110 protein-coding genes, 3 pseudogenes and 1 other annotated feature are annotated in these 113,830 nt (G+C 52.7%); of the genes and pseudogenes, 49 read left to right on the top strand and 64 right to left on the bottom strand.

Features of this window, described 5'->3' with window-relative positions:
• Nucleotides 1-75: 75 nt before the first annotated feature.
• Nucleotides 76-711 carry a leucine efflux protein LeuE gene (leuE, locus tag ACHHZ6_RS00565; protein WP_395121521.1) on the top strand — a complete coding sequence of 212 codons (636 nt, stop codon included), beginning with the start codon at nt 76-78 and terminating at the stop codon, nt 709-711.
• Between the two features lie 49 nt (nt 712-760).
• Here the strand turns inward: leuE and ACHHZ6_RS00560 are convergent, their stop codons facing one another.
• From ACHHZ6_RS00560 to ACHHZ6_RS00550, 3 genes are all read right to left on the bottom strand, one after another.
• Nucleotides 761-1,141, bottom strand: a complete 381-nt coding sequence (locus ACHHZ6_RS00560) for a hypothetical protein (RefSeq protein ID WP_395121520.1) — start codon at nt 1,139-1,141, stop codon at nt 761-763.
• 161 nt (nt 1,142-1,302) lie between these two features.
• Entirely contained in the window at nt 1,303-2,976 is a 1,674-nt protein-coding gene (locus tag ACHHZ6_RS00555; protein WP_395121518.1) for a phosphoglycerol transferase I, read from the bottom strand.
• A gap of 108 nt (nt 2,977-3,084) precedes the next feature.
• Complete coding sequence (locus tag ACHHZ6_RS00550) at nt 3,085-3,381, bottom strand: YciI family protein (protein WP_395121517.1); 297 nt, start codon at nt 3,379-3,381, stop codon at nt 3,085-3,087.
• Between the two features lie 220 nt (nt 3,382-3,601).
• Here ACHHZ6_RS00550 and tonB point away from each other — a divergent pair, with 220 nt between their 5' ends.
• Nucleotides 3,602-4,324 carry a TonB system transport protein TonB gene (tonB, locus tag ACHHZ6_RS00545; RefSeq protein WP_395121667.1) on the top strand — a complete coding sequence of 241 codons (723 nt, stop codon included), beginning with the start codon at nt 3,602-3,604 and terminating at the stop codon, nt 4,322-4,324.
• A 38-nt stretch (nt 4,325-4,362) separates the two neighbouring features.
• Here the strand turns inward: tonB and yciA are convergent, their stop codons facing one another.
• The 4 genes from yciA to ACHHZ6_RS00525 form a co-directional block, all read right to left on the bottom strand.
• Complete coding sequence (gene yciA, locus ACHHZ6_RS00540; protein WP_395121515.1) at nt 4,363-4,758, bottom strand: acyl-CoA thioester hydrolase YciA; 396 nt, start codon at nt 4,756-4,758, stop codon at nt 4,363-4,365.
• Between the two features lie 104 nt (nt 4,759-4,862).
• Complete coding sequence (locus ACHHZ6_RS00535; protein ID WP_395121513.1) at nt 4,863-5,402, bottom strand: septation protein A; 540 nt, start codon at nt 5,400-5,402, stop codon at nt 4,863-4,865.
• A 56-nt stretch (nt 5,403-5,458) separates the two neighbouring features.
• Nucleotides 5,459-6,202 carry a YciC family protein gene (locus ACHHZ6_RS00530; protein WP_182271671.1) on the bottom strand — a complete coding sequence of 248 codons (744 nt, stop codon included), beginning with the start codon at nt 6,200-6,202 and terminating at the stop codon, nt 5,459-5,461.
• Nucleotides 6,203-6,227: 25 nt separating this feature from the next.
• Nucleotides 6,228-6,632, bottom strand: a complete 405-nt coding sequence (locus ACHHZ6_RS00525; protein WP_182271670.1) for a YkgJ family cysteine cluster protein — start codon at nt 6,630-6,632, stop codon at nt 6,228-6,230.
• A 281-nt stretch (nt 6,633-6,913) separates the two neighbouring features.
• Here ACHHZ6_RS00525 and ompW point away from each other — a divergent pair, with 281 nt between their 5' ends.
• Nucleotides 6,914-7,546, top strand: coding sequence for an outer membrane protein OmpW (ompW, locus tag ACHHZ6_RS00520; protein WP_395121511.1), 633 nt, complete (start codon nt 6,914-6,916; stop codon nt 7,544-7,546).
• A gap of 94 nt (nt 7,547-7,640) precedes the next feature.
• Here the strand turns inward: ompW and uspF are convergent, their stop codons facing one another.
• The 13 genes and pseudogenes from uspF to ACHHZ6_RS00455 all read right to left on the bottom strand — a co-directional run bounded on the left by uspF (nt 7,641) and on the right by ACHHZ6_RS00455 (nt 20,774).
• Nucleotides 7,641-8,075, bottom strand: coding sequence for a universal stress protein UspF (gene uspF / locus ACHHZ6_RS00515; protein ID WP_182271668.1), 435 nt, complete (start codon nt 8,073-8,075; stop codon nt 7,641-7,643).
• A gap of 139 nt (nt 8,076-8,214) precedes the next feature.
• Nucleotides 8,215-8,448: a sulfurtransferase-like selenium metabolism protein YedF gene (yedF, locus tag ACHHZ6_RS00510; protein WP_182271667.1), complete on the bottom strand. Its 234-nt coding sequence runs from the start codon at nt 8,446-8,448 to the stop codon at nt 8,215-8,217.
• Complete coding sequence (gene yedE, locus ACHHZ6_RS00505) at nt 8,445-9,659, bottom strand: selenium metabolism membrane protein YedE/FdhT (protein ID WP_395121509.1); 1,215 nt, start codon at nt 9,657-9,659, stop codon at nt 8,445-8,447. The genes yedF and yedE overlap by 4 nt, the downstream gene beginning before the upstream one ends.
• Nucleotides 9,660-9,893: 234 nt before the next feature.
• Nucleotides 9,894-9,980, bottom strand: coding sequence for a magnesium transporter protection protein MgtU (mgtU, locus tag ACHHZ6_RS00500; protein WP_395121666.1), 87 nt, complete (start codon nt 9,978-9,980; stop codon nt 9,894-9,896).
• The gene (gene mgtR, locus ACHHZ6_RS00495) at nt 9,973-10,086 is read right to left on the bottom strand and encodes a protein MgtR (RefSeq protein ID WP_182271666.1); all 114 of its coding nucleotides are present in this window, start codon (nt 10,084-10,086) and stop codon (nt 9,973-9,975) included. The genes mgtU and mgtR overlap by 8 nt, the downstream gene beginning before the upstream one ends.
• Before the next feature lie 21 nt (nt 10,087-10,107).
• Nucleotides 10,108-12,840 (bottom strand): magnesium-translocating P-type ATPase, encoded by a 2,733-nt coding sequence (mgtA, locus tag ACHHZ6_RS00490; RefSeq protein ID WP_395121508.1) that lies wholly within the window; start codon nt 12,838-12,840, stop codon nt 10,108-10,110.
• A gap of 156 nt (nt 12,841-12,996) precedes the next feature.
• On the bottom strand, nt 12,997-13,692 hold the full coding sequence (locus ACHHZ6_RS00485) for an MgtC family protein (protein WP_182271664.1): 696 nt from the start codon (nt 13,690-13,692) through the stop codon (nt 12,997-12,999).
• A gap of 377 nt (nt 13,693-14,069) precedes the next feature.
• A pseudogene (locus ACHHZ6_RS00480) lies at nt 14,070-14,216 on the bottom strand (IS1 family transposase); the annotation flags it as partial.
• Between the two features lie 25 nt (nt 14,217-14,241).
• Nucleotides 14,242-15,051: a tryptophan synthase subunit alpha gene (trpA, locus tag ACHHZ6_RS00475; RefSeq protein WP_196390060.1), complete on the bottom strand. Its 810-nt coding sequence runs from the start codon at nt 15,049-15,051 to the stop codon at nt 14,242-14,244.
• Entirely contained in the window at nt 15,051-16,244 is a 1,194-nt protein-coding gene (gene trpB / locus ACHHZ6_RS00470; RefSeq protein WP_395121505.1) for a tryptophan synthase subunit beta, read from the bottom strand. Before trpB ends, trpA begins: the two co-directional genes overlap by 1 nt.
• 10 nt (nt 16,245-16,254) lie before the next feature.
• Entirely contained in the window at nt 16,255-17,613 is a 1,359-nt protein-coding gene (gene trpCF, locus ACHHZ6_RS00465) for a bifunctional indole-3-glycerol-phosphate synthase TrpC/phosphoribosylanthranilate isomerase TrpF (RefSeq protein WP_395121503.1), read from the bottom strand.
• Between the two features lie 3 nt (nt 17,614-17,616).
• Nucleotides 17,617-19,212 carry a bifunctional anthranilate synthase glutamate amidotransferase component TrpG/anthranilate phosphoribosyltransferase TrpD gene (gene trpD / locus ACHHZ6_RS00460; RefSeq protein WP_395121501.1) on the bottom strand — a complete coding sequence of 532 codons (1,596 nt, stop codon included), beginning with the start codon at nt 19,210-19,212 and terminating at the stop codon, nt 17,617-17,619.
• Nucleotides 19,212-20,774, bottom strand: coding sequence for an anthranilate synthase component 1 (locus ACHHZ6_RS00455; protein WP_395121500.1), 1,563 nt, complete (start codon nt 20,772-20,774; stop codon nt 19,212-19,214). Before ACHHZ6_RS00455 ends, trpD begins: the two co-directional genes overlap by 1 nt.
• 25 nt (nt 20,775-20,799) lie before the next feature.
• Nucleotides 20,800-20,894 (bottom strand) — a sequence feature (Trp leader region).
• Nucleotides 20,895-21,054: 160 nt separating this feature from the next.
• Here ACHHZ6_RS00455 and rnm point away from each other — a divergent pair.
• The 3 genes from rnm to rluB all read left to right on the top strand — a co-directional run bounded on the left by rnm (nt 21,055) and on the right by rluB (nt 23,525).
• Entirely contained in the window at nt 21,055-21,936 is an 882-nt protein-coding gene (rnm, locus tag ACHHZ6_RS00450; RefSeq protein WP_182271658.1) for an RNase AM, read from the top strand.
• The gene (locus tag ACHHZ6_RS00445) at nt 21,933-22,553 is read left to right on the top strand and encodes an L-threonylcarbamoyladenylate synthase (RefSeq protein ID WP_395121498.1); all 621 of its coding nucleotides are present in this window, start codon (nt 21,933-21,935) and stop codon (nt 22,551-22,553) included. Before rnm ends, ACHHZ6_RS00445 begins: the two co-directional genes overlap by 4 nt.
• 96 nt (nt 22,554-22,649) lie before the next feature.
• Nucleotides 22,650-23,525 (top strand): 23S rRNA pseudouridine(2605) synthase RluB, encoded by an 876-nt coding sequence (rluB, locus tag ACHHZ6_RS00440; protein ID WP_182271657.1) that lies wholly within the window; start codon nt 22,650-22,652, stop codon nt 23,523-23,525.
• A 34-nt stretch (nt 23,526-23,559) separates the two neighbouring features.
• Here the strand turns inward: rluB and cobO are convergent, their stop codons facing one another.
• Both cobO and ACHHZ6_RS00430 read right to left on the bottom strand, forming a co-directional pair.
• Nucleotides 23,560-24,150: a cob(I)yrinic acid a,c-diamide adenosyltransferase gene (gene cobO, locus ACHHZ6_RS00435; protein ID WP_182271656.1), complete on the bottom strand. Its 591-nt coding sequence runs from the start codon at nt 24,148-24,150 to the stop codon at nt 23,560-23,562.
• Entirely contained in the window at nt 24,147-24,908 is a 762-nt protein-coding gene (locus ACHHZ6_RS00430; RefSeq protein WP_395121496.1) for a YciK family oxidoreductase, read from the bottom strand. The genes cobO and ACHHZ6_RS00430 overlap by 4 nt, the downstream gene beginning before the upstream one ends.
• 252 nt (nt 24,909-25,160) lie before the next feature.
• Between ACHHZ6_RS00430 and sohB the strand changes: the two genes are divergently transcribed.
• Nucleotides 25,161-26,207 (top strand): protease SohB, encoded by a 1,047-nt coding sequence (gene sohB / locus ACHHZ6_RS00425; RefSeq protein WP_395121494.1) that lies wholly within the window; start codon nt 25,161-25,163, stop codon nt 26,205-26,207.
• Between the two features lie 34 nt (nt 26,208-26,241).
• On the opposite strand, the gene ACHHZ6_RS00420 is transcribed toward sohB, so the two are convergent.
• Nucleotides 26,242-26,493 carry a YciN family protein gene (locus tag ACHHZ6_RS00420; protein WP_014070502.1) on the bottom strand — a complete coding sequence of 84 codons (252 nt, stop codon included), beginning with the start codon at nt 26,491-26,493 and terminating at the stop codon, nt 26,242-26,244.
• Nucleotides 26,494-26,891: 398 nt separating this feature from the next.
• Between ACHHZ6_RS00420 and topA the strand changes: the two genes are divergently transcribed.
• From topA to acnA, 6 genes are all read left to right on the top strand, one after another.
• A complete protein-coding gene (topA, locus tag ACHHZ6_RS00415; protein ID WP_182271653.1) occupies nt 26,892-29,489 on the top strand; it encodes a type I DNA topoisomerase in 2,598 nt (865 codons plus the stop codon).
• Nucleotides 29,490-29,676: 187 nt separating this feature from the next.
• Nucleotides 29,677-30,651 carry an HTH-type transcriptional regulator CysB gene (gene cysB, locus ACHHZ6_RS00410; RefSeq protein ID WP_014170373.1) on the top strand — a complete coding sequence of 325 codons (975 nt, stop codon included), beginning with the start codon at nt 29,677-29,679 and terminating at the stop codon, nt 30,649-30,651.
• A 316-nt stretch (nt 30,652-30,967) separates the two neighbouring features.
• Nucleotides 30,968-31,129 (top strand): YmiA family putative membrane protein, encoded by a 162-nt coding sequence (locus ACHHZ6_RS00405; RefSeq protein ID WP_182271652.1) that lies wholly within the window; start codon nt 30,968-30,970, stop codon nt 31,127-31,129.
• A gap of 2 nt (nt 31,130-31,131) precedes the next feature.
• Nucleotides 31,132-31,302: a hypothetical protein gene (locus tag ACHHZ6_RS00400; RefSeq protein WP_182271651.1), complete on the top strand. Its 171-nt coding sequence runs from the start codon at nt 31,132-31,134 to the stop codon at nt 31,300-31,302.
• Nucleotides 31,303-31,440: 138 nt separating this feature from the next.
• On the top strand, nt 31,441-31,539 hold the full coding sequence (gene ymiC / locus ACHHZ6_RS00395) for a small membrane protein YmiC (RefSeq protein WP_230857801.1): 99 nt from the start codon (nt 31,441-31,443) through the stop codon (nt 31,537-31,539).
• A gap of 164 nt (nt 31,540-31,703) precedes the next feature.
• The gene (acnA, locus tag ACHHZ6_RS00390; RefSeq protein ID WP_395121490.1) at nt 31,704-34,379 is read left to right on the top strand and encodes an aconitate hydratase AcnA; all 2,676 of its coding nucleotides are present in this window, start codon (nt 31,704-31,706) and stop codon (nt 34,377-34,379) included.
• A 46-nt stretch (nt 34,380-34,425) separates the two neighbouring features.
• On the opposite strand, the gene ribA is transcribed toward acnA, so the two are convergent.
• Complete coding sequence (ribA, locus tag ACHHZ6_RS00385; protein ID WP_182271649.1) at nt 34,426-35,016, bottom strand: GTP cyclohydrolase II; 591 nt, start codon at nt 35,014-35,016, stop codon at nt 34,426-34,428.
• Between the two features lie 197 nt (nt 35,017-35,213).
• Between ribA and pgpB the strand changes: the two genes are divergently transcribed.
• From pgpB to yciH, 5 genes are all read left to right on the top strand, one after another.
• On the top strand, nt 35,214-35,981 hold the full coding sequence (gene pgpB / locus ACHHZ6_RS00380) for a phosphatidylglycerophosphatase B (RefSeq protein WP_182271648.1): 768 nt from the start codon (nt 35,214-35,216) through the stop codon (nt 35,979-35,981).
• Between the two features lie 148 nt (nt 35,982-36,129).
• The gene (locus tag ACHHZ6_RS00375) at nt 36,130-36,438 is read left to right on the top strand and encodes a LapA family protein (RefSeq protein WP_182271647.1); all 309 of its coding nucleotides are present in this window, start codon (nt 36,130-36,132) and stop codon (nt 36,436-36,438) included.
• A gap of 6 nt (nt 36,439-36,444) precedes the next feature.
• Complete coding sequence (gene lapB, locus ACHHZ6_RS00370) at nt 36,445-37,614, top strand: lipopolysaccharide assembly protein LapB (RefSeq protein WP_182271646.1); 1,170 nt, start codon at nt 36,445-36,447, stop codon at nt 37,612-37,614.
• Between the two features lie 185 nt (nt 37,615-37,799).
• The gene (pyrF, locus tag ACHHZ6_RS00365) at nt 37,800-38,537 is read left to right on the top strand and encodes an orotidine-5'-phosphate decarboxylase (protein WP_182271645.1); all 738 of its coding nucleotides are present in this window, start codon (nt 37,800-37,802) and stop codon (nt 38,535-38,537) included.
• Nucleotides 38,537-38,863, top strand: coding sequence for a stress response translation initiation inhibitor YciH (yciH, locus tag ACHHZ6_RS00360; protein ID WP_395121487.1), 327 nt, complete (start codon nt 38,537-38,539; stop codon nt 38,861-38,863). The genes pyrF and yciH overlap by 1 nt, the downstream gene beginning before the upstream one ends.
• Before the next feature lie 106 nt (nt 38,864-38,969).
• Here the strand turns inward: yciH and osmB are convergent, their stop codons facing one another.
• The 3 genes from osmB to ACHHZ6_RS00345 form a co-directional block, all read right to left on the bottom strand.
• On the bottom strand, nt 38,970-39,188 hold the full coding sequence (gene osmB, locus ACHHZ6_RS00355; protein ID WP_182271643.1) for an osmotically-inducible lipoprotein OsmB: 219 nt from the start codon (nt 39,186-39,188) through the stop codon (nt 38,970-38,972).
• A gap of 260 nt (nt 39,189-39,448) precedes the next feature.
• The gene (locus ACHHZ6_RS00350; protein WP_182271642.1) at nt 39,449-40,201 is read right to left on the bottom strand and encodes a DNA-binding transcriptional regulator YciT; all 753 of its coding nucleotides are present in this window, start codon (nt 40,199-40,201) and stop codon (nt 39,449-39,451) included.
• Between the two features lie 43 nt (nt 40,202-40,244).
• Nucleotides 40,245-40,427 (bottom strand): hypothetical protein, encoded by a 183-nt coding sequence (locus ACHHZ6_RS00345; protein ID WP_182271641.1) that lies wholly within the window; start codon nt 40,425-40,427, stop codon nt 40,245-40,247.
• 194 nt (nt 40,428-40,621) lie between these two features.
• Between ACHHZ6_RS00345 and ACHHZ6_RS00340 the strand changes: the two genes are divergently transcribed.
• Nucleotides 40,622-41,491 carry a crotonase/enoyl-CoA hydratase family protein gene (locus ACHHZ6_RS00340; protein WP_182271640.1) on the top strand — a complete coding sequence of 290 codons (870 nt, stop codon included), beginning with the start codon at nt 40,622-40,624 and terminating at the stop codon, nt 41,489-41,491.
• Here the strand turns inward: ACHHZ6_RS00340 and pdeR are convergent.
• The 10 genes and pseudogenes from pdeR to pspF form a co-directional block, all read right to left on the bottom strand.
• Nucleotides 41,488-43,465 (bottom strand): annotated as a pseudogene (gene pdeR / locus ACHHZ6_RS00335) (cyclic di-GMP phosphodiesterase). The gene ACHHZ6_RS00340 and the pseudogene pdeR overlap by 4 nt on opposite strands.
• 324 nt (nt 43,466-43,789) lie before the next feature.
• Entirely contained in the window at nt 43,790-45,724 is a 1,935-nt protein-coding gene (locus ACHHZ6_RS00330; RefSeq protein ID WP_395121485.1) for an exoribonuclease II, read from the bottom strand.
• Between the two features lie 88 nt (nt 45,725-45,812).
• Nucleotides 45,813-46,799 (bottom strand): CMD domain-containing protein, encoded by a 987-nt coding sequence (locus ACHHZ6_RS00325; RefSeq protein ID WP_196390053.1) that lies wholly within the window; start codon nt 46,797-46,799, stop codon nt 45,813-45,815.
• A 153-nt stretch (nt 46,800-46,952) separates the two neighbouring features.
• Nucleotides 46,953-47,741, bottom strand: a complete 789-nt coding sequence (gene fabI / locus ACHHZ6_RS00320) for an enoyl-ACP reductase FabI (RefSeq protein ID WP_182271636.1) — start codon at nt 47,739-47,741, stop codon at nt 46,953-46,955.
• 124 nt (nt 47,742-47,865) lie between these two features.
• A complete protein-coding gene (gene sapF / locus ACHHZ6_RS00315; protein ID WP_182271635.1) occupies nt 47,866-48,672 on the bottom strand; it encodes a putrescine export ABC transporter ATP-binding protein SapF in 807 nt (268 codons plus the stop codon).
• Between the two features lies 1 nt (nt 48,673).
• Complete coding sequence (gene sapD, locus ACHHZ6_RS00310; RefSeq protein ID WP_182271634.1) at nt 48,674-49,666, bottom strand: putrescine export ABC transporter ATP-binding protein SapD; 993 nt, start codon at nt 49,664-49,666, stop codon at nt 48,674-48,676.
• Entirely contained in the window at nt 49,666-50,556 is an 891-nt protein-coding gene (sapC, locus tag ACHHZ6_RS00305) for a putrescine export ABC transporter permease SapC (RefSeq protein ID WP_182271633.1), read from the bottom strand. The genes sapD and sapC overlap by 1 nt, the downstream gene beginning before the upstream one ends.
• Nucleotides 50,543-51,508 carry a putrescine export ABC transporter permease SapB gene (gene sapB, locus ACHHZ6_RS00300; protein WP_182919963.1) on the bottom strand — a complete coding sequence of 322 codons (966 nt, stop codon included), beginning with the start codon at nt 51,506-51,508 and terminating at the stop codon, nt 50,543-50,545. The genes sapC and sapB overlap by 14 nt, the downstream gene beginning before the upstream one ends.
• Nucleotides 51,505-53,145, bottom strand: coding sequence for an ABC transporter substrate-binding protein SapA (gene sapA / locus ACHHZ6_RS00295; RefSeq protein ID WP_182919964.1), 1,641 nt, complete (start codon nt 53,143-53,145; stop codon nt 51,505-51,507). The genes sapB and sapA overlap by 4 nt, the downstream gene beginning before the upstream one ends.
• An 88-nt stretch (nt 53,146-53,233) precedes the next feature.
• Entirely contained in the window at nt 53,234-54,211 is a 978-nt protein-coding gene (pspF, locus tag ACHHZ6_RS00290) for a phage shock protein operon transcriptional activator (RefSeq protein ID WP_395121481.1), read from the bottom strand.
• A gap of 166 nt (nt 54,212-54,377) precedes the next feature.
• On the opposite strand from pspF, the gene pspA reads away from it, so the two are divergent.
• The 7 genes from pspA to tyrR all read left to right on the top strand — a co-directional run bounded on the left by pspA (nt 54,378) and on the right by tyrR (nt 60,131).
• Nucleotides 54,378-55,046 (top strand): phage shock protein PspA, encoded by a 669-nt coding sequence (gene pspA, locus ACHHZ6_RS00285; protein ID WP_395121480.1) that lies wholly within the window; start codon nt 54,378-54,380, stop codon nt 55,044-55,046.
• Nucleotides 55,047-55,100: 54 nt separating this feature from the next.
• Entirely contained in the window at nt 55,101-55,325 is a 225-nt protein-coding gene (gene pspB / locus ACHHZ6_RS00280; RefSeq protein ID WP_131632444.1) for an envelope stress response membrane protein PspB, read from the top strand.
• A complete protein-coding gene (pspC, locus tag ACHHZ6_RS00275; RefSeq protein ID WP_182271567.1) occupies nt 55,325-55,684 on the top strand; it encodes an envelope stress response membrane protein PspC in 360 nt (119 codons plus the stop codon). Before pspB ends, pspC begins: the two co-directional genes overlap by 1 nt.
• A 12-nt stretch (nt 55,685-55,696) precedes the next feature.
• Nucleotides 55,697-55,915 carry a phage shock protein PspD gene (pspD, locus tag ACHHZ6_RS00270; protein WP_182919966.1) on the top strand — a complete coding sequence of 73 codons (219 nt, stop codon included), beginning with the start codon at nt 55,697-55,699 and terminating at the stop codon, nt 55,913-55,915.
• Nucleotides 55,916-56,030: 115 nt separating this feature from the next.
• Nucleotides 56,031-57,428 (top strand): YcjX family protein, encoded by a 1,398-nt coding sequence (locus ACHHZ6_RS00265; RefSeq protein ID WP_182271565.1) that lies wholly within the window; start codon nt 56,031-56,033, stop codon nt 57,426-57,428.
• Nucleotides 57,425-58,477, top strand: a complete 1,053-nt coding sequence (locus tag ACHHZ6_RS00260) for a YcjF family protein (RefSeq protein ID WP_182271564.1) — start codon at nt 57,425-57,427, stop codon at nt 58,475-58,477. The genes ACHHZ6_RS00265 and ACHHZ6_RS00260 overlap by 4 nt, the downstream gene beginning before the upstream one ends.
• 112 nt (nt 58,478-58,589) lie before the next feature.
• A complete protein-coding gene (gene tyrR, locus ACHHZ6_RS00255) occupies nt 58,590-60,131 on the top strand; it encodes a transcriptional regulator TyrR (protein ID WP_182271563.1) in 1,542 nt (513 codons plus the stop codon).
• Between the two features lie 67 nt (nt 60,132-60,198).
• Here tyrR and ACHHZ6_RS00250 read toward each other — a convergent pair whose 3' ends face one another.
• Together ACHHZ6_RS00250 and tpx are read right to left on the bottom strand one after the other, a co-directional pair.
• Nucleotides 60,199-61,407 (bottom strand): aldose 1-epimerase family protein, encoded by a 1,209-nt coding sequence (locus ACHHZ6_RS00250; protein WP_395121477.1) that lies wholly within the window; start codon nt 61,405-61,407, stop codon nt 60,199-60,201.
• A 330-nt stretch (nt 61,408-61,737) separates the two neighbouring features.
• A complete protein-coding gene (gene tpx / locus ACHHZ6_RS00245) occupies nt 61,738-62,244 on the bottom strand; it encodes a thiol peroxidase (RefSeq protein ID WP_182271561.1) in 507 nt (168 codons plus the stop codon).
• 107 nt (nt 62,245-62,351) lie between these two features.
• On the opposite strand from tpx, the gene ycjG reads away from it, so the two are divergent.
• Nucleotides 62,352-63,317 (top strand): L-Ala-D/L-Glu epimerase, encoded by a 966-nt coding sequence (gene ycjG / locus ACHHZ6_RS00240; RefSeq protein ID WP_395121475.1) that lies wholly within the window; start codon nt 62,352-62,354, stop codon nt 63,315-63,317.
• Here ycjG and mpaA read toward each other — a convergent pair.
• Complete coding sequence (gene mpaA, locus ACHHZ6_RS00235; RefSeq protein WP_182271559.1) at nt 63,308-64,021, bottom strand: murein tripeptide amidase MpaA; 714 nt, start codon at nt 64,019-64,021, stop codon at nt 63,308-63,310. The two genes, ycjG and mpaA, sit on opposite strands and share 10 nt — an antisense overlap.
• A 183-nt stretch (nt 64,022-64,204) precedes the next feature.
• Between mpaA and ACHHZ6_RS00230 the strand changes: the two genes are divergently transcribed.
• Nucleotides 64,205-65,821, top strand: a complete 1,617-nt coding sequence (locus ACHHZ6_RS00230; protein WP_395121473.1) for an ABC transporter substrate-binding protein — start codon at nt 64,205-64,207, stop codon at nt 65,819-65,821.
• 48 nt (nt 65,822-65,869) lie between these two features.
• Here ACHHZ6_RS00230 and ACHHZ6_RS00225 read toward each other — a convergent pair whose 3' ends face one another.
• The 4 genes from ACHHZ6_RS00225 to ACHHZ6_RS00210 all read right to left on the bottom strand — a co-directional run bounded on the left by ACHHZ6_RS00225 (nt 65,870) and on the right by ACHHZ6_RS00210 (nt 70,321).
• Entirely contained in the window at nt 65,870-66,433 is a 564-nt protein-coding gene (locus tag ACHHZ6_RS00225) for a DJ-1/PfpI family protein (protein ID WP_182274521.1), read from the bottom strand.
• Nucleotides 66,434-66,652: 219 nt separating this feature from the next.
• Entirely contained in the window at nt 66,653-66,793 is a 141-nt protein-coding gene (locus ACHHZ6_RS00220; RefSeq protein WP_182271557.1) for an Ecr family regulatory small membrane protein, read from the bottom strand.
• Between the two features lie 73 nt (nt 66,794-66,866).
• The gene (locus tag ACHHZ6_RS00215) at nt 66,867-68,099 is read right to left on the bottom strand and encodes a diguanylate cyclase domain-containing protein (protein WP_395121472.1); all 1,233 of its coding nucleotides are present in this window, start codon (nt 68,097-68,099) and stop codon (nt 66,867-66,869) included.
• 92 nt (nt 68,100-68,191) lie between these two features.
• Nucleotides 68,192-70,321, bottom strand: a complete 2,130-nt coding sequence (locus tag ACHHZ6_RS00210) for a bifunctional diguanylate cyclase/phosphodiesterase (protein WP_182271555.1) — start codon at nt 70,319-70,321, stop codon at nt 68,192-68,194.
• Nucleotides 70,322-70,771: 450 nt separating this feature from the next.
• Here ACHHZ6_RS00210 and ACHHZ6_RS00205 point away from each other — a divergent pair, with 450 nt between their 5' ends.
• The 4 genes from ACHHZ6_RS00205 to dbpA all read left to right on the top strand — a co-directional run bounded on the left by ACHHZ6_RS00205 (nt 70,772) and on the right by dbpA (nt 74,969).
• Nucleotides 70,772-71,926: a methyl-accepting chemotaxis protein gene (locus ACHHZ6_RS00205; RefSeq protein WP_182919970.1), complete on the top strand. Its 1,155-nt coding sequence runs from the start codon at nt 70,772-70,774 to the stop codon at nt 71,924-71,926.
• A 212-nt stretch (nt 71,927-72,138) separates the two neighbouring features.
• The gene (gene zntB, locus ACHHZ6_RS00200) at nt 72,139-73,122 is read left to right on the top strand and encodes a zinc transporter ZntB (protein ID WP_182271553.1); all 984 of its coding nucleotides are present in this window, start codon (nt 72,139-72,141) and stop codon (nt 73,120-73,122) included.
• Between the two features lie 272 nt (nt 73,123-73,394).
• Nucleotides 73,395-73,565 (top strand): hypothetical protein, encoded by a 171-nt coding sequence (locus ACHHZ6_RS00195; protein ID WP_395121469.1) that lies wholly within the window; start codon nt 73,395-73,397, stop codon nt 73,563-73,565.
• 30 nt (nt 73,566-73,595) lie between these two features.
• Nucleotides 73,596-74,969 (top strand): ATP-dependent RNA helicase DbpA, encoded by a 1,374-nt coding sequence (gene dbpA, locus ACHHZ6_RS00190; protein ID WP_182271552.1) that lies wholly within the window; start codon nt 73,596-73,598, stop codon nt 74,967-74,969.
• Between the two features lie 44 nt (nt 74,970-75,013).
• Here dbpA and ttcA read toward each other — a convergent pair whose 3' ends face one another.
• The 3 genes and pseudogenes from ttcA to ACHHZ6_RS00175 form a co-directional block, all read right to left on the bottom strand.
• Nucleotides 75,014-75,949, bottom strand: a complete 936-nt coding sequence (ttcA, locus tag ACHHZ6_RS00185) for a tRNA 2-thiocytidine(32) synthetase TtcA (protein ID WP_182271551.1) — start codon at nt 75,947-75,949, stop codon at nt 75,014-75,016.
• Between the two features lie 53 nt (nt 75,950-76,002).
• A pseudogene (locus ACHHZ6_RS00180) lies at nt 76,003-76,113 on the bottom strand (site-specific integrase); the annotation flags it as partial.
• A 51-nt stretch (nt 76,114-76,164) separates the two neighbouring features.
• Nucleotides 76,165-77,280, bottom strand: coding sequence for a nickel/cobalt efflux protein RcnA (locus tag ACHHZ6_RS00175; RefSeq protein WP_182271550.1), 1,116 nt, complete (start codon nt 77,278-77,280; stop codon nt 76,165-76,167).
• Between the two features lie 122 nt (nt 77,281-77,402).
• On the opposite strand from ACHHZ6_RS00175, the gene rcnR reads away from it, so the two are divergent.
• Nucleotides 77,403-77,675: a Ni(II)/Co(II)-binding transcriptional repressor RcnR gene (gene rcnR, locus ACHHZ6_RS00170; RefSeq protein WP_182271549.1), complete on the top strand. Its 273-nt coding sequence runs from the start codon at nt 77,403-77,405 to the stop codon at nt 77,673-77,675.
• Nucleotides 77,676-77,800: 125 nt separating this feature from the next.
• Here the strand turns inward: rcnR and ACHHZ6_RS00165 are convergent, their stop codons facing one another.
• The 4 genes from ACHHZ6_RS00165 to ACHHZ6_RS00150 form a co-directional block, all read right to left on the bottom strand.
• Nucleotides 77,801-77,926 (bottom strand): hypothetical protein, encoded by a 126-nt coding sequence (locus ACHHZ6_RS00165; RefSeq protein ID WP_395121468.1) that lies wholly within the window; start codon nt 77,924-77,926, stop codon nt 77,801-77,803.
• Between the two features lie 256 nt (nt 77,927-78,182).
• Nucleotides 78,183-79,292 (bottom strand): porin OmpC, encoded by a 1,110-nt coding sequence (ompC, locus tag ACHHZ6_RS00160; RefSeq protein ID WP_182271548.1) that lies wholly within the window; start codon nt 79,290-79,292, stop codon nt 78,183-78,185.
• A gap of 388 nt (nt 79,293-79,680) precedes the next feature.
• Nucleotides 79,681-83,205 carry a pyruvate:ferredoxin (flavodoxin) oxidoreductase gene (gene nifJ / locus ACHHZ6_RS00155; protein WP_395121465.1) on the bottom strand — a complete coding sequence of 1,175 codons (3,525 nt, stop codon included), beginning with the start codon at nt 83,203-83,205 and terminating at the stop codon, nt 79,681-79,683.
• Nucleotides 83,206-83,398: 193 nt separating this feature from the next.
• Complete coding sequence (locus ACHHZ6_RS00150) at nt 83,399-84,280, bottom strand: hypothetical protein (RefSeq protein WP_182271546.1); 882 nt, start codon at nt 84,278-84,280, stop codon at nt 83,399-83,401.
• A 206-nt stretch (nt 84,281-84,486) separates the two neighbouring features.
• On the opposite strand from ACHHZ6_RS00150, the gene ACHHZ6_RS00145 reads away from it, so the two are divergent.
• Nucleotides 84,487-84,753 (top strand): DUF333 domain-containing protein, encoded by a 267-nt coding sequence (locus ACHHZ6_RS00145; RefSeq protein ID WP_182271545.1) that lies wholly within the window; start codon nt 84,487-84,489, stop codon nt 84,751-84,753.
• Here ACHHZ6_RS00145 and hslJ read toward each other — a convergent pair whose 3' ends face one another.
• From hslJ to ACHHZ6_RS00125, 4 genes are all read right to left on the bottom strand, one after another.
• A complete protein-coding gene (gene hslJ, locus ACHHZ6_RS00140; protein WP_182271544.1) occupies nt 84,754-85,191 on the bottom strand; it encodes a heat shock protein HslJ in 438 nt (145 codons plus the stop codon). It abuts the gene before it with no gap.
• A 126-nt stretch (nt 85,192-85,317) separates the two neighbouring features.
• Complete coding sequence (locus ACHHZ6_RS00135; RefSeq protein WP_182271543.1) at nt 85,318-85,446, bottom strand: DUF2474 domain-containing protein; 129 nt, start codon at nt 85,444-85,446, stop codon at nt 85,318-85,320.
• Nucleotides 85,446-86,456 (bottom strand): cytochrome d ubiquinol oxidase subunit II, encoded by a 1,011-nt coding sequence (gene cydB / locus ACHHZ6_RS00130; protein ID WP_395121463.1) that lies wholly within the window; start codon nt 86,454-86,456, stop codon nt 85,446-85,448. Before cydB ends, ACHHZ6_RS00135 begins: the two co-directional genes overlap by 1 nt.
• A complete protein-coding gene (locus ACHHZ6_RS00125; protein ID WP_395121462.1) occupies nt 86,456-87,856 on the bottom strand; it encodes a cytochrome ubiquinol oxidase subunit I in 1,401 nt (466 codons plus the stop codon). The genes cydB and ACHHZ6_RS00125 overlap by 1 nt, the downstream gene beginning before the upstream one ends.
• Nucleotides 87,857-88,250: 394 nt before the next feature.
• Between ACHHZ6_RS00125 and ACHHZ6_RS00120 the strand changes: the two genes are divergently transcribed.
• The 7 genes from ACHHZ6_RS00120 (at nt 88,251) to patD (ending at nt 95,573) form a co-directional block, all read left to right on the top strand.
• Nucleotides 88,251-88,439 (top strand): cold-shock protein, encoded by a 189-nt coding sequence (locus ACHHZ6_RS00120; RefSeq protein WP_182271540.1) that lies wholly within the window; start codon nt 88,251-88,253, stop codon nt 88,437-88,439.
• 82 nt (nt 88,440-88,521) lie between these two features.
• Nucleotides 88,522-89,931, top strand: a complete 1,410-nt coding sequence (locus tag ACHHZ6_RS00115) for a PLP-dependent aminotransferase family protein (protein WP_182919974.1) — start codon at nt 88,522-88,524, stop codon at nt 89,929-89,931.
• A 274-nt stretch (nt 89,932-90,205) separates the two neighbouring features.
• Nucleotides 90,206-91,351 (top strand): putative ABC transporter substrate-binding protein YdcS, encoded by a 1,146-nt coding sequence (gene ydcS / locus ACHHZ6_RS00110; RefSeq protein ID WP_182271538.1) that lies wholly within the window; start codon nt 90,206-90,208, stop codon nt 91,349-91,351.
• Nucleotides 91,352-91,368: 17 nt separating this feature from the next.
• The gene (locus ACHHZ6_RS00105; RefSeq protein ID WP_182271537.1) at nt 91,369-92,382 is read left to right on the top strand and encodes an ABC transporter ATP-binding protein; all 1,014 of its coding nucleotides are present in this window, start codon (nt 91,369-91,371) and stop codon (nt 92,380-92,382) included.
• 7 nt (nt 92,383-92,389) lie between these two features.
• The gene (locus ACHHZ6_RS00100; RefSeq protein WP_182274520.1) at nt 92,390-93,328 is read left to right on the top strand and encodes an ABC transporter permease; all 939 of its coding nucleotides are present in this window, start codon (nt 92,390-92,392) and stop codon (nt 93,326-93,328) included.
• Nucleotides 93,318-94,124 (top strand): ABC transporter permease, encoded by an 807-nt coding sequence (locus ACHHZ6_RS00095; protein WP_182271536.1) that lies wholly within the window; start codon nt 93,318-93,320, stop codon nt 94,122-94,124. Before ACHHZ6_RS00100 ends, ACHHZ6_RS00095 begins: the two co-directional genes overlap by 11 nt.
• Before the next feature lie 24 nt (nt 94,125-94,148).
• On the top strand, nt 94,149-95,573 hold the full coding sequence (gene patD / locus ACHHZ6_RS00090) for an aminobutyraldehyde dehydrogenase (protein ID WP_196390042.1): 1,425 nt from the start codon (nt 94,149-94,151) through the stop codon (nt 95,571-95,573).
• A gap of 486 nt (nt 95,574-96,059) precedes the next feature.
• Here patD and ACHHZ6_RS00085 read toward each other — a convergent pair whose 3' ends face one another.
• From ACHHZ6_RS00085 to ACHHZ6_RS00075, 3 genes are read right to left on the bottom strand one after another with little or no spacing between them, the layout of a single operon-like run.
• Nucleotides 96,060-96,242: a DUF1869 domain-containing protein gene (locus ACHHZ6_RS00085; protein ID WP_182271534.1), complete on the bottom strand. Its 183-nt coding sequence runs from the start codon at nt 96,240-96,242 to the stop codon at nt 96,060-96,062.
• A gap of 4 nt (nt 96,243-96,246) precedes the next feature.
• The gene (locus ACHHZ6_RS00080) at nt 96,247-96,600 is read right to left on the bottom strand and encodes a DUF1971 domain-containing protein (protein WP_182271533.1); all 354 of its coding nucleotides are present in this window, start codon (nt 96,598-96,600) and stop codon (nt 96,247-96,249) included.
• A gap of 21 nt (nt 96,601-96,621) precedes the next feature.
• Nucleotides 96,622-96,948 (bottom strand): DUF1971 domain-containing protein, encoded by a 327-nt coding sequence (locus ACHHZ6_RS00075; RefSeq protein ID WP_182271532.1) that lies wholly within the window; start codon nt 96,946-96,948, stop codon nt 96,622-96,624.
• A gap of 245 nt (nt 96,949-97,193) precedes the next feature.
• Here ACHHZ6_RS00075 and ACHHZ6_RS00070 point away from each other — a divergent pair, with 245 nt between their 5' ends.
• Nucleotides 97,194-97,367 (top strand): GhoT/OrtT family toxin, encoded by a 174-nt coding sequence (locus tag ACHHZ6_RS00070; protein WP_032670341.1) that lies wholly within the window; start codon nt 97,194-97,196, stop codon nt 97,365-97,367.
• 86 nt (nt 97,368-97,453) lie between these two features.
• The gene (locus tag ACHHZ6_RS00065) at nt 97,454-98,212 is read left to right on the top strand and encodes an alpha/beta fold hydrolase (RefSeq protein ID WP_395121458.1); all 759 of its coding nucleotides are present in this window, start codon (nt 97,454-97,456) and stop codon (nt 98,210-98,212) included.
• 29 nt (nt 98,213-98,241) lie between these two features.
• On the opposite strand, the gene ACHHZ6_RS00060 is transcribed toward ACHHZ6_RS00065, so the two are convergent.
• The 3 genes from ACHHZ6_RS00060 to ACHHZ6_RS00050 are packed head-to-tail and all read right to left on the bottom strand — an operon-like array spanning nt 98,242 to nt 104,745.
• On the bottom strand, nt 98,242-100,416 hold the full coding sequence (locus ACHHZ6_RS00060) for a virulence factor SrfC family protein (protein ID WP_182271530.1): 2,175 nt from the start codon (nt 100,414-100,416) through the stop codon (nt 98,242-98,244).
• Nucleotides 100,413-103,394 carry a virulence factor SrfB gene (locus tag ACHHZ6_RS00055; RefSeq protein WP_395121456.1) on the bottom strand — a complete coding sequence of 994 codons (2,982 nt, stop codon included), beginning with the start codon at nt 103,392-103,394 and terminating at the stop codon, nt 100,413-100,415. Before ACHHZ6_RS00055 ends, ACHHZ6_RS00060 begins: the two co-directional genes overlap by 4 nt.
• 4 nt (nt 103,395-103,398) lie before the next feature.
• Nucleotides 103,399-104,745 carry an SrfA family protein gene (locus ACHHZ6_RS00050; protein ID WP_395121454.1) on the bottom strand — a complete coding sequence of 449 codons (1,347 nt, stop codon included), beginning with the start codon at nt 104,743-104,745 and terminating at the stop codon, nt 103,399-103,401.
• A 282-nt stretch (nt 104,746-105,027) separates the two neighbouring features.
• On the opposite strand from ACHHZ6_RS00050, the gene ACHHZ6_RS00045 reads away from it, so the two are divergent.
• Together ACHHZ6_RS00045 and ACHHZ6_RS00040 are read left to right on the top strand one after the other, a co-directional pair.
• Nucleotides 105,028-106,626, top strand: a complete 1,599-nt coding sequence (locus ACHHZ6_RS00045; protein WP_395121453.1) for an ABC transporter substrate-binding protein — start codon at nt 105,028-105,030, stop codon at nt 106,624-106,626.
• Between the two features lie 55 nt (nt 106,627-106,681).
• Nucleotides 106,682-106,915 (top strand): YdcY family protein, encoded by a 234-nt coding sequence (locus ACHHZ6_RS00040; protein ID WP_182271526.1) that lies wholly within the window; start codon nt 106,682-106,684, stop codon nt 106,913-106,915.
• 3 nt (nt 106,916-106,918) lie between these two features.
• On the opposite strand, the gene ACHHZ6_RS00035 is transcribed toward ACHHZ6_RS00040, so the two are convergent.
• Entirely contained in the window at nt 106,919-107,368 is a 450-nt protein-coding gene (locus ACHHZ6_RS00035) for a DMT family transporter (protein ID WP_182271525.1), read from the bottom strand.
• Nucleotides 107,368-107,883 carry a GNAT family N-acetyltransferase gene (locus tag ACHHZ6_RS00030; protein ID WP_182919982.1) on the bottom strand — a complete coding sequence of 172 codons (516 nt, stop codon included), beginning with the start codon at nt 107,881-107,883 and terminating at the stop codon, nt 107,368-107,370. The genes ACHHZ6_RS00035 and ACHHZ6_RS00030 overlap by 1 nt, the downstream gene beginning before the upstream one ends.
• A 149-nt stretch (nt 107,884-108,032) precedes the next feature.
• On the opposite strand from ACHHZ6_RS00030, the gene ACHHZ6_RS00025 reads away from it, so the two are divergent.
• Nucleotides 108,033-108,608, top strand: coding sequence for an XRE family transcriptional regulator (locus ACHHZ6_RS00025; protein WP_182271523.1), 576 nt, complete (start codon nt 108,033-108,035; stop codon nt 108,606-108,608).
• A 292-nt stretch (nt 108,609-108,900) separates the two neighbouring features.
• Nucleotides 108,901-109,569, top strand: a complete 669-nt coding sequence (locus tag ACHHZ6_RS00020) for a GntR family transcriptional regulator (RefSeq protein ID WP_395121451.1) — start codon at nt 108,901-108,903, stop codon at nt 109,567-109,569.
• Nucleotides 109,570-109,715: 146 nt separating this feature from the next.
• Here ACHHZ6_RS00020 and pqqU read toward each other — a convergent pair whose 3' ends face one another.
• Nucleotides 109,716-111,830 (bottom strand): TonB-dependent receptor PqqU, encoded by a 2,115-nt coding sequence (gene pqqU / locus ACHHZ6_RS00015; protein WP_395121449.1) that lies wholly within the window; start codon nt 111,828-111,830, stop codon nt 109,716-109,718.
• Between the two features lie 242 nt (nt 111,831-112,072).
• On the opposite strand from pqqU, the gene ACHHZ6_RS00010 reads away from it, so the two are divergent.
• Both ACHHZ6_RS00010 and ACHHZ6_RS00005 read left to right on the top strand, forming a co-directional pair.
• Nucleotides 112,073-113,134: a YncE family protein gene (locus ACHHZ6_RS00010; protein ID WP_395121447.1), complete on the top strand. Its 1,062-nt coding sequence runs from the start codon at nt 112,073-112,075 to the stop codon at nt 113,132-113,134.
• A gap of 287 nt (nt 113,135-113,421) precedes the next feature.
• On the top strand, nt 113,422-113,739 hold the full coding sequence (locus ACHHZ6_RS00005) for a transposase (protein WP_395121445.1): 318 nt from the start codon (nt 113,422-113,424) through the stop codon (nt 113,737-113,739).
• Nucleotides 113,740-113,830 lie beyond the last annotated feature (91 nt).

Here is a 113,830-nt window from a genome sequence, read left to right as displayed (position 1 = left end):
ATTTTATAGCGTCTGATTTTATGAATATCGTTATTGCAGCGATATTCTCGTTGTTTTTAGCAAAAGGAGGGAGAAGTGTTTGCGGAGTTTGGAGTACTTAATTTCTGGACGTACGTCGTTGGCGCGTTCTTTATTGTGCTGGTTCCAGGGCCAAACACCTTGTTTGTGCTGAAAACCGGAATTGGTCACGGCGTCAAAAAAGGTTATCTGGCTGCGACCGGCGTGTTCATCGGTGATGCAGTATTGATGTTTCTGGCCTGGGCGGGTGTTGCCGCATTGATCCAGACAACCCCGGTTTTATTTAATATCGTGCGTTATCTGGGGGCGTTTTATCTGCTGTGGCTGGGCGGGAAAATGCTCTGGTCAGTTATCACCCGGCAGAATAATGCACATGCGAGTGGAGCCGAGCCTGCAAGCGCAATCATGAAGCGCGCGCTGGTATTGAGCCTGACAAACCCAAAAGCGATTCTGTTTTACGTTTCGTTCTTTGTGCAGTTTATTGACGTAAGTGCTGAAAATACGGGGACCTCTTTCCTGATCCTGGCGACGACCCTTGAGCTGATCAGCTTTGTGTATATGAGCTTCCTGATCTTCTCTGGTGCTTTTGTCACTCGTTATCTTAAAACCAAAAAGAAACTGGCAAAACTGGGGAATGGGCTGATAGGGCTGCTGTTTGTCGGATTTGCGGCGAGGTTAGCGTCGCTGCATTGATTGCAAAAAAGGCTCCGGAGACGGAGCCTTTTTAATAAGTTAGAGCAAATTACTTACAGTCGGTGAAAATATTACATAACTCATACAAATTAAAGTCTGCTGGATTTATAAACACATCCAGTGGTATATCAGGTTTTCCTATAATAAATTTCGTCTCTTTTTTATTATAAGTTCCTATTATTTGCTGTCTGGGAGCCAACTGGGTAGCTGCGTCAGAACGTAATAATGTATTAACTGACGGTCTGGTTTCATAAGGAATGCAAAAAACAGACTCATTTGACGCGAAGATTATAGGTGAGTCGTCGTTGTCAAGAAATTTTTTTATTGCATTGTCATCAACAGAAACATTGTTGCATGTATTAAAATTGGTCAGGAATTTCGTTTCTTTATTTTCTTTGGTTAATTTGTAAAAATTAACACCATAGGGCATGAGTTGCTCTTGAGTATTATCATTAATTCCTGTTTGGACATTAAGTGGTCCAGACGAGATTCCGATAAGACTCTCAGTAAATAAAGGCGATGCGATATTGAGCTCTCTGCGATTGTAAAGACCTCTTTCGCTAATTTGGTACTGTACAGTGCCATTACGCGTTAACTCATAACCACATAAACCTTTTTACTGTTGGATGTCATTCCGCAATCGTTAATATAAAATAGAATGCCATCGTTACTAATCATCTTTTCGGCGTTCAAAGCAAAGGCTTCAAAATAAATTTCGTTGATGTTTTTATTTTTATCGGCAGTGCCAAATAGAGGCCATTTGTATTGTTGTTGACCAATTGTTAATATACCATCTTTAAATGAGAATGTATCATTTAGGGAGGGGTAATTCCATAGGTAAGATGAAAACCCAAGATAGTCACTGATATTTTTAAATTTTCCCCATGACTGTAGTATGTCACTTTTAACATTACTTAGTAAGCTATGACCAAATCCAAAATCGGGATTCTTAGCTGAAGAAATATCAAGTATAGTCGGCCAGACATCCAGTAATGTCCCTGCTTTGTCGATTTTAGCGGGTTTGATCCCTTTTTTAATGATTATAAAGTTGTTTCTACGCTTGTCCTGAATGCTATCAAATTCTTTACTGGCAGCGTTAGCCATCATCAGATGGTCTGAAACAAGTACAACAATAGTATTGTCAAAATGATCTGAGTTGATGATTTTTTTTATAAAAGCACTGATAAGGTAATCGGAGCAGGTTACCGATTTAAGCATAGGATTGCTAATGGTAGCATCAATATGTCCATCGCAAGTAGATAAGTAAGTTCCCGCTGGTGGATGCGTGTTGACGCTTAAAAATGAGAGAAGGAAATTATTTTTTGAAATTGATAATCTCTCGAATTCATTATAAACATGATCAATGAGTACGTCATCGTGAACTCCCCAGCCGCTTATGTTTTCATCATTCACGAGGTGATGATTCTGTAAATATTGTTTGTCATGTTGATATTGCCAGCCATGCTGGGAAAAAAACTTGTCTCCTCCAGCAAACTCTTTATCACTCCCACGGATAAATTCAGTTGTATAATCACTATTTTGCAAATGTGTTGCAATACAATTCGCACCACTAAGGAAATTAGACATATTATTCGCGGTATTACCTTGAGGAAGAACTAAAGGGACAGCACATTGCGTATTGACAATGCCTGCCATAGTCCAACCCATTCCAGGTATTTGCTCTATGTTAGTAAATTCCAGGTAATCATCTGCGAGCTTACTTATATTTGGGATGTAATTGACACCATTAATGTCTCTTAACGTCCGCTCGAGACTCTCAGCATAAATAAAAACGAAGTTATATCTTTTTTCCATTTTATAATCAATATCTTTATACTGCTTAGCTACTTCCACTCCATTTCCATATGATAAGTTTAGAATTGAGTTATATATATTTTGGGTTGCGTTAGACTTGAGTATAAATACTGAGAAAAATAAAATAAATAAAGAGTTAAAAGCCAATTTGTTGCGATGTGGTAATTTTTTTTGCAACTTGAATGAACAAACTATAATTGCTATAGATATCAAAATAAAAATACTGGCTGCAAAAATCTTTGGTAAGATATCATCAATGGATGTTCCATGAACATTACTTTTCAGATGATAATAAACTGCATCATTTACACCATTCCCGGTGAACATATCAGATATAAACCAAAAGGCAAATATAAATAATGTAATAACCACAACAATAGATTTGGTTTTTATAAATGCAGAGTTAGCAAAACAAATTACTAATAATAATACTAATAAAATATAATCCATAACGTAGCTTTCTAGGCAAAGAAGATTAGTGGATTATATCTTTTTTCACTTAAAATGATAGTAGGGCAACACAAAATTAGTGGGGTGCCCTATATTCAACATTATGATTTAAAATACTTTTTTATACGCCCGGACAGTCACTTTCGCATACACACCGGCCGCAATGTACGGGTCGGCGTCGGCCCAGGATTTTGCCGCCTCCAGAGATTCAAACTCTGCAATCACCGTAGAGCCAGAGAAACCGGCTGCGCCAGGGTCATTGCTGTCTACTGCGGGCATTGGGCCTGCGGTCAGTAATCGACCTTCATCATGCAGCAACTGTAAGCGCGCCAGATGGGCAGGGCGAACTGAAAGGCGTTTTTCCAGGGAATTAGCGATATCTTCAGCATAAATCACATAAAGCACGGCGAAGCTCCTTAACCGTTAAAAGTGTCATTTACGTTATGTGAAAGCACAATTGACTGCAATGTAAAGATAAAAACAATGTTAATACCCTGATCTAAATGCATCTTTTTGGACCTGCTGTGCGCTTAAATTGCGCGAAGACAAAGTGTCTTATTGAATATGATTGCTATTTGCATTTAAAATCGGGGTCTGGTTTTTTAATGTGATGATTATGACTTCGATGACCCTTGACCTACCTCGCCGCTTTCCCTGGCCGACGTTACTTTCTGTCGTTATTCACGGTACCGTCGTGGCAGGGTTGCTCTATACCTCGGTTCATCAGGTTATTGAAATGCCCGCGCCAGCGCAGCCCATTTCTGTGGTGATGGTATCGCCAGCGGATCTTGCACCGCCGCAGGTCGCCCCTCCACCAGCGCAGCCTCAACCGGTTGCTGAACCAGAACCTGAACCGATCCCGGAACCGCCGAAAGAAGCTCCGGTGGTGATCCACAAGCCGGAACCGAAGCCTAAACCTAAGCCGAAGCCAAAACCGGTGAAGAAGGTGGAAGAGCGTCCGATACGTGAAGAACGTCCGGTTGAGCCTCACGCTACGCAAACGGTAGAGAATGCAGCACCGTCGCGTCCGGCGATGAACAATACCGCGACAGCGGCGAAACCGACGGTCACGGCACCCGCAGGCCCGCGTGCGCTGAGCCGCAACCAGCCGCAATATCCACCGCGTGCTCAGATGCTACGTATTGAAGGCCGCGTACGCGTGAAATTTGACGTAACACCGGACGGGCGCGTGGAGAATGTAGAAATCCTGTCGGCGCAGCCTTCTAACATGTTTGAACGCGAAGTTAAAACGGCGATGCGCAAATGGCGTTACGAAGCGGGTAAACCGGGGAGTGGGCTGACGGTGAATATTATTTTCCGCCTGAACGGCGGGGCGCAAATGGAATGAAAGAAGCCTCTGTAAAGAGGCTTCTTTTTGCCTGATTCTCAGGACTGAGGAAGCTGGCGAGGTTTGCCCTGGCTGTCTACAGCCACGTAAATAAACAGCGCTTCCGTTGCTTTATAACGTTGCCCGATAGGTTCGGAAGAGACTTTTTTCACCCATACTTCAATGTTGATGGAAATCGACGTATTGCCACGTTTTACGCATCGCGCATAGCAGCAGACCACATCACCCACCGCAACCGGGCGCAGGAAGCTCATGCCATCCACCCGAACGGTGACTACACGTCCATGCGCAATCTCTTTCGCCAGGATTGCGCCACCCATATCCATTTGCGACATTAACCAGCCGCCAAAAATATCGCCATTGGCATTCGTGTCAGCGGGCATTGCCAGTGTGCGTAATACCAGTTCGCCCTGAGGGGCGTCATTTGTTGTCATTGTTTTAACTCGTAACTGAAGACTTCAGGCGGGATGCTACTATGATTTTCGACTGGAGAAAATAGACCAGAACGCCTGTTGTACTGCGTTCCGGTCATCATCGATCAGTGTTTGTCGTCCTGCGGTATGTGACGATAAATATATACACCGCTTAAGAGCGTAAAAATAAGCGTCAGCGCGGTCAGGCCAAAGACCTTAAAGTTGACCCAAATTTCTTCCGGTAACCAGAAGGCGATATAGATGTTAGCCAGGCCACACAGAATGAAGAAGACGGCCCAGGCGAGGTTAAGGCGGGACCATACATCCTGCGGCAGAGTGAGCTCTTTACCCAGCATGCGCTGGATCAGCGGCTTTTTCATTACCCACTGGCTGACCAATAACGCGCCTGCAAACAGCGCATAAATCACTGTAACCTTCCATTTGATGAATTCAACATTGTGGAAGGCCAGGGTAAGCCCGCCGAATACGACCACCAGACCGAAAGTGATGAGCGCCATTTTTTCTACTTTGCGATAGCGGATCCAGCTATAGATCAGCACCACGGCGGTAGCAATGATCAGCGCATAGGTTGCCGCAAAAATGTCATACAACTTATAAAAAGCGAAAAAGACCACCAGCGGTAAAAAATCAAGAAACTGCTTCATTCTGTGATTCCATCTTCTGAGCAGGGCCGGGCGCAGCGATGCACCCAGCCTCAGGATTACTGACGAATTAACATATACAGGCGGAACAGATAGACCAGCAGTACAGCTGAAATCAGGTTGCTCAGCGTATTTGCCACCACCGCGCCAACATTTGGCGTTAACACAGCAAAGTTTGGTGCAAACAATAACAGGAGCGTTTTAGCAAGCAGCCAGCCGATCACGGCCGGAGCCACCAGGCGCATGTTAGACCACGCCAGCTTTGCACTGCTCCGCATTGCGGTGAAGATCCCCATTTTGTCCTGCACAACCATCACCGGCGCGAAGGAGAGCACTATAGCCAGTAACACACCCGGTACCACAATAAGCATAATCCCCATTTGCACCAGCATGGTGGTTAAAAAGATGAGGATAAACAGCTTCGGCAGTACAGGTGCGCTGGCACCGATAGCGCGTAATGCACTCACGCGATGGCCTGCGGACACGAGCTGGATCATCAGCAGTACACCACCCGCAAGAATGGCATTGCCAATCAGACCTGAAAAGGTTGAGGCAGCTGACGCGCGCAGCAGAATTTGCTGTTGCTCAGGCGTCATGTTCTGCACCAGGTCAAACAACCCCACGCTGCCCGCAAGATGGTCGCCCTGGCTCAGGCTGGCAATTTGTTCTTCACTCGGAGAGAACGCATGACCAAGCACCACCGTGATAAAGGCGCATAACAATGCGATCAGTAAAAAGGTTATGAACTGATTGCGGAAAAAATTTCCCGTGTCACGGTAGACAGAATTCGCCGTGATAGACATGCACTCTCCTTGAGTATTGCAGGTGTTAATTAGCCGGCAATTGTACACCGGATAACGCTGCCGTGGCAGCATCAAGGCTTGTATGGAAAAGCATATCTTTGTAAAGCGGAGGTAATCCGTAGTGCGCACGTGCGCGATTACAGGCTTCGTTAACCTGTCCATCCACCCCCGACATCGAAAAATCCCGGCATGGGCTGGGGCGCTGCTCGTAGATTTTACAACGCGTGGCCTCCCCGGGCGTGCCCTCCAGTGCCGAACAACGGCTCTGTTTTTGGTTCGTACCGCTCATGCAACGCAGAAAAGGAGAGACGGGCTCAGTGAGCTGAACCGGAACGGTACCGCCGCCATCGCTGGCTTCGGCCCAGTAGAAAGAGACTCGAAAATACGCACAACAGGCCCCGCACGTCATGCACGGATTGAGATCACTCATGGCACACCTGCAATAGAAGAACGCATCAAATCACATTGTGAGAGAGCTAAATTATCCAGGGCCAGAGAAGAGAGCAAGGGGGGATAAGGGGAAAATTTTCTCACTGTGAAATGGCAAAAATTGACTTAAAGACAAAATAACCCTCTAGGGTGAGTTATAAAAAATTAACTCAGATCAATGAATGTTAACTTACTGGTTTTAATGTGATCTGTGTTAGATCACTTATTACTCATTTGTGAGTATATTGCCCCCGCAATTAAAACCACAACGATGGAGCGGATATGAAAAAATTAGCGGTGGCAGCCCTTGTCTTAAGCAGTCTCTCTGGTGGCGTGTACGCGCATGAAGCAGGTGAATTCTTTATTCGTGCCGGTTCGGCTACAGTTCGTCCGACTGAAGGTTCTGATAATGTGCTGGGGTTGGGCGGTTTTAACGTCAGCAATAATACCCAGTTAGGTTTGACGTTCACGTATATGGCAACAGATAACATCGGCGTTGAACTCCTGGCCGCAACGCCATTCCGCCATCATGTCGGAACCGGACCTACCGGAGATATCGCCACGGTAAACCTTTTACCTCCAACGCTGATGGCACAGTGGTACTTTGGTGATTCAAGCAGTAAGGTACGTCCGTACATCGGCGCGGGGGTGAACTACACCACCTTCTTTAATGAGAAATTTAACGATACCGGTAAAGACGCTGGGCTTTCCGATCTCAGCCTGAAAGACTCCTGGGGTATGGCGGGGCAGGTCGGTCTGGATTATCTGATAAACCGCGACTGGCTGATTAATATGTCAGTCTGGTATATGGATATCGATACCGATGTGCGCTTTAAAGCGGCTGGCGAGCAGCAAAGCATCAACACCCGTCTGGATCCGTGGGTATTTATGTTCTCAGCGGGTTACCGTTTCTAAGTTATTTCCTGAGACTGGCCAGATGATGGCCAGTTTTCTCTCCTCTGAAGTGATCCCTTGTAAAAAAGCCCCGGTATAACCGAGGCTTTATTTTTTAGCGTACAACCAGCACCGGACATTTTGCGTGGCGCACGACCACCGCAGCGTTTGATCCTAAAAGGTAAGTTGTAATATCAGGCCGATGAGAGGCAATAATAATCAGGTCAGCGTTGATGGTGTCCGCCAGCTTCAGGATCTGATCTTTCGGCGAGCCAGAAATGGCATGCGTCTGGATGCGGTCAGCGGGCAGGTTGAACTGTTTAACAATCTCATTCAGTTTCTCTAGTGCATCCTGCTGTATCTCAGCCAGTTTCGGCATCTCAACCGAATACGCCAGCCCAAGCGACGAGTAGTAAGGGAAAGACGGTATTACCGTCAGAAAATGAACTTTGGCGTTGTTGATTGCTGCGTTTACCTGAACATAGGGAACCACCTGTTCAGTCAGACGGCTCTCTGAAATATCGAGAGGGACTAAAATCGAATGGAACATGCCGTACCTCCTGTTTGTTTTTTATCCACTTCAAGTTTAGTCCTGGCGTAACCGCAGGCACTGTATTTGCTGTGAAAATGGGACTTAAGGCGGCTTTTATGGCAGAGAGAACGCCCCAGAGAGGGGCGCAAGGGGCATGTTACTTCTGGATCAAATAACGAATGGTAGGCCCATCCTGTTGAATATCCAGCACGGTGTAGCCGTGGTTTTGGGCATCCAGCGGAATATTGTTAATGGATTGCGGGCAATCGCTCACCACTTCCAGAATCTCACCTTTCCTGAGCTGTGGCAGCGCTTCAAGTGTGGCGACTGCCGGGTAAGGGCACGGTTCACCGATCATATCGAGGCGATAGTCAGGCACGATCTCTTTCATGCTGCATTCTCCCGGGGTTCAATGGTTGTGTCGGTACGACGACGGAAGAAGCGTTTTTCTTGCGCGACGACCAGTAAAAATGCGATCAGCAGCAGGGCGTATGTCACCACCAGTCCGCCGAGCGGGCCAAAGGTCTTCAGCAGGTTGACCTTGTCCCAGTTTGTCGCCAGCACGGGCGACATGTCATCCCAGTAGTATGCCAGGATTGTAGAGCCGATCACGTTTCCCAGACCCACCCACCAGTAATGCACCTGACCTTCCACGGCGCGGTACATCCAGCCGGTTTCGCAACCGCCAGCGAGCACAATTCCAAAACCAAACAGCAGCCCGCCAATCACTGCATTAGGGCCCGCCCACATGATTTTCGGTTCAACGCCAAGTTGCACATAGCTGAAGATGCCGATCGCGCTGACAGCCATACCGGCAATAATTGCTTTGGCCATCATGGTACGGCCGGTGATCCACATGTCGCGAAACGCAGAGGTAAAGCAGATTTGTGCGCGCTCAATCAGCAGACCAAAGCCCACGCCAAACAGCATGGCTAACCCCAGTTTTGGCTGGTTCAGTGCAGTGCAAATAGCCCATGCAACCATTGCAAAAAAGACCAGCATACCCAGGCGGAAACGGCGGCGTGCCTGCGCCGGTTTTTGCGTCAGTGGTGAAGCTGCACTGACTTTGACCATCCTGACGGGAATGCGAAACAGCGGCAGTAGAGTGAATTTCGCGCCGAAATAAGAACCTATGGCCGTGGCGACGGCAAAGAACCAGGCATGCAGCGAAAACTGCGGAATGCCAGTAAAGAAGGCGGCAAGGTTACAGCCCATTGCGAGGCGAGCGCCGAACCCGGCGATCATCCCCCCAATCACCGCCTGCATGATGCGAATACGGCTCTTTGGCATTCTCAGTTTAACGTTGTTCGCCCACAGTGCCGCGGCAAAACAACCGCCGAACATACCGATAATCATCATTCCGTCGATGCGGGTCAGCGGTGTGCCATCCAGATGGATGAGTTTATAGTAACCCCATTCTTCGGCATGCACTCCCGCCATCTGCAGCAGTTGCCCGCCCCAGCGGGTAAACTCGCCGGTAACGGCCCAAAAGGTGCCAGTAATGCCGAAATAATAGGTAGACAGGATCCCCGCAGCGATGACTGCCGGTACTGGGGACCAGAACTTAACCAGGTAAGTCTGTTTGAAGTATTGCCATGACATGTGTAAGCCTCTGAACTCAGAAGGTATATGTGGATTTAACGGCCTGGAATATATAACCTTTTTCCTGTCTCCAAAACCTCTCCAGAACGTTTCACCAAAATACCTCGCTTTTTTATGACTTTCATCATTAAACCGCACAGCTTAAAGATTGCCTGCACGGCTCCAGAATTAAGACAGCAAGCAAAGCTCGTGATGATGAAAAGGGACGCGTCAGACGCGTCCCTTCTTTAATGGTTAACGAACAAACACCGTGAGTAAAATAATCAGGGCTGCGAAAATAATGACCTGAATAAACACAGACTCCACGCTACGTTTACGCATGCATCCCTCCCGGTGACTCGAATATCAGCCAGATACCGCCCAGCAGCACCAACAGACCGATAACGAAAAAGGTAAGCGCGATAATCCGGTCATGTGAATGCTTCATATCAGCCTCCTCTGTGTCGAATCAAAACCACTGACCAAACCGTTTGATATAAAAGCGTTTCATCCCCTGTGCCACGAGACAGTAGCTCAGAAGCGTCGCCACCAGCCACGGGAAGTAGCTTAACGGCAGCGGCTCAAGCCCCACCATCGCCCCCAGCGGCGAGAACGGTATATAGATACCGATGACCATAACGCAGGCGGTGGTCAGCAGCACCGGTAGCGTCGCGCGGCTCTGAATAAACGGGATCTTCTGCGTCCTTAACATGTGCACCACCAGCGTTTGCGACAACAGCCCTTCAATAAACCAGCCGGACTGGAACAGCGCCTGGGCCTCAACGTGGTTTGCCGCAAAGACGTACCACATCAGCGCAAAGGTGGTGATGTCGAAAATGGACGACGTCGGTCCAATCCACAACATGAAGCGGCCGATGTTTTTGGCATCCCACTTGCGCGGTTTACTCAAAAACTCTTTATCCATTTTGTCCCACGGTAGCGACAGCTGGGAGATGTCGTACATCAGGTTCTGGATCAGCAGATGGATCGCCAGCATCGGCAGGAACGGGATAAACGCGCTGGCTACCAGTACGGAAAAAACGTTGCCGAAGTTAGAGCTGGCGGTCATATTCAGGTACTTGATGATATTGCCGAAGGTTTCACGACCTTTGATCACGCCTTCTTCCAGCACCATCAGATCTTTTTCCAGCAGGATAATATCCGATGACTCTTTGGCGATATCCGCCGCGCTGTCGACGGAAATGCCCACATCGGCATCGCGGAGTGCCGGAGCATCGTTAATGCCGTCGCCGAGAAAACCGACGGTATGTCCGTTCTTTTGCAGCGCCTTCAGAATGCGGGATTTCTGCAGTGGCGTCAGTTTGGCGAACACAGAACGTTGCTCCACCGCCTGCGCCAGTTCGCGATCTGACATGGTCTCCACCTCGGTGCCTGTCAGAATACCGTGCGGATCGATCCCCACCTCAAGGCAGATACGGGCAGTCACCACAGGGTTGTCGCCGGTGAGCACCTTCACCGCCACGCCGTTGTCGCGCAGTGCGGTAATGGCCTTTTCCGCACTCTCTTTCGGCGGGTCGAGGAACGTCAGCATCCCTTCTATCGTCAGTTCCCGTTCATCCCCGGCGCAAAGTGCCTGATTACGCGGTGAGTCGTCCAGCGAACGGGTTGCCACCAGCAGTACGCGAAACCCCTGCGCATTGTAATCCTGTGTTTTCGCCAACAGCAGGTCGCGACGCGTCTCGTCCAGCGCCACTACGCGGTCTCCTTCGCGCAGGTGCGTGGCGACCATCAGCATCTCTTCCACCGCGCCTTTGCAGATGAGACTTCTGCGGCCGTCGCGCACATCTTCCACCGAAACAGAAACGCGGCGGCGCACAAAATCGAAGGGCAGCTCATCGAGCTTAACGAAGCTCTCCTTCACGGCGGGTGCCAGACGCCCCTCACCAACGTGTAAGATCGCACGATCCATCAGGTTACGGGTGCCGCTCTGGCTGTTGCTGTTGAGCCAGGCCAGCGCCAGTACCCGGCTGCTTTCGCTACCACGCATGTCCAGGTGATGCTCCAGGATAATGTGGTCCTGCGTCAGGGTGCCGGTTTTATCGGTACATAACACATCCATTGCGCCAAAGTTCTGAATAGCGTTCAGCCGCTTGACGATCACTTTGCGTCTCGACATGGCAATAGCGCCCTTCGCCAGGTTCGAACTGACGATCATCGGCAGCATTTCCGGGGTTAAACCGACGGCAACCGCCAGCGCAAACAGCGATGCCTCGACCCAGTCGCCTTTGCTGAAGCCGTTAATCAGCAGCACAATGGGTACCATCACCAGCATAAAACGGATAAGCAACCAGCTGACGCTGTTCACACCGCGGTCGAACGCCGTTTGCGAGCGTGTACCGACGATGGATTTTGCCAGCGACCCGAACCAGGTCTGGCCGCCTGTCGCCACGACCACCGCCTGCGCTCTGCCGCTGGTCACGTTGGTGCCCATCAGGCAGATGTTGCCAAGCTCCAGCAGGCCTTTGCTGCGATCGGGGGCCGGTAGCCGCTGACTGTCTTTACCAGAGACGCTCGCCATCACGTCATATTTTTCCACCGGTAAAGATTCGCCGGTAAGAATCGACTGGCTGACAAACAGGTCCCGGGACTCCAGCAGGCGCACATCCGCAGGCACCAGATCGCCCGCCGCGAGGAAGATAATGTCGCCCGGCACCAGCTCCTCAATGGCGATTTCCATTTTGACCGACTCATTACCTTCACCGCCCCGACGCAGCACCGTGGCGGTGGTTCTTACCATTGATTTCAGCGCCTGGGCGGCCTTGTTGGTACGAAACTCCTGCCAGAAACGCAGTAAGCCGCTCAGGCTGACCATGGTCAGAATGATAGTGACCCCCGTCAGATCGGTTTCCTCTCCACTGCGTAGCGGAAGCCAGTAGTCGGTGAAGAAACTCACGACGGCAAGCGCCATCAGAACGTAGATAAACGGGTTATTGAATGCCTGCAGCAGTTGAACCAGCGCTGGCGGCGCTTTCTCATGCGCCACCTCGTTGCGGCCATACGCGAACAGTCGCTCGCGGGCGTCATCGACGTACAGACCGCGACGATCGCTCTCGAGTCGTGAGAGCGTATGCTCCGGGCTGTTAAATGCTTCCGCTTCGATCGCAAAGCGTTTCTTATTTTGCTTATCATTTTCTGACGCCAGCCGGCTTAATTTCCGGTTTTCTACTTTCATGTCAGTCATGATTTATCCCCACTTTAAGACGTGTGTATCCCTGCATAAAAAACTATGCATAATTTTTTCTGGTATGACTCAATATGGTGCGTTTATTTTACGCTTATGGGAATCTCCATCATTCCCTCCTTATATCAGACGATATTATTAGGCAGGCGCGGGATCTCAACTCCCCGCAAGGCTCCAGCGTACAGAGGTGATACTTTCATTAACGCCAATTTTACTCATAATAAGATCGAACGTTTTTCGCGAATCTGCGCTGCTAATCACTTCGGCATGAATTTCTTTATACCCGGATTCATCCAGCACCGACGAACCGAGTCCCTGCACGCTCAGAGAAAACTCCTTTGCCACATTAAATAAAAGCTGACGTACTGCGCTTTCATTATCATGATTGCAGGTTACTTTCAGGACATAGCGTTTTTCTTCATCTGCAGCGCCTGGATACTGATTAATTCGCTGCGCCGCTTCACGCAGTAAAATATTGGCACACAGAATAATGAGGGTGGCCGCCGCGGCATTCCAGAATTGTCCCAGCCCGCACAGCACGCCGATGGCTGCCGAGCACCAGAGCGTGGCAGCAGTATTGAGGCCGCGCACGTTCATGCCTTCACGCATGATGACGCCAGCGCCAAGAAAGCCAATACCGGAGACTATCTGGGCGGCAATGCGTCCCGGACTGTCCGGCGATGTTGACATTGAGCTAAGAATAAATACCGCAGCGCCGGTGGCGACCAGTGCATTTGTCCGCAGACCCGCCATACGTTGACGCCATTGTCTTTCGGCACCAATAAGTGCCCCCAGCAGCATGGCTGCCAGTAAATTTGAGATATAAGGGAACATCAGCATATGTTCCTCCATTTATGCTGGAAGAATAAATACGTGCTGTATTCAGCACACGACAAATTGTCACCTTAAACGGTGATTAATGTCGCGCCGATGGCGGAGGGAATAATGAGTTTTTAAACATGAACATGACGATAAACCTCGCGATAAGTCGCGCTTTGTAAATTTATCGGGGATGCAATCGTCAATTAAGAAGGGATTGCTGCCCGCCAGTTCGGCAAGCAGCGGCAGGAATACGTCGCGTTAGCTTGCCTTGCAAATGAAATAAGGGTGACTGTCCAACGTATGACTCCTGTATGAATTTGTCGACATTATAATCAGGCATCAGGTTAAGTAAAGTAAAAAAGGTCAGCCGGAGAGGATTTGTTTAGATTATTCCATCACAGGAGTGCATGGGCAATAATGTGTTTCAGACGAGTCTCCCATGCATAATACAACCAGCGCTGTTGCTTTTTGCTGCCAACGCGCGGCCATACTTCCTCAACTTCACAAATAAGCTGAATCTGGAGATTATCCCGCGGGAGTAGAGGAACCGTCTGGCAGGGAAGCCAGACGGTGATGAGGTTATGCTTTGCGCGTGGCCGCTTTCATCGCGCTGACGAACGCGTTCAGTTCAGCCAGCATCTGCTCTGGCTTATCAACGTTCTTCTCGATGATTTTGACGATAGCGGAACCGGAAATCGCCCCGGCCGCTTTTGCCTCTATCGCAGCGGTAACCTGTTCCGGAGAGGAGATCCCGAAGCCCTGCAACGGTGGTGCAGCGTGGTATTCCGCCAGTTTTTCCACCAGATGATGCAGTGGCAGCGCCGCTTTGTTTTCAGCTCCGGTCACGCCTGCACGGGAGAGCAGGTAAGTGTAACCACGTCCGTAAGAGGCAATCTGGCGCAGCAGTTCGTCATCGGCGTTCGGTGGGCAGATGAAAATGGGGGCAACGTTGTGACGCATTGCCGCCTGGCGGAAGGGCGCAGACTCTTCCACCGGCACGTCGGCCACCAGCACGGAGTCGACACCCACTCGCGCGCACTCGGCGTAGAACTCATCAATGCCGCGGTTAAACACCAGGTTAGCGTACATCAGCAGTCCAATCGGAATGGTCGGGTGCTTCTGACGAATTGCTGCCAGCATCTCAAAACACTGGGTTGGGGTAACACCCGCCGCAAATGCGCGCAGGGTGGCGTTCTGAATAGTCGGGCCGTCTGCCAGCGGGTCAGAGAACGGAATACCCAGCTCCAGCGCGTCGGCACCGGCTTCAATCAGGGTGTCGATAATTTTTAGCGATTGCTCCGGGCCTGGGTCGCCGAGGGTAACGAAGGGGACAAACGCGCCTTCCTGGCGAGCCTTCAGTTGTGCAAATGCGTTATCGTAGCGTTCCATCAGATTTCCCCTCGTGCTTTCAGAATATCGTGAACGGTGAAGATGTCTTTGTCACCGCGACCGGAAAGGTTCACCACCAGCAGTTGCTCTTTTTCCGGGTTTTCTTTCATCATTTTCAGCGCGTGCGCCAGGGCATGCGAGGACTCCAGTGCCGGGATGATCCCTTCGTGACGGCACAGCGTTTTAAAGGCTTCCAGTGCTTCATCATCGGTAATGGAGACATAATCCGCGCGGCCAGTGCTGTTCAGGTAAGCGTGCTGAGGCCCAACGGACGGGAAATCCAGACCGGCAGAGATAGAGTAAGACTCTTCAATCTGACCTTCATCGGTCTGCATCATCGGGGATTTCATACCAAAGTAAATTCCCACGCGGCCATGCTTCAGCGGCGCACCGTGTTCACCCGATTCAATCCCGTGACCGGCAGGTTCAACGCCAATCAGACCGACGCTGGTTTCGTCGATAAAATCAGCAAACATGCCGATGGCGTTAGAACCGCCGCCCACGCAGGCGATCACCGCGTCCGGCAGACGGCCTTCTTTTTCGAGGATCTGCGCTTTGGTTTCTTCACCGATCATACGCTGGAACTCACGCACGATAGTCGGGAACGGGTGCGGACCTGCAGCAGTGCCGAGCATATAGTGCGCGGTTTCATAGCTGCCAGACCAGTCGCGCAGCGCTTCGTTACAGGCATCCTTCAGCGTCGCGGAGCCGCTGTGTACCGGGATCACTTCAGCGCCCATCAGACGCATACGGAACACATTCGGAGACTGGCGCTCAACGTCCTTCGCCCCCATGTAGATGCGGCATTTCAGACCGAGCAGGGCGCTGGCGAGTGCAGACGCCACGCCGTGCTGGCCAGCACCGGTTTCAGCGATGATTTCGGTTTTGCCCATCCGTTTCGCGAGCAGCGCCTGGCCCAGCACCTGGTTGGTTTTATGCGCACCGCCGTGCAACAGGTCTTCACGCTTGAGATACAGCGTGGTTTTTGTCCCTTCGGTCAGGTTGCGGCATTTGGTCAGCGCCGTAGGACGGCCTGCGTAGTTTTTCAGCAGGTCGGTAAATTCAGCCTGAAACACCGGGTCTTTCTGTGCACTGACAAACGCTTCTTCCAGCTGGCGCAGCGCAGGCATCAGGATTTGCGGGACGTACATCCCACCGAACTCACCAAAATAAGGGTTTAACAATGTCGTCATTTTTTCTTCCTTAATATGCACGCAGAGTTTTAAATACCGAGGCCAGCTTGCCGGCATCTTTAATTCCCGGTTGGGACTCTACGCCAGAATTGAAATCGAGGCCTGCGCAGCCGGTTTTGGCCGCGTCTACACAGTTATCCGGGCCGAGTCCACCCGCCAGCAGGACATTGTCCAGCACTTCGCCGTTCAGCAGCGACCAGTCAAAACGCTGACCCGTGCCGCCCTGGCCGTTGTCGAGCACGTATTTATCAACATAATTCAGGTTACGGGCTGGCAACGTATCGCCAACGCTTTGTGCTTTCCAGATTTGCACCTGAGGAGCCAGAACGACGCGCAGGGCATCAATATAGGCCTGATCTTCATCACCGTGCAGCTGTACTGCGCTCAGGGATAACGCCCCGGATTTTGCCGCAACGTCCGCAACACTGGCGTTACGGAAGACACCCACATAGCTGAGCGGGGCGGCTGCCATGACCTTACGCGCCTGTTCTTCCGTCACCGCGCGAGGGGACGCTTCAACAAAGATCAGCCCGCCGTAAATTGCTCCCGACTCATACGCGGCCTGGGCATCCTGTTCACGAGTTAACCCGCACACTTTGTTTTCACCCAGTAACACACGGCGTACCGCAGCATTGAGATCGTCGTGGGCCATCATGGCGGAGCCAATCAGAAAACCGTTGGCAAAGTGGCTCAGTTCGCGGACCTGGGCGTAGCTGTTAATGCCGGATTCGCTGATCACCGTGACGCCAGAACCTAAACGAGGAGCCAACTGGCGCGTACGGTTCAGGTCAATCGACAGATCGCGCAGATCGCGGTTGTTAATACCGACGACTTTGGCCTTCAGCGCAAGCGCGCGTTCCAGCTCTTCTTCGTTGCTCACTTCGGTCAGCACACCCATGTTCAGGCTGTGTGCGACGGCGGAAAGCTGGCGATACTGTTCGTCGTCGAGTACCGAAAGCATCAGCAGGCAGGCGTCGGCCTGGTAAAAACGCGCCAGCCAGATCTGGTACGGGTCGATAATAAAGTCTTTGCACAGGATCGGCTGCGGCGCGATACCGCTGACAATAGGCAGAAAATCAAAACTGCCCTGGAAATACTTTTCATCCGTCAGCACGGAGATGGCTGACGCATGATGTTTATAGATACCGGCAATACGCGCCGGGTCGAAATCGTCACGAATAACGCCTTTCGATGGAGAGGCCTTTTTGCACTCAAGAATAAACGCAGTGCGGGCTCCCTGCAGGGCATCATAGAAACGACGGCTACTTGGGACGACGTCATTCTGAAAACTGGCAAGCGGTTGCTGCACTTTGCGGGCTTCCACCCAGATGGCCTTATCGGCAACGATTTTCGCTAAAACGGTCTGCATTCTTTATCCTCTTGCCGCAAGTGCGGTAACGCGATCGTAGGCTGCACCAGAGCGCAGTACGTCCAGAACTTTTTGAGCGTTCGCTTTCAGGTCTTCCTCACCGTGCAACCGCATCAGCATGGCGACGTTGGCGGCAACGGCGGCCTCATGGGCAACCTCTCCCTTACCTTGTAATAAGCGCGTGAGAATGTCACGGTTTTCTTCTGGTGTACCACCGGCCAGCGCCTCCTGGTGATACGGTGTTAAGCCGAAGTCAGATGCTTCAAGCTGGTAGCTCAGGATTTCACCGTTGTTCAGTTCAGCGACCAGTGTTGTCGCATGAAGGGAAACCTCATCCATTCCTCCGCTGTGTACCACCGCGGCACGTTGGTAACCCAGCACGCGAAGCGTTTCTGCAATCGGCAGTACCAGCTCCGGGCTGTAGACGCCAATCAGTGCCAGCGGCGGATGCGCCGGGTTGATCAGCGGCCCCAGCACGTTAAACAGCGTGCGGGTCTTAAGTTGCTGGCGAACCGGCATCGCGTGGCGGAAACCGGTGTGATACTTCGGCGCAAACAGGAAGCAGACGCCCAGGTCATCCAGTGCTTCGCGGGAACGCTCGGCTTTCATGTCCAGGTTGATGCCGAAGGCCGCCAGCAAATCAGACGAGCCGGAACGGCTGGATACGCTACGGTTACCGTGTTTTGCCACTTTCAGGCCACACGCTGCCGCCACGAAGGCGCTGGCAGTAGAGATATTGATGCTGTTGCTGCCGTCACCACCGGTACCGACGATATCCGCAAACTGATAGTCCGGGCGTGGGAACGGGGCGGCGTTTTCCAGCAGCGCCGTCGCGGCACCAGCAATTTCCTGCGGGCTTTCACCGCGCACTTTCATGCTCACCAGTGCGGCCGCCAGTTGCTCCGGTTTCAGCTCGCCGCGAACCACGGCGGAGAAGAGCTGGTGGCTTTCCTGTTGGCTCAGGGTCTGTGCCTGATACAGTTTTTCCAGAATCGGCTGCAGGGTGTTGGTTTGTTCCAGTTTCTGCAGCGCCCAGTCCAGCGTTTGTTCCAGCAGACGCGCACCGTTGGAGGTCAGAATAGACTCAGGGTGGAACTGCATACCACAGACGCGATCCACATCGTGGCGCACAGCCATCACCATCCCTTCAAACGAGGCGTTAATGGTTAAGCCTGCCGGAATGTTGCTACCAACAAGGGAGTGATAGCGCGCCACCGGCAGCGGGTTTGGTAGCCCGGCAAACATCGCCTGGCCGTCATGTTCAATGCTGGATGCTTTACCATGAAGGATTTCGCCCGCCTGACCCACGTAACCGCCATAGGCTTCGACGATCGCCTGGTGCCCCAGACAGATACCGATAATCGGCAGCTTGCCGCGCATCCGGGTCAGCAGCTCGGGCATACAACCGGCTTCACTGGGGGCACCGGGGCCTGGGGAAAGCATCAGCACCGGGTTTTGCATGGTCGCCAGCCGGTCAATCAGCGTTTGTGCCGGAACATGGTTACGGTAGATAACGACGTTATGACCATTCGCGCGCAGCTGATCTGCCAGGTTATAGGTAAAAGAGTCGATATTATCGAGCAGCAGAATGTCAGCCATCAGAAAATCTCCTGTGCATGGTGTGCGGTAGCAATGGCGCGCAATACCGCGCGGGCTTTACTGCGCGTTTCGTCAGCTTCAGACTGCGGAACAGAATCAAGAACAATCCCTGCGCCTGCCTGGACGGTGGCAATACCGTCCTCGACATAGGCGGAGCGGATCACGATGCAGGTATCCAGATCACCGTGCGCGGTGAAATAGCCCACGGCACCACCGTAGCTACCGCGACGACGTCCTTCGGCAGCGGCAATCAGCTGCATGGCTCGCACTTTCGGTGCACCGCTCAGGGTGCCCATATTCATGCAGGCGCGATAAGCGTGCAGAACATCGAGGTCGCTACGCAGTTCACCGACCACGCGGGAAACCAGGTGCATCACGAACGAGTAACGGTCAACTTTGGTCAGGTCTGCAACATAACGGCTGCCGGGGGTGCAAATACGGGCCAGATCGTTACGGGCCAGGTCGACCAGCATCAGGTGCTCGGACAGCTCTTTATGGTCGGTACGCATTTCCAGCTCGATACGGCTGTCGAGATCGCGATCCAGTGAACCATCAGCACGACGACCACGCGGGCGCGTCCCGGCAATCGGGTAGATCTCAATCTGGCGGCTGGTGGCGTCGTATTTCAGTGAGCTTTCCGGTGATGCGCCAAACAGGGTGAAATCATTGTCCTGCATAAAGAACATGTACGGGCTTGGGTTGCTCTTTTTCAGCACGTCGTAGGCCGCCAGCGGTGACGGGCAGGGCAGCGAGAAACGACGGGACGGCACGACCTGGAAAATTTCCCCGGCACGAATCGCTTTTTGCATCTGACGAACCACGGCACCGTACTGATCGTCGGTCTGGTTGACGTCGCAGGTCATCTGCTCAACGCGCTGTACCGGCAGCGCAGGTGGCGCTTCGGTCATTTGCTGTTGCAGCTGCGCGATGCGGTGCTCAAGGCGTTTTTTCTCTGTCACGGACGGCGTGAACAGGCTGGCCTGGATGCGGATGTATTTTTTCTGATGGTCGATCACCAGCAAGGTTTCGGCCAGGTAGAAGCAGTAATCCGGGCAGCGGTTGCCTTGTTCTGTTTCCGGTAAATCTTCAAACCCGGCGACCAGGTCGTATGCAAACAACCCACCGAAGAACATGGCTTCACGTTCATTTTCTGGAACCGTCACCAGATTTTGCAGCAGGCGGAAAACATCGAAAACGGACAGAGAGCAGAGGCGCGCGTCTTCGTCCAGTAGCTGGCTGACCGGCGGGAAATGCAGAACCCGCATTTCCGGATGATGTTCATTTTCGATGCCCGCAGGCAGGACGGCATCCAGCAGCGGCAGCAGCGTTGCACCGTTGTCAGATAACGCTTTAATGGTGACGGTGTCACCTAATGCGGTAATGCGCAGCGCACTGTCGACCAACAGCAGGCTTTTGAGATCGTCCTTGCTGTCGATATCGGCGGATTCCAGTAACAGGGTGGCCGGACGGGCACCGCAGACCTGATGAAACAACGCGGTTGGGTTGTGGCGATAGGCCGCCTCGCAGGTCAGCAACTCAAGGTCAGGTTTGGCTGTTTGCATTGTGTTGTTCTCATTTATTTTGTTCAAAAAAAAGCCCGCTTGGTAGCGGGCTGGGTATCTGTTTGCATTTCGCAGACGCGTGACACTGCCCGATAATCAGGAAGTGCGCCACCAACCGTGCAGAGTGCAATGTGCTGTCATTTTCAGATACCTTTCTCGTGTGAACTTGCGTACTAGTTAACTAGTTCGATGGCGTATTGTCAACCCTTGATTTCAGAATTTCGCGGCAAATCGTTATCATAGGGTTTTTGGATGTTTTCAACCTGTGATGGGAAGTGCTTTGAGCGATACCACTTACGCCGTAATTTACGATTTACACAGCCACACTCAGGCTTCTGATGGTCTGCTGACGCCTGAAGCGTTAGTCCATCGTGCCGTTGAAATGCGTGTTGGCACGCTGGCGATAACCGATCACGATACGACAGATGCCATTCCGGCGGCGCGCGCTGAGATCGCCCGCAGTGGGTTAGCGCTGAATCTGATCTCCGGTGTCGAAATCTCGACCGTCTGGGAAAACCACGAAATTCATATCGTTGGCCTGAACATCGATATAGAACATCCGGCAATGTGCGCATTTTTGCAAGAACAAAAAACACGTCGTCACCAGCGCGCGGAGATGATTGGCGATCGACTGGAAAAGGCGCATATTCCGGGCGCGCTGGAGGGTGCGCAAAAACTGGCGAACGGCGGGGCGGTGACGCGTGGTCACTTTGCCCGTTTTCTGGTTGAGGCGGGCAAGGCGACGACGATGGCGGATGTCTTTAAAAAGTATCTGGCACGCGGGAAAACCGGATACGTTCCTCCACAGTGGTGTACAATAAAACAAGCTATTGATGTGATTCATCATTCTGGCGGTAAGGCCGTGCTGGCCCATCCTGGGCGGTATAATCTTTCTGCTAAATGGCTGAAAAGACTGTTGGCACACTTTGCCGAGTGCGGCGGTGAGGCGATGGAAGTCGCTCAGTGCCAGCAGGCTCCCAATGAGCGAGCACAGCTCGCGACTTACGCCCGTCAGTATGGTCTGCTTGCGTCGCAGGGGTCTGATTTCCATCAGCCTTGTGCATGGATTGAACTGGGGCGTAAGCTCTGGTTGCCCGCAGGCGTTGAACCGGTCTGGCAGCTCTGGGAACAGCCACAGCAAATTGAAGAGAGGGAAGTATGAGTCAGTTTTTCTATATCCATCCGGATAACCCGCAGTCGCGCTTGATCAATCAGGCCGTGGAGATCGTCCGTAAAGGTGGCGTTATTGTCTACCCGACCGATTCCGGCTACGCGCTGGGCTGTAAAATTGAAGATAAAGGGGCAATGGAGCGTATTTGCCGCATTCGCCAGCTGCCGGACGGACACAACTTTACCCTGATGTGCCGCGACCTTTCCGAACTGTCCACCTATGCTTATGTCGACAACGTGGCGTTCCGACTTATCAAGAACAACACGCCGGGCAACTACACGTTCATCCTGAAAGGGACGAAAGAGGTGCCGCGTCGCCTGTTACAGGAAAAGCGTAAAACTATCGGGATGCGCGTGCCGTCTAACCCGATTGCACAAGCACTACTGGAAACCCTCGGCGAGCCAATGCTTTCTACCTCGTTGATGCTACCCGGCAGTGAATTTACTGAGTCTGATCCGGAAGAGATCAAAGATCGCCTGGAGAAGGTGGTCGAGCTGATTATCCACGGCGGTTATCTCGGTCAGCAGCCAACAACCGTGGTCGACCTGACCGAAGATGCTCCGGAAGTGATTCGTGAAGGCGTGGGCGATGTTAAGCCTTTCTTGTAAAGGTGTAAGCAGATATACTACGCGGCCATCAAAGCAGGGCTGAGCCCTCTTTTGACCTGATTCGACGCCTGTGAAGGCGACACCTGAGGAAGCTCAATGAGCGAGAAGTTACAGAAAGTGCTGGCGCGCGCCGGCCACGGCTCACGTCGTGAAATCGAAGCCATTATTGAAGCAGGTCGCGTGAGTGTGGACGGTAAAATCGCCACGCTGGGTGACCGCGTAGAAATCGTACCGGGGTTGAAGATCCGTATCGACGGTCATCTAATCTCGGTCAAAGAGTCCGCTGAACAGATCTGCCGTGTGCTGGCGTACTACAAGCCGGAAGGCGAGTTGTGTACCCGTAATGACCCGGAAGGTCGTCCGACAGTGTTTGACCGTCTGCCTAAGCTGCGCGGTGCTCGCTGGATTGCCGTCGGTCGTCTTGACGTAAACACCTGCGGTCTGCTGCTGTTTACCACCGATGGTGAACTGGCAAACCGTCTGATGCACCCAAGCCGTGAAGTTGAACGTGAATACGCCGTGCGTGTATTCGGCCAGGTTGATGAAAATAAACTGCGCGACCTGTCGCGTGGCGTTCAGCTGGAAGACGGCCCTGCGGCGTTCAAAACCATCAAATTTACCGGTGGTGAAGGTATTAACCAGTGGTACAACGTGACCCTGACAGAAGGCCGTAATCGCGAGGTTCGTCGTCTGTGGGAAGCGGTTGGCGTGCAGGTTAGCCGCCTGATCCGCGTACGTTATGGCGACATTCTGCTGCCAAAAGGTCTGCCGCGTGGCGGCTATACCGAACTGGACCTCACCCAGACCAACTACCTGCGAGAGCTGGTTGAACTGACGGCGGAAACCACCTCTAAAGTGGCGGTGGAGAAAGATCGTCGTCGAATGAAGGCGAATCAGATCCGTCGTGCGGTGAAACGCCACAGCCAGGTGAGCAGCAATCGCCGTTCTGGCAGCCGTAACAACAACGGTTAAGCATAAAAGCCCGGTTAAGTAACCGGGCTTTTTTTTAGTAATCAATCCCAGCTTGCGCTTTGATTCCTGCATCGAACGCATGTTTAACCGGACGCAATTCGCTGACGGTATCCGCTAACTCCAGAATATCCCGATGACATCCGCGCCCTGTGACGATTACCGTCTGATGCGCAGGACGGTTCTTCAGCGCGTCCAGTACGGCCTCCAGCGGCAGATAGTCATAGGCCACCATATAGGTTATTTCATCCAGCAACACCATGTTAAGTGCGGGGTCGGCCAGCATTCTTTTGGCGTGCTCCCAGACAGCGAGGCAGGCAGCGGTGTCGGTCTCCCGGTTCTGGGTATCCCACGTAAACCCGGTCGCCATCACCTGAAATTCAACGCCATGCGGTTCCAGTAAGTTACGCTCACCGTTGGGCCATTCGCCTTTAATAAACTGGATCACCCCCACTTTTTGTCCGTGCCCGACGGCGCGTGTGGCAGTGCCAAACGCGGCGGTAGTTTTGCCTTTGCCGTTGCCGGTAAAGACGATGATGATCCCACGCTCGTCCTGGGCGGCAGCGACGCGGGCATCGACCTGTTCTTTCAGGCGCTGTTGGCGCTGCTGATGACGTTCTTCACTCATTGCGAAATCCCCGGTTTACGGCCTGGCTGGGCATCAAAGGTCATCCCTGTTTTGCGGCGGCTGTCGTCACCCATCAGCCAGAGATAGAGCGGCATAATATCTGCCGGGGTCTTCAGTTTCTGCGGATCTTCCGTGGGGAAGGCGTTAGCCCGCATCTTCGTTCGTGTTCCACCCGGGTTAATGCAGTTTACGCGCAGATGACGGCTCTGATACTCCTCCGCCAGCACCTGCATCATCCCTTCAGTGGCAAATTTTGAGACAGCATAAGCCCCCCAGTTTGCGCGTCCCTCGCGCCCCACGCTGGAGGAGGTGAAGACCAGTGAGCCGGATTCGGAACGGAGTAATAAAGGAAGCAATGCCTGGGTCAGGAAAAATGTGCCGTTGATGTTGACCTGCATCACCTGCTGCCATATATCAGGATCTTGTTCATCCATTGGGCGTACCTCTCCCAACAGACCGGCGTTGTGCAGCACCCCGTCCAGACGTGGATAGTGTGCGCTGATACGTTGCGCCAGTTCCTGACACGTTGCTGGCGTACAGGTCAGTAAATCGAGCGTGTACCAGCGGGCAGGAATGCCACCTGCAGCGTTAATGTCTTGCGCTACACCTTTTAGTTTTTCTTCGTTACGGCCAATCAGAATGACGCTCGCGCCATACTCAGCGTACGTCAGGGCAGCCTCGCGACCAATACCGTCACTGGCACCAGTGACAAGAATGATCCGGTTCTGCAGCAGATTTTTTTGCGGTTGATAATGCACGGTGACTCCTCTGGCGCACTGAGCGGCGATTGCGCCTTCTTTTATGACTTTTCGGCTTTATGCCCGAATTAGCATGAGAATTCAATCAGTCTACAGGACGCATTACTGTGAAATTAACAATTTGCAAATATTTAAACCAGAATCAGGGGATTCCTGAAGGCGGCTCGCAGAGGTAATGTCACGAGCGAGACGCATGAGCAGGGCTGTTGTACACTGCCGTGAAAGAATCGTGGTTAAATCAAGGTGAAACGCGTGGAATTACTTTCTCAATATGGGCTGTTTTTGGCAAAAATCGTGACGGTGGTGATTGCCATCGCGGCGATCGCCGCTCTGATTGTCAACCTGACACAGCGCAAGCGTCAGCGTGGTGAGTTACGCATTACTCGCCTGAGCGAACAATATAAAGAGATGCAGGAAGATATGTCACTGGCGTTGCTCGACAGCCATCAGCAGAAATTGTGGCATAAGGTGCAGAAGAAAAAGCACAAACAGGAAGCTAAAGTCGCTAAGGCGAAAGCAAAGCTTAACACCCCGCAGGGCGAGGCAAAACCCCGCGTTTATGTGCTCGACTTTAAAGGCAGTATGGATGCACATGAAGTGTCATCCCTGCGCGAAGAAGTCACGGCCGTGCTTGCCGTGGCCAAACCTCAGGATCAGGTGGTTGTGCGTCTTGAAAGCCCTGGTGGTGTGGTTCACGGCTACGGGCTGGCGGCCTCGCAACTCCAGCGCCTGCGTGAAAAACAGATCCCGCTGACCATTGCGGTGGATAAAGTTGCGGCGAGCGGTGGCTATATGATGGCCTGTGTGGCGGACAAAATTGTGGCGGCACCGTTCTCCATTATTGGCTCCATCGGCGTCGTCGCGCAAATTCCGAACTTCAACCGCTTCCTGAAGAGTAAGGAAATTGACATTGAGCTGCACACGGCGGGTCAGTACAAGCGCACTCTGACGCTGCTGGGTGAAAATACGGAAGAGGGGCGTCAAAAATTCCGCGAAGACCTTAACGAAACACACCATCTCTTTAAAGATTTTGTGCACCAGATGCGTCCGGCGCTCGATATTGAGCAGGTAGCAACGGGTGAACACTGGTACGGCACTCAGGCGCAGGAGAAAGGGCTGGTGGATGAGGTTGGCACCAGTGACGATCTGCTGCTGAACCTGATGGAAGGCCGTGAGCTTATTGGTGTACGCTTTACCCAGCGTAAACGACTGCTTGACCGCTTTACCAATAGCGCGGCAGAGAGCGCGGATCGCCTTCTGTTACGCTGGTTGCAACGCGGACAAAAACCGCTGCTGTAAACAAAAACGCGAGGCATTTGCCTCGCGTTTTGCATTAATCGACCAGGTGATACTTCTCTGAAAGCGTATGTGCCAGGTATTTAAACATGTTAAACACGGCGGTGCTTTTCGGGGTAGGCAAACCCTGTTCATCAAGGAAGTATTCGCCGCTGAAAACCAGCACGCCATTACGTTGTTCCACGCCAGTGGCTTCAATGCCCGCCAGGGTGTCCTCATGGTTGCGAATCAGTTTGTTTGCTTCGATAAGCAGAGAGGCTCGGTCAATCGGTTGGGTCGTATTCTGCATAATCCACTCCTTAAACAGTGACGATAGTCTACGCCGAGGGCGCTTTGGGGGCAAATTTTCCCTGTAATGTGAGGGGGTAAGGAGCAGGGGCCAGGCTGGCAGGATTTGCTTTTGCATGCTAATAAAGTTGCGTAACGAATTTTATCAGGTACAGTGTGCGCTTTCGTCATTCTGGCAACAGAATTGCTTGACATTCGACCGGGAATTCGTCACGAATTATATTTGCTGTAAAAAAATACCCGATAACTCAATCACCTGGGCGTTAATTGTGTGACGTCTGGTAAGACAAAGGGGTTGATATCCCCTGGCACAGCCGCTATATCAATGGCTCGTCGTCAGCGGAAGGGAAATCAACATGCGGCGTATTCCTGGAAGAATTAAATTAGGTAAAGGTGAACATGGGTAAAGCTCTCGTCATCGTTGAGTCCCCGGCAAAAGCCAAAACGATCAATAAGTATCTGGGTAATGACTACGTGGTTAAGTCCAGCGTGGGTCATATCCGCGATTTGCCGACCAGTGGCTCAGCCAGCAAAAAGAGCGCAGACTCTACCTCCACCAAAGGGGCTAAAAAGCCTAAAAAGGATGAACGTAGCGCGCTTGTCAACCGCATGGGTGTAAACCCGTGGCATGACTGGGATGCACAATATGAAGTGCTGCCAGGGAAAGAAAAAGTCGTTAACGAGCTGAAACAGCTTGCTGAAAAAGCAGACCATATCTATCTCGCAACCGACCTTGACCGCGAAGGGGAAGCCATTGCATGGCACCTGCGGGAAGTGATCGGGGGTGACGACAAACGCTACAGCCGCGTAGTGTTTAACGAAATTACGAAGAATGCAATTCGTCAGGCATTTGAGAAGCCAGGTGAACTGAATATTGACCGTGTAAACGCACAGCAGGCACGTCGCTTTATGGACCGTGTTGTGGGTTATATGGTTTCTCCACTGCTGTGGAAAAAGATTGCCCGTGGCTTGTCTGCCGGGCGTGTGCAGTCTGTTGCCGTACGCCTTGTGGTTGAGCGCGAGCGTGAAATTAAAGCATTTGTCCCGGAAGAGTTCTGGGAAGTGGATGCCAATGTCACCACGCCGGGCGGCGATGCTTTACCGCTGCAGGTAAGCCATCAGAACGACAAGCCTTTCCGTCCTGAAAACCGCGACCAGACGATGGCCGCAGTGGCGTTGCTGGAAAAAGCGCGTTATCAGGTACTGGAGCGTGAAGACAAACCGACCAGCAGCAAACCTGGCGCACCGTTTATTACCTCTACGCTGCAACAGGCGGCAAGCACGCGTCTGGGTTATGGCGTGAAGAAAACCATGATGATGGCGCAGCGCTTGTATGAAGCGGGTTACATCACCTATATGCGTACTGACTCCACGAACCTGAGCCAGGACGCGGTCAACATGGTGCGCGGTTATATCAGCGATAATTTCGGTAAGAAATACCTGCCGGAAAACGCAAATCAGTTCGCCAGTAAAGAGAACTCTCAGGAAGCGCACGAAGCGATTCGTCCTTCTGACGTTTCCGTACTGGCTGAATCACTGAAGGATATGGAAGCCGACGCGCAGAAACTGTACCAGCTGATCTGGCGTCAGTTTGTGGCGTGCCAGATGACGCCTGCGCAGTATGACTCCACCACCCTGACCGTTGGCGCGGGGGATTTCCGCCTGAAAGCGCGTGGCCGTATTCTGCGTTTCGACGGCTGGACGAAAGTTATGCCTGCGCTGCGTAAAGGCGACGAAGACAGAACGCTGCCTGCGGTAAACAAAGGTGATGAACTGTCTCTGGTTGACCTGATCCCGGCACAGCACTTCACCAAACCACCTGCGCGCTTCAGCGAAGCATCACTGGTTAAAGAGCTGGAAAAACGCGGTATTGGCCGTCCATCTACCTATGCGTCGATTATTTCGACCATTCAGGATCGTGGTTACGTCCGGGTTGAAAACCGTCGTTTCTATGCTGAAAAAATGGGTGAAATTGTCACCGACCGTCTGGAAGCGAACTTCCGTGAGTTGATGAACTACGATTTCACCGCGCAAATGGAAGACAGCCTCGACCAGGTTGCCAGCCACCAGGCGGAATGGAAAAAGGTACTCGACAGCTTCTTCAGCGACTTTACCAATCAGCTTGATAAAGCTGAGAAAGATCCTGAAGAGGGTGGAATGCTGCCAAACCAGATGGTATTGACCAGCATCGATTGCCCAACCTGTGGCCGTAAGATGGGGATCCGTACCGCAACAACGGGGGTATTCCTGGGCTGCTCCGGCTATGCACTTTCACCGAAAGAGCGTTGCAAAACCACCATTAACCTGGTACCCGAGAACGAAGTTCTTAACGTGCTGGAAGGCGACGATGCGGAAACCAACGCGCTGCGCGCCAAGCGTCGCTGCCAGAAATGTGGCACGGCAATGGACAGCTACCTGATCGATCCAAAACGTAAATTGCACGTATGTGGTAATAACCCGACGTGTGATGGATATGAGATTGAAGAGGGCGAGTTCCGCATTAAAGGCTATGACGGCCCGATTGTTGAGTGCGAGAAGTGTGGTTCCGAAATGCACCTGAAAATGGGGCGGTTCGGTAAATACATGGCGTGTACCAACGACGAGTGTAAGAACACGCGTAAGATCCTGCGTAATGGCGAAGTTGCTCCGCCGAAGGAAGATCCGGTTCCGTTGCCAGAGCTGCCGTGCGAGAAGTCAGACGCGTATTTCGTATTGCGTGATGGCGCTGCCGGGGTCTTCCTCGCCGCTAACACCTTCCCGAAATCGCGTGAAACCCGCGCACCGCTGGTCGAGGAGCTGCATCGCTTCCGCGATCGCCTGCCGGAGAAACTGCGTTATCTGGCCGATGCGCCACAGCAGGATCCTGAAGGTAATAAGACCGTTGTGCGTTTTAGCCGTAAAACGAAGCAGCAGTATGTCGCTGCGGAGAAAGAGGGCAAGGCGACCGGCTGGTCAGCGTTCTTTGTTGACGGTAAATGGGTGGAAGGTAAAAAATAACCTTCACTTACCGTAACTTACCTGTAAAAGGGCCGGACTTCCGGCCCTTTTTTATTACGTTGTTATTATTTTTGGTTCCGTACTATACAGTCAGGCTATAAATGATATAGTGGTTATAGTTAACCCATTTCTTATTATCAAATCGTCTTAAGCGATTGACCGCATGCGCTAAATCGGATGGTCTGGCATGAAACTACAGCAGCTTCGTTATATCGTTGAGGTGGTGAATCACAACCTTAACGTCTCTTCTACCGCCGAGGGGCTTTATACCTCGCAGCCCGGCATCAGCAAGCAGGTTCGCATGCTGGAGGACGAGTTAGGTATTCAGATTTTTGCCCGTAGCGGTAAGCACCTCACGCAGGTGACTCCGGCAGGGCAGGAAATTATTCGGATCGCACGGGAAGTCCTTTCCAAAGTTGATGCGATTAAGTCTGTCGCGGGCGAACATACCTGGCCGGATAAAGGTTCTCTGTATATTGCCACTACCCATACTCAGGCCCGTTATGCGCTACCTGGTGTGATTAAGGGCTTTATTGAGCGTTATCCGCGCGTGTCGTTGCATATGCATCAGGGGTCTCCGACGCAAATCGCAGAAGCTGTTTCAAAGGGCAATGCGGATTTCGCCATCGCGACAGAAGCGCTCCACCTGTATGACGATCTGGTTATGCTGCCGTGCTACCACTGGAACCGTTCTATTGTGGTGACGCCCGATCACCCGCTGGCGGGTAAAGGGGCGGTCACTATTGAAGAGCTGGCGCAATATCCGTTAGTCACCTATACCTTCGGTTTTACCGGACGCTCTGAGCTTGATACGGCATTTAATCGGGCAGGGTTAACGCCGCGTATCGTCTTTACCGCAACGGATGCTGACGTCATTAAGACATATGTGCGGCTTGGGTTGGGCGTGGGCGTTATTGCCAGCATGGCTGTTGATCCTGTCTCTGATCCGGACCTGGTGCGTCTTGATGCGCATGATATTTTCAGCCATAGCACCACCAAGATTGGTTTCCGCCGCAGCACGTTCCTGCGTAGCTATATGTATGATTTTATTCAGCGCTTTGCACCGCATTTAACGCGTGACGTGGTCGATACGGCCGTGGCATTGCGTTCCAATGAAGATATCGAAGAAATGTTTAAAGACATTAAGCTTCCGGCTAAATAATCACTCCCGGTATCTTTCCCCCACGCAAAGATACCGAAATAACTTTTTAATGCTAATCAGAATTATCATCATCTGTAACCCACTGCCATATAATGTCATAACCCATTTTATTTTTAAGGTTATACTGTCGCAAATTTGCGACAAAAGTAGAAAGTAAATTGGGGGTTCGCAAATAATTCTTTTCAATTATTTATTTCTGGTCAAAAGATTGAATATTTCCTCCGATCGGATACGTAAATTCACTGGCTTTTCGGCTAAAGTTTCTTTAGGATTTATCTCAACAGATGATTACTTATACCAATTATTTGGTCTCTAAATGATAAGCGATGTCGATTGTATGAGGTCAGCACCATCTTCAGAAAGTAAAGGGCCGCAAAGGGATCCTGCGCTCAAGCGTAAAGCCTGGCTGGCGACTTTCCTTCTCTCTGCCCTGTTTTGGGTGGTGGTTGCTCTCATGGCCTGGAAATATTGGGGTTGAATATGGCAGTGACTGTACGTGCAGAAACGGTAAAGCAAATGCGTCAGCATCGTGACAATGGTCGCAAAACTCGCAAGACACCTGCGACCACTGTACCCGAGTCCTGGACACTGACGCCGCAGCAGCAAGCCTTTATTGATGTGTTCGCGGAAGACGAGCCCAAAAAACAATAATTTAGTTTATTGCGTAACGATGCAAATAGTTTGAATAATGTCTCTGTGCTTTTGTACTCTTTAATAAATACACATCAGCAATATAGAACTGAGGGCAGACCTCAGAACCTTTAATAAATAAAGTCTGGTGTCCCTGCGATGAATAACATGACAACGCTCAAATACTGGTCGTGGATCGGAGTGTTCTCAGTGTCGATTCTCTTCTGGTGTCAGCTTCTCTGGCTGGCCTTCCACTAAATTGTAAAACCTCGCTACGGCGGGGTTTTTTGTTTTATACCCACTTTGAGCCACTCCAAAATTTGTCCATTTGGGTTGTTATCAAAACGTTACGACATCTTTGTGTTATCTTTAATTACGGCCCTGATGATTGTCAGGGTATCCCTGTAATTATGGAGGAGCTTATGTCGTTAACCCTACGCGAAGCCAGTAAGGACACGTTGCAGGCCGAAAATAAAACCTGGCACTACTATAGCCTGTCGCGGGCAGCCCAAACGCTTGGAGACATTTCGCGTTTACCCAAGTCTTTGAAAGTTCTGCTGGAAAACCTCTTACGCTGGCAGGATGGTGACTCCGTCACCGCCGAGGATATTCACGCTCTGGCAGGGTGGCTAAAGGATGCTCATGCTGACAGAGAAATTGCCTATCGCCCGGCAAGGGTATTGATGCAGGACTTTACCGGTGTTCCTGCCGTTGTTGATTTAGCCGCGATGCGTGAAGCGGTTAAGCGCCTGGGCGGCGATACGGCGAAAGTTAACCCGCTATCCCCCGTTGATCTCGTGATTGACCACTCCGTGACTGTGGATCGCTTTGGCGACGACGATGCTTTTGATGAGAACGTTCGCCTGGAGATGGAACGTAACCACGAGCGCTATGTCTTCCTCAAGTGGGGGCAACAGGCATTCAGCCGTTTCCGCGTTGTTCCACCTGGCACCGGGATTTGTCATCAGGTGAACCTCGAATATCTGGGCAAAGCCGTCTGGAGTGAGCTGCAGGATAAAGAGTGGGTAGCCTATCCTGATACGCTGGTAGGCACTGATTCACATACCACCATGATCAACGGCCTGGGCGTTTTAGGCTGGGGCGTCGGAGGAATTGAGGCCGAAGCGGCGATGCTGGGGCAACCGGTATCGATGCTCATTCCCGATGTGGTGGGCTTTAAGCTCACAGGCAAACTCTCTGAAGGGATCACCGCAACCGATCTGGTGCTGACCGTGACCCAGATGCTGCGCCAGCACGGCGTCGTGGGTAAGTTCGTTGAATTCTATGGCGACGGACTTGATTCGCTCCCGCTGGCGGATCGGGCCACCATCGCCAATATGTCGCCGGAATACGGTGCAACCTGCGGCTTTTTCCCGATTGATGGCGTAACGCTGGAGTACCTGCGCCTGAGTGGCCGCAGTGAAGAACAGGTGGCACTGGTAGAGGCTTACACCAAAGCGCAGGGTATGTGGCGCAATCCTGGCGATGAACCGGTATTCACCAGCACCCTTGAGCTGGACATGGGGACGGTAGAGGCAAGTCTGGCCGGGCCAAAACGTCCGCAGGATCGCGTTGCGTTGAACAATGTGCCGAATGCATTTGCGGCCAGTAACGAACTGGAAGTGAACGCCGCACAAAAAGACCACCGTCCGGTCGACTATGTCATGAACGGACATCAGTACCAGCTCCCTGAAGGAGCCGTTGTGATTGCGGCCATTACCTCCTGTACCAACACGTCGAACCCCAGCGTACTCATGGCCGCCGGGTTGCTGGCAAAAAAAGCGGTGGAGCTGGGGCTGAAACCACAGCCGTGGGTCAAAGCCTCTCTGGCTCCGGGGTCGAAAGTGGTGTCTGATTACCTGGCGAAGGCCAAACTCACGCCATATCTCGATGAGCTGGGGTTTAACCTGGTCGGGTACGGTTGTACCACCTGCATCGGTAACTCTGGCCCGCTACCAGAACCCATTGAAGCGGCAATTAAGCAAGGTGATCTCACCGTCGGTGCCGTGCTTTCCGGAAACCGAAATTTTGAAGGACGTATCCATCCGCTGGTGAAAACCAACTGGCTGGCATCGCCACCGCTGGTTGTGGCCTACGCTCTGGCCGGGAACATGAATATCAACCTGGTGACCGATCCGATTGGCCACGACCGCAATAATGACCCCGTCTATCTCAAGGATATCTGGCCGTCTTCCCGGGAGATCGCCCGCGCCGTTGAGCAGGTATCTACCGCGATGTTCCATAAAGAGTACGCAGAGGTGTTTGAAGGTACGCCGGAGTGGAAAGTCATTAACGTGGCCGGTTCCGATACCTACGACTGGCAGGACGATTCAACCTATATCCGCCTGTCGCCGTTCTTTGATGAAATGCAGGTGCAGCCTGAGCCTCTTAAGGATATTCACGGTGCGCGCATTCTGGCGATGCTGGGGGATTCCGTCACCACGGATCATATTTCACCGGCGGGGAGTATCAAAGCCGACAGTCCGGCAGGCCGCTACCTGCAAAGCCATGGCGTGGAACGGCGGGATTTTAACTCCTACGGTTCACGCCGTGGTAACCACGAAGTGATGATGCGCGGGACGTTTGCCAATATCCGTATCCGTAACGAAATGGTACCGGGGGTGGAAGGTGGTATGACGCGTCATTTACCGGGGACGGAGGTCGTTGCGATTTACGATGCTGCAGTCAGGTATCAACAGGAAGGCACGCCGCTGGCCGTCATCGCCGGGAAGGAGTACGGTTCAGGCTCCAGCCGTGACTGGGCTGCGAAAGGACCCCGGTTGTTGGGGGTACGGGTGGTTATTGCTGAATCTTTTGAACGTATTCACCGTTCAAACCTGATCGGGATGGGGATCCTGCCGCTTGAGTTCCCGCAGGGTGTCAGCCGTAAAACACTGGGGCTGACCGGAGAAGAACAGATTGATATTAGCGGTCTGCAGAACCTGCAGCCAGGTAAAACGGTTCCTGTGACGCTCACGCGCGTCGGGGGGAAAACGGAGGTGCTGGAGTGTCGGTGCCGCATCGATACGGCAACAGAGCTGACCTATTACCAGAATGACGGCATTTTACATTATGTGATTCGTAACATGCTGAATTAACAGGATATGCCCGGCGCGCAACGGCGTGGCCGGGCATTAACAAGGATTACTCGCTCAGCAGGTGACCCATTTTGGCGGCTTTGGTATCGAGGTAGTGCGCATTTTTCGGATTACGTCCGACAATCAGCGGTACGCGCTCAACGATATTGATACCGGCTTCTGTCAGGATCTCCACTTTGCGCGGGTTGTTCGTCAGCAGGCGGACTTCATCCACGCCGAGCAGCTTGAACATATCTGCACACAGGGTGAAATCACGCTCGTCAGCGGCAAAACCAAGCTGGTGGTTAGCCTCAACGGTATCGTAACCCTGATCCTGCAACGCGTAGGCGCGGATTTTATTCAGCAGGCCAATGTTGCGGCCTTCCTGACGATGATAAAGCAACACCCCACGGCCTTCCTCAGCAATATGCGACAGCGCGGCTTCAAGCTGGAAACCGCAGTCACAGCGCAGGCTGAACAGGGCGTCACCGGTCAGACATTCCGAGTGAACGCGGGACAGAACCGGCGTTTGTCCTGAAATGTCACCAAACACCAGGGCGACGTGATCCTGCCCGGTTGCCAGTTCTTCAAAACCCACCATCAGGAAATCGCCCCAGGGGGTTGGCAGTTTGGCTTCTGCCACACGTTTAAGCTGCATGTGATTCTCCAGAGTAGGCTGACACGTTTCGTGCCTTTCGCCTGTTTGGCTTTTTGTATCTGTTCATTTTGCCACAAGCTCAGCGTGTTCGCCTAATTGCCGCCATGCTATACGAACGTTAAACGCACGATCCGACATCTCCACGCATCCAGTGAAATTCAGTTATGATTGTGACGCTTAGCGAAAAAGGAGAAGACATGCTTTCAATCGCCAGACGAACGGCAGCGGGCGCGGCCATCTTACTTATTATGCCTCTGGCTGTGTGGATATCAGGCTGGATGTGGCAGCCCGGGCAAAATGCCTTGTGGCTTAAATCATTGTACTGGGTCACCGAAACGGTCACGCAACCGTGGGGGATTATCACCCATGTGCTGCTCTGTGTCTGGTTTCTGTGGTGTCTGCGTTTTCGACTACGCCCGGCGTTGATGCTTTTTGTCATTCTCGGCGTGGCTATCCTGGTTGGCCAGGGCGTGAAATCCTGGGTGAAAGATCACGTTCAGGAACCGCGTCCTTTTGTTGTCTGGCTGGAAAAAGCACACGATATCCCGGTTGATGCGTTCTACAATTTAAAGCGTAAAGATCGCGCGGATCTGGTCAAAGAGCAGCTTGCAGAACAACACGACATTCCGAAATTTTTACGTAAGCACTGGCAAAAAGAAACCGGATTTGCGTTTCCTTCCGGGCATACCATGTTTGCAGCCAGTTGGGCATTGCTTGGGGTTGGACTACTGTGGCCGCGCCGTCGGACGCTAACCATCGCGGTGTTACTGGCCTGGGCAACGGCAGTGATGGGAAGCCGCTTACTGTTGGGGATGCACTGGCCGCGTGATCTGATCGTGGCGACGCTCATCTCCTGGGTGCTGGTGACGTTTGCGACGTGGCTTGCTGAACGGCTCTGCGGGCCACTGACTCCACCTCCGGAAGAGAAGCAAGAAATCGCTGAAAGGGAACAAACTGGGGTGTGAAGGTTGATATTACGTCTTTTGCCCATAAATCCATGACTGGTGCGTCACTTTTTCCGTTTCGCGCCCGTCACTAAAATGGTAGTTTATAAGACTGATTACGGTGAGTTGAACACACTTTATTCGCTTGAACCACATAACGGGAAGTAATGTGAAATATTTACTCATTTTCTTACTGGTGTTGGCGATTTTTGTCATTTCAGTCACGCTGGGCGCACAAAACGATCAACTGGTGACGTTTAATTATCTGCTGGCGCAGGGCGAGTATCGGGTGTCGAGCCTGCTTGCTGTCTTATTCGCGGCGGGTTTTGCCATCGGCTGGCTGGTTTGTGGCCTGTTCTGGCTGAAAACCCGTGTTTCTCTTGTGCGCGCTGAACGTAAAATTAAACGACTCGAACATCACATTGCGCCTGCGTCCGACGTTCCGGAAAGCTCTGGTGTACCGGTAGTCAAGGAATAATCGAATATGCTCGAGTTGTTGTTTCTGCTTCTGCCTGTAGCTGCAGCCTATGGCTGGTATATGGGTCGCAGAAGTGCGCAACAAACAAAACAGGATGAAGCCAACCGGCTCTCCCGCGACTATGTTGCGGGGGTGAACTTCCTCCTGAGCAATCAACAGGACAAAGCGGTAGACCTGTTCCTCGACATGCTGAAAGAGGACACCGGCACCGTTGAAGCGCATCTCACCCTGGGAAACCTGTTCCGCTCTCGCGGAGAAGTTGACCGCGCCATCCGCATTCACCAGACCCTCATGGAAAGTGCCTCGTTAACCTACGAACAGCGTCTGCTGGCGGTGCAACAGCTGGGCCGGGACTACATGGCAGCGGGGTTGTACGATCGTGCTGAAGACATGTTCTCACAGCTGGTGGATGAAACTGATTTCCGCATCAGCGCTCTGCAGCAATTGCTGCAGATTTATCAGGCCACAAGTGACTGGCAGAAAGCCATTGATACCGCCGAGCGGCTGGTGAAGCTGGGGAAAGACAAGCAGCGCGTTGAGATAGCGCATTTCTACTGTGAGCTTGCTCTGCAGCAAATGGGCAACGACGACATGGATAAAGCCATGACGTTGCTGAAGAAAGGGGCCGCCGCAGATCGCAATAGCGCGCGCATCTCCATTATGATGGGGCGCGTCTTTATGGCGAAAGGTGAGTTTGCCAAAGCCGTTGAAAACCTGTTACGGGTCATCGACCAGGATAAAGAGCTGGTCAGTGAAACACTGGAAATGCTGCAAACCTGCTATCAACAGCTGGATAAACAGGATGAGTGGGTCACGTTCCTGCGTCGTTGTGTGGAAGAAAATACCGGTGCAACGGCCGAACTGATGCTCTCTGACGTGGTTGAGCAGCATGAAGGCAGTGACACTGCGCAGGTCTACATCACCCGTCAGCTGCAGCGCCATCCAACCATGCGCGTCTTCCATAAGCTGATGGATTACCACCTGAACGACGCAGAAGAAGGGCGCGCCAAAGAGAGCCTGATGGTACTGCGTGACATGGTCGGCGAGCAGGTACGCAGCAAACCACGATACCGCTGCCAGAAGTGCGGTTTTACTGCCTATACGCTGTACTGGCACTGTCCGTCATGCCGGGCATGGTCGACGATTAAGCCAATACGCGGCCTCGACGGGCAATAGTTTTTTAAAACACTTTATTTTAGTTACAACATACTGATGGTTTTTTAAAGACCGTTCGGTTCCGTGCGGAACTCAGCCTGGCAGGAAAGAAAATCGATTCTGTCAATTTGCGGCGTTGGCAGGTAGAATGCTGGCCGTTTATCTGTTCCGCGCCGCTGCGCGCCCATAGACGAAAAGGGCTGGTCATGACGTCTGTTACTTCCTCCGCTTCCCGCGTAGTTACCGATTCTCCTGTTGTTGTTGCTCTCGATTACAATAAGCGTGACGCCGCGCTGGCCTTCGTCGACGGTATTGATCCTCGCGACTGCCGCCTGAAAGTCGGCAAAGAAATGTTCACGCTATTTGGTCCGCAAATCGTTCGCGATCTGCAACAGCGCGGTTTTGACGTTTTCCTCGACCTGAAATTCCATGATATCCCGAACACAACGGCGCACGCCGTTGCCGCTGCCGCTGAGCTGGGCGTATGGATGGTGAACGTTCATGCATCGGGTGGGGCGAGAATGATGACGGCCGCCCGTGAGGCGCTTGTACCGTTTGGCAACGATGCACCTTTACTGATTGCGGTGACTGTGCTGACCAGTATGGATGAAAGTGATTTACGCGATCTGGGTGTGACGTTGTCACCTGCTGAGCATGCAGAACGTCTGGCGCGTCTGGCGCAAAATTGCGGTCTTGATGGTGTCGTCTGTTCGGCACAGGAAGCAGTGCGCTTCAAAAAAGAGCTGGGCCAGGATTTCAAACTGGTGACGCCGGGGATCCGTCCAGCGGGCAGCGAAATTGGCGATCAGCGCCGTATTATGACGCCTGAGCAGGCAATGGCTGCAGGCGTAGACTATATGGTAATTGGGCGTCCGGTGACGCAATCAGCAAACCCGGCAGAGACGCTTAAGGCTATCAACGCCTCACTGAAAAAGGGGGCGTAATGAGCGATTCTAACAGCCGTCTGGTCTATTCAACCGAAACCGGACGCATTGATGAGCCGAAAGCGAAAACGGAACGCCCGAAGGGGGATGGCATCGTTCGCATTCAGCGCCAAACCAGCGGCCGAAAAGGAAAGGGCGTGTGTCTGCTCTCCGGTCTTGATCTGGATGACGCGGAGCTGGCAAAGCTGGCGGCAGAGCTGAAGAAGAAATGCGGATGCGGCGGTGCCGTGAAAGACGGTATTATCGAAATACAGGGTGATAAGCGTGATTTAATTAAATCGTTGCTTGAAGCCAAAGGTATGAAAGTAAAACTGGCAGGTGGTTAAAATAAATGAGCCCCGGTTAATACCGAGGCTCTTTTTTTTACGTGCGTAAGTCAGACCTGCAATGTGCTCAATATATATCTTTATGCCGGTGGAGGCGTTTTAGTGGTTATTTGCCCACCTGGTGACCGATAATACCACCGACAGCTGCACCACCTAATGTGCCCAGCGTACTACCATCTGTTAATATTGCGCCACCGAGAGCGCCCGCGCCGGCACCAAGGGCGGTGTTACGATCGCGTTTAGACCAGTTAGAGCACGCGCTCAGGGACATTGCTACGGTGATGGCCAGAACAGCGGCGGCTAATTTTTTGCTGGTTAAAGACATAATACGTTCTCCTGAATTATCGATTCACAGAAAGGAGTACCCTTTAAGTATAGACAAGCTGCATACTTAAAATCCGTTCCCGTGAAAGCTGGTCGCGCAGGTGTACATAATCACGCAGGTGATAGTCACTTCCTGTTATATCGCTAATAATAATTCTACGTCTTTGAGGTAGATTAAACAGGTAAAAACTCTTAAAGGAGGGATGAGAATTATCTCAGACGAGGGGGAGGGTGCGCCCGGAATTCAGGCGCAAAAGAGCTTCAGGACGATTTCTTAATAATGTCGACAATAAGGCCATCACGTTCGAGTTGATGACGGTGGTCATTGCTCAGGCGATCGTCGGTAATGACGCGACTAAAGCGAGATATCGGCCCCATCATGTAGGGATGAACCGCACCAAATTTTGAACTGTCGGTAAGCACAATGGCTTCACACTCTTTTTCCAGCACGGCGTTAACCACATCCGAGCGCATCATATCCCGGCCGGTGAAACCTGTTTCTGGTTGCCAGCCGTCAATGCCGATGAAGGCCTTACTGAAATGTACCTGCTGTACATACTGACGAGTGAGTGGGCCAACCATGCTCTCGCTTTTTTTCTGGTAGATCCCACCCAACAGAATCACTTCGCAGTGCGTCTCCTTGAGCAAATGCGCAATATAACTACTGACGGTGATAATAGTGACGTTTTTTTGATCGGCAAGTGTGCGCGCCAGAAGAGCGTTGCAGCTGCCATTCTCAATAAAGACCGTTTCGCCATTGCTCACTAAAGACGCAGCAAACTCTGCCAGTTCTCGCTTCAGGGCATAGTTGTTCATCATGCGCGTTTCAACGTCCTCACTGTCGAGTGGGACGGCATAGCCATGCGCACGACGCAGGTAGCTCTGTTTTTCCAGAAGATTGAGATCCTGACGGATTGTGACTTCAGAAACACCTGTTGTTTTGGCGAGATCGACCACGCTCACGCGTCCCTGATCGATGACCATCTGCAAAATAATTTGTTGTCGGGAATTCATAGCATCCATTTAATAAAGCGAAACGAGGTCGGAAACGGTGTGATTACACTTCCCACGGGGCTTTGGGCTGTGTGTTTTCAGCTGTAATTTCGCTGCCATTTTGCGCCAGAAGCTCTGATTTCAGGATCTCAAGGTTACGGATCGCAGAGTGATAATCACCTGCAACCAGTATATCCAGCACCGTATCAATACGTTGTGCCACGGTTAGTGTATCAATGTTAGCCATAATCTCACCTCAGGCGCGAAAAGTTAATATTTTCAATGATGCAGAAAATGGATTCAAAAGAGAAGGGAAAAAAATGCAATAACTAAATTACATAAATGAAAGTGATAATTTTATCTCCTCTCATGCAGCAGGCTTAATGAGTGGATTAGTCTAAAACTGCGCGCAAGGCGCTTTTTTATATGAGGAATTAGACTATGACAGTTATTAACCAATCTACCTGTACGCTGTTTACCGATGCTGAACGTTTCACTCAGCTGGCAGGCTATTATGAGGCGGAACGTCGCACGGTCTGGATGATGTTGCGGGCGGAGCCACGACCTTGTTTTAACCATGCATTGATTGAGGAGATCATGAACCTCTCCTGGCTGGTACGGCAATCCGGTTTTGTTGTCGATTTTTGGGTAACCGGGTCGCTCGTACCGGATATGTACAATGCAGGTGGAGACTTGCAGTTTTTCGTGGACTGCATTCAGAACGGGCGTCGGGAAGCGTTACGTGCGTATGCCCGAGCCTGTGTCGATTGCGTACATGCGGCTTCACGGGGGTTTGATACGGGTGCTATCACACTGGCGATGGTCGAAGGAAGTGCATTAGGCGGTGGGTTTGAGGCCGCTCTGGCGCACCATTTTGTTCTGGCCCAGCGCGATGCCCGCTTAGGTTTCCCTGAAATTGCCTTTAACCTGTTCCCGGGCATGGGGGGGTATTCGCTGGTTGCACGTCGTTCAGGCATGAAGTTGGCAGAGGAACTCATCTATAAAGGGGAGTCTCATACGGCAGAATGGTACGAACAGCATGGGTTAGTGGATGTGCTGTTTGAACCTGGGCAGGGCTATGTCTCCGTACGTACGTTTATTGATACGCTGCTGCCGAAACTGAACGGTGTAAGGGCAATGTTGCGTGCCCGTACTCGCGTTCTGCAACTGCCTCGCAGCGAATTGATGGATATTACGGAAGACTGGGTCGATGCCGCGTTCTGCCTCGAACCTAAAGACATCGCCTATATGGAGCGCCTCGTTATGCTGCAAAACCGCCATCATGCGGCGGGATTACGCAAAGCCAGTTAACGCATCTTTCGCGACTGATAACGTTTTAGCCATCGCTCGAATGCGGCAGCGGGCATTGGCTTAGCAAACAAGAAACCCTGCCGTTCGTTGACGCCGTTCTTCGTCAGAAAGGCGTCTTCTTTTGCACTTTCCACACCTTCGGCAATAACCTGCAGGTTTAACGCCTGCGCAACGGCCACAATGGCCCGCACCAAAGATTGCGAGAATATCCCGGACAAAAGACTGGTCGAGCTTGATGGCATCAATGGGGAACCGCGCCAGCTGTGAAAGGGAGGAATACCCGGTACCAAAATCGTCCAGATGAATTTGTGCGCCAAGCTGGCTGAATTGCTGGATCACAGAGAGCGCCAGCTCCTCGTTTTCGATCAGACAACTTTCGGTCAATTCAACGTCGACAGGGCAGTATTCAAAATTCAGATCCTTAAGCGCCTGCTTTAAATCGCTGAAAATGGTTTGATCGGCCAACTGCCGCGCAGAGACGTTCACCGCCACGCGCAGGTTAATGCCCTTGTCACGCCATTTAGCCACCTGCCGAACCACGTCAAGCATGACCCAACGACCAAGCGGCACAATCAGGCCGGACTCTTCGGCATACGAGATAAATTCCAGCGGAGGGATCAGCCCACGCTCTGGTGACTGCCAGCGCACCAATGCTTCAAGACTTCTGACTTCACCGCGCCAGGTCACTTTAGGCTGGTAGTGGATCAGGAGCTGATCGTTATCCAGTGCTTTACGCAGGTTGGTATCCAGCCAGAGATATTCAAAAACGCGCTGGTTCATTTCTGGTGAGAAAACGCAGAACTTGCCCCGACCATTCTCTTTTGCGGTATACATGGCGGTATCCGCATTACGGATAACGCTTTCCCGATCGTTACCGTGCTGTGGAGCCAGGGCGATACCCAGCGAACAGCCCGTGTAAATTTCAATCAGACCGATTCTGAACGGCTGACGCAGACGGGTCAGAATACGCGACGCCATCGCTTCCAGAGAGCTCTGCGACGTTTCTGTCGCCATGACAATAAACTCATCGCCGCCGAGTCGCGCCAGTACCTGGCCTTCATCCAGACAGCTGAGGATGGCGAGGGCAACAGCCTGCAACAACTGGTCGCCAAACATATGTCCGTAGGCATCGTTGACCTTCTTGAAGTTATCCAGATCGAGGTACACCACGCCGACCTGATTTTCCCCACGGGCGTCGATGGCATCAGAAATCAGTTCGTGAATGGCATTCCGGTTTGGCAACCCGGTAATGGTATCAGTGTTGGCCAGCACGCGCAGGCGCTCCTGGGCGCGGCGTTCTTCCGTAATGTCGGTACCTGAACAGATAAGGAAAATTTCATTTTTACCGCTGCCGCTGTGCACAAATTTGTTTCTGAACAGAAACAATCTTTGCCCTTTGCGCGTTTTGATCCAGCGCTCAACTTCGTAGGAACTGCCGTTACGAAAGAAACCGGTAATATTACGTTTAGACGCAGCCGCTTCGCTGCGGCTCATGAACAGCTTAAACACGTTCTGACCAATGACTTCTTGCTCTTTCAGACCGGTGTACTCTTCACTCAGACGGTTGAAACGCTGAATATTGCCATGCTGATCGAGGATAACAATGACGGAGTTGGCTTCTGATACAACCTGTTCGGCAAATGAGAGGCCCTGCACCAGATCGCGGGCGACAGAAGGGGTGTCATTCCAGGCGGAGGCCGTGCCAGCCCACTCTTTTTTACTGATTTTACGGCCAACGAGATGCACAGGGACATCTGCCCCGTACAGAGAAAGTGACATTGTGATACTGGAAGTAATAACCGTCAGCTGGCGAATAAGATCCGCTTGCTCATCAGTGAGTGCGACCACCTGAATGACATCGGTATTTTCGCTGGCGGCCAGATGCAGAGCATTGCTGTCCGCTGTCAGTCGCCACCAGGGGCTGTGAGTGCCCATGTAACGAAACAGCAAATTCTGCTCCAGATCGTCCATCATATTCTCTCCTGCGGCTGCTCGTTAGCGCAAAAAATATTCATCGGCAGTCGACTTTTCCGTAGTAAAAGAGCGGCAAAACCGAAGTGAACTTATTGTTTTTCCCTATTTTCTTATATTAAAACGACTCGGGTAAAAAAGGATACTCAACGTATAAAAATTCACGTAAACGAACATTACGACACTCTTTTACTGTAGATAACTCTGGCGATTTTGGGTGACTGGAGATTGAAAATAGTAAGAAAAAATGATGTTTTCGTTGTACGGGGGAAAAACAGAAAATGTTGGCCCAATCTTAATGGAAAGGGCCAACATTTTAACAGGTTATCAGGCGACAGGGCGCGCGATAATACTGCGGGTTTCCATGCGGACTTCGGCAATGTTTACGTCAATCACGTCAGTGACTTTATAAACCGTTTCACCTTTGATTTGCACGGTACCGTTTTCCTGGCTACAGGTCAGTTCATCGCGGACAGCATGCAGGAACGGTGCAGGGATAAAGGCAACAGCACCGTTATCCACCAGGCGTACACGCATGCCACCACGGCTGATATCAATGATCTCAGCAGGGAAGCGGGTCTCGGTACCGGCTTTGTCATTCAGGAAGCGGGCATACAACCAGTCACCAACGTCACGTTCTGCCATACGGTTCAGGCGGCGGCGATCGGCCATCTGCAGGGTGGTGTCATCCTGAGGACGCGCAACGGTTTCACCTTTGATAATCGCTTTCAGCAGGCGGTGGTTAACCATATCGCCATACTTACGGATCGGGGAGGTCCAGGTTGCGTAGGCATCCAGACCCAGGCCGAAGTGCGGGCCAGGTTCCGTGCTGATTTCAGCAAAGGACTGGAACCGGCGAATGCGGCTATCCAGGAAACCGGACGGCTGAGCGTCGAGCTCACGGCGCAGTTTGCAGAAGCCCTGCAGCGTCAGAACTTCTTCCGGGTCAACATGCACATCGTGGTTTTTCAGCAGGGCGGCCAGTGCTTCGGTATTCGCCGGATCGAAGCCCGTGTGGACGTTGTAAATGCCGAAGCCCAGTTTGTCGCGCAGTACTCGTGCGGCGCAGATGTTGGCAGAAATCATGGCTTCTTCAACGATGCGGTTCGCAATGCGACGCGGTTCGGCCACGATATCCAGCACTTCACCTTTTTCACCCAGAACAAAGCGATAATCCGGACGGTCGCGGAAGACCAGCGCATGGGTTTTACGCCATTCGCCACGGTTCAGGCAGATGCGATGCAGCAGACGGATCTGTGCAGCGATGGCGTCTGAGTCCGGCTTCCAGCTGCCGGTGTTCTCCAGCCAGTCTGATACGTCGTCATAAGCCAGTTTGGCTTTCGATTCGATGGTTGCGGCAAAGAATTCGATATCGTCTTCAATCGTACCATCAGCGGCGATGGTCATACGGCAGGCAAGCACCGGACGCACTTCATTCGCCCGCAGCGAGCAGAGGTCGTCAGACAGTTCGCGCGGCAACATCGGGATGTTAAAGCCAGGCAGATAGTTGGTGAACGCGCGAATTTTTGCCGCATCGTCCAGCTTACTGCCTTCGACAATCCACGCGGTAGGGTCAGCAATGGCAACGGTCAAATGCAGCTTGCCATCGGCGCTCTCTTCAGCAAACAGCGCATCGTCCATATCTTCGGTGCTGGCGCTGTCAATGGTGACGAACTCCAGTGCGGTCAGATCGCGACGTGCCAGACCTTCGTCCTGCATCTCTGTCGCGACGCCATTTGGCGCTTCTTTTTCAAGATTATGGCGTGCCAGCGTCACCCACCACGGCACGAAATGGTCGTCGCCAAAGGTGATGAACTGCGTGAGTTCGGCATAGAAACCGCGATCGCCTTTCAGAGGATGACGGCGCATTTCTGCTACGGCCCAGTCACCCTCTTTAAAATCATGCTCAACACCACGCGCGGCGCGGCAAGGAACGGCATCTTTCAGCAGGGGATGGTCTGGAACGATAGAAAGACGATCGTCTTTTCTGTGGATCTTGCCGACGAAACGGGTCAGGAACGGTTCGATCAATGTTTCCGGCTCGGCGGATTCACGTTCCTTCTCGGTATGAATAACGGCAGTGATGCGGTCGCCGTGCATCACTTTCTTCATCTGCGGTGGCGGAATGAAGTAGCTTTTCTGCGCGTCAACTTCAAGGAAGCCAAAGCCCTTTTCCGTGGCTTTTACGACCCCTTCTGCACGCGGCGTCTGGGAATGCAGTTGCTGTTTAAGCTGCGCTAGCAGCGGGTTGTCCTGAAACATAATGTTCTATTTTCGTAGCCATTGAGCGGCTGACAGTTTTACGCGATTCTCACTGTCACAGCAAGGGATCTTTGGGTAATTAGTACGGTTATTCCTCTTTGCCAAGGGCGATGCTAAGGCGTTCGAGCCAGCCTCCAAATGCGCTTTGGGTCAGCAGGTTTATCGCCCGTACAGCAGGGAGCCCTTCGTCCGTCAGCGGAGTAAACTGCGCGGCACTGAAACGGTCTGGTGAATGTGTCAATAACGCTACCGCTGCGGAAAGCGCCAGAAGAGTCGGAGATTCATCTTCGCGGCTGTTTATCAGGATTTCACCCGTCAGATCGAGCAGCGCTGGCTCATGACAAAGCACCGGCGTCAGCTCCTGAAGTGCAGGCTCTGGCTGCCAGCGGGAAAGGGAACCCAACTGATGAGCGTTGGCATAGCGCAGTTCAACAACAGGCAGAATAGACACCCACGTGCGGGCATGGACGGGCAGCGTATGGGGCTGGATATGATGTCCCGGTAACCAGCGTACGGGGTGTCCGAGTAACGCCTGGAAGACGGCGACAACGCGCGCCTGAAAACCGATAAAGCCGATGATCTGGTTAATAAGCACAATGTCATACGTTGTCAAACCTACCTCATCAAGCTGGTTCTGGGCTTTATCGTCGATGACGTCAGGTGAGCTGGCAAGCTGGCGGGCGTACTGAGTAATTTGCGCCAGGCGACGATTGCTTTCGCGTGAGGAATCGGGACCAGGAAGCGGGGTAAGCAGGGCGGCGTAATGGTTACATAGCCTCTGAACGCCGCAGGCCTGGGCCACCGTTAATGCAGTGCTTAGCCTGTCGTAGGCGCTTAACGTATGCAGACGGTTCACTGGGGTATCGCGCGGAAACAGCAGGTGGCATAAAGCTCTGGCAGGGGTAAGCCAGCCAGAACACGCGGCGACAATCTCTTCAGGCAGGGTTAAATCGAGCAAAAAACGGTCGTCGACATTAGCGGCTTCGGGCACCAGCGGCAGGACATCCGACTGTGAGCGATTTGACTGGGTTTCATGATACCAGTGACCTTTGCCGGAAAAACGGCGTTGTTCCATGTGCGTTCCTTGATCTCAAATGGCGATCAATATCCTGGCGTAAGGTGAGCAAGGGGAAAAATATTGTTAGGTGATAACAAATAGCAGAACGGAATAACGAAGGGACGGCGGGGAAGGGAGAACTCTCTTCCCCGACGGGAAGAGAGTGACAGCTTATTTAATTTCCAGCTCGTTCATTGCAGCGATGTTGAAGCCGCCATCAACGTGAACCACTTCGCCGGAGATACCTGCGGAAAGGTCAGAGCACAGGAATGCTGCGGAGTTACCCACGTCTTCGATGGTAACGGTACGGCGAATCGGGGTAACCGCTTCGCAGTGTGCCAGCATTTTACGGAAATCTTTGATGCCGGAAGCCGCCAGGGTGCGGATTGGGCCAGCAGAGATACCGTTAACACGTACGCCTTCCGGACCCATTGCGTTCGCCATGTAGCGTACGTTCGCTTCCAGAGACGCTTTAGCCAGGCCCATAACGTTGTAGTTAGGGATTGCGCGCTCTGCGCCCAGGTAGGACAGGGTCAGCAGGGCAGCACCTGGGTTCAGCATGGTGCGGCAAGATTTAGCCATCGCCACGAAGCTGTAAGAGCTGATGTCGTGCGCGATTTTGAAGCCTTCACGGGTTACCGCGTTCACATAGTCACCGTCCAGCTGATCGCCTGGAGCGAAGCCGATGGAGTGAACGAAGCCGTCGAATTTCGGCCATGCTTTTGCCAGTTCAGCAAACATGCCATCGATGCTTTCGTCTTGCGCAACGTCGCATTCCAGAACAATGCTGGAACCCAGCTGCGCGGCAAACTCTTCAACACGGCCTTTCAGCTTGTCGTTCTGGTAGGTAAACGCCAGCTCAGCGCCTTCGCGGTGCATAGCCTGTGCGATGCCATATGCGATGGACAGTTTGCTGGCAACGCCGGTTACCAGAATGCGCTTACCGGAAAGAAAACCCATAGCTTTGATCCTTATATTCATTGTTGTGGCGATCGTCATCTCAATGGGACAATCGTCGTTAAAACGCGGCGATAATATCACGTGTCGCGTGCTTAGTTAATCCGACCACTCTTTTGACGCACGGTTAACGGTCTTTTCGCCATGCATCAGCGGTTAATGCTTCACCAAAATGTCCGGCAATCAGTCGTTTGGTGAGATCATGAAGCGGGGAGGCCATGACATCTGCGGTACTTCCACGCTCGACAACTTCACCCTGATGCATGACCAGAACCTGGTCGCTGATGTGTTTCATCATGCCAAGATGCTGGGTGACGTAAATATAAGAGATCCCCTGTTTTTCCTGCAATTCCAGCATCAGGTTAATCAGCTGTGAACGCATCGACATATCCAGCGACGCAAGCGCCTCGTCGGCGATGATCACTTTCGGGCGCAGGATTAACGCGCGCGCCAGCCCCAGACGCTGCTTCTGGCCGGGAGCCAGCATATGCGGGTAGTAACTTTCGTGATCGGGCAGCAGCCCAACCATACGCAGGGTTTCAAATATCCGTTTACGACGTGCCTCAGGATCCAGGTTGGTATTCAGCCGCAGCGGAAAGTCCAGGATCTGCGAAATCCGCTGGCGTGGGTTGAGCGATGTCGATGGGTCCTGAAATATCATGCGGATACGCTGGCTGCGGAAAGAGTAATCACCGAATGTCAGGGGATGGTCGTCAATCAGCACTTCGCCACTGGTGGGTTCTACCATTCCCGCGAGCATTTTCGCCAGCGTGGATTTCCCCGAACCGTTCTCGCCGATGATTGCCAGGGTCTGTTTTTCGCGCAGCATAAAGCTCAGTGGTTTCACTGCTTCAACGGTCTGGCGGTGAAACAGCCCTGTACGGTAGCGAAAGGTCTTACTCAGGTTGCGGACTTCCAGCAAAGTTTCGACCATTTCACTCTCTCTCCATGTTCAGCGGGAAATGACAGGCGTAAAGATGATTTTTGGCACCTGTCAGACGCGGCGTCTCAATACATTTACGCTGAGCGTACGGACAGCGTGGCCCCAGACGGCAGCCAATTGGCAGCGACTCCAGCAGCGGGATCGCGCCCGGTAGCGTGTTCAGGCGGCTTTTGTGTGGCATGGCACTGCCAAAATCCGGGATCGCACGGATCAACGCCTGCGTATAGGGGTGGTGCGGCGTGTTGACCAGGTCTTCACTGATGGCGGTTTCAACCGTCTGCCCGCAATACATCACATCAATTTTATCTGCCCATTTGCTGAGCATCTGCAGGTCATGACTGATCAGCAAAATGGTGGTGTTATTGTTCTGGTTCAGACGTGAAAGCAGGCGGAAAATCTGCGCCTGTGTGGTCGGTTCCATCGCATTCGTTGGTTCATCAGCAATCAGTAAACGCGGCTGGTTAGCCAGCGCAATGGCAATCATCACCTTCTGACACTCACCGTCCGTCAGCTCGTAGGGGAAACTGCGCATCGCGTCTTTGTGATCTTTGATCCCGACGCGGTGAAGCAGCTCAATGGCGCGACGTTTGCGCCAGCCGAAACGCTGCCACCAGCGGCCTTTGTACGTCCAGCCGGGAATGTTCTGCATCAGCTGTTTGCCCACGCGCTCCGACGGGTCGAGACAGGATTGTGGCTCCTGGAAAATCATAGAGACGTTATGACCCACCAGCTTGCGGCGCTCGCGCGGAGAGAGGCGCTGCAGGTCGATATCATCAAAACGCATGCGGTCAGCGGTGACGCGCCAGTTGTCTTTCGCCACGCCGCAAATGGCTTTGGCGATCAGGCTCTTTCCTGATCCAGACTCGCCCACCAGACCGCGAATTTCGCCTTCTGCAAGGGTAATACTGATGCGATCGACGGCCTTGACCCAGCCTTCACCGGTTTTGAATTCGATAGTGAGATTGCGGATATCAAGAAGCGGCATTATTGCACCCCCGCATTAATTGCACGGCGAATACCGTCGCCCAGAAGGTTGACAAGCAGCACGCTCACCATAATGGCTGCCCCCGGCAACATGACTGTCCACGGTGCAACGTAGATAAGTTCCAGCGCGTCGCCGAGCATTGCGCCCCATTCAGGTGACGGCAGTTGCGCACCCAAATCGAGGAAACCGAGTGCGGCGATGTCCAGAATTGCCATCGACAGCGCCCGGGTGATCTCGGTGACCAGACCTGACGCGATATTCGGCAGCACGGCAAACCATAAAATATTGGACGTTGTCGCCCCGTCCAGACGGGCTGCGACAACATACTCTTTTTCCAGTTCGTCGTGCACCATGCTGTACACCGAGCGAACGATGCGGGGCAGGATGGCCAGCCAGACGGCGAACATGGCATGCGTCAGGTGCGGTCCGGCGAAGGCCACAACAATAATGGCCAGCAGCAGAGACGGAATAGAGAGCAGGGTGTCCAGAATATGATTCAGCACCGCCGAGCGCAGGCCATGTGTCGACCCGGCAAAAATGCCAAGCGCCAGACCACAAACCGTTGCCCCAAGCGTCACCACAAATGCGCCACCGACCGTCGGAGCTGCGCCGCTCAGCAGGCGGCTTAACACATCGCGGCCAAGATCGTCGGTTCCCAGGAAGAAGGAGACTTCACCGTAGCGCGACCACGACGGAGGCAACAGCTGATAGCCGAGGAACTGCTGATCAATACCATACGGTGCAAACCACGAGCCAAAGATGCAAAGCACAACCAGACCCGCACAGCCATACAGGCCGATCATTGCCGTGGTGTCACCATAGAATTTACGCCACACGGTACGTAACGCACCAGGCGTGCGTTTTTCGCTGTATACGCTATCGTAAGGCATACCATTCCTTATGCTTCAACGGGTTAGCCATTGCACCCAAAATATCGGAAATCACGTTAACAATAATAACCAGTGAGCCGATCACCATCACGCCCGCAGAGAGGGCGGCGTAATCCTGCTGGCGGATGGCGTTAATCATCCAGCGTCCCAGGCCTGGCCAGCTAAAGACCATCTCGGTGATCATCGCCAGGGTCAGCATGGTTGAGAACTGTAGCCCCAGGCGTGGGATAACGGGTGGCAACGCATTGTGCAGGACATGGCGGCGCAAAATGGTCAGACGCGATAACCCGCGCGTGGCGGCGGCTTTGACGTAGTTTTGATCGAACACCTCAATGGTGCTGATCCGCATCAGGCGGATCACTTCGGTTGTCGGGGCCACAGCCAGCGTCAGCACGGGCAATACCATATGACGCAGGGCGCTGACGATCATTTCATGACGCCAGACGGAATCAGACAGCCACGCGTCAACAATCGCAAACCCGGTCACCGTTTTTACTGTATAAAGCAGGTCAAAACGGCCAGAAACCGGCAGCCAGCCCATCGTCAGTGAGAAGAAAAGCGTCAGCAGCAGCGCCAGCCAGAAGATCGGGATTGAGAAGCCGAGCAGAGCGAGGGCGCTGATGAATTTATCCTGCCATTTGTTGCGATAAATCCCCGCCAGCATCCCCACCGGAATGCCCACCATCAGCGCAAAGCCGAAAGCCAGAATGCACAGTTCCATCGTGGCCGGGAACACCACTTTCAGCTGCTCTGAAATAAGCTGACCGTTGATACTGGATACGCCAAAATCCCAGTGCAGCAGGCCGTTAAACCAGAACAGCCACGCGTCCCACAGCGACGAGCCATGAAGCGGGGCGTGTGGGGTGAAATAGCTCAGACTAAAGCCGACAAATGTCAGGAAAAAGAGCGTCACCAGCAGCAGCAAGAGTCGACGCAAGGTAAAAATAATCATGGTTTTTTCACCTCTTGTTCTTTTTCGCGAGAGACGCCCGCGAAGGAGGCGTTACCAAACGGACTCAGTACCAGCCCTTTAATATCGTAACGATAGGCCTGGAGACGCAGGGAAGAGGCGAGTGGTAGCACAGGCAGTTCACGGGCGAGAATGTTTTGCGCTTCGTCATAGGCGTCGATGCGTGAGGCAAGCTGTTGCGACGCGAGCGCTTTTTGCAGTACGGCGTCAAACTCGCGGTTACACCAGTGAGCATAGTTTGTTTGCGAGTTAATGGCTGCACAGCTCAACAGCGGACGGAAGAAGCTGTCCGGGTCATTACTGTCGGTGGCCCAGCCCGTTAACGTCAGGTCATGATTCATATCCATCAGGCGCGCCTCCTGGAAACGACCCTCGACCGGTACGATGACCACTTTGACGCCGACTTGCGCCATATCGGCCTGCAGCAGCTCGGCAGTTTTGAGTGGGCTTGGGTTCCACGCCTGTGAACTGGTCGGTACCCACAGCTGGAGCGTCAGGTTTTCTGCGCCCAGTGCTTTAAGCTGTTCGCGCGCTTTCGCCGGATTGTATTCAGTAATTTTAGCTTCACCGTCATACGCCCAGGAGGCGCGCGGTAAAATAGAGGCAGCCGTTTCAGCCGTACCATAATAGATAGACTGCATCAGTCGCTGGTTGTTAATGGCCAGGGCCAGTGCATGACGCACGGCAGGGTTATTCAGCGGTGGTTTATCGGTGTTAAACGCCAGATATGCGATGTTCATGCCGGGACGTAACGTCAGACGCAGGCGTGGATCGTCGCGCAGAATGGTCAACTGGCTGGCAGCCGGCCAGGCGAGTACGTCGCATTCGCCGGTCAGCAGTTTCGAAAGACGCCCCGTTCCGCCGGAACCGAGATCGACCACCACCTGTGGCATCAGCGGGGTGCCGCGCCAGAAATGTTCATGGCGCTGCAGGCGAATATATTGCCCGGAGCGGTATTCGGCCACCTGGAACGGACCTGTACCGACAGGCTGACGATCAAGTAACTCCTGACGATCGTTTTTGGTCAACTGAGCCGCGTATTCGGCAGACATGACGGATGCATAGTGTGTAGCCAGATGCCACAGGAAAGAGGCATCCGGGCGCGCCAGGGTAAACTCAACCGTCCGGTTATCCAGCTTGCGTACGCTTTTAACGGTGTCGGCAAACTGCAGACTGTCAAAATAAGGGAAGCTTCCCCCGTTAACGTTATGCCACGGATGGTTACGGTTAAAGATACGCTGGAAGGTAAAGACCACATCATCTGCGTTTAGCTTGCGCGTAGGGGTAAACCACGGCGTGTGCTGGAAAGCGACATCATCGCGAAGGCGAAAACGGTAAGTCGCGCCGTTATCCAGCACTTCCCAGCTTTCGGCAAGCTCAGGAACCAGACGATAGGTATACGGGTCAACATCAAGCAGACGATCGTAAAGCTGGGCGGCGAGTGTATCAACAATCAGCCCGCTTCCCGCTTTTTGCGGGTTAAAGGTATCAACCTGGCCGCTGACGCAATAGACGAAGCCGCTATCGCGAATATCAGGAAGCGCAGCCCGCTCGGGCGCAGCAAAGGCCATGTTACTGAACAGGCCAAGTGCAAACAGGGACGATAAAACCAGACGCATAATTTTTAAGGTTTTTAGATTCGATCTGCAAAGTGTATCGCACTTACGCCTGCTTCGTAAAAATGTCTGCGGGTAAGTGCTGATATTGTCAGCGCATTTGATGCTTTTTGAGCAATGCCCTTAATTGATGGTAGGTCAGGCCCAGCAGTTCAGCCGCTCGTTTCTGGTTATATTTCGCCTGCTTCAGGCTCTGCTCAAGCAGCTGTTGTTCCTGTTCGTGCTGGAACTGCCGTAAATCGAGCGGTAACGAGGGGGCGTCGCCAGGTGTTGCTGTTGCTGACATCGGCTGAACATTGCGCTGGAAAGGGTCGAGAATAATGTTGTCCAGCTCCATTTCGCTGTTACCGTGACGGTAGACTGAACGCTCGACCACGTTTTTCAGTTCACGAATGTTCCCCGGCCAGTGGTAAGCAAGCAGCGTCTCCTGAGCATAGTCGCTGAACCCGGGAAAGAGCGGAAGGCCGAGTTCGCGACACATCTGAATCGCAAACTGTTCTGCCAGCAACATGATGTCGCTGCGTCGTTCGCGCAGCGGTGGAAGCTGGACAACGTCAAACGCCAGGCGGTCGAGCAGGTCGGCGCGGAATTTATCTTCAGCGACCATTTCCGGCAGATTGGCATTGGTAGCGCAGACCAGACGAACGTTAACCTGCAGCGGCTGGCTACCGCCGACGCGTTCCAGCTCACCATACTCAATCACGCGCAGCAGTTTTTCCTGCACCAGCATGGGCGCAGTTGCCAGCTCATCCAGGAACAAGGTGCCGCCGTCTGCGCGTTCGAAACGGCCCGGGTGGCGTTTCTGTGCCCCGGTAAAAGCTCCGGCTTCATGGCCGAAGAGTTCGGTATCCAGCAGGTTTTCATTCAGCGCCGCGCAGTTAAGCGAAATGAAGGGCCCGTCCCAGCGTCCGGACAAATAGTGAAGACGGTTGGCAATTAATTCCTTACCGGTACCGCGCTCACCGACGATCAGCACTGGTTTATTAAGCGGGGCGAGGCGGGAAACCTGTTCCAGCACTTCGAGAAAACTGTTTGCCTCGCCGAGTAAATTGTCTTTGTATCCAACCATGATGAAATTCACCACTCATTAGCGATATTCACCAGGTGAATGTAGTGTGGTGGCGATGAAAAATCAACCATAATCATAAAAAACAACAAGATAAAAAGTTGGCATGCAAATTGTATTATCTGTTCAGCAGGGCATTGCCCGATAACAGAAATGTGAGGATTGAATTATGGGTATTTTTTCTCGTTTTGCCGACATCGTGAACGCCAACATCAACTCACTGCTTGAGAAAGCGGAAGATCCGCAGAAGCTGGTACGTCTGATGATTCAGGAAATGGAAGATACGCTGGTTGAAGTGCGTTCAACCTCCGCCCGTGCGCTGGCTGAGAAAAAACAGTTAACGCGCCGCATTGAGCAGGCCACCACTCAGCTTAACGAGTGGCAGGAAAAGGCCGAACTGGCGCTGCGTAAAGATAAAGAAGACCTGGCTCGCGCTGCACTGATTGAAAAACAGAAGCTTGCGGATATGGTCACCGCGCTGGAACATGAAGTGACGCTGGTGGATGATACGCTGACGCGGATGAAGAAAGAGATTGGCGAGCTTGAAAACAAGCTGAGCGAAACCCGTGCACGCCAACAGGCACTGGCACTTCGCCACCAGGCTGCCAGTTCCTCCCGCGATGTTCGCCGTCAGCTGGACAGCGGCAAGCTGGATGAAGCAATGGCGCGTTTTGAATCATTTGAACGCCGTATCGACCAGATGGAAGCGGAAGCAGAAAGCCACAGTATTGGTAAGCAAAAATCGCTGGATCAGCAGTTTGCCGACCTGAAAGCTGACGACGAAATCAGCGAGCAACTGGCGGCACTGAAAGCCAAAATGAAACAAGACAACCAATAATAATTCGTGCGGCACCCGAGTGTGCCGCCACACATGGTAAGACAAGGAGTACACATGAGCGCGCTTTTTCTGGCTATTCCCCTGACCATTTTCGTGCTGTTTGTTCTGCCGATTTGGTTATGGCTGCACTACAGCAACCGTTCTTCACGCGGCGACCTTTCCCAGAGTGAGCAACAACGTCTGGTGCAGTTGTCCGATCAGGCGAATAAGATGCGCGACCGTATTCAGGCGCTGGAAGCAATCCTGGATGCGGAACACCCGAACTGGAGGGATCGTTAATGTCTGGACTGAACCTGAATAAGAAACTGTGGCGGATCCCTCAGCTTGGCATGATTCGCGGTGTTTGCGCCGGGCTGGCGCATTATCTCGACGTCCCGGTGAAACTGGTGCGGGTGGTCGCGGTGTTATCCATTTTCTTTGGTCTGGGGTTCATCACCCTGGTGGCGTACATCATTCTGGCGTTTGTGCTCGACCCGATGCCGGAAGGGGAGCTGGCGGCTGAAGGTGCGCCAACCAGTAATGACATTCTGAATGAAGTGGACGCTGAACTGGCCGCAGGCGAGAAGCGTTTACGTGAAATGGAACGTTATGTCACGTCAGATACCTTTACGCTGAGAAGCCGTTTTCGTCAGCTTTAAGAGAGAGCATTAATGAATCGAAACTGGCAACAGGCTGGTCAGAAGATAAAACCCGGCCTGAAAATCGCAGGTAAACTGGTTCTGCTGACGGCATTACGTTTCGGCCCGGCAGGTGTGGCGGGCTGGGCGGTCAAATCTGTTGCGCGTAAGCCGGTCAGAATGTTGCTGGCGGTGGCGCTGGAGCCGCTGTTGAGAACGCTGGCCGGACGCCTCTCGGGAAAACTGAAATAACGTTCATACGGTACGCTGATGCGCGTGCCGTTTTGCTGCAAGGTTTTATTCCTTTCATGTTGCCCCCATATCATATTTTTAAGAATACAAACGCCTTCAGGCAAAAAGGACGGCGATGAAGCGACTTAAAAACGAATTCAATTCTCTGGTGAACCGTGGCGTTGATCGCCATCTGCGTCTGGCGGTGACGGGGCTGAGCCGTAGCGGTAAAACGGCGTTCATCACCGCAATGGTGAACCAGTTACTTAACCTGCACACCGGGGCACGATTACCGCTGTTGAGCGCCGTGCGGGAAGAACGTCTGCTGGGCGTTAAGCGTGTACCACAGCGTGATTTTGGTATTCCACGTTTTACCTATGACGAAGGGCTGGCGCAGCTGTACGGTGAACCACCGACCTGGCCGACGCCTACCCGTGGGGTGAGTGAAATTCGTCTGGCGCTGCGTTTTCGCTCCAGTGAATCGCTGATGCGCCATTTTAAAGACACCTCTACGCTGTATCTTGAAATCGTGGATTACCCCGGCGAATGGCTGCTCGATTTACCTATGCTGGCACAGGATTACCTCACCTGGTCCCGACAGATGACCGGTTTGTTACAGGGTCACCGTGCCGAGTGGTCGGCGAAATGGCGGACGCTGTGCGAAGGCTTAGATCCGCTTGCTCCTGCGGATGAAAACCGGCTGGCAGCCATTGCCGAAGCCTGGACGGATTATTTGCACCAGTGTAAGCAGGAAGGGTTGCATTTCATCCAGCCGGGGCGTTTTGTCCTGCCAGGGGATCTGGCGGGTGCGCCTGCACTCCAGTTTTTCCCGTGGCCGGACGTGGATGCCATCGGAGAATCAAAGCTGGCACAGGCGGATAAGCACACTAACGCCGGAATGCTGCGCGAGCGTTACAATTATTACTGTGAAAAAGTGGTGAAGGGGTTCTATAAAAATTACTTTTTACGTTTCGATCGTCAGATTGTGCTGGTGGACTGCCTACAGCCGCTCAACAGCGGGCCGCAGGCGTTCAACGATATGCGCCTGGCGCTGACACAGCTGATGCAAAGTTTTCACTACGGGCAGCGCACGTTGTTCCGCCGCCTGTTTTCACCGGTGATCGACAAACTGCTGTTTGCGGCGACTAAAGCTGACCACGTGACGGTCGATCAACATGCCAATATGGTGTCGCTGTTGCAGCAACTGGTGCAGGATGCGTGGCAAAACGCGGCATTCGAAGGGATCAGTATGGACTGCCTCGGGCTGGCTTCCGTACAGGCAACGCAGGGGGGGCTGATTGACCTCAACGGCGAGAAAATTCCGGCATTGCGGGGTAACCGACTGAGTGATGGTGAACCGCTCACCGTCTATCCGGGTGAAGTGCCCGCGCGCCTGCCGGGACAGGCATTCTGGCAAAACCAGGGTTTCCAGTTTGAAGCATTCCGCCCGCAGGCCATGAACGTTGACCAGCCGTTGCCGCACATTCGTCTGGATGCGGCGCTGGAGTTTTTGATTGGAGATAAATTGCGATGACGGAACCGTTAAAACCGCGCATTGACTTTACCGGGACGCTTGAACAGGAGCAGCAAGAGGCGTTTAAAACGGCGCAGACGTTCAGCGGCCCGCAGGCGGATAATTTTGCACCGGCACTGACCGAAGAACGGGGTGTCGAGGAAGGTCAGGCAGAAGCTGTCATTGAAGCTGCGCTGCGCCCAAAACGCAGTCTCTGGCGCAAGATGGTGGGCGCAGGGCTGGCGCTGTTTGGTGTTAGCGTGATTGGACAGGGCGTGCAGTGGACTATCAACGCCTGGCAAACTCAGGACTGGGTGGCGATGGGCGGTTGTGCCGCGGGGGCGCTGATTGTGGGGGCTGGTGTCGGGTCGGTTGCCACCGAGTGGCGTCGCCTGTGGCGTTTGCGACAACGCGCACATGAACGTGATGAAGCCCGGGATCTGCTGCACAGCCACGGCACGGGAAAAGGCCGTGCTTTCTGTGAAAAACTGGCCACTCAGGCCGGGATAGACCAGTCACATCCGGCGCTTCAGCGCTGGTATGCCGCCATCCATGAAACCCAGAATGACCGGGAAGTGGTGACGCTTTATTCCCACATGGTACAACCCGTGCTGGATGCGCAGGCGCGACGTGAAATTAGCCGTTCGGCGGCAGAATCCACGTTGATGATTGCCGTCAGCCCGCTGGCGCTGGTGGACATGGCGTTTATCGCCTGGCGTAACCTGCGCCTGATTAACCGCATCGCGAATCTTTACGGTATTGAGCTGGGTTATTACAGCCGCCTGAGGTTGTTTAAGCTGGTCTTACTGAATATCGCCTTTGCCGGTGCCAGCGAACTGGTACGCGAAGTGGGGATGGACTGGATGTCGCAGGATCTGGCCGCGCGGCTTTCGGCACGCGCTGCACAGGGGATTGGTGCCGGTTTACTGACTGCGCGCCTGGGTATTAAAGCGATGGAAGTCTGCCGTCCGCTACCGTGGATTGACGACGATAAGCCACGGTTGGGCGATTTCCGCCGTGAGTTAATCGGCCAGCTTAAAGAAACGCTCAATAAAAAACCCACTCAGTAAGAGGTTTGTTCACTATTCGTGCTGGCTGTCAATATTTGTTGACAGCCATCTTCCGGATCACCGTGATCTGACATATCATTTTAATGTTATTGGCTTAAACGGTGAATTTCCCATGCGTCTGGAAGTCTTTTGTGAAGACCGTCTCGGTCTGACCCGCGAGTTACTCGATCTTCTTGTTTTGCGTAGCATTGATTTACGTGGCATTGAGATCGATCCTGTCGGGCGAATTTACCTCAATTTTGCCGAAATTGAATTTAATACCTTCAGTAGCCTGATGGCGGAAATCCGCCGTATCGCTGGCGTTACGGATGTACGCACCATTCCCTGGATGCCATCAGAGCGTGAGCATCTGGCGCTGAGTGCCTTGCTGGAAGCGATGCCGGAGCCTTTCCTGTCTCTGGATCTGAAAAGTAAAGTTGAGCGCGTCAACCAGGCCAGCTGCCAGCTCTTCGCGCAGGGCCAGGAGAAGCTCAGCAACCATCACGCCTCACAGTTGATCCCAGGTTTTAACTTCCTGCGCTGGCTGGAGAGCAGCCCGCAGAACACGCATAGCGAACATGTGGTCATAAACGGACAGAATTTCCTGATGGAGATAACGCCGGTGTACCTGAAAGGGGAAAATAATACCCTCGTTCTGACCGGGGCGGTGATCATGCTGCGTTCTACCGTTCGTATGGGTCGCCAGCTGCAAAATCTCTCCAGCCAGGATGTCGGTGCGTTCAGCCAGATTATTGCGGTTAGCCCGAAAATGCGCCATGTAGTCGATCAGGCACGCAAGCTCGCCAACTTAACCGCGCCTCTGCTGATCACCGGCGATACGGGCACCGGGAAAGACCTGCTGGCTCACGCCGTGCATCTTGCCAGCCCGCGAGCGGCGAAACCGTATCTGGCACTCAACTGTGCGTCCATCCCTGAAGATGCCGTTGAAAGCGAACTGTTCGGCCATGCGCCAGAAGGTAAAAAAGGATTCTTCGAGCAGGCGAACGGTGGTTCGGTACTGCTGGACGAAATTGGCGAAATGTCGCCACGTATGCAGGCCAAACTGCTGCGCTTCCTGAACGACGGGACATTCCGCCGCGTAGGGGAAGACCATGAGGTACATGTGGATGTGCGCGTGATTTGCGTCACCCAGAAAAATCTGGTGGAGCTGGTGCAAAAGGGCGTGTTCCGCGAGGATCTCTATTATCGCCTGAACGTACTGACGCTGAATATCCCGCCGCTGCGCGATTGTCCGCAGGACATCATGCCGCTGACAGAGCTGTTTGTGGCCCGTTTCGCCGATGAACAGGGCGTACCGCGTCCGAAGCTCTCCGCGGATCTGGGCACGGTGCTGACGCGCTACGGTTGGCCGGGCAATATTCGTCAGCTGAAAAACGCCGTTTATCGTGCATTGACTCAGCTGGAAGGGTACGAACTGCGGCCGCAGGACATCCTGTTACCGGATTACGACACCGGGACGGTGTCGGTGGGGGAAGAGGCGATGGAAGGCTCGCTGGATGATATCACCAGCCGTTTTGAACGTTCGGTGCTGACGCAGCTTTATCGTAGCTATCCAAGTACCCGCAAGCTGGCTAAACGTCTTGGGGTATCGCATACCGCGATTGCAAATAAATTGCGTGAGTATGGTCTGAACCAGAAGAAGGGTGATGAATAACGGTAAAAAGCCTCTGTAAAGAGGCTTTTACTTTTGCTTCTATAGCGTGCTGTCGTCCTGACAGCACTTATTCCTTCGCCAGAGGCGTTGCACTGACGTCGACCTTTGTTTCTCCCTGAATCTTCGCAATCCTGTTCTCCACTTCTTTCACCTGGTCATGATTTGAGAGCAGGGTGTAGGTCAGATCAAACTGGGTACTGGCCCCGGGCTGCAGCTGCTTAACGCGCTTCTGCTCGCGTTCGATGGTGACGGGGTAGGCATAGCTGGTGCCAGGCTCAATACCCGTGACATAACCCTGTTTCAGCGTGTCGGTATTTTTCCATAAGGTCAGTACCGGGAGCTGGCGAGTATCGAACTGGATTGATGCACCTTTATCACCTGCCTTATTGACCACTGCTGTGAGGGTTTCATGGTTTTCATCAGCCAGCGGTTTGATATTGAAGACCATTTCATCGAAGCCTTTGGTCGGGCCGGCGTAGGTTTGCCAGGTGTCCAGGCCAGCTTTGGCGTAGTCGTTGAACGGACTGATGCTTGCCGCTGGAGCCAGGAAGCGTGCGCCGGCTTCAAGGATTGGTGTACCAAAGTTGCTGTGGTAGATAATTTGATAATCATGGGGATAATCTGCATGGTTAGTTAAAACATCATGCAGGCTGAAACGGTTGCTGCCGGGCACGTAGCGCAGTTCGGTCATCGTCTGCAAATCTGCTTTCTTAAACGTGCTCTCTTTGATCAAGCCGCGAATGCGAATTTCGTGCGGTGCGGTATCAGCAACGTCCACCTCCACCAGTGACACTGGCGTATTTCCCGCCTTACCGTGCAGCGTATAAATTTGCCCATCAGCCGTGACAGGGTGGCCCGTCCATTCATAGCCACAGCGAACCATCATCTCGTTGAAACCTTCCAGCCAGCCGAGTCCATTGCGGCTTTCCAGGTTAATGAAGGCCGGGTTAACCACCTCTTTAACCGGAGAATCCCACCCCATTTTTGTGCCAAAACCTTCAACACGCAGAAGATTCATCCCGCGCGTCGGGCTTAACGTAATAGTCAGGCCATTTTTACTGCTAATGACGATGATTTTGCTGCCTTCCTGCTTACCACCGTGCAACACTTTTTGCTCAATGCTGAAATGCTGATCTTTAATCTTCAGCTGATCGCTTGAAATACTCCAGTTTCCTTTGTCTACGCTATCTTCAGCACTTGTCAGCACCCAGGTTTTAGCTGCCACATTGCCTGAAATCAGCACCGCAAGTACCGTCAAAGCCAGTTTTATTTTCATTTTTTATCCTTTTTGCTGAAACGATTATTTTCTTTCGTAAGGAAATCTAATGATTAGACGTAAAAGGAAATGTGATGCGGCTCACCTGAAGAGAAATTTCGATTTTTTAACCTTTTTTATGAGGTTTTGATCTCAATTTATTTAACAGTTAGATCAATGCTTGCATAAAAAATGTGAAATAAAACAAATTGTGCTTTAACGATTCAGCTTTGAGGCAATAAAAAACCCCGCCATGCGAGGTTTTTAAAAAACAAACGTGCTGTAGAGCGTAAGCAGAAATAAGTCCTTTTATTTCATGATATTGCTAAGCTATACATAACGGCTGTACAGTTACGCTTTCAGCACGTCCAGCGCTGCGGTGTAGTCTGGCTCGGTGGTGATTTCGTTCACCAGCTCGCTGAATACCACGTTGTCGTTTTCATCAATAACCAGAACCGCGCGAGCGGCCAGGCCTTTCAGCGCACCTTCTGCAATGCCAACGCCGTATTTCTCAAGGAAATCCGCATTGCGCAGCGTGGAAAGGGTAATGACGTTGCTCAGACCTTCCGCACCGCAGAAGCGAGACTGGGCAAACGGCAGGTCAGCAGAAATGCACAGCACAACGGTGTTGTCCATTTCAGTCGCCAGCTGGTTGAATTTACGCACGGATGCGGCACAAACGCCGGTATCGATGCTTGGGAAAATGTTCAGGACTTTGCGCTTGCCAGCAAACTGGCCCAGCGTGACGTCAGACAGATCTTTAGCCACCAGAGTGAAAGGCTGCGCTTTGCTACCAGACTGCGGAATGGAACCTGCGACAGCAACAGGGTTGCCCTGGAAATGAACGAGTTGTGACATAGATATCTTCCTGTTTACATATAGTTAACGTCGGGGCTAGTGTATGCCATCAGCGGATAACACGGCAAACCAATTTTTTTGCCTTTCGGCGTCGCAAGGAGTCAGTGATGAGAAGCGTTAAGGTCTATGAAGAAGCCTGGCCATTGCATACCCCGTTTGTGATCTCCCGAGGCAGTCGAAGCGAAGCCTGCGTGGTGGTGGTCGAGATAGAAGAAGAGGGCATCAAAGGTGTGGGTGAATGCACCCCATACCCCCGGTACGGAGAGAGTCTTGCATCGGTGATGGCGCATATCATGACGCTGGTGCCAGACCTGCAAAAAGGGCTTTCTCGCGAGGCGTTACAGCAGCGGTTACCCGCGGGCGCAGCGCGTAACGCTATCGACTGCGCTTTATGGAGCCTGGAGGCGGCTAAACAACGGGTATCGTTGCCTGCATTACTGGGCGTTACGCTGCCGGAGACGATTATCACTGCACAAACGGTGGTGATTGGTGAGCCTGAACAAATGGCGGCCAGTGCGAAGGCACTGTATGCGTCTGGCGCGACGTTGCTAAAAGTTAAACTCGACGACCGCTTAATCAGTGAACGGATGGTTGCCATTCGCGCGGCTGTGCCAGAGGCCACGCTCATTGTCGATGCCAACGAGTCATGGCACAGCGAGGGACTGGCGGCGCGCTGCCAGCTGTTGGCCGATCTGAACGTTGCCATGCTGGAGCAGCCTTTACCGGCAAATGACGATGCCTCGCTGGAGAATTTCATCCATCCTCTGCCCATTTGTGCGGATGAAAGCTGTCACACCCGCGACAGTCTGGCACAACTCAAGGGGCGTTATGAGATGGTGAATATTAAGCTCGACAAAACCGGTGGCTTAACAGAAGCGCTGGCGCTGGCCAAAGAGGCACAGGTGCAGGGGTTTGGTTTAATGCTGGGCTGTATGTTGTGTACATCCAGGGCGATCGGGGCCGCATTACCCCTCGCGCCACAGGTGCGTTTTGCCGATCTGGATGGCCCAACCTGGCTGGCGGTTGACGTCTCGCCAGCCCTGAGCTTTACCTCCGGGCAGCTTCATCTCTGAGGCTGCCAGCGCAGCAGTTCCACCATTGCTTTCAGGTATTTTTCGCTGGCTTCATCGGATGAGATCGGCGGGAATTCCGCAGTGATGCAGTGTAAATTCAGGTCGGCGCACCAGCTACCAAATGAACCGGGTGTTTCATAGCCGACGCTGGTGACAAGTGGAAGGGCGAATGCGTTCGCCAGCCACTGGCCCAGTACGGTGTGGCGCGGATCTTCAATACAGGCCAACGGGTCGTGGAAGGAGACAACCCAGGCCGGGTGGATCCGATGAATTAACTGGCAGAGCGCTTGTGTCTCAGGTTCAGAACCGGGCTTATCTCCCGTCAGTAACACGACGTCGCGCTCTTCCGCTGAGCTGTTCCAGCGGTACACGGTTTCCCCGGCACGCCAGTTCGCCGCCGGGAAATTACGGTTTAAGTCGATCCCCCTCGCATTTGCCCGTAGCCCAAGCTGGCAGCCATCCGGGTTCACGGTCAAAATAACGTGGTGTCGACGTAACGCTGGTGCGAGCGTTCGTAGTGCGCAGGAAAGGGTGACGATGGATGAGTTCTCGTCTCCGTGGGTTCCGGCTATGATCAATCCACTGTTGCGATCGGCCTCCGGGGCCGGAAACCAGATCAGCGGCGCGCCTAAAAATGAGCGTCCATAATGTTCAGTGCCTGGCGGGAAAGCGCCACGTTCCATCCTGGGTCGGGTGAAAGCCATAGGAGATCCTGATAAAGAAGTTACTACTGGCAGTGTTGTGCAAAACACGCGGTTAATCAAATAGTTTCCGTGTCAGCAGAACATTGCCAGATATCCGCTTTACGGTTTAAGGTATTTGCATTCCGCTGTTTCAAAACAAATAATTACGCATCTGCGTATTACCGATTTTTTAAAGGGGATCTTATGAAGCATCCTGTTTCGCTGCTCTTCTCTGCGCTATGCCTGTGCGGGCTATCTTCACTGTCTTACGCCGCTGACGTGCCATCGGGCACGATCCTGGCGCAAAAACAGGAGCTGGTAAGACACATCAAAGATGAACCGGCTTCGCTCGATCCGGCAAAAGCCGTGGGGTTGCCAGAGATTCAGGTGATTCGCGACCTTTATGAAGGGCTGGTCAATCAGAATGATAAAGGGGAGCTAACCCCGGGCGTGGCAACTCGCTGGCAGAGTAATGATAACCGAATCTGGACGTTCACCTTACGTGACAACGCGAAATGGTCTGACGGTACTCCTGTCACCGCTCAGGATTTTGTCTACAGCTGGCAGCGTCTGGTTGACCCAAAAACCACCTCACCGTTTGCCTGGTTTGCTGCGCTGGCAGGCATCAATAACGCTCAGGCAATTATTGACGGAAAAGCAGCACCGGATACGCTTGGCGTGACGGCTGTTGATAGCAGAACGCTACGTGTCCAGCTGGATAAACCGCTGCCGTGGTTCAGCAACCTGACGGCAAACTTTGCGTTTTATCCGGTTCAGAAAGCCAACGTTGAGAGCGGTAAAGAGTGGACGCGCCCGGGCGCGCTGGTCGGTAACGGTGCGTACGTTCTGAAAGATCGCGTGGTGAATGAAAAACTGGTGGTGGAACCCAATACCTACTACTGGGATAACGCCAAAACCGTACTGCAAAAAGTGACCTTCATACCGATTAACCAGGAATCTTCAGCAACCAAACGCTATCTGGCGGGTGATATTGATATTACCGAATCGTTCCCGAAAAACATGTACCAAAAGTTACTTAAAGACATTCCTGGGCAGGTGTATACGCCACCACAGCTGGGTACCTATTACTATGCGTTCAACACGCAAAAAGGCCCAACGGCTGATGCCCGCGTGCGTCTGGCGTTGAGTATGACTATCGATCGCCGGATTATGGCGGAGAAGGTGTTGGGCACGGGCGAAAAACCGGCATGGCACTTTACGCCTGACGTGACGGCGGGCTTCACGCCAGAGGCTTCTCCGTTTGAACAGATGTCGCAGCAAGAGCTCAATGCGCAAGCCAAAATGTTGTTACAGGCCGCCGGTTACGGTCCTCAGCGCCCGCTGACGCTGACCCTGTTGTATAACACCTCGGAAAACCACCAGAAAATTGCTATCGCCGTGGCATCCATGTGGAAGAAAAACCTGGGCGTTGACGTCAAACTGCAAAACCAGGAGTGGAAAACCTACATTGATAGCCGCAACACCGGCAATTTTGACGTGATCCGTGCGTCATGGGTGGGCGATTACAATGAGCCGTCGACTTTCCTGTCGCTGTTGACCTCAACCCACAGCGGTAATATTTCCCGTTTCAACGACCTGGCGTACGATAAGATTATCAACCAGGCAACGCTTGAAACTACGGAAAAAGCGCGCAATGCAGACTACAACAAGGCCGAGAAAATTCTGGCTGAGAAAGCACCGATTGCCCCTATTTATCAGTACACCAATGGCCGTCTGATTAAACCGTGGGTCAAAGGCTACCCGATTACTAACCCGGAAGATGTGGCGTATAGCCGTACGATGTATATAGAGAAGCACTGATACCGTTAAACCCAGTGCTGGCGCAATGTTAGCGCCAGCATTGTTTTTCTACCGTAACAGTTCGGCAAATTTTGCTAACCATTGCGGGTGTGCAGGCCAGGCGGGGGCGGTGACCAGGTTGCCGTCAACATGTGCCTGATCGATACCAATACTGGCGTAGTGTCCGCCGCTGAGCCGGACTTCTGGCGCACAGGCCGGGTAGGCACTACAGGTGCGACCTTTGAGTACACCGGCGGCGGCTAACAGTTGAGGGCCGTGGCAAACGGCGGCAATGGGTTTACGCACAGCGTCAAAGGCCCGTACCAGTTTCAGCACGTCATCATTCAACCGCAGATATTCAGGCGCTCGTCCTCCCGGGATGAGCAGTGCGTCATAGTCCTGTTCTTTAACTGCGGAAAAATCGGCGTTGAGCGTAAAACGGTGACCGGGCTTTTCGCTGTAGGTCTGGGCTCCGTCAAAGTCATGGATCGCCGTCATGATGTAGTCGCCTTTGTGTTTATCAGGACAGACGGCATCAACCTGATGACCAATCATCTGCAATGCCTGAAACGGCACCATTGTTTCGTAATCTTCAGCGTAATCGCCAACCAACATCAGGATTTTCTTACCCATCATTATGGTTCCTTTATGAATAGTGGTGTTTAAGATATAGCCTGGTGTAGCGAGGTTGCCGAAAATAAAAAAAGCCCGTCAGAGAACGGGCGAAATAAGCAAATGATATATTGATTCGTTACCCGCCATGACGGCGGCTAACGGCGCACATTTTACGCATCCGTCGCAGGGACAGACACCTGACAAATTCGGTAGGTGAAACAAGGTATTAAACGTGCGTCAGGGTGCATCTATGGTGGGGTATATGCTGTTCTCAAGGTATTCAACAAGGTACCAAATCTCACCGCTAAAGATAACCCAAAAGCCAAATATAATAAGGCTTAAAATAATTAAGATGAGTATTATTTCTGTTTTTCCCATTGCAGGTCTACCCACCTGAAAGCTGTTTCTTTGAGGTGGGCATTGTAGCGGGGCTTTGTCTGATACTCCAGCATCACGCAGCCAGCACTTTATTGCGGCCATCATTCTTGGCGCGGTAAAGAGCATCATCCACGCGTTTAAACAACTCGTCGATACTTTCGCCCTGGTTGTGCCGCGCAACGCCGATACTGACCGTAAATCGCGGTAAACCCGGAATGGTTATGCGAGCCACGGCGGCACGGATCGTTTCGGCGATTTGCATGGCGGTTTCGAGTGATGTCCGCGGCAACAGGATCACGAACTCTTCGCCGCCCCAGCGAAACACCAGATCGTCTTTACGACTGCAGGATTCCAGCATACGGGAGAGCGAGATAAGCACTTCGTCGCCCTTGAGGTGACCAAAGACGTCGTTGATATTTTTAAAATGATCGGTGTCGACCAGCAGCAGGCTAAATTGTTGCTGCGCGGGGAGATGATCAGGATTGGTTTGCTCCGTGATCATGTAGAACTGACGACGATTGAGCAGCCCCGTCATTGAATCCCGTAACGCGGCGTGTTGCAGCTCCTGCTCCAGCCGTTTTTGCTCTGTAATATCATGAATAATGCACAACATCAGTTTGTCACCGTAGATCTCAATAGGCCCGGCGTAGGTCTGTACATGACGGGTTGTCCCATCGGCGAGGCGGTGGATAAAATTGAGCGGCTTATGCCCCCCGGGCAGAGAGGCGATCTCAGTCATGATCGGCAAAACATCGCGGCCCAGTGAGTTTATTTCCCAGGTATGTTTGCTGCACATTTCATCGTGGGAATAGCCATAAAAGCTGAGGGCGGCCAGATTGGCATCGACGATTTGACCATCGCGTGCCGGATCAATTAAGAGCATCGGTGCGCTATTGGTGAGAAAAAAACGGGCGTAAAAACCCTGTTTTTTACGCTGGTAGGTCGCGGAGCGGCTGGCCTTAAGCCCTGTCGCTACCGGGTGAGCGATCCCCTCAATAACAATTACTTCACCATAGGGGAGAAGATGAGTCAGCGACAGGCGGCAACTGAGTGTGGTTTCATGTTGATCGCGCCAGACTGTCCAGACTTCGACGATGTCCTGCTCTGTTTTCAGCTCAGGAACATACATTGACAATACGGGTTGCGCGTTTGCGGAATAGATACCTTTGCGCATATCCTCCAGAGTCTTATCCTGCATTACGCCAGTGGCGGCTGCGTTTGCAAAAATAATGTGTTCTGAAGCAGGTGAAACCAACCAGACAGGTGTTTTAATGAAATTCAGCGCGTCAAAGTAATGTTGTGACATAGATAATTCCTATTCATCGGCACTGGGTGCCTGACGATCACGGCGGAATTGACTCACGTGGACTTCTTTGAAACATACCTTACTTAATCACATCAGGCATGATTTTTTTGTGAAATAAAGGGGGATTCCGCGTGAATTTTACCAATTGGTATAATCTGTTTGTCTGAATTCTTTTGTAACAGCAGCCAGGGAACCTGTTCGGCGGGTAACGGGCGGGAGAAAAGGAACCCTTGCAGATAGTCACAACCGAGGTCTGTCAGGACACTCTGTTGCTCTTCTGTTTCGATCCCTTCGGCAACGACATTCATCTCCATTGTCCGGGCGATATTAATAATCGTTTCCACTAACTTTCGACTTTTTTCATTTTCCAGCATTGAGCTAACAAAGCTTTTGTCGATTTTAAGTTCTTTTGCCGGAAGAACACTCAACATCAGCAGGTTGGAGTAGCCAGTACCAAAATCATCAATAGAAACGGTTATCCCGGCACGATTGAAAGTATTGAGTAACTCAATGCTGCGATCGAGATTTTTGAGCGCGGTACTCTCCGTCACTTCAAGGATAAGGCGGGAAGGGGACAGATTATATTTTTGCAGCATGGACGAGATAACATGGAATATATCGGGTTGCTCAAACTGTATCGGGGATAAGTTAAAGGACAATGTCCACTGACTGAAGCCTTGTTCGGTCCAGAAGTGAAGCTGTCGGCAGGCTGCCTCAATTGCCCAGTTTCCAACCGGAATAATTAACCCCGTTTGCTCCAGTGACGGTAAAAAGAGATTGGGTAGTAGAACGCCTTGCTCAGGATGTCGCCAGCGCAGAAGCGCCTCAAAACCGTGGATAGTGTTGTGTTCAGCAAGCCAGGTCGGCTGATACCACAGCTCAAACTGGTCGCGTTCAAGCGCCTGAGAAAGCTCCTGTAAAAAACCGGGTTTTGCCGGCGCTTCCGTCGACATTTCTGACCGATAGATAGCCCAGCCGTTACGGCCTTCCTCCTTAATGTGACGCATTGCCGCATCAGCTTTCAGCTTCAGCTCATGCAGCGTTTCACCATGCTGGGGATAGAGGCTTACCCCTGCGCTGAGCGTGCTGTTCAGCGTGTGGCCACAGAGGGAAAGAGGTCGGCGCATATCGTCGAGTAACGCCGAGAGCAGAGCGTTGAGTTTATCGTCATCGCACTCAGGAACCAGTAAAATGAAGGCATCGCCTCCCAGTCTTGCCAGCGTCATTTCGCGGGTGAGTCGCGCAGTGATGCGTTGTGCAACGTTGATTAACAGCTCATCCCCGACGTGGTGGCCCCAGGTATCATTGACGCGTTTGAAATGATCAACGTCGAGGAAAATCACGGCAAATTGCTTCTTACTGAGCAGCGCGCTGTGCAGGCAGTCCTGCAGGCGAAGATCCATCTGGTGACGGTTAGCAAGACCGGTGAGCGCATCAAAACGGGCCTGTAGCTCCAGTTGACGGTTGAGCTGGCGGAGATTATCCGTCAGCCGGTTGGTACGCCAGTGGGAGTCAATGAGCGACATAATTAACATGACGCCGAGCAGGCATAGCGTGGTTACCGAAACCCAGATGGATAATCCCAACTCACTGATACCGCCTGGCAGGGTATGTTCCATTTCATGAAAATGAGCAGCATTCATGCCGGTATAGTGCATCGCGCTAATTGCCGCGCCCATCACCAGGGCGGCAAGAAGACGATTCACAAAGATCCCTTTACGCTTATCCCGCAGATGGAAGGCCAGCCACAGCGCCGCGCCGGATGCGATGACAGCAATCAACACCGACAAGCCGACGATGTTCCAGTCCCAGATAATGCCTCCGTTCAGCATCAACGCGGCCATGCCAATATAGTGCATCGACACCACACCAGCACTGAGGATCAGCGTGGCAAGTATCAGCCGTAAGGAGGACAGGGAATTGCCCGGAATGACAATATGAATCGCGAGAGTGGAAGTCAGTACCGCGACACCCAGCGAGAGAAGCGTTAACCAAAGGTGGTAGCTCATGATCATCGGCATTTTCATCGCCAGCATGCCGATGAAATGCATCGACCAGATCCCAATGCCCAGCGTTATCCCTCCGGCAACACGCCAGAACATGGCGACCTTCCGGCTGGAAAGGGAAATTTTTCCTGCGCTGTCTAATGCCACAAACGAGGCGATAAACGCCACCAGATAAGAGATGGCTATTAACACTGGGTCCCACGATACATTGAGCATTATGCAATCCCACGCCAAAAAAGGTTACCGATTTCACCTGCCGGGCATGTCCTGTATCGGGTAAGGTACACGCTCGTCCAGACAATATTAGTTATTAAATGACCAGTCATATTAAAATTTTAACAGGCAATTAAAATATAAAATATATCCTCTCCTTTAACCTGTTAAGCAATGCTACACAAAGGCGAAAAATTACAGCAATGCTCCTTAAATATGAGGGTGAACATACCGTCTCACCGGTGGTGATGGTATCCCTTAAGGCGGTCGGAAACCAGTATGACAGCACTCCTGTGGCAACATTTCCACTAATACACGCTTTTTCTCTGACTTAAGTGAAATCTTCAACGACTAACGGCGAAACACAAAACTCGCAGGGATCATGAGGAAAAAATGCAAGGTGAATGCTATAAACCTTAATGCCGACAAAAATATAAAACCTCAGGAATAAACATGCTAAAAAATATGAGCGTCAGGACATTCATCTCCTGTTTTCTTTTATGTGTGTTTTTGATGGATACAGTGTTAATTTTTTTATTATCACAAGGCAGGATGCTATTTATTTCAGTCGCAGGGATAAATTTTTTTGCTTTATTTTTACTCTGGTGCTACATGACAAAATATCTTGTGGTACCGATCAATACCGTGAAAAAAAGTATTGAAGAGGTGACTTCGGGTAATCTTGGTGTGTCGATCCCTGAATTTGGTAATAACTGTGCGGGCCGTTTGATCCCCGGTATTAATGCCTTATCAAGCAATATCGCTACGCTGGTACGGGAAATCAGAGCGTCGTCGCAAACCGCCATGACGCTATCAGAGCAACTCTCTACCCGAAGCGCACAGCTGTCCGTGAAAACAGAGCAGCAGTCCGCGTCATTGGTGCAAACGGCTGCCAGCATGGAACAGATGGCGGCGAGCACAAAAAATAATGCCGATAATACCCGTCAGGCCAGTGAACAGGCAAACGTGGCAACGATGCAGGCGCGCAAAGGGGGAGAACTGATGGGGCAAGTCGCCACCAACATGGCGTCGATTACCGAGTGCGCGCAACAAATGACAGAAATTATCACGCTTATTGACGGGATTGCCTTTCAGACGAATATCCTGGCGCTTAATGCGGCCGTAGAGGCGGCGAGGGCGGGTGACCACGGAAAAGGGTTCTCCGTGGTGGCGGAGGAGGTCAGAAACCTGGCACACCGCAGCGCTGAAGCCGCAAAGAACATTAAAACGCTGATTGAAGTCACCAGCAATAACGTGACTCAGGGGGTTACCGTTGTGTCAGAAGCGGAAAAAAACATGCATGAAATAGTGGCCGGTTCAGGCAACGTCAGCCGGTTGATGGATGATATTTCTGCATCGACATCAGAACAGGAAAAAGGTATTTCGCAAATTACGCTGGCGTTGTCTGAACTGGAACGGGTCACGCAGAGCAATGTTGCGATGGCGGAAGAGCTTAACGGATCGTCTGATGTGTTGCGTAATCAGGTGATTGAGCTGCAGACGCGGACACGTAATTTCAGACTTGATAATGGTTATCAGACAGAGGGTCCCTCGTCTTCTCTGCCTGGCTCGCTGTCGTTCCAGCATCGACCCCGACACACAGCGTGACGGTAAAATAACGCCTGGCATGCCAGGCGTTATTTTTATATCACCTCCCGGCGGGTTGCACCGTTCACCTCGTTGTCTTTACCTGTCTTCTGAAATATGAATAAAAATGTACAATTCCCGAGCTAATTCAGCGCGATGCGGTACATATTTGTTGCTTAAGCCTCGACGAAGGCTAGACTGACAGCGTAAGAGATTAAAAAGGTGGAGGCGTTGTGGAGAGCATTAAAGGGTCTGAACTTAACGTTCCTGACGCAGTTTTTGCGTGGGTGTTCGATGGTCGTGGCGGCGCGCGGCCGCTGGAGGATAACGATGAGATTGATAGTGAACATCCTTGCTGGCTACATCTGAACTATACCCATATGGATAGCGCTGAATGGCTGGCGTCGACCCCGCTCTTGCCGAATAGCGTCCGCGATGCACTGGCGGGTGATAGCCTGCGACCCCGCGTGAGCAGGATGGGGGAGGGTACGCTTCTCACGCTTCGCTGCATTAACGGCAGTACGGATGAGCGCCCGGATCAACTGGTCGCGATGCGTGTCTATATGGACGAAAGACTGATTGTCTCCACACGTCAGCGTAAAGTTCTGGCGCTGGATGATGTCGTGAATGATTTAAAAGATGGCACCGGGCCGATCGATTGCGGTAGCTGGCTGGTGGATGTCTGCGATGCTCTTACCGATCATGCAAGTGAGTTTATTGAAGAGCTACACGATAAAATTATCGATCTGGAAGATAACCTGCTCGATCAGCAGATCCCGCCGCGCGGCTTTCTGGCATTACTGCGCAAACAGCTGATTGTGATGCGTCGCTATATGACCCCGCAACGTGACGTCTATGCCCGCCTGGCCAGTGAGCGGCTTGGCTGGATGAACGACGATCAGCGTCGCAGAATGCAGGATATTGCTGACAGGCTGGGGCGCGGGCTGGATGAGATTGATTCCTGTATTGCCAGAACGGCGGTGATGGCAGATGAGATAGCGCAGGTGATGCAGGAGTCGCTGTCGAGAAGAACGTATACGATGTCGCTGATGGCGATGGTGTTTCTCCCCAGCACCTTCTTAACCGGGCTGTTTGGTGTGAATCTGGGAGGCATTCCCGGCGGCGGATACCATTATGGCTTCACCGCTTTTTGCATCATGTTAGTTGTTTTGATTGGAGGTGTTGCATGGTGGTTGCGTCGTAGTAAATGGCTGTAAAATTACGCTTTTTCGACGTTTTTCCAGTGTCAAAACGTTCTTTTACTTGAGCGAAGTCAATAAACACAAACCCCGTAAGGTGCATTATTACTCCCGCAGGTGAATGCAACGTCAAGCGATGGGCGTTGCGCTCCATATTGTCTTACTTCCTTTTTTGAATTACTGCATAGCACAATTGATTCGTACGACGCCGACTTAATAGTCGGCTTTTTTTTGCCTCCCGTATTCCAGCGTCTACCCTAAAAGTATCACCCTAAAAACTGGAGGGTAAGATGACCTGTCATTTCATACACCTGTCGCAACCCGACGTTATGCCTGTCGATCCTGTCCCACTTCCGGACCCTATCCCGCGTCCGCAGCCGATGCCCGATCCGCCACCAGATGAAGAACCGATTAAAATGTCGCATCAAACTCCGAGATCTGCGAGGATACGCGCCTGCTGACCGTAAGCCTTTTGACCACGAGATAATACTGTGACCGCTTTTTCTACCCTGAATCGTTTACCTGCCGCCCAACTCGATAATCTTAACGAGTTGGGTTACCTCACCATGACCCCAGTGCAAGCCGCCGCGTTGCCTGCCATTCTCGAAGGGCGCGATGTGCGCGTGCAGGCTAAAACAGGCAGTGGTAAAACGGCTGCATTCGGTCTTGGGTTGTTGCAGCATATTGATGTCGCACTGTTTCAGACCCAGTCTCTGGTGCTGTGTCCAACCCGTGAACTGGCAGACCAGGTTGCGGGTGAATTGCGTCGACTGGCCCGTTTTTTGCCTAACACGAAAATCCTGACGCTTTGTGGCGGCCAGCCTTTTGGCGCACAGCGTGACTCCTTACAGCATGCCCCCCACATTATTGTGGCGACGCCTGGCCGTCTGCTGGATCACCTGCAAAAAGGCACCGTATCGCTGGATGCGCTGCAAACGCTGGTGATGGATGAGGCGGATCGTATGCTGGATATGGGCTTTAGCGATGCTATTGATGAAGTGATCCGCTTCGCACCGGCAGACCGTCAGACATTGTTGTTCTCTGCAACCTGGCCGGAAGCCATCGCGGCGATCAGTGGCCGTGTGCAGAAAGACCCGCTCACCATCGAAATTGATAGCGTCGATGCGCTGCCTGCAATCGAACAGCAGTTCTTTGAAACCTCGCAGCAGGGAAAAATCCCGCTTCTGCAAAAGCTGCTGAGCCAACATCAGCCTGCGTCCTGCGTGGTGTTTTGTAATACTAAAAAAGATTGTCAGGCGGTATGTGATGCCCTGAATGCGGCGGGGCAGAGCGCATTGTCATTGCATGGCGATCTGGAGCAGCGCGATCGTGACCAGACGCTGGTGCGTTTCGCCAACGGCAGTGCCCGTGTGCTGGTTGCCACTGACGTTGCGGCGCGTGGTCTGGATATTAAATCGCTGGAGCTGGTCGTTAACTTCGAGCTGGCGTGGGATCCTGAAGTGCATGTACACCGTATTGGACGTACCGCACGTGCCGGGAACAGCGGTCTGGCCATTAGCTTCTGCGCACCAGAAGAGGCGCAGCGCGCGAATATTCTGTCTGAAATGCTGCAGATTAAGCTGAACTGGGTGAATGCTCCGGGTAATGTCAGCATTGTCCCACTGGATGCGGAAATGGCGACGCTGTGTATTGATGGCGGTAAAAAAGCCAAGATGCGTCCCGGCGATGTATTAGGTGCGCTGACCGGGGATATCGGTCTGGATGGGGCTGATATTGGCAAGATTGCGGTACATCCGGCGCATGTTTATGTGGCGGTCCGCCAGTCGGTTGCACATAAGGCCTGGAAGCAGCTGCAAAACGGGAAAATCAAAGGGAAAGCCTGTCGCGTTCGTCTGCTGAAGTAAGGACAGGAAAGCGTCTCAGAAACCCTTTCTGAGACGCTATTTGATTATTTCACTTCAAGTACATTCAGACGCAACTCTTCGAACTGCGTGTCATCTTCTTCCGGCTGCCAGCCCGCAGGCTGCATCGGGAGCTCTTCACGGTCAAACGCCAGATCGCCACCGTTCACTACTTCTGAGCCGTGGTTGATACCTTTGAAGTCGAACAGTTCAACATCCGCCAGGTGCGAAGGCACGACGTTCTGCATTGCGCTGAACATGGTTTCGATACGGCCAGGGTAGCGTTTATCCCAGTCACGCAGCATGTCGCCAATGACCTGACGCTGCAGGTTCGGTTGCGAGCCACACAGGTTGCACGGAATGATCGGGAAAGCTTTGGCCTGTGAGAAACGCTCAATGTCTTTCTCACGGCAGTAGGCGAGTGGGCGGATCACGATATGTTTACCGTCATCGCTCATCAGTTTTGGCGGCATGCCTTTCATCTTGCCACCGTAGAACATGTTCAGGAACAGCGTTTGCAGGATATCGTCACGGTGATGGCCCAGGGCAATCTTGGTTGCGCCCAGCTCCGTGGCGGTACGATAAAGAATGCCGCGACGCAAACGAGAGCAGAGCGAGCAGGTGGTTTTCCCTTCAGGGATTTTTTCTTTCACAATCCCGTAGGTATTCTCTTCAACGATTTTATACTCAACGCCCAGCGTCTCCAGATACTCCGGCAGAATATGTTCCGGGAAACCTGGCTGTTTCTGGTCGAGGTTGACCGCCACCAGGGAAAAATTCACAGGTGCGCTTTGCTGAAGATTGCGCAGGATCTCCAGCATGGTATAGCTGTCTTTACCCCCTGACAGGCAAACCATAATGCGGTCGCCTTCTTCAATCATGTTGAAGTCTGCAATGGCTTCGCCCACGTTACGGCGCAGTCGCTTTTGCAGCTTGTTCAGGTTGTATTGCTCTTTTTTTGTAGTTTCTTGATTTTGCGACATTTATTCGTTACTCAAATTTCAAATGGGGCACCAGTGGGACAAAACCATTTTAATGCGCCTGCCGATAGCAACCAGTATGCGAAAGTGTGCCGTGTATGGTACGGATTACGGCGGCGAATTCCAGCACGTTTTACTGCGGCGTTGAATCTGGCACCTATGCCCGATAAGAGTAGTTGGCTTTTTGCTTTCCCTTACCGGGCTGGCGGCTGAGTCATTCAGCCAGTGATACCCAGATAGCCGTGGATCCCCATATAAATCCCCACGAGTCCAATCAGGGTACCGGAGAAATAGGGGGCTTTTCGGGCAATGGCATTAAATCCATCCCAGCGTTTGGCCACCTGGCGGACGCTGATCGCCGCCCCCACACCGACAGTGACCAGCGTCAGTGCCAGCCCGATGCTGAAGCTGATCACCAGCGTAGCTCCCAGTGACAATGCTTTAAGCTGTAGACAAATCAACAATACGGTGATTGCGGCAGGGCAAGGAATAAGTCCTCCCGTCAGACCAAACAGCAGGATTTGACCGTTGGTTGCACTTTTACCGCTGAAGCGTCGCTTAATGTCGTTTGCATGTGCCCGCTCATGTGCGTCCTGATACTCCTGCGAGTGTTTATCCAGCCCTTCAGTACCCGGGTGATGATGGTCATGTTCACGGAATTCAAGATCGTAATCATGAACATGTCCGCGGTGGCCTAATGTGAGACGGACATCAAACTGATGCGGCTCAGGTATCGGCCGTGTTGATTCAAGGTAGTCACCCTTATCAGTGAAATCAAACACCTGGGAAAATGTTCCTTTGCCGCGGTGGGTAACCAGAGACACATCGGAGGCCTGCCATTTTCGGCCAGTGAGCGTTCGTAAACGCCAGTGCGGTGGCTGGTCTTCCTCAAAAATGGACAGTTCGGCCTGACCATGACCGGTATCGAACAGGCGGATGTCATCATGCTGATGATGTGCGTCATCACCCTGTTGCATCCCGTCCAGCCAGTTCTTTTCCCCTTTCCAGGTGCGCCATATCATCCAGATGGCGGTACCCAGAATAATGATGGCGGAAACCAGCTGTAACCAGGGTTCTGCCGTCTCCGCGGTAAATTTATGACTGACGTACATACCACCAAGGGCAATAAGCCAGACGATAGCCGTGTGCGAAACCGTGGCCGCCAGGCCAAGCATAACCGCCTGCCGGACGGTTCCCCTGATTGCAATGATAAATGCGGCCATCATGGTCTTAGAGTGACCCGGTTCCAGGCCGTGCAGTGCGCCAAGCAAAATGGCGCTGGGGATAAAGAACCAGGCATTACCCTGCTGAAGCAGTGCTGTAAATTCGTTCATGAAAATCATTTCCGCCGGAGATGTAATGCCCCGGATGCTACTCCCCCTCAGTATAAAATACTACCCCCCAGTAGAATGTGAATGTTACTATCAGGCAGGTTTTCTGAACGATGAGGATATGTATGTCGCATACCATCCGGGATAAACAAAAACTGAAAGCACGCACCAACAAAATCCAGGGGCAGGTGACCGCGCTGAAAAAAATGTTGGATGAGCCGCATGAATGCGCAGCGGTGCTACAACAAATCGCCGCTATCCGTGGTGCGGTAAATGGGCTAATGCGTGAAGTTATCAAAGGCCATCTGACAGAGCATATTGTTCATGAAGCCAGTGAATTAAGACGCGAAGAAGATCTTGAGGTTGTCCTGAAAGTGCTGGACTCCTATATCAAATAATATAGCGCCGGACGACGCAGATGTTCTGCGACCTGAAATGGGGGACGCTGGGTTGTACGCGCCCAGGGGTTCCTGGCGCGGATACGTCATATCTTAAGGCAATCCTCTTTCTGTAAAGAGGCCGGCTAGTCATTTTCCAGCAGGTTTAACAACTCACCAGGGTGGTGAACGGCACCACCAAAATCAAAGAGTAGCGTAATCCAGATACAACTCAACAGGGCAAGCAGGACTAATGATACTCTGGGGAACACGCAGATATCCTTATGTAGTAAAACTCCGTTTTTACTGTACGCTGATTTTCTTAAATTTTCCCTTAACGACGCCGTCACAGGCGCATTTTATTTGAGACAGGTCTCATAAACCAGAAAATCTGCAGGCAGGAACGTGCTGGTACTGAGATGTGGCGGGGAGCGAGAAAGTGGATTTCAGACGTGGTGCGGCAAGCTGAAAGGAGTATGGCGTAGAAGTATAAAAAGTTAGCCCGCAAAAATATGCGGGCTATTGGCATTAGAACTGATAAACCAGACCTAACGCTACGATATCATCCGTACCGATACCGTTGTTTTTGTAGAACGCGTCATCTTCGTCCAGCAAGTTGATTTTATAATCAACATAGGTAGACATGTTTTTGTTGAAGTAATAGGTTGCACCGACATCCGCGTATTTAACCAGGTCTTTATCACCTTCGCCGTTACCCAGGTCTTTGCCTTTTGACTGCAGGTAAGAAATTGCCGGACGCAGACCAAAGTCGAACTGATATTGAGCGGTAATTTCAAAGTTCTGTGTTTTGTTTGCAACGGCATCTTCGTTGTCACCGTAAGGTGTCATATTACGGGTTTCAGAATACATTGTTGCCAGGTAGATATTATTGGCATCATATTTCAGACCTGCAGTCCATGCATCGGCTTTATCGCCACCCGCTGTGGTGTTACGCACCTGGTCATTACTACGATCGGAGGAGGTATATGCCGCACCTGCACTGATACCCATACCGAAATCATACGTGGTGGAAATACCGAAACCGTCACCGTTCTCATGACGTGTGTCGCGACCGTTGTTAGTACCTTCCTGGTTGTTACTGGCGTCTTCGTTCTTACCCTGATACTGCAGGGCAAAGTTCAGACCCTGAACCAGACCGTAGAAATCGGTGTTACGGTAGGTTGCCACGCCGTTGGCACGGCCGGTCATGAAGTTATCGGCTTTGGTGTAGGAATCGCCACCGAATTCAGGCAGCATATCGGTCCAGCCTTCCACGTCGTACAACACGCCGTAGTTACGGCCATAATCGAAGGAACCGTAGTCGCCCACCTTCACACCTGCGAAGGCCAGACGGGTCCAGGACTGGTTATCCGAGCCTTCGGTATTGTTAGCCTGAATGTTGTATTCCCACTGCGCGTAGCCGGTCATCATGTTGTTGATCTGGGTTTCACCCTTGAAACCCAGACGCATGTAGGTCTGATCGCCATCAGCACCTTTGTCGTCGGAGAAGTAATGCAGACCATCTACTTTTCCGTACAGGTCTAATTTGTTGCCGTCTTTGTTATAGATTTCTGCCGCATGTGCAGCGCCAGCCATTAAAAGAGCTGGAATAATCAGAGCCAGTACTTTTCTTTGCATTGTGGTATTCCTTTGCAGTTGTTTTTATTTAATTACGTATTGAACTTTCTGAATGAGAAAGTTGTCCCATGCTAAATCACTCCCGCAAAGAGTAATAAAATATAATTGTTACTGATTAAGTAAAATCTAAACGGAATAATTCTGCGGTAATGGTGATTGGTTTCGTGAATGATTGGCTGCGATTTATACAAAAATAAAATTATTATTTCTCACGAGAAGACGGTAATCTCTGTGCTGTTATATGCCTTAAGATTGTTCATCCATAATTCATATGAATACTATTTAATAATTTAAATAGTTTATCTTTGATAATCTGGATTCGCCCGATGTAAATACATCGGGCATTTTTTTTGCGTAAAAAAATGCCCGGACAAGCCGGGCAGAGAGATTATTCACCGGTTGACTTTTCCGCTTTACCGGCCATTTGTGCCAGGAAGTCATAGCGTTTCTGCAGGTCGGCGGCCGCATCTTTCCACAACTGCTCAGCCACTTCAGGCTGTTGCGCATTGAGGCGACGGAAGCGTTGTTCCTGCATTAACGTCTCGGCCAGGGCATCTGACGGCGGACGTGAATCCAGTGCCAGCGGCAAGTTGCCTTCATCGGCACGACGCGGGTCGAAGCGATACAACGGCCAGAAGCCGGTTGCCGTAAGCTGACGCATCTGATCGTGGCTAAGTGCCAGATCGTAGCCATGCTCCTCGCAAGGGCTGTAGGCGATAATCAGCGACGGACCGGGGTAAGATTCCGCTTCCTGAATCGCTTTCACCGTCTGGTTAAGCTGGGCACCCAGCGAGATTTGTGCGACGTAAACGTGCCCGTACATCATCATACTGACACCGAGATCTTTACGCGCCTTGCGCTTGCCGTGTTCACCAAATTTGGTGACGGCACCCAGCGGTGTCGCTTTCGAGGCCTGACCGCCGGTATTGGAATAACACTGGGTATCCAGCACCAGAATGTTGACGTTTTCGGTCAGGCTCAGCACGTGATCCAGCCCGCCAAACCCGATGTCATAGGCCCAGCCGTCGCCGCCAATCAACCAGATAGATTTCTCAACCAGGGCGTCAGCGTCGGTCAGCAGTTGTTCTGCGCCGTCCACGCCCTGAAGGGCTTTGCGCAGCTCTGCTACCTGCTCACGGCGAACCTCTGGAGTCGCTTCGGCGTGCAGTGCCTCGTTCAACTCAGCGGGGAGCTTATCAGCAAACTGTGCCAGTAAACGCATCACGCGTGCGCGGTGCTGGTCAACGGTAAGGCGGAAACCCAGACCAAATTCGGCGTTATCCTCAAACAACGAGTTAGCCCATGCCGGGCCGCGGCCGTGTGCGTCGGTGGTGTAGGGAGTGGAAGGCAGATTACCACCATAGATTGACGAACAACCCGTGGCGTTGGCGATCAGCATCCGATCGCCATACAACTGCGTGAGCAGTTTAATGTACGGCGTTTCACCACAGCCGGAGCAGGCACCGGAATACTCAAACAGCGGAGTGATCAACTGCGAGGTTCGAATATCAATGCGTTCCAGTTTGCTACGATCGATTTCCGGCAGGTTCAGGAAGAAGTCATAATTCACTTTCTCTTCTTCAACGTGTTCCAGACGCGACATCATATTGATGGCTTTGATTTCCGGGTTCTGGCGATCTTTCGCCGGGCACACCTCGACGCACAGGTTACAGCCGGTGCAATCTTCAGGTGCAACCTGAAGGACATATTTCTGCCCACGCATATCGCGGGATTTCACATCCAGCGAATGCAGACTGGCCGGTGCGGCTTCCATATCTTCGGGAGAAACCACTTTGGCACGAATGGCCGAGTGCGGACAGGCGGCCACGCAGTGGTTGCACTGGGTACACAGCGCCTCTTTCCAGATAGGGATCTCTTCGGCAATATTGCGTTTTTCCCAGCGAGTGGTGCCCATCGGCCAGGTTCCATCCGGCGGCAGTGCAGAGACGGGAAGGGCATCGCCAAGCCCGGCCAGCATGGCTGCCGTGACGGTTTTGACGAAATCAGGTGCAGCATCAGACACCACCGGAGGACGGTTCGGGCTGGCGGCATTGACCTGCTGCAGTGGTACTTCGAACAGCGATTCACGGGCCAGCGCCAGCGCCTGCCAGTTACGCTCAACCAGCTCTTGCCCTTTGCTGCTGTAACTTTTGGCAATGGCACCCTGCAGTTCAGCCAGCGCGCTGTCCCCCGGGAGAATTTGGGTCAGATGGAAGAAGGCCATCTGCATGACGGTGTTGATACGCGCAGCCAGACCGCATTCGCGGGCAATTTTTGCCGCGTTAATCACGAAGAGGCGGGCTTTTTTCTGGTTCAGTACCGCCTGCACTTCCTGCGGCAGGCGTGCCCATACCTCATCCGCGCTGTACGGCGTATTGAGCAGGAAAATACCACCGGGTTTCAGACGTTCTGCCATCTGGTATTTGTCGATAAACTGCAGCTGGTGACACCCCACAAAATCGGCCTGCGAAATCAGATAGGCCGAGCGGATCGGGTGTTCGCTGACGCGCAGGTGGGAAACGGTCAGCCCGCCGGCTTTTTTGGAATCATAGACGAAGTAGCCCTGGGCATACCACGGTGTCGAGTTCCCGATGATCTTGATGTTGTTCTTGGTTGCCGAGACACTGCCGTCACTGCCTAAGCCATAAAATAGTGCTTCGAGTTTGGCCGCCGAGGGCAGGGTGTTTTCCGGTAAGACCAGGGAGAGATTAGTCACATCATCATAAATGCCGACGGTAAAGCGTGGCTTCGGTTTTGCTTCGTTCAGTTCGTTAAACACCGCAAGCACGCAGTCGGGGCCAAACTCTTTTGATGACAAGCCATAACGGCCGCCAGTTACGCGCGGCAGTGTTTCGCGTTCACCATTATTGAACGCTTCTGCCAGCGCGGTCATGACGTCCAGATAAAGTGGTTCCGCGTGAGCGCCGGGTTCTTTTGTTCGGTCGAGCACTGCCACGGTTCGTGCACTTTCTGGTAGTGCAGAGAGCAGATGCCTGGCTGAGAACGGGCGATAGAGACGCACTTTTAGCACGCCAACTTTTTCGCCACGCGCCAGCAGCTCATCCACCACCTCTTCACAGGTACCAATGGCGGAGCCCATCAGCACAATCACGCGTTCCGCCTGCGGGTGGCCGTAGTATTCAAACGGTTTGTATTCGCGACCGGTAGCCGCGGCAAAGTCATTCATCGCCTGCTCAACATGGTCATATACGGCGTTGTACCACGGATTTGTCGCCTCGCGGGACTGGAAGTAGGTATCCGGGTTTGCGGATGTCCCGCGGATCACCGGATGCTCCGGATTGAGCGCGCGGGCACGATGGGCATCGATCTCCGCCTGTGGCAGAAGATTCAGGATCGTGTCGTCCGCCAGCGGAACGATTTTGTTGATTTCGTGAGAGGTGCGGAAACCATCAAAGAAATGAATAAACGGCACACGGCTTTTCAGCGTCGCGATATGTGAAATCAGCGCGAAGTCCTGAGCTTCCTGTACGCTGCTGGCGCAAAGCATGGCGCAACCCGTCTGACGCACGGCCATCACATCTGAGTGATCGCCAAAAATGGAGAGTGCGTGGGTCGCAATGGTTCGGGCGGCGACGTGCAGGACAAACGGTGTCAACTGACCGGCCAGTTTGTACAGCGTCGGGATCATCAACAGCAATCCCTGAGATGACGTAAACGACGTGGACAATGCTCCCGTCTGCAACGCGCCATGTACCGCAGCAATTGCACCGGCTTCGGACTGCATTTCAACCACGCGTGGGACATCACCCCAGACGTTTTTTAGCCCGTTCCCGGCCCAGGCATCTGCCTGTTCGGCCATTGTAGAACTTGGCGTAATCGGGTAGATGGCGATAACTTCACTGGTGCGAAACGCGACTGACGCGACTGCACCATTACCGTCAATAGTTTGCATAGGACGACACCCTTACATTGCGCAAAAAAGAGGGGTCTGTCATACCTCAACAGACCCTGAATATTATCTTTTCATTTTAGCAAAGGCCGGGTTTTGCGATTTTCGCTTTTGTGTCCTTGGCATTGTCGGCATCAATGAGTAGATCAATTTTTTGGCAGAAAATGCGCTCTTCTGCCCGTGCGATGTGTCGTGGTCAGTTCCAGTATTCGTATTTCGTCGTCAACACGGCTTTATGCTTTTCCACATACTGTTTACCCGTCCGGGAGACGGGTGTGATCGTGATATCCATATTGGCGCGTGTGCATTCTCCATGCGAATTCCACTCCTCGCAGGTGGTCAGATTTTTTTCGATAGTGAAATATGTCTGGGTCTTGCTGAGGGATAACTCACGGCCCTCGTTATCATAGGAATATTCTACGATGGTTGAGGGTGATTGAGTTTTGAGCAGACGATTATTGTCATCATAGCTGTATTCAGTCGTATTATTATCTATCGCCAGCGTTCCTTTGCTTGCTGCACTTGTCAGCAATCCTGATGAATTGAAGGTGTAGTCTATTTTGCTCACGGTGTTAATGTCTTTATCTCCCGGCCTTGTGGCCGCAATAACTGCACGGTTAACCGCGTGGCTGATAACGCCTTTATCGTTAAGCAGGAACTGTCCCTCCAGCGTCTGGCGATAGATCTGTGTGGTCTTCCGGCTGTTGTTATCGGTTGCTACCCCATTCGCGTTCAGCTGAATGCTCCAGCCAAACTCCTTTTTATTCAACTGAATATCATTAGTTGCCGTGAATACTGATTTCGGGCCTGTCGAGATTTTGACCTCTTTTACACTGCTGCTAATGAGCTCTCCGCATTGACTGAAGTGGCTTTGTGCCAGTGCGCGGATATACCCATCAGGACTCTCAATCGACATTTCAACAGATTTGGGGATGCCTGCTTTATTCTGCTGAGTCTGGAGGATGAAATTGTTCAGATTGTTTTTAGAGATGGTTTCCGCTGTGCATTGTGCTGCATAAGTCTGGAAGGTGCAGAGGGATAAGAGAGTAATAATCAGGTTCTTATTATTGAACGACATTATTTGTTGTCCTCAGAAATCCGGTAGTTATCTAAATGTAAGAAAGCAGGGGGCAATATACTGCAACCATAATGGTCTGGAACGAAACCCCCTAAAAATTGTGAGAAAACGTGAATGGAGCGCATAAATACGCACTTCCGCTCTCGACGACATGGTGCGTGATGCCTATGATGCATAGGTTTCGCTTTATTTATGGGGAAGAGAACATGCGTTCAGCGTTTTGGGTTGGGTGTGCCGCGTTATTGTTGTCGGCATGTAGCAGTGAACCTGTTCAGCAGGCAACGGCGGCGCACGTGACGCCAGGCATGAGAGCGGCTATGTCCAGCTCAGGACAAGCCAACTGCGCAATGGTTGGGGGTTCGCTTTCTGTCGCCCGTCAGCTCGACGGTTCTGCGGTTGGAATGTGCGCGTTGCCAAATGGCAAACGCTGCAGTGAACAGTCGCTTGCCGTTGGAACTTGCGGTAACTACTGATTACTCCGCGCGCTTAAACGTCAGCGTTTTTTCGGCTGTGGCCAGCGTTAACTGGTCTTCCGTCAGGTCGACTTGCGCGCCTTTGCGCAACATATCGCCGATGGCCTGATCCAGTGCATTAAGCTGTGGGTCGGTACATAATTTTCGGGTCATTGCCAGCGTTTTGACCTTCAGCTCGCCTTCGGACAATTTCCCCTGGCCGTTGAAGCGGTTGCACATTGCGCCGGAGACGGTGATGTTGTTCAGCAGGCTGATCTCTGGCAAGGCGCTGAAGCTGATCTCAGGTTGCGTTGTCGTGGTCTTCACGGCTTTACCGTCCACATTTTCCAGAACAAAACGGTGGTTCTGGAGTTGCTTAGGCTGAACGGACGCTTTACCTGGATTAACGCAGCCAGCAAGGACAAGACTGATAACACTTAACGCAACAAGCTTTTTCATTTTTCTTCTCAAACTATAAATACCGTAAATCAATTTTAGTGTAACGATACTCCGTGGCGTGTTAATGGGGTTTATCTGAAAGTGCGGGGCGTTACCGGGCAACACAGTGGCTGCCCGGGGTGTGAGTCAGTGAGATTTAAATCCTGCCGCCGTCATCAACATTCGAAAAAGCATACTCACGCAGGCCAGTGCCAGTACGCTTCCCCCCCAGATAATGACCAGCCATATCAGACGTTTCCAGACAGGTTGTTGCATCAGTGATACCCCTCTCCATGCTGAACTTTCCCGCGAAATACGTAATAGCTCCAGAAGGTGTAGGCCAGGATAACGGGAATGATCAGCAGCGCGCCCACCAGCATAAAGCCCTGGCTTTGTACCGGTGCCGCAGCCTGCCAGAGGGTAATCGATGGTGGAATAATATGCGGCCAGATGCTGATCCCAAGCCCGCTAAACCCGAGGAAAATTAGCCCCAGCGTCAGAATAAACGGCAGGTTATGGCTATCAGGATTGTTCAGACTGCGCCACTGACACAGGCTCAGGGTAACAACCAGAGCCGGGACGGGCAGCAGGAAGAACAGATTTGGCAGCGTAAACCAGCGTGCGGCAATGGCCGGTTGCGCCAGCGGTGTCCAGAGGCTGATTACTGCAATGAAAGCCAGAAGCACGATTAACAACATTTTCGATACCCGGCGCATGCGCTGCTGTAGGGTATTTTCACTTTTCATCACCAGCCACGTAGCCCCCAGCAGCGCGTAAGCTGCCACCAGGCCTGCGCCGCAGAACAGGTTAAACGGGGTTAACCAGTCAAATGGCCCACCGCTATACGCACGTTCTGTAACAGAGAACCCATTGATTACTGCCCCAACCGTAATACCCTGGGTAAACGTTGCCAGAATCGACCCGCCAATAAAGGCTTTATCCCAGAAGGGACGGTGTGCCGGTGTTGCTTTAAAGCGAAACTCAAAGGCCACGCCGCGGAAAATAAGTCCGATCAGCATTAATGTTAGCGGGATGGTGAGGGCGTCGATGATCACCGCGTAGGCCAGCGGAAATGCGCCGAACAGGGCCGCACCGCCAAGCACCAGCCAGGTTTCGTTACCGTCCCAGACGGGGGCGACGCTGTTCACCATCACATCGCGATCGTCGGCGTTTTGTGTGGTCGGGAACAGAATACCTATCCCCAGATCAAAACCATCCATCACGATATACATCAGGGTGGCGAAGACGATGATGACAAACCAGATAATGGAAAGATCGATACCCATTATGGCTTCTCCTTATAGTCAGTGGTGACAGCAGAAAGTGGGCGTGCCGGACGTCCGTCGGACTCGGTGGCGAACGATTCATGAGGCTGAGGCCCTTTCCTGATAAGGCGCACCATGTAGCTGTAACCCACGCCAAATACCGAGGTATAGACGATGAAGAAGGCCAGCAAACTCACACTCATATGCAGATCGCCATGTGCAGAGACGGCATCTTTGGTTCGCTGTAGCCCGTAGACGACCCACGGCTGGCGACCCACTTCGGTTGTCACCCATCCCGCCAGAATGGCAATCAGCCCGGACGGTCCCATCACCAGGGCAAACCACAGGAAGGGACGCGAAGAGTAGACGCGTTTTTTATAACGTAACCAGAGCGCCACCACGCCCAGCAGCAGCATCAACATGCCTAACCCCGCCATAATGCGGAATGACCAGAAGACGATGGTGGAATTTGGACGGTCTTCCTTCGGGAACTCCTTAAGCGCCGGAACCTGTTTTTCCAGGCTGTGCGTCAGGATCAGGCTACCGAGTGCCGGGATTTCCAGACCAAAACGGGTGCGCTCCTGTTCCATATCCGGCCAGCCAAACAGCAGCAGTGGCGTCGGCTCACCCGGCGAGTTTTCCCAGTGACCTTCAATGGCGGCAATTTTTGCGGGCTGGTGTTTTAAGGTATTAAGCCCATGCATATCACCCACCATTGCCTGAATGGGGGCCACAATCAGGGTCATCCACAATGCCATTGAGAACATGGCACGAATGGCGGGGGTATTATTGCCACGTAGCAGGTGCCAGGCTGCCGATGCTCCGACAAACAGCGCGCTACTGAGGAAAGCCGCTATCGACATGTGCAGGAGACGATAGGGGAAGGAAGGGTTAAAGACCACGGCAAACCAGTCCACCGGCACAACCTGTCCATTGACGATCTCATAACCCTGCGGGGTCTGCATCCAGCTGTTGGAGGAGAGGATCCAGAAGGTTGAGATGATCGTCCCCAGCGCGACCATGCAGGTGGCAAAAAAGTGCAGTCCCGGCCCGACTTTATTCCAGCCAAACAACATCACGCCGAGGAACCCGGCCTCAAGGAAGAAGGCGGTGAGCACTTCATAAGTGAGCAGCGGGCCGGTAATACTGCCCGCGAACTGGGAGAATCCGCTCCAGTTGGTACCAAACTGGTAGGCCATCACCAGCCCGGAGACCACGCCCATGCCAAAGTTAACAGCGAAGATCTTCGACCAGAAATGGTACAGCGAACGCCAGACCGGATTTTTGGATTTCAGCCACAAGCCTTCCAGCACGGCAAGATAGCTCGCCAGGCCGATGGTGATCGCCGGGAAAATAATGTGAAAGGATACGGTAAAGGCAAACTGTATCCGTGCAAGGTGAAAAGCATCTAAACCAAACATGCACAGCCTCAATGTCAAACGGTGTGCTGTTATGGTATAGGGCCGAAAAGGTAACTATCAGACGCAGAAAAGTGAAATTTATGTATAACAGTTACCTGAATCACCGCATTTTAGTCATCTGATATATATGATGTTCAGTGAATAAGAAATTTATTGTTATGAATTTTACGCATTAAACCGCTTGCCTTGTCGTCAACGACGTGCGTTAATGGTCTTCTGGTTTTGAGTCCAAATAAATATCTGACGTAGTTTTATAAAGCAGTTCTCATCACGTTGTGCCTCTCCGCAGCCTCTCTTGGGTCTTTATCTACATTCCGATTAGTTTTGTTTCAAACCACTATTGCCTGATCGGCCCATTAGTAATTTACGTGTTTTACGTTTACAGGAGAATCCTATGACTTCTTATATCCATTTCCGCTGCCCATGCTGTCATGGCTCGCAGTACCGTACCTCAGTTTTTGATGTGTCTGAGAAAAACCCTCATGGCGCGAAATGCATCTTTTGCAAATCGCCAATGATTACGCTCGACCACCTGGCCGCAGCGCGTATCGCACAGCGTCACGTCACTGAGTTTCGTAAGTAATTAGCACCGCTTTCCATAACAGTTAGCAAAATCTTCTCTTTTTCTCCTGCTGATATACACTGTCGGCAATAAGGAGAATCTGATGAAAAAATACCAGCGTCTGGCGCAACAAATTATCTCGCAGATTGAGCTTGGCGTATGGTTGCCGGGCGATAAGCTGCCTTCGCTGCGAGAGCAGGTGGCGAGCAGCGGCATGAGTTTCATGACCGTTGGCCACGCGTATCAGATGCTGGAAAGTCAGGGGCGCATTGTCGCCAGACCGCAGTCGGGCTATTACGTTGCCTCGCGCCCGACCGCACAACAGCCTGCACCGCCTGCCCAGGTGATGCGCGACGAAGTGGTGGATATCAACACCTATATCTTCGACGTGCTACAGGCCAGCCGCGATCCGTCTGTTGTTCCTTTTGCTTCCGCGTTTCCTGACCCCCGACTTTTCCCGCTTCAGCAACTCAACCGTTCGCTGGCTAACGTCAGCAAAACCGCCACGGCGATGAGCGTGATTGAAAACCTGCCGCCGGGTAACGTTGATCTACGTCACGCCATTGCCCGTCGCTATGCGCAGCAGGGGATGAATATCTCACCGGAAGAGATTGTTATCACTGCCGGGGCACTCGAAGCGCTCAACCTGAGTTTGCAGGCAGTGACCGAACCGGGCGACTGGGTGATCGTCGAAAACCCCTGTTTCTACGGCGCATTGCAGGCGCTGGAACGCCTGAAACTAAAGGCGTTGTCGATTGCGACGGACGTTCGTGAAGGGATCGACCTGAATGCGCTTGAACAGGCGCTGAATGACTACCCGGTGAAAGCCTGCTGGTTGATGACCAACAGTCAAAACCCGTTGGGCTTTACGCTCAGCGCGGAGAAAAAAGCGCAACTGGTCGCGCTGCTAACAAAGCACCACGTCACGCTGATTGAAGATGATGTCTACAGCGAACTCTATTTTGGCCGGGAAAAGCCATTGCCGGCAAAAGCCTGGGATCGCCAGGACATGACGTTGCACTGCTCGTCATTTTCGAAATGTCTGGTGGCGGGATTTCGCATCGGCTGGGTGGCGGCGGGGAAACATGCGCGGCGTATTCAGCAGTTACAGCTGATGAGCACGCTTTCCACCAGTTCTCCCATGCAGCTTGCTCTGGTGGATTATCTGGCAACCAAACGTTATGACGCCCACCTTCGTCGCCTGCGACGCACGCTGGCCGAGCGCAAGCAACAGGCCTGGCAGTCACTTTTGCGCCATATGCCTGCAGGTGTCAAAATTCACCATAACGACAGCGGCTACTTTTTATGGCTGGAGCTTCCGGCACAACTTGATGCCGGGTTATTAAGCGAGAAAGCGTTAACCCACCATATCAGCATTGCGCCAGGTAAGATGTTTTCAACTTCGGATGCCTGGGTACCGTTCTTCCGTTTTAATACCTCCTGGACGTGGGGGGAGCGGGAAGAACAGGCCGTTATACAGTTAGGAAAATTAATTAGCGAGATGCTGGAATAATAAAGATTACCCGCTTATTTAAATAATCCTGTTTTATCTTTACGACGGCGCTGCAAATACCGCTCAGCGCCGTATCTCAGGCATTCTGCCTGCGCCCTCGCACTGCTAACCCCTTGTCTATAATCCAGTTAACGGGGAATGCGTCCTCGGTCACAACCTGATGAAATTTCCTTAAGCCGAACGGTGCGGCGCATTTGCGCGGTCTACGTTTAATAAGGGAGATATTTTTACGGCACGGCTGCCGCCAAATTTCATTGCGACAGGAGTAAATCTAATGAGCAAAAAATTTGCCCGCAGCAGCCTGTGTGCGCTCGGCATGGCTATCATGACAGCGCAAGCCGCTGAGCCACCCAAGGCTATCGGCGACGGGGAAGGACGGCTGGATATTATTGCCTGGCCTGGATACATCGAACGGGGTCAGACCGATAAAAACTATGACTGGGTCACGCAGTTTGAAAAAGAGACCGGTTGTGCAGTCAATGTGAAAACCGCAGCAACCTCTGATGAGATGGTCAGCCTGATGGCGAAAGGGGGCTATGACCTGGTCACCGCGTCGGGTGATGCTTCGCTGCGTCTGATCATGGGAAAACGCGTTCAGGCCATTAATCCCGACCTGATCCCAAACTGGAAAACCCTCGATCCGCGCATCGTCAAAGGCGAGTGGTTCAACGTGGGAGGCAAGGTCTACGGCACACCGTATCAGTGGGGACCGAACCTGCTGATGTACAACACCAAAACATTCCCAACCCCACCGGATAGCTGGAAGGTCGTCTTCGTGCAACAAGACCTGCCGGACGGTAAAACCAATCAGGGGCGCGTGCAGGCCTATGACGGCCCGATTTACATTGCCGATGCGGCACTGTTCGTCAAAGCCACTCAGCCCGCGCTGGGCATTACTGACCCGTACCAGTTGACGGAAAAACAGTATGCCGCCGTTCTGAAGGTGCTGCGCGAGCAGCATGCCCTGATCCACCGCTACTGGCATGACACCACGGTGCAGATGAGCGACTTCAAAAATGAAGGCGTCGTGGCCTCCAGCGCCTGGCCATATCAGGCGAATGCCCTGAAAGCGGAAAACCAGCCTATCGCCACCGTGTTCCCGAAAGAGGGGGTAACAGGCTGGGCAGACACCACCATGCTTCACGCGCAGGCAAAACACCCGATGTGTGCCTACAAATGGATGAACTGGTCACTGACGCCAAAAGTGCAGGGCGATCTGGCCGCATGGTTTGGCTCACTACCGGTTGTGCCGCAAGGGTGTAAGGCCAGCACGCTGCTGGGTGACAAAGGTTGTGAAACCAACGGGTATAACGACTTCGACAAAATAATGTTCTGGAAAACACCGATTGCAGAAGGGGGCAAATTTGTACCGTACAGCCGCTGGACGCAGGATTACATCGCCATCATGGGCGGCCGTTAATCGACCGGGAGCAGAACATGACGTACGCGGTAGAGTTTAATGACGTTTCCCGTCTGTACGGCGACGTGCGGGCGGTGGATGGGGTCACCATTGGTATTCGCGACGGAGAATTTTTCTCCATGCTGGGGCCTTCGGGCTCCGGCAAAACCACCTGCCTGCGCCTGATAGCCGGTTTTGAGCAGCTATCCGGAGGGGCAATTAGCATCTTCGGCAAAGAGGCGAGCGAGCTGCCTCCCTGGGAGCGGGATGTGAACACCGTTTTCCAGGATTACGCGTTGTTCCCGCATATGTCGATCCTCGACAACGTCGCTTACGGGCTGATGGTGAAAGGTGTCGACAAGAAAAAGCGCCATGCACAGGCGCGTGATGCGCTGGACAAAGTCGGGTTAAGCTTTGCTGTTGCGCGCAAGCCCTCGCAGCTTTCGGGTGGACAGCGTCAGCGTGTCGCCATCGCGCGGGCGTTGGTCAACGAACCCCGCGTATTACTGCTGGATGAACCGTTAGGCGCACTCGATCTCAAACTGCGTGAGCAGATGCAGTTTGAGCTGAAGAAACTTCAGCAGGAACTCGGTATTACCTTCATTTTTGTCACTCACGATCAGGGTGAAGCCCTCTCAATGTCTGACCGGGTGGCGGTATTCAACAATGGACGCATTGAGCAGGTTGATACCCCGCGCGAGCTTTACATGCGCCCGCGTACACCGTTTGTGGCAAGTTTTGTCGGCACCTCGAACGTTTTTGACGCCAGTCTTGCTCAGCGGGTGTGCGGAATGGAAGGGATGTACTCCCTGCGCCCGGAACATATTCGTCTTAACGAAGGCGGCGAGGTTCAGGTGCAGGGCGTGGTGCAGGCGGTGCAGTATCAGGGGGCGGCTACGCGGTTTGAACTCAAACTCGCCGATGGCGCGAAACTGCTGGTGAGTCAGGCCAATCTTAGTGGTACAACGCTGCAGACTGGCGTTGAGCCTGGGCAGCCGGTGCTGGCATCGTGGTCGCGCGACGCCATGATCCGGCTGCATGAGGAGAGGTGACATGGATATGAGCGCTTCACACCCTCCCACACCGCGCAGCACCTTAAGCCGCCTTACCGCACTGTTCTGGCGCAAGCCGTCGCTTGGGCTGTTCCTGCTTCTGCTCGCGCCCCTGATGTGGTTTGGTATCGTCTATTTAGGCTCGCTCCTGACCTTACTGTGGCAGGGGTTCTATACCTTTGACGACTTTACCATGTCGGTCACGCCGGATCTGACCTTTGCGAACATTCAGGCGCTTTTCAACCCGGCAAACTATGACATCATCATCCGCACCCTGGTGATGGCGATTGCCGTCACAATAGCCAGTGCAATTCTGGCGTTCCCGATGGCGTGGTACATGGCGCGCTATACCAGCGGCAAGTGGAAAGCCTTCTTCTATATCGCCGTTATGCTGCCGATGTGGGCAAGCTATATTGTTAAGGCCTATGCGTGGACGTTGCTGCTGGCGAAAGACGGCGTGGCGCAGTGGTTCCTTAGCCATATGGGGCTGGAGCCGATTCTGGCATCTCTTCTTACATTGCCTGCGATTGGTGGAAACACACTGTCGACGTCAGGTCTGGGGCGCTTTCTGGTGTTCGTCTACATCTGGCTGCCGTTTATGATCCTGCCCGTGCAGGCGGCGCTGGAACGACTGCCAGTCTCTTTATTGCAGGCATCCGCTGACCTCGGCGCTCGTCCTCGCCAGACCTTCCGTTACGTCGTCCTGCCGCTGGCGATCCCGGGCATTGCGGCCGGGTCGATATTTACGTTCTCGCTGACGCTGGGGGATTTTATTGTTCCTCAGCTGGTAGGGCCGCCGGGTTATTTCATCGGTAACATGGTCTATTCCCAGCAGGGGGCTATCGGGAACATGCCAATGGCCGCCGCGTTCACGCTGGTTCCGATAATACTTATCTCTCTCTATCTGGCGTTCGTGAAACGTCTGGGAGCGTTCGATGCACTCTGAACGCGCACCGTTGTTCCTGAAAGTGGCAGCGTGGGGAGGGGTTATCTTCCTGCATTTCCCACTGCTGATTATCGCCACCTATGCGTTTAATACCGAAGATGCAGCCTTCAGTTTCCCGCCGCAGGGGCTCACGCTGAAGTGGTTTAGCGTGGCAGCAGGACGCGGGGATATCATTGATTCAGTGACGTTGTCACTTCAGATCGCTGCCTTATCGACCGGCGTTGCGTTAATACTTGGCACGCTTGCTGCAGCGGCGCTATGGCGAAGCGAGTTTTTTGGCAAAAACGCTATCTCGCTGTTGCTGCTGCTACCGATTGCGCTGCCGGGGATCATCACCGGTCTGGCGCTGCTGACGGCATTCAAAACCATCAACCTTGAACCCGGTTTTTTCACGATCGTCATTGGTCACGCCACCTTCTGCGTGGTGGTGGTGTTTAACAACGTGATTGCCCGGTTCAGACGCACCTCCTGGAACCTGGTGGAAGCGTCGATGGATTTAGGGGCAGACGGCTGGCAAACCTTCCGCTATGTGGTGCTACCCAATCTGGGATCGGCACTGCTGGCCGGTGGCATGCTGGCGTTTGCGCTGTCGTTTGACGAAATTATCGTCACAACATTTACGGCGGGACACGAGCGCACGTTACCGCTGTGGTTGCTTAACCAGCTCGGACGTCCGCGTGACGTACCGGTCACCAACGTGGTTGCACTGCTGGTGATGCTGGTCACAACCATCCCCATTCTGGGAGCCTGGTGGCTAACCCGCGACGGCGAAAACATTGCCGGTAGCGGGAAATAACTTTGATTTCAACAGGACAATGCTATGCAAAATCAACTGCTGATTAATGGTGAACTGGTGACCGGAGAAGGGGAAAAACAGCCGGTGTATAACCCCGCCACCGGAGAAGTCTTGCTGGAGATTGCCGAAGCCTCGGCGGCACAGGTTGATGCTGCCGTATTATCCGCCGATCGGGCATTTACTGAGTGGGGGCAAACAACCCCCAAAACGCGCGCTGAGTGTTTGCTGAAACTGGCTGACGTCATTGAAGCGCATGCAGACGAGTTCGCACATCTTGAGTCCCTTAACTGTGGCAAACCGCTGCATTGTGCGCGGGGAGATGAAATTCCGGCGGTGGTTGACGTCTTTCGTTTCTTCGCCGGAGCGGCACGCTGTCTGAACGGGCTGGCCGCCGGGGAGTATCTTGATGGCCACACGTCGATGATCCGCCGCGATCCGGTCGGCGTTGTCGCATCGATTGCACCGTGGAACTATCCGCTGATGATGGCCGCCTGGAAGCTGGCCCCGGCACTGGCGGCAGGAAACTGCGTGGTGATCAAACCGTCTGAAATTACCCCACTGACGGCCTTAAAACTGGCTGAGCTGGCGAAAGATATCTTCCCGGCTGGCGTGCTGAACGTGCTGTTTGGTCGCGGTAAAACAGTGGGTGACCCGCTGACCGGACACGAAAAAGTCCGCATGGTGTCGCTAACCGGTTCGATTGCCACCGGGGAACATATCATCGGGCATACGGCCTCATCCATTAAACGTACGCATATGGAGCTGGGTGGCAAAGCGCCGGTTATCGTCTTTGATGACGCGGATCTCGATGCGGTTGTCGAAGGTGTACGTACTTTTGGTTTCTACAACGCCGGACAGGACTGTACGGCGGCCTGCCGTATTTATGCCCAGAAGGGCATTTATGCCGCGCTGGTGGAAAAACTGGGTGCGGCGGTCGCCAGCCTGAAGATGGGCGCACCGGAGAACGGTTCGACTGAGCTCGGGCCGCTCAGTTCCGCAGCGCACCTGTCACGTGTCTGTCAGGCCGTGGATGAGGCAAAAGCGCTCAGCCACATTCGCGTTGTGACGGGCGGAAGTAAAAAAGAAGGGGCGGGGTACTACTTCCAGCCAACCCTGCTGGCAGGGGCAAAACAGGACGATGCCATTGTTCAGCGCGAGGTTTTTGGCCCGGTGGTGAGCATCACCGAATTCGATGACGAAGCGCAGGTACTTTGCTGGGCTAACGATTCGCAATATGGTCTGGCTTCGTCTGTCTGGACAAAAGATGTGGGGTGTGCCCACCGCATGAGTGCGCGTCTGCAATATGGCTGCACCTGGGTTAATACCCACTTTATGCTGGTCAGCGAAATGCCGCACGGCGGAATGAAGTTATCGGGCTACGGGAAAGATATGTCGGTGTATGGTCTTGAAGATTATACGGTTGTACGGCATGTGATGATAAAACACTAACGGGCAATAGAAGTGGCTGAAATACCAGTTTATTGTATTTCGGCCACATTCTCGCAAGGCTCGAAATTTGATACCGTTTCCCCGATTCAAACCCTCTGCGTATTTTTGGGACGCTCTCTAAAAAAGAAGAACCGTGACCGTCACGGCGACAAATGCCATCAACAGTAGCACCATCACGGCTATCGCAAATGTCGTTGAATCCTGCACATATGTCTTTTCCTCCCCCTTCATTGGGCCGATAAGCATGATCCAGATGAAAATGAAGGTGATTGAGGCAATAAAAACTGAAACGAAAAACAGACTTTCTCTCAATGAATTACCTCAACGGGAATCTGTCAGGAATCAACAGGGTTCCCTGCAGCGACAATAATGACTCATTAAACCATCTCAATGGTTTCTGTGCCAGATTATAACGTCACGGCGCGTTCGGTAATAATAAAAGAAAGGGGTAGTGTAGCCCGACAGTACACCTGCCGGGCAGGCTGATTACCAGCCGCAGACCTCGTGTTCATTTTCCGTATCGTAGGCACGAACGGTATTTATCAGGTCTTTCACTACATCAGCAGCGATATCCGGAATTAAAAGCTCCATTGGGGCTTCTGTTTCATAATCCACCGAAACGCCATTGCTATTATTAGTGATGGTCACGGTGTAGGTCGCTTTACCCATGATATTACTCCTTATGTGTATTAACCACTTTACCTATGCCTGCACCGCTGAGCGTAATGTCGGGATCGGCAAAAAAATCGATATTAAACAAGGTATCGTCGGTTAACAGTTCAATGCGGTGCCATTTTTGCGGTGGGGAGATCCCAAACGAACCGGCTTCAATCACCCGTGCCATATCCGGTTCGGTCGCGTCGCCATCAGCAAAACCAAAGTAGCGCACTGCGCCCTGCATTACGGACAGACGGCCATACACGCCTGCTTTGGTATTGTGATGGGTGAGGAGAGCCTGGGGTACTGTCTCTTTGTTCCAGAATGGCGTCGCGCGGGTATGAACAAAATTTTCAGGAATACGTAGCATAATAGTTTCCTTATTAGTCTCTTAAAGAGATTTCAGCACTTCCGCTTCAACAAAGAAATCGATGTTAAACACGGCATCATCGGTCATGGCCTCAATGTGGTGCCATTTCTCCGGTGGAAAAACGCCGAAATGCCCCGCCTCAATAATCAGCTCGCTGTCATGTTCAGGCGTAAATTCATCGGCATAGCCTAAATAGCGCACCACGCCTTGCATAACAGAAAGGCGAGGGTAAACGCCTGGGCGGGTACCTTTATCGAGATGGCGTTGAAAGATCCCCGCAGGGGCGGTCTCTTTGTTCCAGAAAGGGGTCGAACGGGTATGAATACAACTCTGTGGAATGCGTAACATATTTTCTCCCTCGAATGTCTGGCTTTATTAGACTGCGTTCTGCGAGCGAGAATTTATCAAAAAGTGCATTTATAATGCGTCTTATCTTTAATGATAAGACCACCTCCTCCCATGTTGTAACGCACAATACTCAAATGTTATTACCCATGGTATTTAAGTGGTTATTATGTAATGAAAAAACTTGATCTGTATCAACATATGACGCATATTGCGTGCGGTTATTTTTAACAGTTTGGGTTAGCAGGATGACGCTGTATCAAAAGATGTTAGTTTTTTACGCAATCATGGCGTCTGTCTGTGCACTAATTACCTGGTTCCTTTCTAAAGATCGCAAACGCATTCGCCTGTTGAGTGCTTTTCTGGTGGGATCGACCTGGCCGATGAGCTTTCCCGTTGCACTGCTGATCTCACTTTTCTGAAGCACGCTTCCACTTTTAAATACTGAATATAGCATTCCAGGTACAATAACTGTATAAAAACACAGTACATCGTAAAAGGAATGCTTATGAACAGTTTTTACTCGCAATACGCTGGTTGCACCGTGCGCTGGCAAGACCTACCCGGTTCTGGTGAGCCTGTCGTATTTATTCACGGCCTGGGCTGCGCCTCTTCTTATGAATATCCCCGTATTGTCTGTGATGCACGGTTTGGTGCGCGCAGGGCCATTCTTATCGACCTCCCTGGTAGCGGTTATAGTGATAAACCCACGCATTATGGTTATCGAACCAGCGAACAGGCACAGGTTGTCGCTGAACTGTTGAATCACCTTAAACTCGATACCTTCTGGCTGTATGGCCACAGCATGGGGGGCAGCATTGCAATTGAAACGGCGGTTTTAATGCAGACTCGCGTCAGAGGTCTGATGGTCTCGGAACCCAATTTTCATCGCGGTGGTGGGGTGTTCAGCCGGTCTATTGCGGCACAAACAGAAAAGCAGTTTCTGGAACAAGGGTATGATGCGTTGCTTAGCGCGGAAACCACCGCGTGGGCGGGGAGTTTACAGAGCAATGCGCCCTGTGCCGTATGGCGTGGCGCGTCGAGCCTGGTGGCAGGCGTCGAACCTGAATGGGCAGAGCAATTTTTATCGCTAACCTGTCCGGTTACCCTTATTTTCGGGGCGTTATCGCTGCCTGATGCCGATGTTGATGCCCTTCAGCAGAAAGGTGTTGAGGTGAAAATCATTCCTGCCGCCGGGCATTCGATGTCCTGGGAAAACCCGTCCACACTGGCACAGACGTTAGCGGATTGTATCGCGAAATCATGACAGCCCGCATTGCTGCGGGCTGGAACATACTAGCGCAATAGCGCCTGCAATGCCTGGCGCGCAGCAGGCTGAACATCATGCGGGTGCTGGTAATCAATGTTCTCAATCGCCCGGCTATAAAGTGCAACCAGCCAGTCATAAACGTACGCGGTGGCCGCGTGTACGGGTTGTTCCCCCAGACGCGTCAGGCGTGGTGTTGCGCTGCTGACCACAGGCGTCACAAAAATGGCCTGACCTTTACGGATGCGGCTTGCAGGACGCTGCACGGCAGGCGTCTGGTCGTAACCCAGCCAGCCGATGAAATTACCCATCACGGCATGCAGTTGCGCGGCACTGCTTTTGTCTGTTTCGACAATGCCCTGCAGCTGCTGAGGCAGGTTAAGACGGTAACTGGCTACCACCAGAACATCCGCAATATGCTGTAAGACCGCCGGCTCCAGCCCCAGGCGAGCGGCGGCTGCGTCATTACGGCTCCACTGGCGCAGATGGTTAATCCACACTTTATGCGCCAGACGCGCTTTGTCTTTTGTCTGGAATACACCGACAGTGTCCTGCGAATTATCGGCAAACAGATCGATGGTATCCGTAAACAGTCCGTTCACCTGCTCCTCGCGCGGTTGCTGGACGGCCAGAAGTGTTTCAAAGGCTTTTAGTGGCGGCAGGAGTCCTTCGAGCAGTTCACCGTGGCGGGCGGCACTGCTTTGCAGCGTTCGCACCATGCTTTCGGCCTGAGCGCGTCTCGCGCCGGGTTCCTGAACCAGCGGGGCCAGATAGCTGTGCATCAGAGCCGAAAGCTCTTGCTGCAGCATCGTTTTCAGCGTAAGGAGACGTTTCTGCCGTTGCGCGGGTAGCGTGGCCTGCGACAGCCACTCGATCACGCGCTGCATGCTGTGGCTGTCCAGCGCTTGCAGCGTTCCCCAGCGCTGTCCAGGTTTGCCCAGCAGATGTTGTACGGCTTCATCAAGATTCTGTCGGGTGGTAAAGCGTGCATCGTGAGGCGTAATCGCCCACACCAGGCCTGGCAGGGCAGACTCTTCCGCAGGTTGTGTCTCTTTGACCCAGTTCAGCAGAACCTTCGCATTTTTTGCCGTTTGTTCGTGCTGTGCTGTGGCATTGCAGATAACCAGAACATCCGGCTGCAGTTGCTGACGATAATGCTCCAGCAGCCACTGGTATTTGGCCTGGCTTAACAGGTCGGTGCTGTGGTCTGAAAAAACAGGAATGTCAATAATATCAACGTTATCCAGCGTGCTGTTTTCCACGGGCATGACCAGTTCCCGGGTCAGAAACGCCAGTACGTCGACGGGGATGCTAATGGCGTTAAGCATCTCACCGTTGTTGAGCGGGTGGAGCAGCGTTTCCTGGGCTTCCGGAACGGCAAATGCACCGTGGGTGAGAAACCCTTCGCCCGGCAGGCCAAAGTTATCCACCAACAGGCTGAGCGGTGCGGCAAGCTCTCTGGCGTGGCTGGTCTGGTGCAGAACATGCGCTAGCTTTAACCACTGTTGGGTTAATTCCTGCTGCTCACCCCACAGCAGAGACCAGACGCTGGCACGCGTGCTGAGATCAAGTGAAGGGACAAGGAGCGCAAACTGATGCCACAGTGCATCATCAATTTGCTGTTTTGCCCCCGGGACCGTGCTCTGCCAGAAGCGGGCAATGGCACCCACTTCCTGGGCGGTGATCCCCGGTACCCCCTGGGGCTGGCGGAGTCCGCGCCACTTCTCAAGGCGCGTCTCAATAACCGCTTTATCCACCGCGCGGATCTGCGGGTGCAACGTCGTGCGGGCAATAAACAGCTGCACCAGTTCGGCTTCCGTCACCAGGCTCAGGCGTAGCGGAAACGCCTCATCAACGGTCTCCACATTTTCTCTGGTGAACCGGAGTGCCATGTTGGTCAGGGCATGCCCCGGGTTGATATGCGAAAAATAGTCGAACGTGCGTTGGCCGGGCGTAACGTTCAGTCGGCCATTACCACTGCCACACAGGGATAAAAGCAGGTGTGCTTTTGCTCCCTGGGAATGACCATACAGCCCAATGCTGCTCTGTCGGGTAAGGGCACGCGCAATGGCCTGTTCCCGCGCCTGCGCCGAGTTAACGCGGGCAAGCAGTGCATCGGCGTCGTTATCCAGCATCGGGGCGTTCAGGCGCGTCTCGTTAATCCACCCAATTAAGGCCTGAGTGGTGGTCGTCGTCGCAGTCATTTCAGGTATACGCTCCCGCTGTCGATCCAGTAGTGGCTGCCGCTATGACGGCGATCGGCCAGAGTATTCAGTTTAAAGGTCAATGCGTCCGGCGGAACCGGCGTGCCGTCCTGCAGCCAGGCCTCGCTCAGCTCAAAGGATTCCGGCCCTTCATGTTTGCTGCCCCCGCACAGTTTCAGTCGTACGTTCAGCACGCCGTCGCCTGCAATCGCTTTTGCCAGTTCAGCCGAGTTGATGCTCAGGGTATACAGCGGCGTCGCTGGCCAGCGTGCATTCGCCAGTTGGCGGAAGCCGAGCGTCACATTACCGCGCAGCGGGAAATGCAGACGGGCGTCCAGCTTAGCGCCTGGCTTATCAAGGTCGATGTCCTGATACCAGACGTTCTCCTCACGCAGCGTATTGACCGTGTTATCCAACACGCCCAGATAACGCACGGTAGAGTAGGCACCAATGTCGGCGGCCTTAAAGTTAAAACGCGGCAGACGCAGGTCGAGCGCCAGGCTGCACAGCATGGCCCCCACGGCGGCGGTTGATTTCGGGTTGCCAATGCGTCCTTGCTGACTGAAGGGATACCACTCATGTACCCGATACTTGTCCAGCCAGACGATGCGGTTGACCGGCACAGGCTGAAGGTGGCGAATTAACGCCTGGACGCCAGGCAGGCAGCCAGGACGACCGGTAATCAGCAAAATATCGCAGCCATAGTGGGAAATTGCCTCGCACACCGCATGGAGCGGGGCGGCCAGCGTGAACTGACCGGCCAGCATCGCATCCTGCATTTCATGGAAATTCACATGCAGCGGAACGGCGAACAGGTCAAAGGCTTCTGAACCGGCAGGCAAGGCATGATCGATCGCCTGCTGCAGGTAATTCATGACGTTACGGGTTGGTTTCTGCGGGAGTAAGTCACCAATAGTGGCATGTAAACCGGCCAGCGGATCGTCAATATCGCTCGATTCCCATGCGGCCAGAATGGCATGACCAATCGGCATAAAGAGCTGAAGCGCCGTTTGCTGGCGCAATACCGCCTGGGTATCAATGCGCCCGGAGTCACCGAACAGCGATGCCATCAACAGAGACGCATCCGCCATGCCGGATTTTTGCAGTTGAGTTTGCAGGGCTGGCAACACATAGCGCTGGATCACATCCAGCAGGGTGTCGTCCCCTGCCACTTTAAACCCTTCGCGGAACAGGAGTTGTGGGGTGATCTTAACGTTATTACCGGAGCCATCATCAAGCTGATAGTGCGTAATAGCCATATCCGTTGTGCCCCCACCGATATCAATAGAGGCAACGCGCAGTGAACGTCCTGGCTGAGCACCCGGTTCAGATTCACGATCCGGGCGGGCGAGGGAGGCGAAGAATGCTTCCGTCTGGCCGCCGAAATGGGAGATGGCTTCGTTGTACAGCCAGACCAGTTGACCGCAGCTGGCTTCATCCCACTCCATTTGAATTTCAGGCACCGGCACCACGCTTTTTTCCTGCTGTTTGCGGCTGGCAAAATCTTCATCCTGCGGGTGCCAGCCCATCGCTTTCCAGACGATGGCAATCGCTTCAAACATACGGCGACGGAAGATCTCGCGCTCCTGTTTCGGCATGGCCGATGGCAGGGTGAGGATCAGCGTACGTATCTGGCGCGGAGAAGCCGGGAAACCCAGCCGTAAGCGCGTAGCCACGCTGTTGATCTGCCCCAGCGCTTGCGCCAGCAGTTCACACAACATGTGCGTCATCAGTGTGCTACGGCTGTACTGCGGTGAGAACACCGGCAGCCGCTCATCCTGCGGCAGCGTGAAGAGCGGCTCACCGTCGTCGTTCATCAGGTTCATCAGCGGGAACGCGGTTGCCAGCGGTTCTCGCTGGGTCTTACTGTTCATCTGGCTAAAGCGCCAGTCCTGCACCACCGGGGTTTCATCCCACAGGTAACGACGCGGGCTGGAGATGCCGCTGTTGCCTTCAGTTCCCAGACGCTGCATCGCCAGTTTGCGCGCTTCGTCGCCCACGCGAACAATAGACGGCCAGACGAACGCATCTTCACGGCCACTTTCCACTGAGAAATGCTGCTTGCCAAAACGCGCTTCTGAAAATTCCAGACGGCTGGTGAACAGCGGTTCATTCAGGAATTGCGGCTCACTTAACGAGCGCACTTGCAGCTCGGCGGTCTGGCGCAGGCCATCGTTGGCATCGCCGTGATCTTCAATGATCACGCCGCAGGTATGGGTGTTCCCCACGTCGAGGATCAGGTCAACCGGAATAGCTGGCGTACTGAGCGTGTGGGTGACGAATTTCACTTCAGGTACGGTGAGCTGTTCACCCAGCATGGTCAGCAGGTTGAGCCAGTGTGCCTGATACTCAAAACTGCGCAGCGCCTGGTGCAGGTCACGTTCGGCGCGGTTTTCAACGCCTGCAGCAAACTGGGTAAACGCCTCGCGCAACCAGCCATCAATCCAGGTCTGATCGAGGAAACTTTCCACTTCGTCGTCTCGCCAGGCCAGTGCGAAGCGGGTACCGTTCAGAATATCGTTTTCGACCGGGGACAATGCAGAGGTGGCATGAGCCGCAATCTGGCTATCGAGTGCGAGGGTGACGCGGTGCGTATTGCCTGCCGCGTCGGGTACATCCAGCTTACGCACCTGAACGCGTGCCCAGTTATCCGGGCCGTCAACAAAGGTGCGCGGCGGGTTGAAACGCAGGAATGGCACAGGGAGCCAGATGCCATCCAGCACCGTGAGCGACTGATGCAGTGCAATGGTCGTCTCGGGTTTCACCACTTCAGGCTGACCGCCGCCTGTCACCGGGAGCGTATAACGACCGTTGACCAGGTCGAAATCGAGACGCAGGAGTGGGCCATTGGCGGTTTTACGTACGAAACGCCCGTTGCTGGCGGTGTCCTGCGGCGTCAGGCCGAAATCGAGGAATTGCACGCCGCTGTTGGCAATAAGCGTGACGCTCTGTTTATAGTCGCAAAGATTTACCAGCATAGGGTCAGGCACCTGCTTTCTTGAACGTCAGTGGAACGACGGTTTTTGCATCATAACGGGCATTACATGTGGCGACATCGCTGGTACCTGCTTTGCAGGCGATTTCCGGCATCGGGTAGCGAGAACCGTCTGTGCAGCGTGCAGTGCCGCGGCTTTTAATCATCAGCTCACCATTGCTGTGCAGCCCGGAGAACACCTCCACACGGCAGACAACATTATCGCCATGCACGACACGGGCGAGGCCTTTATTGTTCTGGATCTGGTAGCGCAGTGACGGCGGTTTGCCGGTCACCGGATCTTTCACATCCAGGATCGCGCGCCAGGTTCCATTCAGGAAGCGCGTCGACCCCGCTTTAACCTGGTTTGACTCCATTACCAGCGCATCTTTAGGGATAGCGGTAATCACCACCGGTGCAGGCTCTGGCGTGGGTGCAGGTTCTTTCACTTTACTCGCCAGCACTTCAGCCTGATGAAGGGGTAATTTCATTGCCAGCGGCTCCACCGCTTTAATCGGTTTTGGTGCAATCTCAACAGGAACAAGGGCCGGTGCAGGTGTGGGTTCTGCAGATGGAACCTGTTTTGGCCACAGCAGCGGCGCAGCAATTGCAGCAACAATCACGGCAGCAACCGGCAGTGACCAAAGGGAGACACGGCGTTTTTGGGCTACGACCACAGAAGCGGGGACTGGCTCTTCAACCGGTGGCACAACGACCGGGACAGGCTCTGGTTCATACAGCTCTTCCGGCGTGATGCGTACAACGGTTGTCGGTGAGACAAGTGGCTCATCGGCCTGTTCAAAGGTGATGATCGGAGCCGGTTCTGGTTCTGGCTCAGGGTCTTCAATGACAACGGGAGCAGGCTCAGGGATCAGCGATTCACGCAGGCATGCGAGCACATCGTCGCGCGCATTTTCGTTCAGATTAACAAAACCCCAGAAGCAAATGACCGGCTTCCCCTCAACCAGGTACAGGAAGTTTTCGTTCGGGAACTGGAAGGTTTTTGACAGCAGGGAACCGAAAAGTTGCTGTGCCGTTTTAGGCGACTGGAGGCATTTTTTACTCAGCGATTCGACGCTGGCAAGGGTATTTTCCAGATAGCGCAGGGCGCGAAAACGGGCGTCCTCGTCGGCGGCTTTCCAGCTGCTTACGGTGCCATCAACAGGTGAATACCAGTCAACACGATCGCCACCATCGTTTACCTGTGGAATGGCCAGACAATCAACAATGGCCTGTTGTTTGCGCAACCGGAGCGCTTCACGAATTTGCAACGCTGATTCAAAAACGGCCTGTCCGCCGCCGCCAACGGCCTGAAAATCATCCAGATTACCGCTGCGTAAAAGAGTTTTTGCCACGATTTGTTCCCATTTACTTCTTCACACCGTTACTTTAACGAAATCGGGGGGCAAGCAAACGGAGGAGGAGACGCCAAAAGCGCCGATTTCTTGTGGCATTGATCGTGACGGTTGTGCTTGACGGATAATGACACTTAAGGCAAATCGATGTTTATGTGCTGACTGCAAAAACAGCGAAAAACGAGATTTTAGAATAACCTGATAGTGTTTTGTTATTTGTCAGGCCATAACGGCTATGCTGTTATTACTGTCCGATATAATAAAACTGAAAGGGTTATAATCATGTCTACAGGGAAAACGCTGCTCGCCCTTGCGCTGAGCACTCTTTTACCGGCAGGTGCCGCATGGGCGGCGAACAATGACACCATTATTTACTGCTCTGAAGCTTCACCGGAGTCGTTTAACCCGCAGATCGCCAGTTCTGGCCCTTCGTTCGTGGCCAGCTCTCAGGTGCTGTATAACCGCCTGATCAATTTCGACCCGGTGAAAAATACCCCGGTTCCGTCCCTGGCGGAGTCATGGACTATTTCACCTGATGGTAAGACCTATACCTTTACGCTGCGTAAAGGGGTCAAATTCAACAGCAACAAATACTTCAAACCAACCCGCGATTTTAATGCCGATGACGTTATTTTCTCCGTCATGCGTCAGAAAGACCCTAAGCACCCATATCACAATGTTTCACAGGGCAACTACGAGTACTTTAACGATGTAGGCCTGGATAAACTGATTCAGGATGTCAAAAAGGTCGATGATTATCACGTCCAGTTCACCCTGAGCGAACCGAACGCCGCTTTCCTGGCCGACTGGGGGATGGATTTTGCCTCTATTCTGTCAGCCGAATATGCCGACGCGATGCTGAAAAAAGGGACGCCTGAGAACGTCGACACCTGGCCAATTGGCACCGGGCCTTATGTCCTGCAACAGTACAAAGTGGATTCGCTTATCCGCTACGTTGCTAACCCGAACTACTGGGATGGTGCGGTACCGACTAAACACCTGATCTTCTCCATCACGCCAAATGTGGAAACGCGTCTGGCGAAACTGCAAACTAATGAATGTCAGATCATTCCTGCGCCGTCGCCAGTGCAGTTTGATGTGATTAAGAGCAATAAAAACCTGACGCTGCATTCTGTGGATGCGCTGAACGTGGGTTACCTGGCGTTTAATACCGAGAAAAAACCGTTTGATAACGTGCTGGTTCGCCAGGCACTTAACTACGCAACGGACAAAAAGGCCATCGTAAACGCGGTCTTTATGGGCTCCGGTACGGTAGCAAAATCGCCGATCCCACCGAATATGTTGGGCTTTAATAAAGAACTGAAGGATTACAGCTACGATCCTGAAAAAGCAAAGGCATTACTGAAACAGGCCGGGCTGGAGAAGGGCGCGGAAGTGACATTGTGGTCAATGCCGGTGCAGCGCCCGTATAACCCGAATTCACGCCGTATTGCGGAGATGATCCAGGCCGACTGGGCAAAAGTGGGCGTGAAGGCCAAAATTGTCTCTTACGAATGGGGCGAGTACCTTTCCGGTATGCGTAAAGGTGAACATGACTCCGCCCTGTTTGGCTGGATGTCTGACAACGGTGACCCGGATAACTTTGCTGACGTGCTGCTGGGTTGTAACAGCATCAAAACCGGATCAAATGCCGCACGCTGGTGCGATAAAGGTTATGATTCCCTGGTGCAGAAAGCCAAACTGACCAGTAACCCGGGTGAACGTGCGAAGCTCTACAGCCAGGCGCAGGAAATTTTCTACCAGCAAGCGCCGTGGATTGCGCTGGCAAACGGGAAAACGTTCTATGCCACCCGCAGCAACATCACGGGGTACAGCGTGAGTCTGATGGGCAGTGATTTCTCGAAAGCGAAATTAAACTAAGTGCATCAAATGCCCGGTAAGCGCAGTGCCACCGGGCAATTAACAAGGAGTGACAATGTCACATTTAAATGAAGTTATCGCCCGTGTGGATGCGGCTATCGAAGAGTGTGTGATTACCCACATGAATGAATTGCTTATTGTATTAAGCGAGGATGCTGAGCTGAGCCGCGAAGATCGCTATACCCAGCAACAGCGTCTGCGTACCACGATTGCGCATCACGGTAAGCAGCATAAAGAAGAGATGGAAGCACGCCACGAGAATCTGACCAAAGGTGGCACCATCCTGTAACGGTCAAAACTGGCGTCGTGCCACCAGCCATGCCCCGATGACCAGCATCACTGCGCCACAAACAGGGCCGACCAGTGCGCGCAGCGGAATGCCATTGCTTTTTAGCACATCCATCACCAGGCCGCCAATCAGCTGGCTTGCCACCAGCACGGCGATGGTTGTCGCTGCACCAACGTTCTGATAGCCGCTGATGCTGGCAAAAACGAAAAACGACCCTAGCAGCCCAGGGATCAGCGTCCACCAGCGTACCGCCGAGGCCAGCTCGCTGAAGCCGGCGATACCTTGTCTGAGCAGCAAAATGCTGACAAACAGCACAATACCCACCAGTGAATTCAACAGCATCGCGATAAGGATGGTGGAGGAGGACTGTGTGATGCGCACCATCAGGGTGTTTTGCACCACCAGGCCAATACCCGCCGCCACCAGAAAAGCCAGCGTCAGTGATTGATTCATTAAATAGCATCCGGATCGCTGCGCTCATCAAGCTGCAGCTGCATGAAGGTTAAATCCAGCCAGCGACCAAACTTGGTGCCCACCTGCGGCATTTGGCCTGTTGTCACAAAACCGAGCGTCTCATGGAGATGGATCGAGGCATGGTTTTGCGCTTCAATGCCGGCCACCATAACGTGTTTGCCGATCTTGCGGGCTTCGATAATCAACGCTTTCATTAACGTCCGGCCAATCCCTTTCCCCTGATGGCCAGGGTGGACGTAGACTGAGTGCTCTACCGTATGACGAAAGCCGTCAAAGGCTCGCCAGTCGCCGAAGGAGGCATACCCGGTAATTGTGCCATCCTCTTCACTCACCAGTACCGGATATCCTGCGAAAGTCCGCGCCTCGAACCATGCGATACGGTTATCGGTATCGACGGTTTTATCGTTCCAGATAGCGGCAGTATGCAACACCGCGTGGTTGTAGATTTCACCAATCGCGGCGCAATCTTCTTTGCTGGCATGACGAACGATCATGGTTGAACCTCAGAATGTGTTGTTCACTATAGTATTACGATGTAGCTACGATATTACACAATAGTGTCGCCAGCGTGCTATGGCTTAAGTCATATTTTTTTGTGATGGAACGCCATTGAAATACCGTTCATACACTATAGTATGACGTCATGAACATGATGACAGATACGATGAATCAACGGATTAGCGCCCGAATTCGCATTGAACGTGAATCGCGCGGATGGTCGCTGAGCGAGCTTGCTGAGCGGGCAAGCGTGTCTCGCGCGATGATCCATAAAATTGAACGTGGGGACAGTAGCCCGACGGCGACCTTGCTTGCCCGGCTATCGGGTGCTTTTGGCATCAGCATGTCCACCCTGATCGCGAGAGCCGAGATGCAGGAAGGGAAGTTGCTGCGCCTGGCAAATCAGCCCGTCTGGCGTGACCCGCAAACGCACTATCTGCGCCGCCACGTTTCACCGCGTACTGACCTGCCTATTGATCTTGTCCAGGTTGAGCTGCCCGCGGGTAGCGATGTCCCGATGCCAGCCTCTTCCTATGCACTGGCACGCCAGCTTATCTGGCTCCAGTCCGGTGAGCTGGTGTTTCTGGAGGGCGATACCCGCCACGAAATGAAAGCGGGTGATTGCCTGGAGCTGGGGCCGCCAAATGACTGCCGGTTTATCAACGAAACAAACGAGTCCTGCGTTTATCTGGTTGTGCGACTTAACCAGTCTGGCTCGTGATCGCAGGTCCGGATTATGGCTACCGGATAACCAATAATAAGAGGAGGGTGGAATTTCCCGCCATAATAATTTGTGAAGATACGATGTATTGTCTTTAATTAAACCAGCATCGCTTTTTACGCCATCAGCATAGATGAGCCAGAAGCGACAAAAATGATGGTTTCCAGTATTTGGTTTTTTATATGCACTTCCCAGCACCAGGCAGGCATAACGATACAGGATATATCGAACCGGCGTCATTTTTTAAGCTGACGCTGAAAATAGCATTTTTTTTTGGCTACGGGAATTGAACATGCATAACTTAGAAAATTTAGAAAAAGCTCAGCGAATTAGTCTGACCATGCAAGTTGAGATCAGTTTGAAAGGGGCGTTAATTACGGGTTCACTAAAGCCTGGCGCGCGACTGATTACCAAAGAAATTGCCAATAAATTAGGCACCAGCATCACACCTGTCCGTGAGGCGCTTTTGCGCCTGGTTTCAGCAGGAGCGCTGCATGCCACACCGGCGCAGGCGTTTCTGGTGCCTGAAGTGACGCTGGATCGCTATAACGAAATTAACGCCATCAGAAAACAGCTTGAGCCGATGGCGGTTGCTGCAGCCTGTCGGCATATGTCAGACAGCAAGCTGAGAACGCTGCGTGAACTGTCGGATGTGTTCCATGAAGCGATGCAAATTGGAAATATTCAGAAAATGCTGCACGCTAACCACGTTTTTCGTTTTACGCTCTATCAGTATGCAGAAATGCCCACGCTTAGTACATTAATTGAGCAATTATGGGTGCGCATTGGCCCATGTATTAACTTTTTACACCGGGAGCAAAGTAACATAATTGATTCTCCTTATCATTATGCTGATTTACTTTCAGCCCTCGAACGCAGAGATGCTGATGCCAGCCAGACGGCAATAAATAATCTGATTGACGAAGGGCATTCTCTTATACAACGGCAATATTTTGGTTAGGGAATGATTTAATCCAGGTTATATCTTTTCATTAAAATACCCACACCAGAAATAAGCCATTTTTTATATTTCAGAATGATAATTATTAACCAGCGATGGCGAAATATAAAAACACCCGGCAGCAATCCGCTACCGGGTGTTTTTACTTACTCGAAGCGATAAGAAACTGACAGGCCCACGCCGTAGTTGCGACCGGGTGCTGGCTCGTAATAGCGCCCGTTGGATTCGTTCACAATCACCGAGCCAACATACTCTTTGTCGAACAGGTTATCGACGCGCCCAAAGACATCCATGCCCCAGCTGCCGTAGTTGAATTTATACCCGGTATTCAGCCCGACCACCGTATAGGACGGAGCCTTCGCTGTGTTCTCGTCGTCGGCCATGATATCGCTCATATAGCGCACATCACTTCCCGCGTACCAGCCTTCTTCTGGCTGCCAGCCAAACGAAGCGTAACCCATGTTACGGGCAATGCCTGGCATCCGGTTACCGTTACAGTCTGCATCGCTGCAGACGTTGGTACGGTAGGTGGCATCCAGGTAAGTCCACGCCATCTTCAGCTTCCAGTTTTCGGCAAACTGCTGATCAAGGGACACTTCCACGCCCTGACGACGGGTTTTACCGGCATTTTTATAGCTGGTACGGCCACCGGAGCTGGTATCCACCACAATTTCGTCATCGGTATCGGTGCGGAACAGCGCCGCCGTCAGCAAGCCGTTACCGAGGCGAGTTTTGCTACCCACTTCATACGTATTATTGGTGGACGGCTTCAGGCCAAAGTTCAGCCCGCCCTGGTCATCGGAACGGTAGGAAAGTTCGTTGATGGTTGGGGTTTCAAACCCGCGTCCCGCTGCGGCATACAAATTCCAGCTGTCGGTCACGGCATATTTCACCGAACCTGCCGGGAGCCATTTATGGTAGTTCGCGTCGCCACTGTCATCACCGTTGCCTGGCGTAATGTAATGATCGTTGGAGTCAAACCAGACTGAGCTGTAGCGGACACCTGCATCAACGGACAATTTTTGCGTTAACTGCCAGCGGGTTTGCAGGTAGGGATCAACGTTCCACATCAGATTGCGTTCATTGCGGCGTTTATTACCCTTCACGCCATAATCCGGTACGCCGTTGTCCATCACGAAGTTTTCATACCCGCGACGATCTTCGCTCATATTTTCGTAGTTCAGCCCGGTGGTAAAGGTCACCGGAACCAGCAGTTCACCACGGAGTGTCCAGCGGGTATCAATGCCCTGATAATGACGCTGCATATCAATCACGCCGCCGGAGTGGGTGGCGGGTTTCTGATACTTAGCCATGATCGACTGGTACTGCGTCATTTCGCGCTCACCGGCGTACGTCATCACGCTGAGATCGTCCTGCGTACTGAGCTGACGGTCGTAACGCAGCCCGGCCTGCGTCTGCTTGATGGTCTTGCGGGTATTGAACTGATCGCCGCGAGGAGACTGGCGCGGATTATCCCGCCACTCCTGATAATCCAGTCCACCCGGATCGTTGGCTTTCATGTCCACGCTGTTAACAATCAACGTCAGCTTGCTGACATCATCAATACGGACGCCAAGCTTAGCGTTGGCGAGATTTTTACGCGCACCGCTGTGATCGCGGTAACCTTTGGTGGTGAAGCGGGTAGTCGATACGGTGTAATCCACATCGCCCGCGTGCGTCCCGTCACCCATTGCTCCGGTGGCTTTCATACCGTAACGCCATGTTCCGTAACTCCCGTAATAACTGCTGGCTTCAATGGTTGGCGGTTGTTGCCCGGTTTGCGTGTTGATGTTGATCACGCCACCAGAGGCGTTGCCGTAAAGGGCGGAGAAGGGGCCGCGCAGCACTTCAACGCTATCCACACTGGAGAGATCAATGTTGGAGGTCTGCCCTTGTCCGTCTGGCATGGTCGCCGGAATACCGTCCACATACATTCTAATGCCGCGCACGCCGAAGGTGGAGCGGGCACCAAATCCGCGCATGGAGAGCTGGAGATCCTGGGCATAGTTCTGACGGTTCTGGATCTGCAGGCCAGGGACGCTGCCGAGCGATTCAGACAGGTTAATACGCGGAGTGGCCTGACGCATATCGTCACCACTCACGACGCTGACGGCTGCTGGCGTATCCAGCTCCGAGACGGTTTGCGGTGTGGCGCTAACGATCATGGGGGATTCTTCTGCACCCATCGTCGTGAGGGGGGATGAAATGAGCGGAACTAACAGTAGCGGGAGCGTTGCCTTACGGGCAGAAAAGATTTTCATGAATAAAACCGGTTGTAGATTAAGACGAACCAAACGAAACATATGTATGCATGTTAAATCTTTTGTAAATGTTTTGAAAATATTAAGCGCACATTGCGTTAAGGAAGAGGGCGAAAGGAAAGAAAAACTCCACATTTAGTTAATTAATGATTACTATTCTCATTAACAACGAGGCGACGCCATGACGTTGCCCGCCGGAAGCGATGTCAGCGGTACACCCCCTCTTTTAAAAAGGAATTGTTATGTCTTTACGTCATCTGTGCTCGCCGCGCCTGTGTGGTTCTCTGTTGTCAGGTGTTTTACTGTTTGCCGGAACGTTCCAGGTTCATGCCGCTGAAGAAATGCTGCGTAAAGCAGTGGGGAAAGGCGCTTATGAAATGGCCGTGAGCCAGCAGGAGAACGCGCTGTGGGTTGCGACGTCACAAAGCCGAAAAACCGATAAGGGCGGCATTGTTTATCGCCTTGATCCGGTCACGCTGGAGGTGACGCAGGCCATTCATAACGATCTTAAGCCGTTTGGTGCCACTATTGATAACGCCACTCAGACGCTGTGGTTTGGTAACACCACCAACAGCGCAGTGACGGCCATTGACGCCAAAACGGGGGATGTCAAAGGGCGTCTGGTGCTGGATGACCGCAAACGTAGCGAAACGGTCAAACCGCTGCAGCCTCGCCAGCTGGTAGCCGATGACGCCACCAATACCGTTTACATCACCGGTATCGGGAAAGAGAGTGTTGTCTGGGTGGTTGATGGCGCGACGCTGAAGTTAAAAGACACGATCGCCAATACTGGCACGTTCAGTACCGGTCTGGCGCTGGATGCGCAGGCAAAACGCCTGTACACCACCAGTGCTGATGGTGAGCTGGTGACGATTGATACGGCAACAAACAAAATCCTCAGCCGTAAAAAAGTACAGGATGACGGGAAAGAACACTTTTATCTGAACCTGAGCCTGGACACCGCCGGTCAGCGCGCCTTCCTGACAGATTCAAAACAGCCGGAAGTGCTGGTGGTAAGCCTGAAAGATGGTAGTGTGATCGAAAAAATCGCCGCGCCTGAATCTCTGGCTGTGCTGTTTAACCCGACACGTAATGAAGCGTACGTCACGCACCGTGAAGCGGGAAAGGTGAGCGTAATTGATGCAAAAACCTACAAGGTAACCAAAACCTTTGATACACCTGTCTACCCGAACAGCCTGGCGCTGTCTGCGGATGGCAAAACGCTGTATGTGACGGTGAAACAGAAGTCCACCCGTCAGCAGGAAGCAACCCAGCCTGACGACGTGATCCGTATCGTGCTGTGATGCAAGGGAAGGCCGCTTGTCAGTTAAGCGGTATTAAGCCACTCTGTTATTTTAGTGGCATCGTTCCGTTCACTCAGACTTTCCTGCTACCTGCATAATCCGCTGCGGTGAACGTGCTAAGGGGGCTCCCGCCGCCCCCTTAGCAATCCCGGCTCCCGGCAAAGAAAATCGCCGCTTCGCGGTGCCCTCAGCTTATTCCTTCCGGCTTTTCGGGGACGGGTGAAGTGGTTTAATAGTTTTAGACACGTTCAGAGGTTATAAATTAAATAACTGATGAGGTGCAAAAAATGAATTCACGCCGATTTACCCCAGAGTTTAAACGCGAGTGCGCTGAGCTGGTCCTTGACCATGGCTACTCATTCCGCCAGGCCTGCGAAGCCTCTGATGTCGGTGTCACGGCCATGAGACGCTGGGTCAGACAGCTTGAAATTGAACGTGGTGGCCTGGTTTTATCCGGTCAGGGCATCCCCTCTCCGGCTCCTCCGCTCACGCCAGAGCAGCAGTACATTCGTCAGCTTGAAGAACGGGTTCAGCGGCTTGAGAGGGACAAGGAGATATTAAAAAAGGCTACAGCTTTGCTGATGTCGGACGCCAGCAAGCCCTGAAACTTGTCGCCGCCCTGAGCCAGGAATACAGCGTAAAAGAGCTCTGTGCGGTCCTCGGCGTTTGCCGGAGTCTGGTTTACTACCATCGCAA

This window comes from Enterobacter cloacae complex sp. 2024EL-00214, from assembly GCF_043945575.1.
In the GTDB taxonomy this organism is placed as follows: domain Bacteria; phylum Pseudomonadota; class Gammaproteobacteria; order Enterobacterales; family Enterobacteriaceae; genus Enterobacter; species Enterobacter cloacae_P.
Note: the sequence above shows the minus strand (reverse complement) of the source record. Positions and strands in the feature narration are given on the sequence as shown.

Bases quoted from the DNA above. Each gene is read 5' to 3' on its own strand.
- ACHHZ6_RS00560 (WP_395121520.1), bottom strand. From the start codon at position 1,141: ATGCCCTATGGTGTTAATTTTTACAAATTAACCAAAGAAAATAAAGAA.
- ACHHZ6_RS00555 (WP_395121518.1), bottom strand. From the start codon at position 2,976: ATGGATTATATTTTATTAGTATTATTATTAGTAATTTGTTTTGCTAAC.
- tonB (WP_395121667.1), top strand. From the start codon at position 3,602: ATGACCCTTGACCTACCTCGCCGCTTTCCCTGGCCGACGTTACTTTCT.
- yciA (WP_395121515.1), bottom strand. From the start codon at position 4,758: ATGACAACAAATGACGCCCCTCAGGGCGAACTGGTATTACGCACACTG.
- ACHHZ6_RS00535 (WP_395121513.1), bottom strand. From the start codon at position 5,402: ATGAAGCAGTTTCTTGATTTTTTACCGCTGGTGGTCTTTTTCGCTTTT.
- ACHHZ6_RS00530 (WP_182271671.1), bottom strand. From the start codon at position 6,202: ATGTCTATCACGGCGAATTCTGTCTACCGTGACACGGGAAATTTTTTC.
- ACHHZ6_RS00525 (WP_182271670.1), bottom strand. From the start codon at position 6,632: ATGAGTGATCTCAATCCGTGCATGACGTGCGGGGCCTGTTGTGCGTAT.
- ompW (WP_395121511.1), top strand. From the start codon at position 6,914: ATGAAAAAATTAGCGGTGGCAGCCCTTGTCTTAAGCAGTCTCTCTGGT.
- uspF (WP_182271668.1), bottom strand. From the start codon at position 8,075: ATGTTCCATTCGATTTTAGTCCCTCTCGATATTTCAGAGAGCCGTCTG.
- yedF (WP_182271667.1), bottom strand. From the start codon at position 8,448: ATGAAAGAGATCGTGCCTGACTATCGCCTCGATATGATCGGTGAACCG.
- yedE (WP_395121509.1), bottom strand. From the start codon at position 9,659: ATGTCATGGCAATACTTCAAACAGACTTACCTGGTTAAGTTCTGGTCC.
- mgtU (WP_395121666.1), bottom strand. From the start codon at position 9,980: ATGCGTAAACGTAGCGTGGAGTCTGTGTTTATTCAGGTCATTATTTTC.
- mgtR (WP_182271666.1), bottom strand. From the start codon at position 10,086: ATGAAGCATTCACATGACCGGATTATCGCGCTTACCTTTTTCGTTATC.
- mgtA (WP_395121508.1), bottom strand. From the start codon at position 12,840: ATGACTGACATGAAAGTAGAAAACCGGAAATTAAGCCGGCTGGCGTCA.
- ACHHZ6_RS00485 (WP_182271664.1), bottom strand. From the start codon at position 13,692: ATGGAGGAACATATGCTGATGTTCCCTTATATCTCAAATTTACTGGCA.
- trpA (WP_196390060.1), bottom strand. From the start codon at position 15,051: ATGGAACGCTACGATAACGCATTTGCACAACTGAAGGCTCGCCAGGAA.
- trpB (WP_395121505.1), bottom strand. From the start codon at position 16,244: ATGACGACATTGTTAAACCCTTATTTTGGTGAGTTCGGTGGGATGTAC.
- trpCF (WP_395121503.1), bottom strand. From the start codon at position 17,613: ATGCAGACCGTTTTAGCGAAAATCGTTGCCGATAAGGCCATCTGGGTG.
- trpD (WP_395121501.1), bottom strand. From the start codon at position 19,212: ATGGCTGACATTCTGCTGCTCGATAATATCGACTCTTTTACCTATAAC.
- ACHHZ6_RS00455 (WP_395121500.1), bottom strand. From the start codon at position 20,774: ATGCAAACAGCCAAACCTGACCTTGAGTTGCTGACCTGCGAGGCGGCC.
- ACHHZ6_RS00445 (WP_395121498.1), top strand. From the start codon at position 21,933: ATGAGTCAGTTTTTCTATATCCATCCGGATAACCCGCAGTCGCGCTTG.
- rluB (WP_182271657.1), top strand. From the start codon at position 22,650: ATGAGCGAGAAGTTACAGAAAGTGCTGGCGCGCGCCGGCCACGGCTCA.
- cobO (WP_182271656.1), bottom strand. From the start codon at position 24,150: ATGAGTGAAGAACGTCATCAGCAGCGCCAACAGCGCCTGAAAGAACAG.
- ACHHZ6_RS00420 (WP_014070502.1), bottom strand. From the start codon at position 26,493: ATGCAGAATACGACCCAACCGATTGACCGAGCCTCTCTGCTTATCGAA.
- topA (WP_182271653.1), top strand. From the start codon at position 26,892: ATGGGTAAAGCTCTCGTCATCGTTGAGTCCCCGGCAAAAGCCAAAACG.
- cysB (WP_014170373.1), top strand. From the start codon at position 29,677: ATGAAACTACAGCAGCTTCGTTATATCGTTGAGGTGGTGAATCACAAC.
- ACHHZ6_RS00405 (WP_182271652.1), top strand. From the start codon at position 30,968: ATGATAAGCGATGTCGATTGTATGAGGTCAGCACCATCTTCAGAAAGT.
- ACHHZ6_RS00400 (WP_182271651.1), top strand. From the start codon at position 31,132: ATGGCAGTGACTGTACGTGCAGAAACGGTAAAGCAAATGCGTCAGCAT.
- ymiC (WP_230857801.1), top strand. From the start codon at position 31,441: ATGAATAACATGACAACGCTCAAATACTGGTCGTGGATCGGAGTGTTC.
- acnA (WP_395121490.1), top strand. From the start codon at position 31,704: ATGTCGTTAACCCTACGCGAAGCCAGTAAGGACACGTTGCAGGCCGAA.
- ribA (WP_182271649.1), bottom strand. From the start codon at position 35,016: ATGCAGCTTAAACGTGTGGCAGAAGCCAAACTGCCAACCCCCTGGGGC.
- pgpB (WP_182271648.1), top strand. From the start codon at position 35,214: ATGCTTTCAATCGCCAGACGAACGGCAGCGGGCGCGGCCATCTTACTT.
- lapB (WP_182271646.1), top strand. From the start codon at position 36,445: ATGCTCGAGTTGTTGTTTCTGCTTCTGCCTGTAGCTGCAGCCTATGGC.
- pyrF (WP_182271645.1), top strand. From the start codon at position 37,800: ATGACGTCTGTTACTTCCTCCGCTTCCCGCGTAGTTACCGATTCTCCT.
- yciH (WP_395121487.1), top strand. From the start codon at position 38,537: ATGAGCGATTCTAACAGCCGTCTGGTCTATTCAACCGAAACCGGACGC.
- osmB (WP_182271643.1), bottom strand. From the start codon at position 39,188: ATGTCTTTAACCAGCAAAAAATTAGCCGCCGCTGTTCTGGCCATCACC.
- ACHHZ6_RS00350 (WP_182271642.1), bottom strand. From the start codon at position 40,201: ATGAATTCCCGACAACAAATTATTTTGCAGATGGTCATCGATCAGGGA.
- ACHHZ6_RS00345 (WP_182271641.1), bottom strand. From the start codon at position 40,427: ATGGCTAACATTGATACACTAACCGTGGCACAACGTATTGATACGGTG.
- ACHHZ6_RS00340 (WP_182271640.1), top strand. From the start codon at position 40,622: ATGACAGTTATTAACCAATCTACCTGTACGCTGTTTACCGATGCTGAA.
- ACHHZ6_RS00330 (WP_395121485.1), bottom strand. From the start codon at position 45,724: ATGTTTCAGGACAACCCGCTGCTAGCGCAGCTTAAACAGCAACTGCAT.
- ACHHZ6_RS00325 (WP_196390053.1), bottom strand. From the start codon at position 46,799: ATGGAACAACGCCGTTTTTCCGGCAAAGGTCACTGGTATCATGAAACC.
- fabI (WP_182271636.1), bottom strand. From the start codon at position 47,741: ATGGGTTTTCTTTCCGGTAAGCGCATTCTGGTAACCGGCGTTGCCAGC.
- sapF (WP_182271635.1), bottom strand. From the start codon at position 48,672: ATGGTCGAAACTTTGCTGGAAGTCCGCAACCTGAGTAAGACCTTTCGC.
- sapD (WP_182271634.1), bottom strand. From the start codon at position 49,666: ATGCCGCTTCTTGATATCCGCAATCTCACTATCGAATTCAAAACCGGT.
- sapC (WP_182271633.1), bottom strand. From the start codon at position 50,556: ATGCCTTACGATAGCGTATACAGCGAAAAACGCACGCCTGGTGCGTTA.
- sapB (WP_182919963.1), bottom strand. From the start codon at position 51,508: ATGATTATTTTTACCTTGCGTCGACTCTTGCTGCTGCTGGTGACGCTC.
- sapA (WP_182919964.1), bottom strand. From the start codon at position 53,145: ATGCGTCTGGTTTTATCGTCCCTGTTTGCACTTGGCCTGTTCAGTAAC.
- pspF (WP_395121481.1), bottom strand. From the start codon at position 54,211: ATGGTTGGATACAAAGACAATTTACTCGGCGAGGCAAACAGTTTTCTC.
- pspA (WP_395121480.1), top strand. From the start codon at position 54,378: ATGGGTATTTTTTCTCGTTTTGCCGACATCGTGAACGCCAACATCAAC.
- pspB (WP_131632444.1), top strand. From the start codon at position 55,101: ATGAGCGCGCTTTTTCTGGCTATTCCCCTGACCATTTTCGTGCTGTTT.
- pspC (WP_182271567.1), top strand. From the start codon at position 55,325: ATGTCTGGACTGAACCTGAATAAGAAACTGTGGCGGATCCCTCAGCTT.
- pspD (WP_182919966.1), top strand. From the start codon at position 55,697: ATGAATCGAAACTGGCAACAGGCTGGTCAGAAGATAAAACCCGGCCTG.
- ACHHZ6_RS00265 (WP_182271565.1), top strand. From the start codon at position 56,031: ATGAAGCGACTTAAAAACGAATTCAATTCTCTGGTGAACCGTGGCGTT.
- ACHHZ6_RS00260 (WP_182271564.1), top strand. From the start codon at position 57,425: ATGACGGAACCGTTAAAACCGCGCATTGACTTTACCGGGACGCTTGAA.
- tyrR (WP_182271563.1), top strand. From the start codon at position 58,590: ATGCGTCTGGAAGTCTTTTGTGAAGACCGTCTCGGTCTGACCCGCGAG.
- ACHHZ6_RS00250 (WP_395121477.1), bottom strand. From the start codon at position 61,407: ATGAAAATAAAACTGGCTTTGACGGTACTTGCGGTGCTGATTTCAGGC.
- tpx (WP_182271561.1), bottom strand. From the start codon at position 62,244: ATGTCACAACTCGTTCATTTCCAGGGCAACCCTGTTGCTGTCGCAGGT.
- ycjG (WP_395121475.1), top strand. From the start codon at position 62,352: ATGAGAAGCGTTAAGGTCTATGAAGAAGCCTGGCCATTGCATACCCCG.
- mpaA (WP_182271559.1), bottom strand. From the start codon at position 64,021: ATGGCTTTCACCCGACCCAGGATGGAACGTGGCGCTTTCCCGCCAGGC.
- ACHHZ6_RS00230 (WP_395121473.1), top strand. From the start codon at position 64,205: ATGAAGCATCCTGTTTCGCTGCTCTTCTCTGCGCTATGCCTGTGCGGG.
- ACHHZ6_RS00225 (WP_182274521.1), bottom strand. From the start codon at position 66,433: ATGGGTAAGAAAATCCTGATGTTGGTTGGCGATTACGCTGAAGATTAC.
- ACHHZ6_RS00220 (WP_182271557.1), bottom strand. From the start codon at position 66,793: ATGGGAAAAACAGAAATAATACTCATCTTAATTATTTTAAGCCTTATT.
- ACHHZ6_RS00215 (WP_395121472.1), bottom strand. From the start codon at position 68,099: ATGTCACAACATTACTTTGACGCGCTGAATTTCATTAAAACACCTGTC.
- ACHHZ6_RS00210 (WP_182271555.1), bottom strand. From the start codon at position 70,321: ATGCTCAATGTATCGTGGGACCCAGTGTTAATAGCCATCTCTTATCTG.
- ACHHZ6_RS00205 (WP_182919970.1), top strand. From the start codon at position 70,772: ATGCTAAAAAATATGAGCGTCAGGACATTCATCTCCTGTTTTCTTTTA.
- ACHHZ6_RS00195 (WP_395121469.1), top strand. From the start codon at position 73,395: ATGACCTGTCATTTCATACACCTGTCGCAACCCGACGTTATGCCTGTC.
- ttcA (WP_182271551.1), bottom strand. From the start codon at position 75,949: ATGTCGCAAAATCAAGAAACTACAAAAAAAGAGCAATACAACCTGAAC.
- ACHHZ6_RS00175 (WP_182271550.1), bottom strand. From the start codon at position 77,280: ATGAACGAATTTACAGCACTGCTTCAGCAGGGTAATGCCTGGTTCTTT.
- rcnR (WP_182271549.1), top strand. From the start codon at position 77,403: ATGTCGCATACCATCCGGGATAAACAAAAACTGAAAGCACGCACCAAC.
- ompC (WP_182271548.1), bottom strand. From the start codon at position 79,292: ATGCAAAGAAAAGTACTGGCTCTGATTATTCCAGCTCTTTTAATGGCT.
- nifJ (WP_395121465.1), bottom strand. From the start codon at position 83,205: ATGCAAACTATTGACGGTAATGGTGCAGTCGCGTCAGTCGCGTTTCGC.
- ACHHZ6_RS00150 (WP_182271546.1), bottom strand. From the start codon at position 84,280: ATGTCGTTCAATAATAAGAACCTGATTATTACTCTCTTATCCCTCTGC.
- ACHHZ6_RS00145 (WP_182271545.1), top strand. From the start codon at position 84,487: ATGCGTTCAGCGTTTTGGGTTGGGTGTGCCGCGTTATTGTTGTCGGCA.
- hslJ (WP_182271544.1), bottom strand. From the start codon at position 85,191: ATGAAAAAGCTTGTTGCGTTAAGTGTTATCAGTCTTGTCCTTGCTGGC.
- ACHHZ6_RS00135 (WP_182271543.1), bottom strand. From the start codon at position 85,446: ATGCAACAACCTGTCTGGAAACGTCTGATATGGCTGGTCATTATCTGG.
- cydB (WP_395121463.1), bottom strand. From the start codon at position 86,456: ATGGGTATCGATCTTTCCATTATCTGGTTTGTCATCATCGTCTTCGCC.
- ACHHZ6_RS00125 (WP_395121462.1), bottom strand. From the start codon at position 87,856: ATGTTTGGTTTAGATGCTTTTCACCTTGCACGGATACAGTTTGCCTTT.
- ACHHZ6_RS00120 (WP_182271540.1), top strand. From the start codon at position 88,251: ATGACTTCTTATATCCATTTCCGCTGCCCATGCTGTCATGGCTCGCAG.
- ACHHZ6_RS00115 (WP_182919974.1), top strand. From the start codon at position 88,522: ATGAAAAAATACCAGCGTCTGGCGCAACAAATTATCTCGCAGATTGAG.
- ydcS (WP_182271538.1), top strand. From the start codon at position 90,206: ATGAGCAAAAAATTTGCCCGCAGCAGCCTGTGTGCGCTCGGCATGGCT.
- ACHHZ6_RS00105 (WP_182271537.1), top strand. From the start codon at position 91,369: ATGACGTACGCGGTAGAGTTTAATGACGTTTCCCGTCTGTACGGCGAC.
- ACHHZ6_RS00100 (WP_182274520.1), top strand. From the start codon at position 92,390: ATGAGCGCTTCACACCCTCCCACACCGCGCAGCACCTTAAGCCGCCTT.
- ACHHZ6_RS00095 (WP_182271536.1), top strand. From the start codon at position 93,318: ATGCACTCTGAACGCGCACCGTTGTTCCTGAAAGTGGCAGCGTGGGGA.
- patD (WP_196390042.1), top strand. From the start codon at position 94,149: ATGCAAAATCAACTGCTGATTAATGGTGAACTGGTGACCGGAGAAGGG.
- ACHHZ6_RS00085 (WP_182271534.1), bottom strand. From the start codon at position 96,242: ATGGGTAAAGCGACCTACACCGTGACCATCACTAATAATAGCAATGGC.
- ACHHZ6_RS00080 (WP_182271533.1), bottom strand. From the start codon at position 96,600: ATGCTACGTATTCCTGAAAATTTTGTTCATACCCGCGCGACGCCATTC.
- ACHHZ6_RS00075 (WP_182271532.1), bottom strand. From the start codon at position 96,948: ATGTTACGCATTCCACAGAGTTGTATTCATACCCGTTCGACCCCTTTC.
- ACHHZ6_RS00070 (WP_032670341.1), top strand. From the start codon at position 97,194: ATGACGCTGTATCAAAAGATGTTAGTTTTTTACGCAATCATGGCGTCT.
- ACHHZ6_RS00065 (WP_395121458.1), top strand. From the start codon at position 97,454: ATGAACAGTTTTTACTCGCAATACGCTGGTTGCACCGTGCGCTGGCAA.
- ACHHZ6_RS00060 (WP_182271530.1), bottom strand. From the start codon at position 100,416: ATGACTGCGACGACGACCACCACTCAGGCCTTAATTGGGTGGATTAAC.
- ACHHZ6_RS00055 (WP_395121456.1), bottom strand. From the start codon at position 103,394: ATGCTGGTAAATCTTTGCGACTATAAACAGAGCGTCACGCTTATTGCC.
- ACHHZ6_RS00045 (WP_395121453.1), top strand. From the start codon at position 105,028: ATGTCTACAGGGAAAACGCTGCTCGCCCTTGCGCTGAGCACTCTTTTA.
- ACHHZ6_RS00040 (WP_182271526.1), top strand. From the start codon at position 106,682: ATGTCACATTTAAATGAAGTTATCGCCCGTGTGGATGCGGCTATCGAA.
- ACHHZ6_RS00035 (WP_182271525.1), bottom strand. From the start codon at position 107,368: ATGAATCAATCACTGACGCTGGCTTTTCTGGTGGCGGCGGGTATTGGC.
- ACHHZ6_RS00030 (WP_182919982.1), bottom strand. From the start codon at position 107,883: ATGATCGTTCGTCATGCCAGCAAAGAAGATTGCGCCGCGATTGGTGAA.
- ACHHZ6_RS00025 (WP_182271523.1), top strand. From the start codon at position 108,033: ATGAACATGATGACAGATACGATGAATCAACGGATTAGCGCCCGAATT.
- ACHHZ6_RS00020 (WP_395121451.1), top strand. From the start codon at position 108,901: ATGCATAACTTAGAAAATTTAGAAAAAGCTCAGCGAATTAGTCTGACC.
- pqqU (WP_395121449.1), bottom strand. From the start codon at position 111,830: ATGAAAATCTTTTCTGCCCGTAAGGCAACGCTCCCGCTACTGTTAGTT.
- ACHHZ6_RS00010 (WP_395121447.1), top strand. From the start codon at position 112,073: ATGTCTTTACGTCATCTGTGCTCGCCGCGCCTGTGTGGTTCTCTGTTG.
- ACHHZ6_RS00005 (WP_395121445.1), top strand. From the start codon at position 113,422: ATGAATTCACGCCGATTTACCCCAGAGTTTAAACGCGAGTGCGCTGAG.